This window comes from Pseudomonas sp. DSP3-2-3, from assembly GCF_049898225.1.
Taxonomy (GTDB): domain Bacteria; phylum Pseudomonadota; class Gammaproteobacteria; order Pseudomonadales; family Pseudomonadaceae; genus Aquipseudomonas.
In genome coordinates this window covers 285,517-398,403 of record NZ_JAFCXH010000001.1, presented here as the reverse complement: position 1 = coordinate 398,403, position 112,887 = coordinate 285,517, and the positions used below count along the sequence as shown (strand labels likewise).

Genomic DNA, 112,887 nt, shown 5'->3' with positions numbered 1-112,887 from the left:
TGCACCACCGAAGGCCAGGACTTTCGCGACCATGTCGCGCCCTTCCAGGCGGCCAACACGGTCATCTTTGGCGTTTCCCGCGACAGTCTGAAGACGCACGAAAACTTCAAGGCCAAGCAGTCGTTCCCGTTCGAACTGATTTCGGACAAAGACGAAGCCCTTTGCCAGCTGTTCGATGTGATCAAGCTGAAGAAGCTGTACGGCAAGGAATACCTTGGCGTTGATCGCAGCACTTTTCTCATCGACAAGGACGGCGTACTGCGTCACGAGTGGCGCGGCGTGAAGGTGCCTGGCCATGTGGCGGCGGTGCTTGAGAAGGCGCAGGCGCTGAATAACGCCTGATGATCGATACGTTTCGCTGCGCACCTGCAACAGGCCCGCAGCGAATATTGTTGCGTCTCGCTACAGCAAGGGCGCCACAGTGGGCTCATTGCGCGGCCAGGCGTCGAGTACGGCCTTGCACAGGGTAGCGAGGGGAATCGCGAAGAACACGCCCCAGAAGCCCAACAGACCGCCAAACAACAACACCGCACAGATGATCGCCACTGGATGCAGGTTGACCGCCTCCGAAAACAGCAGCGGCACCAGCACGTTGCCGTCCAGCGCCTGAATCACGCCGTAGACCGCCATCAGATAGATGAATTGATCGCTCCAGCCCCACTGGAACAAGGCGATCAACGCCACTGGCACGGTGACCACCACCGCGCCGATGTAAGGCACCACCACCGAAACACCCACCAGCATCGCCAGCAACGCCGCGTAATTGAGCCCCAGCGCCACGAACGCGATGTAGGTCACCCCGCCGCAGACGAAAATCTCGATGACCTTGCCCCGGATGTAATTGGCAATCTGCCGGTTCATTTCCTCGGCGACCCGGGTGATCAGCGCGCGCTCACGAGGCAAATAGCCACGCGCCCAGCGCCCGATGACTTCCCGGTCCTTGAGGAAAAAGAACACCAGGATCGGCACCAGCACCAGATAAATCATGATGTTGACCAGCAAGGGCAGGCTCGATAGCGAGAACGTCAGCGCCCATTGACCAAACTTGCCGATTTCGCCACGAGCCACCTCAATGGCGCGCAGCACCTGCTCGTCCGAGACCAGATGCGGGTAACGCTCAGGCAACAGCAACAGCAACGACTGCCACTTGGCGAGCATGCCCGGCAACTCGTTGAACAAGGTGATCAGTTGATGCCAGAGCAACGGCACCAGCACCAGCAGAAACACCAGCAGCGCGCCCATGAACAAGGTAAACACCAGCGCCACCGCGCCGCCCTCGGGCACGCGCAGCCGCTCCAGCAGATTCACCAGGCCTTGCATCAGAAAAGCCAGCACCATCCCGGCCAACACCGGGGCCAACATGCCGCCCAGCGTCAGAACGATCGTGAACGCCAGAAACAGCAATACTGCGAGCACCACCGCCTCTTCATCAGAGAAGTAGCGTTGCACCCAGTCGCGAAGCACCTTGAACATCAAAAATCCTTTTGGGAAATGGAAAGCCGCCGCCACTAAGCCTTGCGCAGCCAATACTGATAAACGCCGTCTTCGGCTTCTTCATGCACCAGCGTATGCCCCGCCAGCTTGGCGAAGGTACGGAAGTCACGTTGGGAGCCGGCATCGGTGGCAATCACCTTCAGCACTGCGCCACTGGTCAGGCGGTTGAGTTCGAGTTTGGCCTTGAGCAGCGGCAACGGACAGTTGAGCCCGGTTGCATCGACTTGGGCGTCACACGTTTGCGGGCGCGTTACAGCGTCAGACATCGTTTCTCTCCAGGCAGGCACATCAAATTGCAAAGCAGCAACAAAAAACAGCTCGGACATTTCAGACAGGACACAAAGAATACCGCACTCTGGTCAGCAAGCCATTGAGCCAGCTACAGTACGGGGTCTTCAACTCAGAGCTCCATGGATGAATTTTCTGCGACCCACCCTGCTGACGCTGGCTTGCCTGCTCGCTGTGCCGAGCCATGCCGACGACCTGCCCTCTCTGGGCGACGCCAGTTCTTCCATTGTCTCTCCGGAGCAGGAACACCAACTCGGACGCGCCTGGCTCGGCCTGCTGCGCAGTCAGGTGGCCCAGCTGTCGGACCCGCAACTCAAGGATTTCGTCGAGACCTCGGTCTATAAACTGGCCGAAACCAGCCAGGTTCAGGACCGGCGTCTTGAGTTCATCCTGATCAATAGCCCGGAACTCAACGCCTTCGCCGCTCCTGGCGGGATCGTCGGGGTCAACGGCGGGCTGTTCCTCAATGCCCAGACCGAAGGTGAATATGCCTCGGTGCTCGCCCACGAACTGGCTCACTTGTCGCAACGCCACTTCGCCCGCGGCGTAGAAGCCCAGCAACGCATGCAGGTGCCGGTAATGGCCGCCATGCTGGCCGGTATCGTCATGGCTGCCGCTGGCGCTGGCGATGCGGGCATTGCCGCCATCGCCGGCTCCCAGGCCGCAGCCATTCAAGAGCAACGGCGCTTTTCCCGCCAGAACGAGCAGGAAGCTGACCGCATCGGCATTCTCAATCTGGAAAAAGCCGGGTATGACCCGCGCAATATGCCAACCATGTTCGAGCGGTTGGCACGCCAGTATCGCTTTGACGCCAAGCCGCCGGAATTCCTCCTGACTCACCCGGTTACCGAATCGCGGATCGCCGACACCCGCAACCGCGCCGAGCAGTCCAAACCGGGCGGCAAGGAAGACAGCCTGCGTTATCAGCTGATGCGTGCGCGAGTTGCACTCATGTATGAAGAAACGCCGGGCATCGCCGCGAAACGCTTTCGCGCCCAGCTGACTGAAAATCCAAAATCCGACCCGGCCCGTTACGGCCTGGCGCTGGCACAAATCAAGGCCGGACAGCTCAACGAAGCTCGCGAAAGCCTGAAGCCGCTGCTCGACAAGGCACCAAATGACATCACTTACAACCTTACGCAGATCGATCTGGACATCACCAACAATCGCCTGCCGGATGCCCAGCAGCGGGTTGATCGGATGCTCACCATGTTTCCGGACAACTATCCGCTGAATCAGGTGCGGGTCGACGTTTTGCTGAAGCAGAATCGCAATGCCGAAGCCGAGAAGTCGCTCAACGGCCTGCTGAAAAACCGCCCTGACGATCCGGATATCTGGTATCTGGTCGCCGAAACCCGTGGCCTGAACGGCAATACCGTCGGCCTGCATCAGGCTCGTGCCGAATACTTCGCGCTGGTGGGTGATTTCCGCCAGGCGATCCAGCAACTGGACTTCGCCAAGCGCCGCTCCAACAACAATTTCCAGCTGGCTTCACGCATCGATGCCCGTCAGAAAGAGCTGCTGGACCAGGAGCGGATGGTCAAGGATTTGATGAATTAAGGCCATACAGTTCGTGGGAGCGAGGCTTGCCCGCGAATCGGTTTTCCAGACAACATCTTTATCGTCTGGGTTGTCGCCTTCGCGGGCAAGCCTCGCTCCAACAGCGCTTATTGGCGCCAGGACATCAAGCATTCCCCGCCAATTTCATCCGCGCTGCGCGGGTGAAGTCGAGCATGCGCTGCAATGGGCGGACGGCATTGGGGATCACCGCCGGGTCGACGAAAATTTCGTTAGTGCCTTCACGCAGGCACTGCAGCGTGCGCTCCAGGGTATTCATCGCCATCCACGGGCAATGCGCGCAACTGCGGCAGGCCGCGCCGTTGCCGGCGGTAGGCGCTTCGATGAAGATCTTGTCCGGGCACAGCTGCTGCATCTTGTAGAAAATGCCCCGGTCGGTCGCCACGATGAACATCTTGTTCGGCAGCGTCTGTGCGGCGGCAATCAACTGGCTGGTGGAGCCCACGGCGTCTGCCAGATCGATGACCGATTCCGGCGACTCGGGATGCACCAGAATCGCCGCGTCCGGATACAGCGCTTTCATGTCTTCCAGCTGCTTGGATTTGAACTCCTCGTGGACGATGCAGGCGCCGTCCCAGAGCAGCATGTCTGCTCCAGTTTCCTTTTGAATATAACGACCCAAGTGTTTGTCCGGCGCCCAGAGGATCTTCTCGCCGTTATCCATCAGGCTTTCGACGATTTCCAGCGCGCAACTGGAGGTCACCACCCAGTCTGCCCGGGCTTTGACCGCCGCCGAGGTATTGGCGTAAACCACCACGGTGCGTTCTGGATGCTGATCACAGAAGGCGGAGAACTCATCCACCGGGCAACCCAGGTCCAGCGAACAGGTCGCCTCAAGGGTCGGCATCAATATGCGTTTTTCGGGATTGAGGATCTTCGCCGTTTCGCCCATGAAACGGACCCCGGCAACCAGCACGGTTTTCGCCGAATGGCTATTGCTGAAACGGGCCATTTCCAGAGAATCGGACACGCAGCCACCCGTTTCCTCGGCCAGGGCCTGGATCACCGGGTCGCAATAATAGTGGGCCACCAGCACGGCGTCCTGCGCCTTGAGTTCGGCAGCAATCGCAGCGCGATAATGGGCCTGTTCGTCGAGGCTCAGCTCTTTAGGCTGCTTGGCATCGAGATGGGCCTGAACCAGAAGGCGTTCGGAAATCTGCGTCATGTTCGCTGGACCTGAAAGCGCTCTATAGCGCGTAAGGCGAGTTTACACCCGAAAGGCAGACACAAAAAAAGCCGGAATTGCTCGTTTCTCACGGGCCTTCCAGCTTTTATGAGTTTGTCGACCTTGGGTCGTAGGGTTCGGTTTTGATCTGGACGGGGGCAAACCGTTCGATCAAGCCGCTGAAGGCGGAGCGGATTCTAGCCAGCCCACTATGGATTTACCAATGATTTGCGCGGTATTGACGGCCGCCATTAGCGGCATTGCGCCACTTATTCGCCCCATCGCGATGGCAGACCCGCGCACCGATATTGTTTCGATGCTACGACAATGGCCTTCTATCCGATATCATGCCGCCCCAACAAACCAGGCTCGCGACAAATCAGCGAATTATGCCCCAGCGTCATTTCGGCACCATGGGGCACAACGTCGCAGCGCGAACGCTCGCCGGCTCGGCAAGAGCCAGTTTGCAGATGGGCCGGATATTTGCGGACCTGTCAGTCAATGAGTTACCAAAATCAGTGTCGCCTCAAGTAGCTGAAGCCAATGACTAATAAAAAGTCAGCACAGGCGGGACATAAAAGTGAGGCTAAGCTTTATTAAGCCTTGTGTGCCCATCACCTTCCGAAACTGGTGACGGAAATCCTCTGGCTGACCGTGAGCTGGAAGAACCCGGAACGAGCAAGGCAGGCGCATGGCGTCCTACCATATGGATTTACAGCATGTTGAAGAAAGTGAACACGGCCCTGCTGGGCCTGGCCATGTCGATGGGCATCATGCCCACTCATGCGGCCGAGACCAAGAAAGTCGATGTGGTACTGATCGGCGGCGGCATCATGAGTTCGACCCTCGCGGTCTGGCTCAATGAGCTTGAACCAGGCTGGTCGATGGAAATGGTCGAGCGCCTCGACGGCGTCGCCGAGGAAAGCTCCAACGGCTGGAACAACGCCGGTACCGGCCACTCTGCCCTGGCTGAGCTGAACTACACGCCTGAAGACAAGAACGGCAAAGTCGATATCTCCAAGGCCATCGAAATCAACGAAGCCTTCCAGATCTCGCGTCAATTCTGGTCCTGGCAGGTCAAGAACGATGTGCTGAAGAACCCTCGCTCGTTCATCAACTCCACACCGCACATGAGCTTCGTGTGGGGCGACAACAACATCAAGTTTCTGAAAAAGCGTTACGACGCCTTGCAGGCGAGCCCGCTGTTCAGCGGCATGCAATTCTCCGAGGACCCAGAGCAGATCAAGAAGTGGGTTCCGCTGATGATGGAAGGTCGTGATCCGGCGCAAAAGCTCGCGGTCACCTGGAGCCCGATTGGTACCGACGTCAACTTCGGCGAGATCACGCGTCAGTTCGTCGGCCACCTCAAAGCCCAGCCAAACTTCACGCTGAAACTGTCCAGCGAAGTGCAGGACATCACTCGCAACAAAGATGGCTCGTGGCGCGTCGAGTACAAAAACCTGAAAGACGGTACCGAAACCACGACTGACGCCAAGTTCGTGTTCATCGGCGCTGGCGGCGGTGCTCTGCACTTGCTGCAGAAATCCGGCATCCCGGAAGCCAAGGATTACGCCGCCTTCCCGGTTGGTGGTTCGTTCCTGGTTACCGAGAACCAGGACATCGCCATGCAGCACATGGCCAAGGCCTATGGCATCGCATCGACCGGCGCACCGCCGATGTCGGTTCCGCACCTGGACACCCGCGTACTGGATGGCAAGCGCGTCGTTCTGTTTGGCCCGTTCGCGACCTTCTCCACCAAGTTCCTGAAAGAAGGCTCGTACCTGGATCTGCTGACCAGCACGACCCTACACAACATCTGGCCGATGACCAAGGTCGGTATCGAACAGTATCCGCTGGTTGAATACCTGGCTGGCCAGTTGATGCTGTCCGACGACGATCGCTATAACGCCCTGAAAGAGTACTTCCCGAAAGCCAAGAAAGAGGACTGGCGCCTGTGGCAAGCCGGTCAGCGCGTGCAGATCATCAAGCGTGATGAAGAGAAAGGCGGCGTACTGAAACTGGGCACCGAAATCGTTGCTTCCCAGGACGGCAGCATTGCCGGCCTGCTCGGCGCGTCACCTGGTGCGTCGACTGCTGCGCCAATCATGCTGGGCGTGCTTGAGAAGGTCTTCAAGGACAAGGTCGCAACACCGGCCTGGCAGGAAAAACTGCATCAGATCGTTCCAAGCTACGGCACCAAGCTGAACACCAGCCCGGAAGCCGTTGCCAAGGAATGGGCTTACACCGCTGAAGTCCTGCAACTGACGCCGCCGCCACCTGTGAACAATCAGGCCGTCGCGCCAGCTCCAGGCTCTGACAAGCCCGCAGCACCGAAGAAAAGCAATCCAGCGGCCGACATGGCGCTGTAACACAGCTGTAGAACAAAAGCCCCGTCAGACAGCGTCTGACGGGGTTTTTTGCTGCGTGCTTGCTAGAGCGACACCTACCCCGTGGGAGCGAGCTTGCTCGCGAAGAACGATGACACGGTATGCCTGATCCACCGAGGCGCCCGGTTCGCGGGCAAGCCTCCAACGGATCTGGACGTACAGCCAATGCATTTGCGTCTACTGGAATGCCGTCTTCCCGGCTAAAGCCGGTCCCACAGTGGGACCGGCTTTAGCCGGGAAGGCGTCGGTTCAGACAATACGTCTGGCGCCTGGCGGTTGCCCCGGACATAGAATCTCCAACGAGCATTTCAATTCAACGGTTGTGCGTGTGATAAGAGAGGACTTGTTCGAGAAAAGGCGTTTTGAGACTGGAGCAGGGGTAAACCTGTTTCAGGACTAGACAAAGACGTTGCCGCCGGACTCACAGCCGGAAGCGGCCGACCAGCGTATTGAATGAAATGGCCAGGTTGGAAAGCTCCTGGGTCGAGGCGTTGGTCTGATGGGCACCCGCCGCTGTCTGGGTTGATAAATCCTGGATGTTGACCAGATTGCGATCAACTTCCCGGGCGACGTTGGCCTGCTCTTCGGAGGCTGTGGCAATGACCAGATTACGATCATTGATCTGCGAGATGCCTTCGGCAATCAGCTCCAGCGCCTCGCCGGTGGCCAGGGCCAGCGACTGGGTATCGGTGACCAGCGACTGGCTTTTACCCATGGAACCTACCGCCTGGTCCGCACTCGCTTGCACGCTGTTGATCATCCCTTCGATCTCGCCGGTCGAGGCTTGGGTGCGGGCCGCCAGGGCGCGAACTTCATCGGCGACCACGGCAAAGCCGCGACCCTGTTCGCCCGCCCTTGCTGCTTCGATGGCGGCGTTCAGGGCCAGCAGGTTGGTTTGTTCAGCGATCCCGCGGATTACGTCCAACACCTTGCCAATGTCGCGCACCTGAACGGCCAGATTCTTGACCATGTCGGTGGACGCGGCAATTTCAGTGGTTGCGCTGTTGATCGCGGCGACGGCGCTGCGGGCCTGGTCGCGACCATTGCTGGCTTGCTCGCTGGTGGTTCTGGACGCTTCGGAAGTGGAGACGGCATTGCGCGCGACTTCTTCGACGGCCGAGGTCATTTCCGTGACAGCGGTGGCCGCCTGCTGGATCTCGTCGTTCTGGCGAATCAGGCCACGGCTGCCATTGTCAGTGACGGCGGTCAGCTCCTCAGCAGCCGACGCCAGTTGGTCCGATGCGCTGGCGATCTGCTGGATGGTGCCTTTCAGGCTGCTCTGCATGTCCGCCAGAGCCGTCAACAACTGGCCGGCCTCATCGCGGCCGGTACTGATGATGTGCTGGGTCAGATCGCCCTCGGCAATGCTGCGGGCGCTCGCAACGGCATTGGCAATGGGGCGGCTGATCAGGCGGCTGATAAACAGTCCGAGCAGGATTGCGGCAATGAACGCCAGTGCGATGCCGATATAAAGCGAAGTCTTTGCCGAGGTTTCCAGCCGGCTTGCTTCTTCGGCGCCTTCAGCGACTTGTCGGTCGTTGGAATCGACCATCACAGTCAACTCGTCCATGACCGTACGATAAGTCTTTTGCAAGTCGCCCAGGAGCAGGATGCGGCCATTTTCAAGATCGCCGGCCTGCATCAGGCCGACGTACTTTTGTACCATCGCCTGATAAACGGGCCAGTCTTGCTGCATTTTGTCGCCAGCGGCACGTTCGTCATCAGCAAGCGGCGTTTTTCGGTAGTCAGCGAATGCTTTCTCGCTGGCCAGTCGGTTGGCGTTCATCGAGGCAATGAACTCATCCTTGACGCTTTGCGGCGAACCGGCGGCAGTGGCCAGATATAACCGGTACAGATCACGGCTTTGTCCAACTGCCTTGGTTTTGGTTTGCGCGGTGTTGGAGACAGACACCAGATTGTTGGTGAACACCAGTTTCAAGCTTTGCGAAAGCTTTGAAACGCCCTGGCCTCCGAGGACGCCGACGCCCAGGGTGATGAACGCACACAGCACAAAGGCGGTGATCAGTTTGGTCGAGAGTTTTGCGTCATTGATCCAGCTCATTGGTCATCCTGCTGACATATTAGGGAGGAGGTAACTGAGCTGTCTCTGGACGAGAGGTGGCTAGTTGCCATTTCTTCTATCGGCCATACTGTCAATGACTTGAGTGTTGCTGGAAATGTTTGGTGGTTGTGAGGGCTCTGGTATGGGCCTTCTGGGGGGGGCGTTGGAAAAGTCCTTGGGTAACTTGATCACAAATTCAGAGAGAGATTGCTGAAATGACGGTTGTTCACAAGGCTGCTCAGGTAGGTTTCTCAAAGGAAGCAAGTACCTACACGCAAGGGCGCCCGGACTATCCAGGCGAAATACAGCCATGGCTTCGAAATACATTGGGTATCAGCCCCGGCTCAACGGTCATTGATTTAGGCGCTGGCACCGGAAAGCTCACGCGAGTGCTGGAATCAATGGACATTGAGGTCATTGCCGTCGAGCCGGTCGAGGCCATGCGAAGCGAGTTTGCCAGACACCTGCCGGACACCAGGATTCTGGAAGGAACGGCCGAAGCCATTCCACTCCAGGCGGGTGTGGCGCAGGCACTCGTTTGCGCCCAGGCTTTCCACTGGTTTGCCAATGAAACGGCGCTCGGCGAGATTCACCGCGTGCTTGAACCGGGTGGCCGGCTCGGGCTGATCTGGAATGTGCGCGATGAGTCCGTGGACTGGGTGGCAGCCATCACCAGAATCATCACTCCCTACGAAGGTGATACCCCTCGTTTCCATACGGGAGGCTGGCGACTGCCGTTCAATGGGCGCTACTTCTCGGCGCCCGAACTGACCTGCTTCGATTACACCCATACAGGCACTGCCCAAACCGTGATCCTGGATCGTTTTCTGTCGGTGAGTTTCATCGCCGCTTTGCCTGCTGCGCAGAAAGAGCGGGTGGCTGATCAGTTGCGGACGTTGATCGGCACCCATCCGGCGCTGCGCGGGCGTGAGACCATCGAGTTCCCTTATCAGACCCAGGCTTTTCTTTGCCGCCGGCTGGACTGAAGCAACTCGTTTCGAGGAGCCAAGCCCGGCAGTTCAAGCGGCGGTGTCCAGCCGCCGCTGGACCATCCGGGTCAGGCGTTCGCCTACCTTCTCAATCCCTTTGTTCTGCGCCACCACCTGGGCGCCTTCCATCAGCAGGGTAAGTTCCTCGGCAATCTGCTCCGGCTCGTTCAGTTCCAGCTGAGCGCAAAGGGCAATCAACCGACGAAACTGCCGCTGTTTATGGGTTTGAATCAGTTTTCGGGCAGGGTGGTCAGCATCTGGCAGCTCAGCCAGCGCATTGGTGAACGGGCAACCCCGATAACCTGCGCGATCCAGATCTTCAACAATGAAGTCGAGAAAACCCAGCAGCTGCTCGCGCGGGGATTCCGCATAGTGCAACGCCAGCCTGTCGAGCACGTCGCTGTAGCTTTCGGCCAAGCGTTCGAGCCATTCCAGAACCAGCGAATCCTTGTTTTCGAAATGGCGATATACGGTCATTTTCGTCGATGTCGCACGTGCGGCGATGGCGTCGACGCTGACGCGGGTAATGCCTTGTTCCATGAACAACGCCTGCGCAGCATCAACAATGCGCTCGCGAGGCGGCAACTGGGGTGTCCGTTCCGGACGCATGAATAATCTCCGCTTGACAGTGATACTGGTAAGTATCGCATGATACTTATCGGTATCGTGTGATACCGAATAGTATCGATCATACCTATCTGGAGAAATTCATGCACCTGTCCGAATACGCCGTCCAAGATGCGACGGGTCTGGCTCAACTGATCCAGGACAAGCGGGTAAGCGCCGCAGAGGTCCGTTCTGCGGCTTTGCAGGCGATGGAAGCGCTGAATCCACAGATCAACGCGCTGGTGGAAACCTGGTCAGATGAGCCGAGTCCCAATGCCGGAGCGTTTCACGGCGTGCCGCTATTGATCAAGGATCTGGGCATCACTGCTGCTGGCCGTCGCAATGAATTGGGCAGTGCTCTGGCACTCGACTGCACCGCGCCAAACGACTCGGAGCTGATGCGCCGTTTGCGATTTGCCGGGTTGTTGCCACTGGGCCGAACCACGACGCCGGAGTTCGCGGCGAGCACCACCACCGAAAGTCGCCTCTGTGGACCCACCCGCAATCCTTGGGATATCGGCCGCAGCGCCGGGGGTTCCAGTGGCGGCTCGGGAGCGGCGGTCGCGGCAGGGATGGTGCCGATCGCTCACGCCACCGATGGCGGTGGCTCAATCCGCGTACCGGCATCGATGTGTGGGCTGTTCGGCCTGAAGCCCAGTCGCGGACGGGTGCCTATGGGGCCGGATGTCGATGAAGTGTGGAGCGGCCTTGCCGTTCATGGCGTACTGACGCGCTCGGTGCGTGACAGTGCTGCATTGCTGGATGCCATCCATGGTTGCGCACCAGGTGACCCGTTCCATATACCGTCCCCGGAAACAACTTTCCTGGAACAATCCCGGCGGCAGCCCGGTGCATTGCGTATCGGCGTGCAGACTCGCCCGCTGAACGGTCAGCCGTTGCACCCGGCGGTAGAGAGCGCCTTGATGCAGACGGTGCGCAACCTTGGACTACTGGGGCACCAGGTCGAGGAAGTACAGCTCGACATCGGGATAAGCTGGGATGCGTTCGTTGAACTCAACGGGCGCTTCTGGTCGTCAAACACGGCCGCCTGGATCGACGCCATTGCCGCCGCTACGGGGCGTAGTATCGACGCCGAATATCTGGAGCCCGCTACGCTGGCGCTCTATCGGCAAGGGAAGACGCTGCGTGCCACCGAATTGCTGGGCGCATTGTTCGAGCGCAATATCGTTGCCCGAAAAATCGGCGGTTTCTTCGAACATTACGACCTGCTGCTGTCGCCGACCTTGCCGGGGCTGGCGCCGCTGATCGGCACCTACAATGCGGGACAGGAGCATCTGGACGGGCGTGGCTGGATGAATCAGGTGTTCAATCAGTCACCGTTCACCGCGCTGGCAAACGTTATCGGCGCGCCGGCAATGTCGGTGCCTCTGGCTCATGACCCGCAGAGCGGATTGCCCATTGGCCTGCAGTTCATGGGCAAATTTGGTGCTGAAGGCGTTTTGCTGGGATTGGCCGGGCAGCTGGAGCGCGAGTTGCCTTGGGCAGATCGTCGTCCAGTTGTTTGGGCCGGCAACCTCTGACAGGTTTGGCTGGCATGGGCGCGGCGTTCGCAGAATGATTGGCGCTGTATCAGATGATGGTTCTGCGTGCGCGTGCGCAACGGCCCATTCCTAAGAAGGCTGGTTTCCGGATGGCCAGGTCGACAGCGCTTGGTCGACCACTGATTCCAGAACATCGAGGCTGAAGCCGGCCTTGGCTTGGACCGCCATTCCATGCAGCACAGCGAGCACGAAAACAGCCAGTGCAGCACTGTTAGCCGTCTCTGGCAGATCACCTTCCGTCTTGGCCCGTTCGAAGCGTTCACGCAACTGCGTTTCTCCGTCTGCACGCGCATCGATCAGGGCGCGCCGGATCGGTTCGGCATCGTCCGAACCAGCCAGGGCGCCGTGGATGCCGAGGCATCCGGTGCGATCCGGGTAGCGGGTATTCAGTTCGGCCGCGCCGCGCAGGACGTACTCGGCCACCTGCCGCGAAGTCGGCTGCGCCAGCGCCACCGGGAAGAAATCCAGGTAGTGCTCGTAGTAGCGTTCAAGCGCCCGGCGGAACAGCGCCTCTTTGTTGCCGAACGCGGAATAGAGCGCGGGGCGCTCCACGCCGGTGGCTTGGGTCAGGTCGGTATACGACGCGCCCTCGTAGCCCTTGCGCCAGAACACGCAAAGGGCTGCGTCAAGCGCCTGATCCACGTCGAATTCGCGGTGACGGCCCATTAAATTGCCTCGGCTTTTTTCATAACGATCGATATTAAATCCCTTGACAGCAGGTGTACACATCCAATTCAATAACGACCGTTATCGTAACGACTGTTATTGATAGGTTGTTCACTTACCGGCAAGGACGCCGCTCACGTTAGAGAGGTTTTTTCATGCAGAACTCATTGGCAGGTAAAGTCGCACTCGTCACCGGCGGATCGCGTGGGCTTGGCGCGGCCACGGCGCAAGCGCTCGCCGAACAAGGGGCGGACGTCGCCATCAGCTACGTGGCATCTACTGAAAAGGCTGACGCCGTTGTCGAGAGCCTGAGGGCGAAGGGCGTACGCGCGATTGCGATCAAGAGCGATCAAGCCGATCTCTGCGCTGCGAAAACACTGATTGAGGCGGTGATCGCCCACTTCGGCAAGCTCGACATTCTGGTCAACAACGCGGCGATTGCCGTGCAAGGCAAGACGGTCGACGATCCTGAACTCGACACAGTCAATCTTGATCGCCAGTGGCAGATCAACGTCATGGGCACCGTGGCGACCACACGCGCAGCAGCGCCGGTACTTTCGGACGGCGGCCGGATAATTTTCATCGGTTCGCTGCTGGGTGGCCACGTTCCGTTCGCGGGCGCTGCAGACTATGCGGGAACCAAGGCGGCTGTCGCCGGATACGCGAAAGGCGTCGCCCGCGACCTGGGCGGGCGCAACATCACCGCCAACGTCATCCAGCCCGGCATCATGCCGACTGACATGTCGGTGGAAGTGTTGGGCGAGGGTGTCCCCGACGCGCTCCTGGATCTGCACCCCATTCGCCGCATTGCGACGCTTGAGGAAGTGTCGGCTTTGGTCTGCTACCTGGCGGGACCGAATGGTGGCTATATCACCGGCGCAGTAATCGACGTGGCCGGTGGTCTGAGCATCTGACGGATATGCCGGGCTCGTGCCGCTCAGTCCATTCGCGCCCCGCTGGCCTTGTCGAACACATGAATATGCTCGCATCGTCCCCCCAAACGCACGGCTTGACCTAGCTGCAGATCATCCCTTCGCGACAATGCCGCGACGATTGAGGTGTCGCCGGAGCGTCCGTAAACATGACTTTCAGCGCCGGTCGGCTCGATCAGGTCGACGCTGAAAGGCAGGGAGAAAGCCGGGCAGGGGATGGGTGCCAGGGTCAAATGCTCGGGGCGAATGCCCACCACTACAGGGGTTGAGGATGGCAGTTCGATTTGCCTTCCCAGCGCGATCCGTTGGCCATTCACGCGCACGAGCGATGAACCGTCTTCCTGCTCCAGCACGCCCTCGATCAGGTTCATTGCCGGCGAGCCGATGAATGTCGCCACGAACAGATTGGCCGGTCGGTCATAGACTTCGATGGGCGCGCCGACCTGCTCGATGCGACCGGCATTCATGACCACGATCAGGTCGGACATGGTCATGGCCTCCATCTGGTCGTGGGTCACGTAAATGGCGGTGGTGCCGAGCCTGCGTTGCAATGTGCGGATTTCGATGCGCATCTGCACCCGGAGTTTGGCGTCCAGGTTCGACAATGGCTCATCGAAAAGAAAAACCTGGGGATGACGCACGATTGCGCGGCCCATGGCGACCCGCTGACGCTGGCCGCCGGACAACGCTTTGGGATAGCGATCCAGGTAGTCCGTGAGGCCGAGCATGGCCGCTGTTTCCTGCACCGCTTTTTTTATGCGTTCAGGCGAATCCTTGCGCAGGTGCAAACTGAAACCCATGTTTTGCGCCACAGTCATGTGCGGGTACAGCGCGTAGTTCTGGAACACCATGGCAATGTCCCGGTCTTTGGGCGACAGATCATTGATGACCCGCCCGTTGAGTTCTATCGTGCCAGAAGTGACGGATTCCAGGCCGGCAATCATGCGCAGGAGGGTCGACTTGCCGCATCCGGAAGCCCCCACCAGCGAGACAAATTGCCCATCGGCGATGGCCAGGTCGATGCCATGCAGCACGGGGATCGCACCGTAGTTTTTACGAAGTTGCTGAATATTGACGGTTGCCATATCGGGAGAACTACCTATACCGGACCCACTGAATCAGGAAAGACGCACAACCTTGGTGAGGTGGCGTGGCGCAGTGCTGTCCAGGTTCTTGTGCTGGGCCAGACGTTCGCCGAACAGTTGTAACGCCGGCAGGATTTCCAGACTCTGGTCCAGGCCCGTCTGGCTCACTTCTACATACAGGTCGCCGGGTCCGCCGAAGCCGATGACCAGCGCGCCTTTGTCCTTGAGTTCGGCATACAGTTTTGCTTCTTCATCGCGGGTCTGCGGGCTGTAGATCAGCACCACGCACGTCTTGTCGTCCACCAGGCTGATCGGGCCGTGACGATATTCCATCGGATGGAACACCTGGGTGTAGGTCAGACTCATCTCTTGCAGTTTCAATGCCCCTTCGCTGGCCAGCCCGTAGTGCGCGCCGCCACCCAGGTAGACAAAGTGTGAGCGCGACAGAATCGCGCTGGTCAGTTGTCGGTCCAGCGCGTGCATGGCTTGCTCGGCCTGGTCGGGGAGGGTCGCGTCCACGTCGACATCGGCCAGTCGCAGTCCCAACAGCAGCATGAGGCTGGCGGAGCTGCTCATCACAATCCCTTCAAGTGCGTGAGTCGGGGCGAACAGCACCTCATCGCTGCACCGGGCCAGGCTGCTGGCGCTTTCGCAGGTAATGCCCAGGGTTTTCAAGCCGCGTGCTCGACTGGCTTCTACGGCCTGCACTGTTTCGGTGGACTCGCCGCTGCGCGACAGGGCAATCACCTGCACATCGCGGATATCAGCGAGATAGGCCTCGGGACGCCGTGCCCATTCACCGCCGGGAACCGCTATCGCACGCTTGCCGTTCAGATTCAGTGCACTGGCAACGACCTGGGCCAGGTAATAGGAAGTGCCACAGCCGACCACCACAATGGAGGCGGCGTCCAGCGTTGGCAGCGGCTGGGTCAAAGCGGGCCCCCAGAACGGGAACTGCTCGACGATGACTTGTTCGGTGATGTTCATAAAAACAATCCTTCAGAGGTTATTTGGTCGCGCCGGCAATCAGCCCGCGTACGAGGAAACGGTTAAGGAAAATCACCAGCAAGACAGGTGGCAGCATCGCGATGACTCCGGCGGCGTTCATCAGGCCGTAGTCGACGTAGTTTCTGGTCACGAATTCAGGAATCAGCACCGTCAGCGACTTGGTCGCCAGCGACGGCGAGAACACCAGAGGCACCATGAACTGCCCCCAGGCGCTGAGGAAGGTGAGGATTGCCGTGGCGATCAAACCGGGTGCCGCCAGTGGCAGCACGATGCGCACCAGGGTGTAGGTGCGGCCGGCGCCATCCAGCCAGGCGGCTTCTTCCAGGGACACCGGCAGGGATTGATACACACTGCGCATCAGCCACAGCGCCAGCGGCAGGAATGCCGATACGTAGATGAGCGTCACGCCTAGATAGGTATCGATCAGGTGCAGGGAAATCATCAGGCGGTACAACGGGATCATCACGGTGTAAGCCGGAACGGCCATGCTCGCGACGACCAGCCCGAACAGCAGATCCCGGCCCGGGAAGCGCAGTCTGACGAAGGCGTACCCGCCAAATGCAGCGGCGACCAGGGTGACCAGAGTTGCCGCGACGGAGGTCACAAGGCTGTTGAGGAATGCCCTGGAAAACTGCGGCCAGACCGACTGCACTTCATTGCCTTGCGAGGAGCTGCTGGCGCCGAACAGTTTGGCGAAATGCTCAAGTGTCGGATGCTCCGGCCACAAGCTCAAATGCTCGCTGAGCATGTCGCGCGGGTCAGTGAAACTGGTGATTACCGCCCAGTAGACGGGGCCGAGCGACCAGAGCAACAAGACCAGCACGGCGAGGGCAAAGCCCAGCTTGCCTAGATAATGCAGGGTGAGTTTGCGCATCAGTCGAACCTCGTTTCGCGGTAGACCTTGAGTACATAGATCAACGAGACCACCAGCGACGCGATCATGGCCAGTACCGACAACGCCATGCCGTAGGAGAACTTCAGATTCTGGAACGCTGACATGTACACCTGAATGATCAGGCTGCGCGTGTCCAGGCTCGAACCGTTGAGAATCCAGGCTTCATCGAACAGGTTGAAGGCAAATACCGTCGATTGACTGAGCGCAATCGCCAGGCCACCGGCGATAAGGGGCAGGGTGATCATCCGGAAACACTTGATACGCCCGGCGCCATCCAGCTTGGCGGCTTCGTAGAGGTCGGCGGGAATCGCCTGCAAGGCGGCCAGCAGAATGATCGCTGTGAGCGGCAACATCCTCCAGACATGGACCAATGCCACCAGTAACAGCGCAGTATTGTGATCGTTGAACCACACCACATTCTCGTCGAGCAGCCCGACCGCCTTGAGCAGGTTGTTCAGCAAACCGTAGCTCGGGTTGTAGATCCACAACCACACCAGCGCATTGACCACCGGCGGCAGGCACCAGGGCAGCACCAGTACCGCCAGTAACCATTGGCGACCGCGCCGAACCTTGTTCAGCAACAAGGCGGCACCCAACCCGCCGGCAGTCTCCAGCAGTACGGCGATCACCACATAAATCAACGTGTTCCATGTGGCGTGCTGCACGTTGCTGTCGGCTGCCAGATTCTGGTAGTTGAGCATGCCAATGAAAGGCGTACCCGGCCGCATGGGGTCAATCCGGTACAGGCTGTCGAGCACCGTGGTGACCAGCGGTACAAAGACCAGACTGGCCATCACCAAAATGATCGGCAGCACATAGGCAAGCCCCAGCCAGGTCTCACCCGGGACGGGCCGCAGCCGTTCCCTGATCGAGGATAGATTCATCACGGCTGCATTGCGCTCTGGGCTTGTTCGGCGATCTGCGCCACGGCCTGGGCCACGGTCAACTGACCCTTGGCCGCCTGATTCAAAGCGCTGGAAACGGCACTGGTGAACTGCGGATACCAGACCGGCGTGCCTTGTTTGAACAGCGGGTCGACCAGTCCGGCCTGCTGAAGAATGACGTCGCCGCTCTTGAGCTTGCCTTCGCTGTTGAGCTGCTTGAGCACCGAGGTACGGGTCGGCAGGTTGCCTAGCGTTGCATAGCTGTCGATCTGGTTCTGCGGTTTGATGAACCAGTTGATGAAGGTCTTGGCACCCTCTTTGTTTTTGGCAGTGGAGGGAATTCCGACGGCTTCAGGCAGGCCGATCGTGCGTGCGGTGCCTGTAGTGGTCAGCATCAACGCTGCCGCGACGTGTTCGGCAACCTGGGACTTGGCCGGGTCGCCGTAGACCGCTACGTTGCCTGCCCAACCGGCAAGGTCAAACGAGGCATCGCCCTTTTTGAATAGCTCCTGAACTTCGACATCCTTGAGGCCTGTGGCCGCCGGGCTGATCAGTCCCGCCTTGAGCGCTTCTATCTCAAATGCCATGGCCTTGTAACCGGCCGAGTCGGGCTTGACGAATTGCGGCTCGTATTGGTCGTTGAAGAGCTCGCCGCCGAACACCTTGGTCAACAGATACCAGGCGGTGGCGCTGCCTTCGCTGGCCGACAGGGGTAAAGCGATAGGGTATTGGCTGATGTTCTTGGCTTTGATCGCCTTGGCATCCGCCAGCAATTGTTCCGGGGTGGTCGGTGCGGCAGTGATACCGGCACGCTTGAGGTGGTCGCGGTTATAAATCAGCACACGAAAATCGTTGGCGTAGGGCACTGCCAATAAATGCCCATTGAACATGAACAGCTTTGCCGAAGGGATATCCGCGATGGTGGCGGCATCCACTGCGTCCTCAAGCGGCTGATACCAGTTAGCGGCGCCGAACTGCCCGACCCACGACCAGTCGACTTCAGTTGTATCGGCGGGCGGGCTGCCGGCAATCATCGAGGTCGCAATTTTGGTCAGGATCTGATCCCAGCCCAATGTCTGGGTTTCCAGGGTCATGCCCGTTTCGGCGGTCAGCCGGTCAGTCATTGCCTTGGGCAGCGTGCCCCAAGGTGGTAGCAGGACTTCAGTGGCATTGGCGGCGCTGGCCATGGGCGCGAACGCCGGTATGGCGAACGACAAGGGCAACAGCGCAAGCGAAGCGATCAAGTGGCGTCGGAGCATGGCAAAACCTCTACGTCGGGAAAGGGGAGGTTGATGGCAGTGCAAGAGTGCTACGTAGGCTTAACGACAGGTGTTCTATCCAGCTGTTATCGGGGTTCCATCCCGCGTTATGTGCAGCGCGCCAAAGTGCTCCGCCAATCGGCGGCAAGCGTGGTGTGCGAGGGGCTGTGCCGAGGCGCTTGCCGACCTGGTCGATGATCGACGGATTGGCAAATACACCCCCGGCATAACTCCAGACCGGCGCGCCTTGCTGACCGATTGCGCGCCAGGCAGCGGTAACATGTTCGGCCAGGTGCCCGGCAGCGGCGTCCAACAGGGCAATGGCGGCGCTGTCACCTGCATCGGCCCAGGCCGAAACGTGCAGGGCCAGCGCAGCCACGCTGGCGCGGCGATTTGGAAGGCCGTAAACCCAGCCGGCCAGTTGCTCGGGAGTCAGGTCCAAGTGATCCAGCAAGGCTCTGGTCAGCAAATGGTGCGCGTCGCGCCCGTCCAGGGTGCGACTGGCAACGACTAACGCTTGCGCACCAATCCAGTAGGCGCTGCCCTCATCACCGAAGACGTCGCCCCAGCCACCGACGCGCACATGCTGCCCGCCAGGATCGTTGCTGCTGGCCCAGGCCATCGAGCCGGTGCCGGCCAACATCAGCACGCCTGCCGACGTCCCGGTGAACGCGCCGTCGAAGGCGATCCGCACGTCGTTTTCTACCGTCACCGGACACCGCAGCGCCTGCTGTGCAATGTCGTGCTGGACGATTGAGCATTCGCTCAGTTCGCCATGCAGCGGCAGTCCGAGTACCGCAGCCACCAGCGGCAGATCAGCGACGGGCTGCAACAGCGCGCGCAATTGAGCTTGCCAGTCGTTATTGGCAATCGGGTCGAGCCCGTTGGCCACTCCGAGCTTCAGCACCTGGCCCTGGCGATTGGCGATAGCCAAAAGTGTTTTCGAGCCCCCGCTGTCCAGGCCCAGGATGCACTCGTTCATGCCTTGAGATCCTCCACGGCAATCGTCTGGCTGGAAGCCTTCAATAGCGTGCAACCCAATTCCTTGAGCTTCGATCGCCAACTGGCTGCCAGCAGCTCATCACTGATGACCGAGAGTGAAGGGCTTAGCGGGGCCACGCGATAGGTGAGGCGCTGATCGAACTTGCTCGAATCGGCAAGCAGCAGGGTACGCCCGGCCCGTGCCAGCATCTTTTGATTCAACTGCGCTTCGCTGGCGTCGAGGCTATAAATGCAAGCGTCCGGAGCGATGGCGCCCGCACCAAGAAACAGCTGGTCGAACCACAGGTTTTCAATCATCGCTTCGGCCAGTGCGCCGACCATCGAGGCATTTTCGGCACGCAATTGCCCGCCCAGCAGAACGATGGTGATGCCCGGAGTATTCATCAGCAGCTGCGCAACGTTCAGGCAGTTGGTGAATACCGACAGTGGCAGCGGATCAAGACGCAGGCGCCGGGCGAGCTGCAATACGGTGGTGCCGGCGTCGAGAAAGATGGTCGAGCCCGGAACAATCTGCTCATAAGCCACTTCGGCGATGGCGCGTTTGGCGAATAGGTTCTGGTTTTCCCGCAGGTCGAATGCCACTTCAACGCCCGCGCTTTTGGCAATGCGGGCGCCACCGTGGGTGCGATGGATAGTGCCGTCGGCTTCCAGGCTCAGCAGATCCCGGCGAACCGTCGCCAGTGAGGCATCCGCGATATCGGCAATGGTTTGGATGGTGCTTTCACCATGGCTGTAGAGGTGCTGACAGATCAGCGAAAGTCGCTCGTCTTTGGTCACTGTTAATGCTCATTAGTGATTCATTGATTGGAAATATAGCGCTTAAAAAATCACTGTCAATCAAAAATATGATTGATCTTGATCGTTTCGTTCTCGTAAGGTTGCCTTTCAACGTCAATCGAGAGGCAGGCCATGCAGACTCATTATCTTCAGAAACTGGCGCAGGCTCACGCTCAAGGTGCGCCGTCAGGAATCACCTCGGTATGCTCGGCCCACGCGTTGGTCATCGAAGCGGCTTTACGCGAAGCGCAGGCATACTCAGGCCCGGTGTTGATCGAGGCAACCTGTAATCAGGTCAATCATGAGGGCGGATACACCGGCATGACCCCGGCGGACTTTCGCCAGTTTGTTTCCGGCATCGTCGAGCAGGTGGGTTTTGATCCTGATCGCCTGATCCTGGGGGGAGATCATCTGGGGCCAAACCCCTGGAAAGATCTGCCCGCCGATCAGGCGATGAGCAAAGCGGAGAAAATGCTGGAGGCCTACGCACGGGCAGGCTTTTCCAAGATCCATCTCGACACCAGCATGGCGTGCGCGGGTGAAACCGATCCTTTGCCGGGGTCGTTGATTGCGGAACGTGCGGCTCGCCTGGCGTCGGTGGTCGAACGTACGGTGAGTGATGCCGGCCTGCCGCTGCCGGTTTATATAGTCGGCACCGAGGTGCCGGTGCCGGGAGGCGCGCAGGAAAAGGTCGAGGACTTGCTGGTAACCACGCCTGCTGCTGCACGCGAAACACTTGAGCTGCATCGCACCGCCTTCAAAACCCTTGGCCTGGAAAGCGCCTTTGCACGGGTGGTCGGGCTAGTGGTTCAGCCCGGCGTCGAGTTCGGCAATGAAAATGTGGTGATCTACGAACCGGGAAAGGCGGGCACGCTCAGCGCCGTTTTGAAGCTGGAGCCGCAGGTGGTATTCGAGGCTCATTCCACCGATTACCAGCCAGCTTCTGCGCTGGCTCACCTGGTCCGAGATGGTTTCGCGATCCTCAAAGTTGGCCCCGGGCTGACGTTCGCTTTGCGCGAGGCGCTTTATGCGCTCGATCAAATCGCAGTCACGATGGATTTACTGCCCGAGCACCCACGATTGCATCACGTCATGGAGACGCTGATGCAGGATGAGCCGCATTACTGGGACAAGTATTACCGGGGTGATGAGCCAGCGCTGCGCTTGCAGCGACACTTCAGCTACAGCGACCGGATTCGTTATTACTGGCCGTTCGAGACCGCGACCAAGGCTGTCGACGCTTTGTTTTTGGCGTTGGGCGACAGACCCATCCCCGATACGCTGGTGAGCCAATACCTGCCGCAGCTATATCCGCAGGTGGCGAACGGTCTGGGGGATACCTCGGCGAAGGGATTGATGATGGCTGCGATAGCCCAGGTTTTAAAACACTACCGCGCGGCCTGCGGGACGACAGGTCTTTAACCCAGCGGCAGCGTCGCAATCGGGGTCAGGGATGACCCTTACTCAATCCGTGTGAAGACCGCCGCGTTCGAGCAATTCCTCCCCGTCGCCTGAAAATAAAATTATTGGTTGAAAAAATCCGCATGAGGACTACTCTCTGTAAAACGATTTAGTAAAACGTTTTACTAAAAACAACAAAAACCATCGAGAACACTATGAATCTGACCCGCCGTCGTTTCGTTCAGTCTGCAGCCCTGGGCGCTGCCGCTTTGTCTCTGCCAACCTTCAGCCGCGCAGCAACCCCCGTGCTGCGACTGTCTTCCACCATGCCGTCCGATCAGAACTCGGCGCATTTTCTGTTTTACCAACGCTTTGCCGAGAACCTTCAACAAGCCTTGGGCGACAAAGTGCGCATCGATTTTTTTGCCAACGGTCAGTTGGGCAAGGAAGCGGACGTGGTGCAGCAGGTGCGCCTGGGATCGATCGACATGATGGTCACCGGCAGCTCGATCTGGGCCACGGCGCTGCCCGAACTGGCACTGCTCGACCTGGGTTTCCTGTTCGACAGCTATGCCCATGTGGCCAAGGCAGTGGATAACGGCGTCGGCGATATCTACAACAAATTGCTGCAGGAGCGGACCGGTTGTTCGGTGATTGGCTGGGGCTCGCATTTCAGCGCGCGCAGTGTCTACACCAAGCCGCCGATCAAGGATCTGGCAGCCATGAAGAACGTCAAGCTGCGGGTATTGCCGACTCAGGCGTTTATCGAGACATTCAAGCTGCTGGGCGCCATTCCCACCCCGATTGCGTTCAACGAGGTCTATACAGCGGTGCAAACGGGCGTTGTGGAAGGTTTCGAACACGATGCCGCCAGCGTGCTGGCCAACAAACTCGATGAAGTCGTGCGCAACTGCTGGCAAACCAATCACCTGTTCAGCCCGTGCATTGCCGTGATCGGCAAGCGTGGTCTGGCCAAGATTCCTGCGGACCTGCAGCCAGCGTTTATCGCCGCTGCCCGGGACGCCAGTATCCACCAGCGCGAAACCGCGAAAATCAAGGGTGTTGAAGCGGTTGCCGCCCTGGCGAAGGCGGGCATGAGCTTCTTCCCGATGGCGGATAGCGAACGAGATGCCACCCGGCAGCTGATGCGGGAAAAACTCTGGGTACCGTTCACTCAAAGTAATCCGGTCACTGCCCCGGTGCTGGCCGCCATCGAAGCATCACGCGGTTGATCGCGATTCATCCAGGGTGCCGCGACTTCAATTGCGCAGCTATCGACAATAACAATCAGAGATACCCGTGATGAACCCATCCTTGAGCGTAACCGCTGCCGCGGATCAACCTGGACCCGAAAGCCCGCCAGACGCTGCGGGCCTGCTCGTACCCACTCAGGAGTGGGGATTCAACAACCAGGCGGTCAGCGGTCGGCTGCTCGCCACGCTGTGTACCTTCACCGAACGGCTGTGCGCGGTGGTGTTGGCCGTGGACGTGGCCGTGGTGTTCGCCTCGGTGATCCTGCGTTATTTCGTTCACCAGCCGGTGGATTGGGCGGAGGAGGTCGCACGGGGCCTGATGGTCATGCTGGTATTCCTTGGCGGTGCCACGGTGCTCGCCCGGGGCAAGCACGTGCATGTCGATTTCTTTCGCGCCTTGTTGCCGGCTGGCTGGCAGCAAGTGGCGCTGCAGATCGGCGGCTGGGCGGTCGCGGGAACAGCCGCGGGACTGGCATTCTCTTCCTGGCTGCTGCTTGAGGACTCGGCCAATGTTTCGACGCCGATGGGGCTTCCGCAATGGCTGAATGTGTTGCCGGTGTTCGTCGGCGCGCTGCTGATGACCGTCGTCGGCGTTGCCAACGCGGTCAATGGCGCAACGCGCAGCACCTGGCTGAGCCTGCTGGGGTGCATCGTCGTCAGCGCCGCAGTCTGGGGCTGGAACACCCGGTTTGAGGCCTTCGCCCTGCAACCCTGGACACTGCTGCTGTTGGGCTTCGTCGGCGGATTGCTGGTCGGCGTGCCCATCGCCTTTGTACTCGCCATGTGTGCGCTGCTGTATTTCATGGGCGACCCGTCGTTGCCGATGGTCATCTACTCCCAGCAAGTCATGGCGGGCATGGATCACTTCGTGTTGCTGGCCATTCCGTTCTTCGTCCTGGCGGGTCTGGTGATGGAGGTCAACGGCATGTCCGCACGCCTGATCGAGTTGCTGGTCAGGGTATTCGGACGCGTGCGCGGCTCGATGAACCTGATCACCATTCTGGCGACGGCGTTCTTCTCCGGCGTGTCCGGCTCGAAGCTGGCGGATATCGCCGCTGTGGGCGGCATCGTTGTCCCCGCCGTGCGCCGCACGCGTCAGGACCCGAACGAAACCGCAGCAGTCCTGGCGGCCTCCGGGGTGATGGCGGAAACCATTCCGCCGTGCATCAACATGATCATCATGGGCTTTGTCGCGAACATCTCCATCGGCGGCCTGTTTCTGGCGGGGATCGTGCCGGCCGTGGTGTTGGCCATGGGTCTGGCGACCCTGGCGGTGATCTTCGGGCGCAAGGTCGATCCCAACGAAGCGTTTCCCCTGCGTACCCCGTTGCTACGGCTGATGGGCGGTGCGCTGGTGGCGCTGATCATGGTGGCGATGATCGGCAAGGGCGTGACGTCCGGTGTCGCGACTTCCACCGAAGTGTCGGCGTTTGCCGTGGTCTACGCGCTGCTGGTCGGTGGTGTGACCTTCCGCGAACTGACACCTCGCGCAATTGCCGCGCTGTTCGTGCGTTCGGCAGCGATGGCCGCCGGCATCCTGTTCATCATTGCCGCTGCCTCCAGCGTGGCCTTCGCGCTGACGATCCTGCAAATACCGGCGATCATCTCCGATTTCATGCTCGCCCTGGCGCATGACTATGGTCCGCTGGCGTTTCTCTTCGCGTCGGTCATCATCATGGTGGTTTTTGGTGCGGTGCTCGAAGGTGCGCCGGCGCTGATCATTTTCGGCCCTCTGTTGGTGCCAATTGCGGTTCAGGTGGGTATTCATCCGCTGCACTTCGGTACCGTGTCAGTGATTGCCATGGGCCTGGGACTGTTTTCGCCGCCTTTCGGTCTGGGCCTGTTCGCCACCTGCGCGATGACCGGCACCAAGGTCGAGGACGTGTCGCGACGTATGCTCAAGTACTTGCTGTTGTTGGCGATGATGTTGGTTCTGATTGTTCTGGTGCCCTCGATTTCGTTGTGGCTGCCACGCACTTTTAATATGGGTTAAGGCAAAAAGATGGCAACGATTCACGATGTAGCAGCCCTTGCAGGCGTATCGGTCAGCTCAGTGTCCAACGTCCTGAGCGGACGAACCGACAAGCTGGGTGCAGAGACCTATCGCCGGGTAGAGGAGGCGATCAGCACACTGAATTATCGGCCCAACCGGGCGGCGCGACAGCTCAAGACCGGGCATACACCGATGCTTGGCCTGCTGGTTCCGTCTACCGCCAACCCCATGTACGGGCAATTGGCCCTGAAAATCGAGGCCGCCGCGCAGGAGCGTTATGGCTACCGCCTGTTGTTGGCCAATACCCATCGGGATAAGCAGCACGAAGCACGGATGTTCGAAGATTTGCTTTCGTTTGGTGTGCAGTCGGTGATCGTGGTCTCGTCGATGGATGACGAGCGCCACCTTGAAGATGCGGTTTCTCGCGGGCTGGCGGTGGTCAGCTATGACCGCAGCATTGACCCGGCAGAGCATTCCCAGGTCGACCACATGTCGCCGGATAACTTTCAGGCGGGTTATGTCGCCGCAGATCATTTGATCGCCCATGGGCATTCGCGCCTGGCATTTCTGGTTCCAGGCGGCAAAACCGTGAGTCGCTCGAACAAAATTGCCGGGTTTTTCAAACGGGTCGCGGAGGCTGGATTGCAGGACAGCAGCCAAGTGATCGAAGGCCAGGTGGCGGAGATTTTCGGCGACTCCGAACTGGCCAGCCTGGGTTTTGCCATGGCCAGCCAGATCCAGGCCATGCGCCCGATGCCCACCGGCATTGTCACGGTCAACGACCTGCTCGCCATCGGCCTGATGTCTGGCTTGCATCAGGCCGGCCTGCGCGTACCTCAGGATATTTCGGTGGTGGGCATGGACGGCTTGTCCATCGCGGCGTTTACCAACCCCGGCCTGACCTCGGTGGCGATGCCGCTTGATGCAATGGCCGATGCCATGGTGCAACGCGTGGTGGAGCGCTCCCGGCAGATGGAGCAAACCCCGGTCAACCTGATTTTCCAACCCGACCTGGTGTGCCGGCAGTCGGTAGCCGCTCCGGCAAATTCGTAAAGGGACGCAATGACATGACCAAGATATTCCTGACGCACTCACCTCAAACGCTGGAAAACTATTACAGCAAGCGCGCACTTGACCAATTGCGCGAGTGCGCCACGGTCAAGCTCAATACGTCGCGTCATCTGTTGCAAATTGATGAGTTGGTCGAGGCGGCGCAAGGTTGCCAGATCATTGTTTCCAGTCGCGAGACGGCTGCACCGGCGCAGTTGTTCGAACAACTGCCAGGCCTGGCGGCGTTTTGCCGGGTGGCGGTGGATATCCGCAACATCGACGTCGAGGCCGCGAGTGCCCATGGCGTGCTGGTGACCCGCGCCACCCCCGGTTTCGACACATCCGTGAGTGAATGGGTGATGGGCGTGATGATCGATCTGAGTCGCGGCATCAGTCGCGCCGCTGCTGGCTACTGGCAGGGCAAGATCCCGGCAGTCATCATGGGCCGGGAATTGCGAGGCTCCACCTTGGGCATCGTCGGCTACGGTTTCATCGGCCAGAAACTCGCAACCATGGCGCGCGCTTTCGACATGAATGTGCAGGTCTGCGATCCGTTTGTCTCAGCTCACGAACCGGGGATCAGACAGGCATCGTTCGAAGAAGTGATCGCAGCGTCGGACTACGTAGTCTGCCTGGCGCCAGCTACCCCTGAAACCGCGAATTTGTTCGGGCGCAGAGCATTCCACGCCATGCAATCCCACGCGTTTTTCATCAATGCATCCCGTGGCGAACTCGTCGATGAGCAAGCGCTGGTCGCTGCCCTCGACGAGCAGATTATTGCCGGTTGCGCGCTGGATGTTGGACGCGCCGAGGATCAGATGCCCACACCTGCAATCGCTGCCCACCCGAAAGTCATCGCCAACCCGCACATCGGCGGCCTGACCCCCCAGGCCAGCGAACATCAGGCAATGGACACCGTTCGCCAGGTCCAGGCCCTGCTGGCCGGCAAAGTCCCTGCCGGTGCAGTCAACCTCGAACATGCCAGTCGAGCTTCGCGTCTGTTTGGCGTGAATAGCAACCCAAGCGTGGAGCTGTCCCATGAGTGAAACGTCTTTGAATCCGATGCCGGGCGCTTGCGATTGCCACGTGCATATCTACGAACCCGAACGTTTCCCCCTGACGCAACGCATCGCCCGCGCGAGCTGGAGTGATTACCAGCACGTGCAGCGGCGTCTCGGTCTGCAGCGTGCGTTACTGGTTCAGGCCAACGGTTACGGTTTCGATATGGGTTGCCTGCTTGATGCCTTGGCGCAAGCAGGGGACGCTGCGCGGGCAATCGCTGTCATTGCGCCAGATACCAGCGACGAAACCTTGTCCAGGCTCCATAGCGCAGGGGTTCGCGGCGTGCGCTTCATGCTGATTCCAGGTGCTCAGGGCGCCTTGGGTTGGGACGAGCTGGAACCGATATCCGCGCGGATTGCCGAGCTGGGTTGGGTGATCAATCTTCAGGTCGACGGTCGACAATTGCCCGACTTCGAGGCGCGTATCCGCGCCTTGCCAAGCCTGGTGAGCATCGACCACACCGGCAAGTTTCTGGAGCCGGTCGGCATTGATCACCCAGGCTTCAAAAGTCTGTTGTGCCTGTTGGATTCGGGCAAGGTCTGGGTCAAAGTGTCCGCACCCTACGAGACGTCGAAGTCAGGGCCACCCCATTACCAAGATGTGAGCGTGCTGGCACGTACGTTGGTGCAGGCGTTTCCTGAGCGCTGTCTTTGGGCAAGTAATTGGCCACATCCGGGCCGCAGCCCCGCGCCCGATGACATGGCCATGCTGGATTTGCTCAGCGAGTGGGCGCTTGATGACAACGTTCGACGCCGGATTCTGGTGGACAATCCAGCCCGGTTGTATGGATTCAAACCGGTATAGCCAACCAATTCGTCAGGCAAACAGCGCTTGAAAGCTATAGGCTCGTCCAGACCTATAGCTTTTGACGTATCTCTGCATGACTGCCTTCTACCTCAAGTTATTCATCACGCCTGCGCTGATGCTGGCCATCTCGCTGGCTGCCAAACGCTGGGGCACGCAAATCGGTGGGCTTCTGTCGGGACTGCCCATCACCTCGGCGCTGGTCATGCTGTTTCTCAGCCTTGAGCAGGGCGCGGGATTCGCGTCGGCGGCAGTGCCTGGCGCCTTGGCCGGGTTGGCTGCGGTCCAGGCGACCTATTTGTTTTACCTCCTGGTGACCGTAAGAGTTTCGGCCTTGACTGGATGCATTTCAGCCTTGGCGCTTTACGGCGCAACTGCCTTGTTGATGAGTCGTCTGGGATCGCTGGCACTGTCCGTCATTGCAACGCTGCTCCTGGTTACCCTGATAATCGTTGTCACCTCGAAACAAGCGCGGACCAGCGCAGCGCCCTATGTCCCGGTGCCACGTTGGGTCATCCCGATGCGCATGTTGACGGCCACACTGCTGCTTCTGGCGATTACCGCAAGCGCAAAGTGGCTCGGACCGGTATTCAGCGGGCTGCTGGCCCCCATCCCGGTGATCGCCTGGCCGCTTGCGGTATTCGCCCATGTTCAGGGCGGGCGCCACGAATTGAGTGCAATAGTACGAGGCAACGCCATTGGTGCTGTTGGCGTAGTGGGGTTTTACCTGACCCTCAAAAACTCAATCCTGCAGTGGGGGGCGGTTCCGTCCATCGCTACCGCCGTCGTGCTGGCTGTCGTGGCAACCTTTGTGTTGGCCAGAGTGTTGGCTAGACGGTAGCGAACTACCCTTGTCAGTCAGCCTTCGAATTGGTGGTAAACCTTCGCAATGACTTTCCAGGTGCCGTCGATCTTGATCAGCGTCAGGTAGTCGTTGTAGTCGGCACCGATAGCGTCCTGTTCCATATCAATCCGCACCACTGCGGTGGTTGGAGTGATTGCGAGGATGTCCAGACGGGTTTTGATGTCTGGCGCCTTGCCATTGGTTTCTACAAACTTGTAGAGATTGCTGATCGGTCCACCCAGCATCCGGAGTAACCGGCGACAGGCGAATCTCCTCTCGATCATTGCTCCAGATATCCACACGATGGCCTGGGTCACTTCCAGTGTCAGGCGGGCGCGCTTCTCTATTGAGCCGCCGTACTGGTCGGTACGCTGATTGGTTGAGTCGCGCAGAAATTGGTCCAGCAGATAACTATTGGCCGAGTGGACTTCAACACCCTCAAAACCGGCCCGCCTGGCGTTCCTGGCTGCACGTTTGTACTGCTCGATGATGCCGGGGATTTCGGCAGTTTCCAGGGCGCGCGGCATGGAAACGGGTACGAAGCCTTCGACTGTGTAGGTGTGCGGCGCATTTATTACGCCATGGGGGAGGCAGCCCGCGTTTTCGCCGTGGTGCAGTAAGAAGTGTCGTGCTTGCGGACCTGTACCGCCATCGAACTGAGTCGACCACAGTCGCAACCGACGTAGGTAACCCATGTATGCTTGGGCCGCAATAAACAACGTAGTATGCTCGCGCGCTCATCTGGCTGCGGTTGGGTACCGGGCTCGGTTCAACTTGGATGTAGAACTTTCCGTTAGGTGCGCACTTGAAAAGCGGTATTCGTCTTGCTGTCATTCTTGTTTTTGTTGTCTGTTTCTCCTTGGCGTTACTGACGGCGTGGACGGTATGGGCGTCCAGGGAACGCGCGCTTGATGAGGTCAAACTCAATAGCCTTAACCTGACCCAGGCGTTGGATACCTACTCAGAGAGCGTCATCAAACAGAGTTCCATGTTATTGCTTGGCTTGGTCGAGCGTCTGGAGAACGAAAAGATTGACGTGGCGCAAATCGAACGCATTCGCAAGTTGGTCGGCGAACAACAATATCTGCTAGCCCAAGTTAATGGCATCACCATTTACGGCCAGAAGGGCGAATGGCTGATGGCATCCAGCGGTGAAATAAAGGGACCGTTTGCCAATAGCGGTGATCGGGCGTTTTTCATCCATCATCAAAACGACCCTTCAAGGGAGGCTTTTATCGGTCCGCCCATTCGCAGTCGCTCTACGCACAACTGGGTAATTACTGTCAGCAGACGCATTGACAATCGACAAGGTCAGTTTGCAGGCGTAGTGGCGGTCACTTTGGGGATCAGGAACTTCCTGGATTTATTCGGAAAAATCGATGTAGGACAGGACGGTGCCATCGGGTTGACGTATACGGATGGTCAGATGCTGGTGCGTTATCCATTTAGAGAGCAGGACATGGAGCGAAACTTCTCCTCCTCGCCGATTTATACGCAGTACCTGGTTGATCGTTCAGTCGGAACTGCATCTTATGTCTCCAGCCTCGATGGCGTAGAGCGACTCTATGCATTCCGTCGAAATGAGAGCCTACCGCTGGTGACGACTGTGGCAATCGGAAAGAGCGAGGCACTGACCGCATGGCGGAGCGAGTCTGTACTTTCAGCTGGAGTGGTTTTGGGCTTGCTGTTTACTGTAAGCGGCATCGGTTGGCTCTTGATTAAAGATATTAAACGCAGGATCGAAGCTGAAGCTGATTTGACAGATGCCCGTGAGGCGCTTCTTGAAATCAACGAACAACTTAAAGTGCTTGCTTCCAGCGATCAACTGACAGGCATCGCCAACCGCAGAACCTTTGACGAAACGCTGACCTCCGAAACCAGTCGCGCTCACCGTCACGCAAGTATGCTTGCGCTTTTGATGATTGATATCGATCATTTCAAACTTTTCAATGATACCTATGGGCATGTCGCCGGTGATGAGTGCATCAAGGCGGTAAGCCAGGCAATCAGATGTTGCCTGAAGCGTCCTTCGGATTTCGTCGCGCGTTATGGCGGCGAAGAACTGGCTGTCATCCTGCCAAACACTGATCTTTCAGGCGCCATTACTGTTGCAGAGCATATTCTGCAGACTCTTATGGCACTAAACATCCCACATGCTAAAAGCCAGTTCGAAAGGATTACGGCCAGTATTGGTGTAGCGGTCAGGCCGGGAACACAGCTCCTGGGCCGACAACTGGAATTGATCGAAGCCGCAGACCAGGCCCTGTATAGAGCGAAGGCAGCTGGCCGTAATTGTTTGATGGGTTGATGGGTTGATGGCTGACGCTGAAATCTCACCTATGTTATTCAACGCACCTCCCGTGAAACCCGATTTTTTCCCGCTGGAGCGGTTTCGCCTATCAGGACATTGCAGCTGCGAGGCGCAATAAAAGTTTAGGGCCTGGCTGCTCATTAGCCGAGGATGTCTACAATCCCGGGTAAATGGCGATGCGAGTCGCTTCCGGGGCGCACCGGTATCGGGTATCCAGGGAAGGAGAAATACGTGGCTGATGAATACAATCTGGCACTGATCGTCAGTGCAGCGTTTAGCGCCGGGGCTGCCGTTTTACATGTAGGGGTTGTCATTGCGGGGCCTGCCGGATACCGGCTTGCCGGCGCGGGAAAACGCTTCATTCGCGCAGCGGAGGCGGGTAGAGCATTTCCGGCAATAATCACGATTGCAATCGCGCTGGTCCTGATGGTCTGGGCGGTCTACGCCTTGTCTGGCGCGGCAGTCATCAGCCCGTTACCGCTGCTGCGCCCAGCGCTGAGTGTTATCACACTCATTTACCTGCTACGCGGTTTCGCCGGGCCTGTGCTCTTGAAAAACACCGGCAGAAGCACCCGATTCATTGTGATCAGCTCGGCAGTCTGCATAGGTTTTGGTCTCGCCCATCTTGTCGGTCTGGTTCAGACGTGGGAGCGACTGGCCTGATCAAGCCCCACCGTGCGGCCCTTGGGATAACAATACGACGCAGTAGTCGATGCTATGCAGCGCGATTGGACCCTCTGCAGGACCCACCTTCCATAGGAGGCTAATCTCAAAACCTATCGCTGCACTGCAATGCACTTGATCTCCACAAGCAGTCCCGGCCTGGCGAGCTTACTGACGCCTATACATGTCCACGCACAGGTGTCCCTGGGACACGGATAAGTTTCCACGCCGCGAACTCTCAGGTATCGGTGTAAGCAGGGATAAAAAATGACCTCGGCAGAATCAGGGGGCAAAGCGGCGCCGAGGCCATGGAAACCTTAGCTATAAAGGGGCTGTCGAGAAGATTCAGCACTTTAATACTCTTGAACGCCAGTAACAGATCGTTGCTAACCTTGATGTTTGCGCTTTTCGGTGCGCCTGTTGGACGAAGTCAAAAAGCCCCTTCGAGAATGACAAACGTTCCAGTCGCAGCATCAACGCGTAGCGCCTTTGCCGCTTGGTATTCCGGGCTTTGATAGAAACGCTTGGCGTCAGCAAACGAGTCGAACTCGAATATCACATGCCGTTCATGGGCTTCACCTTCAAGGTTTTCATATTGTCCCCCGGCAATGACCGTCGGATTGAAAGGTCGCATTGCTTCGCCTGCGGCTTTTGCATAGGCGGCGTAGGCAGCGGCATCCGAAATGCTCACGTGCCCGATCAGATATCCTTTTGGCATGCCTGTCTCTCTTCATTGGGTATGTTCAACTCAACGCAGAGCGGTTATTACAGCCGCCTGCGGCACAGGTATTGATATGTGGCACATGCTTTACTTCGACGCCGCTGGCGTGAAAGGTACTGGGTGTCTGCTGGCATCTTGGTGAGCAACCATCCAACCCGGATAGTGAGGGGGCAAAGCACTCAACGCATCGAGACGCGCCAGCTCCTCGTCGGTAAGAACGACATTGACCGCACCCAGGTTATCTGCGAGTTGGTCAATCCTTTTGGCACCAATGATGACGCTGGTAACATGGGGTTTGGCGAGTAACCAGGCGAGCGCCACTCTAGCGACGGAGATACCGCGCGCGTCGCCAATGGCGCGCATTTCTGCGACGCAGGGCCAGGCCTGATTCAAATCAACGGGTGGAAAGTCGAAATGACTGCGCCTCGAACCTTCTTCGGTCGATGCTCCGGGACCGAACTTCCCCGAGAGCAATCCACCCGCGAGAGGCGACCAGACGAGTAACCCCATCTCCTCTTCGATAACGAGTGGCACCAATTCGCGCTCCACGTCACGTCCGGCAATCGAGTAATAGGCCTGGAGTGTCTCAAAGCGCGTGGCATTGAGTGCTGCGCTCAGCCCTAGCGCTTTGCCGATCTTGCCCGCGTGCCAATTCGAAACACCGACATAACGGACCAGCCCTTGGCGCGTCAGGTCATCCAATGCCCGCAGCGTTTCTTCAATTGGGGTCACAGGATCGCTGGCGTGGATCTGATAAAGGTCGATATGATCGACCTGAAGGCGTTCCAGGCTACGTTGCACAGAATCCATGATATGACCGCGTGATGCCCCTTGATCGTTGGGTTTCGAGCTAGCTACGCCACCTGTTTTGGTCGCCAGCACGACCTCGCTGCGTGGTACGCCGATGTCTTTCAATGCCTGGCCAAGGATGCGCTCAGACTGGCCGAAAGAATAAATGTCGGCGGTGTCGATGAAATTGATTCCTTGCGCCAGAGCGTGGGCGATCAAACGGTTAGCTTCGCCCTGATCAACCGCTCCGATTGCAGCCCACATACCCGCGTCCGCGTTGCCCCCCAGCGTCATCGTGCCGAGGCACAACTCGGATACATACAGGCCCGTACGGCCAAGTCGGTTGTATTTCATGACTGCTCCTTCGAGATTCGATGGACGAAACTTGGCACAGCACCGGGCCGACATCGTCGGCGCGAGTGGATTTCAGATGGCTTGCGATTTCCCGGACCGGAACTGGCCGGCAATGAGTGCGATGCGCGCACCGTACAGACGTGCTGTGTCCAGATCCCCTTGGGACATCTCTTCCGGAGAAGCATCGGCAGGTGTCTGCGCCATGGGCGCGATATAGGAGCCCATGCGGTTCAAATCGTCGCGTTGCGACGCCTTGACGTTCGCTGGCTTGATATCAAGGCCGACCCAGATTCCGGCGTGCTGCCCAGATAGCAGGAAGAAATACTCAAGAGTGTTGAGTTTGTCGCCGTTGATGCTCGCGCTGTTGGTAAAGCCGCCAAAAATTTTGTTTTGCCATGCGCCTCCGAACCAGGGTTTGGAAGAGGCATCCGCGAATTTCTTAAACTGCCAGCTAGGGCCGCCCATGTATGTCGGCGAGCCGAAGACGATTGCATCTGCGTCAGCGAGGGTTTGCCAGGCATCATCGGAAATATTGCCCTCGGGGTCGATTGCAACCAATACAGCACAGGTTCCTGCGCCTTCGGCGACTGCGGCCGCCATGCGCGCTGTGTGGCCATAGCCGGAGTGAAAAACGATGACAGTTTGGATAGGCATAGAAGTTGAGTTCATGAGTGCTCCCTTGTGTGATCAGTTCCGGACGACATGGGAGCTACTCTACTGAGTACCAAACGCGCTATAAACTATGCAATTCTGAACGCTCTGTTATCTATATGGTGAACAATGCCAAATCTCCAGGCCCTTTTGATTTTTGCCCGCGTTGCGGAAATGATGAGTTTCACGCGTGCCGCTGAAAGCCTGGGGATTCAAAAAGGGCGAGTGTCGACGGTGATTCGCGTGCTTGAGCAAGAGGTGGGCGCTACCCTCCTGCACAGGACGACGCGCAGCGTGCAACTGACTGAGGACGGACGCGCTTTCTATTCGCGTGCACTCGATCTGCTCGCTGAAGCTCAAGACGTGCACTCAATGTTCATGAACAACAGCGCACCTTTGAGGGGGAGACTGCGTGTTGATATGCCGACTGAGTTGGCAAAGACCGTCGTGATTCCCGCTCTGCCGCAACTCCTTAAGGCCAATCCGAATCTGGAGCTGGAACTATCAAGCACAGATCGTCGGGTCGATCTTGTTCAGGAAGGGTTCGATTGCGTGATTCGTCTCGGGCCGATCATGGACGACACGCTTATTGCCCACTCGCTTGGCAAGTTGCGCATGATTAACGCGGCGAGCCCCGACTATTTAGCGCAGTGCGGCATACCGAAAACACTTAACGATCTGCTCAGCCAAGGTCATCAGATGGTTCATTACGCGCCAACACTTGGCACCCGACTAGCTGGATGGGAATATCCGGAGGGTGATGGTTATGCATCTGTTGCTCTGCCAAGCGCTGTGCAGGTCAATAATGTGCAGACCTATCATGCTGCGGGGCTGGCGGGAATCGGACTGATCCAGGCTGGGTATCTGGCGCTCGCGAACCACATCAAAAAAGGCGATTTGGTGGAAATTCTGCCCGATCTACGACCCGAGCCCCTCGCTGCGTCACTCGTAGTCGCGCATCGGCGTAATCTTTCCCGGCGCGTCCGAGCCTTCATGGCCTGGATTGAGGATGTCCTGGAACCCTATTTTGATTAGCTGCTTGAGTGGGGGCCATAGGATCTAGTCATTAGTCTCACTGCGGCTGCTGGTAAGCCGTGCTCGCGATGCGCTTACGGAAAAACATTACTTCGTCGGGTGGTCGTCGGATCAACGATCGCTTTTGGCCGATTCTGTTGAAAAAGTCGGCCATGGTTTCCACGGTAGAAAAGTACGCGTTTGAGATTGAAATCTTTACATTGAGCAGAGGATTCCGGGCTCAGATTTCGCGTAGCGGCGCGCAAAAAAGGCGTTTTCAGCGGTCAGTATTCGGGCAGTCTGGAAGAACCGACTTTTTCAACAGCATCGGCCAAAAATGGTTAGTCGCTCTAGTATCCCTCGGTGGCTATCTCGCCCAGCTCGAACTCGCCAGGTATACAAGCCCAAGGCTGGAAAGCGCACGCCTTGCTGCAATGACGGTGACGGTCGCATTGACTGTCACCTTCATTCGTTAGCGAGGCCGGGGCCTCTTTTCCTATTTAGATAACGTTTTTTCGGCGTTGAAGCCGTCGAAGTTATCGAACACGCCCATGAAACCCGGAACGCTGGCTTCACGCGCCCAGTCGCGCTGCAGTTCGCAGTACATCTGTACGCGGCTGATCAGCTTCGCACCCGCCTGCTCCATGCGGCGCAATGCTGCTTCGTGCGCGGCAACGGAGGTTCCACCGACCGCATCGACCGGAATATAGACCTCATAGCCTTCTTGGATCGCGTCGAGTACCGGGAAGGCCAAGCAGGCTTCGGTCCACAGCGCGGTCATGATCAGTTTGCGGCGCCCGCAAGCTTTAACCGCCTGCTTGAATTCGCTGTCCTCCCAGCTATTGATGGAGGTGCGGTCGTAGGTAGGCAAGTGGCCGAGCACGTCTTGCAGTTGCTCAATAGGCGGCTTGTTGCGACCGGTGCCGACGTTGACGGTCGAGTGGATGATGGGGAGATTGAAGTTAACCGCCGCTTTGGCGACGCTTGTGATGTTGAACACCAGCTCCTCGCGCGGCATCGAGCGGATCGAGGAGACCTGGACCGGCTGGTAGTCGATGATGATAAACGCCGAGTTATCGGGCGTCAGGAGTTGGTCGGTGTGGGGGTTACGGATCGTTTCGCTCGTCATAGCAAGTCCTCGTTATGGATGTGATCCACGCGTGCGCTGGGATGGATATCGCACTCGCTCAGGCGACGATCACGAACCTGACACTGCTGCGAGTAAGGGGCGGGCCGTTAACAAGCCATGCGTCAGCGGCGTCGTTGCCTGTGAGCGGCATATTGCTGTTCCCCTAGGCGAACCGGTAGTAGCATCGCTCGACTAGCTGTGTCGCGATAAAGGGAACGCCAAGTTGGATATCGAAGAGCTACAGACATTTGTTGAGGTTGCCAATGCCGGAGGTGTTTCGCCTGCTGCGCTTCGGCTTGGCGTATCCAAGTCGATCGTCAGTCGCAGGCTGGCGCGCCTGGAAACGGAGCTTGGAGTGCAGCTGCTGACACGGTCCACCCGTGGAGCAGCGCTGACAGAAGCCGGTGCTACGTTCCGCGAACATGCTGCTAAGGTGTGTGCCGAGATTGAATTAGCACGGGAAGCAATTCTGCCCGCGGGGCCCCTGCGTGGACGTCTGCGCGTTGCCGCACCGCTGTCTTTCGGACCGACGCATTTCGCCCCGGTGGTAGCAGAGATGGCGCGCCGACACCCACTGCTCACTGTCCAGACCTGCTACAGCGATCGCTTTGTAGATCTGATTGCCGAGGGATATGACTGTGGCATACGGGTTGGATACCTGCCTGACTCAAACCTTATCGGCAGATGTGTAGGCCCGGTCGTAGTCCAGCTGGTCGCGAGCCCAGGCTATATCAAGGTCTATGGCTCACCGCAACGGCCGGAGGAACTGGCCTCCCATCAAGCCCTGATGCAGAGTACTGAGGCCTGGCAGTTTATGAATGGCGGCGAGGTTATTTCGGTTCGTCCTCAGGGGCGATTCAAGGCCGACAACGGCGTCGCGCTTGTCGCCGCCGCCGTAGCAGGGCTGGGGGTCGCTTACCTGCCCGATAGCCTCACCCATGACAGCCTCGCCTCGAAGGCACTGGTGCCCATCATGACGAGTTACCCACCGCCACCCGCAGGCGCGTATTTGGTCCGCCCTCCCGGTCAGCATCCAGCACGAAAGATCCGTGTCCTCACCGAACTCCTGATCGAGTACTTCGGAAAGTATCCACACTTTGCGGGGGCCGCCTCTACCTTATCCCCGAGCCTGCCCCATGACTGATTTGGGTAGATAGCAGCCTTTTAGGAACGGCAGCAATCGGCTGAAGCGGACATCGAGCAGATTCTTCGTCTCCCAAAGAAGGCTTGCACTAGAGATCGAACCGCTTCAAAGCTCAAGTAGTTGAGTATCCAGCGCCTTAAAAATCCTCACGTGGCCATCTCGATGGTGCAGCACTTCAATCCGCAGGATCTCTTCGGCACAGCCGGCCACCGGGGAAGCAATGCAGGCCAAGAAGAATGTGAATCTGTTGAGCTCACTGTCAGCTCAAATCGCGACCATTACATATTAGCCACTACTGGCCCGCATATTTGCGACCACCGCTAACTGCTTGAAGCCACAAAACTCTCAAGACACTAGATTCCTATGCTAACGGGGTGCTCGAATCATCATATTCGCCAGGAGAAAAAGCTGCCCCCTCGATATGATAGACCCTCGGTTCTTCCGAAAAGTAGTCCTCTAAGCCCATCATAAACGTCCGATGGTCTTCACTCTCTTCGAAGCCCGGCGTGTGATCCTCGAGTGATTGCCATCGCACGATCAAGTTGAATTGCTCAGGAGTTTCTATCCCTTGCGCTAGTAGGTGGCCGCAATAACCCTCTGCACGGGTGAGCAAAGGAGCGACCTCGGCAAATGCACTTCTGAACATCTCGATGCATTCTTTGTGAACGGGGAGCAAAGCAATTTCATAAATCATGGCATTCCTCGAAATGAACTAAACGTTTAAAAGTAAGCACTTACGATATGAGCGATGGCTCGACTGCAATCGCGATTTTCCCTTGAACACCGTTGTTGCGACTCTCCAGCCGAGCATGGGCGAGCGGAATATCGGCAAGCGAATAGACGGCGCCAACGTGTGGTCGCAGTTGCCCTCGCGCTACCAATGCGCTCAGCTCATCGAGCTTGCCGCGGTTCTGTCTTGTGAAAACGAAGTGATAACTCGCGTTCTTGCCCCAGGCCTGAACTACGTTTTGTGGCTGTGCAATGTCCACGATCGAGACCACGCGGCCAAGCTGTGCAAGCGCGTCAGGGCTGCGCGACAATGTATTGCCGCCGATAGCGTCGAACACAACATCAACTCCGCGGCCACCCGTTTCCCGAATGATGGCGTCGACGTAATCCTCCTTTTCGTAATCTATGACCACATCGGCCCCCATACTTCGTGCGAACTCAGCGTTTGCCTCGCGCACGGTCGTGAAAACTCTTGCTCCCATGGCTTTTGCCAACTGGATCGCAACATGCCCCACTCCTCCCGCGCCGCCGTGTATCAGAATGCTTTCCCCCACCCTGAGCGTCGCACGCACAATCAGTGCTTCCCATACCGTCCCGCCAACCAGACTCAGACTTGCCGCCTCAAGATGGGTTAGCGAAGGAGGCTTCTTGCCGATGATGCTTTCGGCAGCAACGTGGTACTCGGCATAACTTCCTGGCCCGTCAAATATTTGCGGGGTGTACCAGACTTCGTCTCCAGATGCGAAGGTCGTCACACCCTGCCCGACTTCTTCGACAACGCCCGAGACATCGTGGCCGGTAATGGCCGGCAGTTGCACCAGTTCGGGATAGTCGCCGCGGCGGACTTGGTAATCCAATGGATTGATGGAGGTTGCGTACACCCGGACCAAGACTTGCCCCGTGCCCGGCACAGGCTTGGGCACATCGCAAAGTTCGAACGATTCCGGGCCACCAAATGACTTAACTACCATCGCTTTCATTGTAAATCCTCGTATCCATAAATAGGGATATCGAGATATCTAGATATCCTGCGGTAAATAAAACTACAGCTCTTTCCCTATGATCTGGGCAAGAGCACTGATGGTTGCTTCATTGCGCTTGTAGTAAGTCCACTGACCGATGCGTCTGACTTCGACCAAACCCACTCGTTGCAAAGTCGCAAGATAGCCAGACACCGTTGACTGCGACAGTCCGATACCTTCTTGAATACTACTGACGCAGACGCCCACCGTGAGAACGTCACCTTCATCCTGCGCAGGGAAGTTCTTTGCGGGATCCTTCAAACCTTTCAAGATTTCAAGGCGTGTAGGGTTTGAGAGAGCTTTGAATATTTCGATCAATTCCATAAGCCAGATCATATCGAGATTTACCGATATGTCAATGCGTGTATTCAGTTCGGCTCAGATGAGCCAGTCTGACCGAAGGAAGACAGTCGGCTTTGAGTTGATAGCTGCCTTGCGTTACAGGCAGAAAGCGGCCAGCAGCAGCCACTCTCATTTGCAGGTCGTTCAAAATGGCAGCTCCAAAAACATTGTTAATACGACGCGTTATCATTAAAATGTGGCGCTTCCCGCTGCGTGATCTCTGTAAATGTCGAGCATGACCACCGAAGAGCTTGAGGTGGCCTTCCGGGCCCATGCCACCGAGTTGCGTTCGTTTCTTAATCGCCAGTTGCGCAATCCTGAAGCCGCTGCCGATCTGGCGCAGGAAACCTACCTACGCCTGCTACGCCAGCCGCCACGTAAACCTGTGCTCAATCTACGCGGCTTTATCTTTAAAATTGCCCGGAACTTGGCAATTGATCATGCGCGCAGCAGGCAAACACGAGAGTACCTCGACGAAGGTATCGCCTACCTTTACGAGGTGACGGGCGAAAGACCGGCGCTGTTCGATATCGTGGTCGGGCAACAAGATCTCGCGGCAATGGCCCACGCCTTGCACCGTTTACCCGCCCAGTGCCAGCAGATATTTACGCTGTGTCGGCTGCGAAACCTTCCCCACAAAGAAGTGGCCTTGCAACTGCAGGTATCGATAAGTACGGTGGAAAAACAATTAGCTATTGCGCTCGACTTTCTCAGCCAATGCCTGCAACGATAGCCGGTATGCACGATCAACCCGATACTACCCAGTCCTTTAGCGAGGTTCAGCGCACTGCCCACGCTTGGGTGATTCGCCTCACCTCGGGCTCGGCGCTGCCATCTGATCGGGTTGCGGCGCGGGCTTGGTGCGAGCAGACACCGGAGCATCAGCGGGCTTTTGTCGAAGCGCGGCGGGTGTGGTGTTTAAGTGGGCATCTGGCTGAGCCTCGTGCCTCCGCACGGCCGCCTTCACGTCGAATTTGGACGATGGGCATCGCGGCGTCGTTGGTGCTCGGGCTCGGCTTGGCATGGGTGCACCGAATGGCATTGGATGCGGACTATTACACTGGCACCGGTGAGCGTCGACAGATCGTCCTTGCTGATGGTTCTCACATCACCTTGAATGCCCACAGCGCCGTTGATGTGAATCTCACTGCCGATGGGCGGCGCATTACCCTGCGCAAGGGTGAGGCCCTGTTTAATGTAACGCCGGACTCGCAGCGCCCCTTCAGTGTGCAGGCGGGTACCTTGAACGCGACTGCCCTGGGCACGATCTACGCGGTGCGCCGTGAAGGCGAACAAGTCGATGTCACGGTGCGTCGAGGACGTGTGGCCGTCACCGAAGGACCTGAAACGGTGACGCTCGGCGCTGGCGAGACCGTTAGCGGGCGTGCCGACGGCCTAGGCGCGACGCAGGGTGTGGATGTAGACAAGATGCTGGCTTGGGAGCAGGGCCGCTTGGTATTTGAGCTGACGCCGCTTTCGCAGGTGCTTGAGCAGGTCGAACGCTATCGTCCGGGAATTGTAATGATACGGGATACGAGCCTGGGCGCACTCAAGGTCAGCGGTACCTTTCAACTCGATCACTTGGACGAGGGCTTGGTGACGCTGGAGAAAGTCTTTCCCCTCAAGATCGAGCGCTACACGAACTACCTACTGGTGGTCTCACCCAAGACTTAACTATTTTTACGGTTGTTGGCGTGTCGCCCGTCTTCCCTACCTAGAATGATAATTCTTCGTATTTAGGGAGATCACCGATGCACCATCCGCTGTCTACAGTTTCGCGCATCAAATCTTTATCCGTAGCCCCGCTTACCCTGCTGTGCGTGCTGATATCCGACCTGGTGGCTGCCGATCCTCACCAGTTCAACATCGCACCGCAACCCTTGGCGAGCGCGCTGAACCGCCTTGCGGCTCAAAGCGGTTTACAGGTGATTTTCGATGGCACTTTGGTATCAGGCAAGAACAGCTCTGGAGTAGTCGGTTCTAAAGAGGCAGAGGCCGCACTGGCTGAAGTGTTGGCAGGCAGCGGCTTGACCTGGCGGTCTACAGGTGGGAGCACTGTTATGTTGGAGAAGGCTCCCGAATCGAGCAGCATCCTGCAATTGGGGGAGACCGCAATCATGGGCCAGGGGATGAGCGAAATGACCGAGAACAGTGGTTCCTACACCACCGGGACGATGCAGACGGCCACCAAGCTGCCCTTGAGCTTGCGCGAAACGCCGCAGTCGGTCAGCGTGATTACGCGTAAGCGTATGGACGACAAGGCCATGACCAGCATCAGCGATGTCGCCAAAAGCGCGCCGGGAATTTTCCTCAACAACTCCGGTGGGGTTGGGCGGCCGACTTTCAGCGCACGCGGTTTCGACATCGACAACATCATGTACGACGGTTTCCCCACCAGCTTCCTGACCTACCTGCCCAGCGGAGAAGCCAACCTGGCCATGTATGACCGGGTCGAGATCGTTCGCGGCGCCGCCGGACTGACCCAGGGCGCCGGCAACCCCGCTGGCGCCATCAACCTAGTGCGCAAGCGCCCGACCCATAAATTCCAGGGTACGCTCACCGGCAGTGCTGGTAGTTGGGATGATTACAGCAGCACGCTGGACGTGGGAGGCCCGCTCAATGAAAACGGCACCCTGCGCGGCCGTACCGTGATCTCGGGACAGGACGCCAAAAGCTTCCGGGACTCGGTGGAGAGCGACGCTGAGCTGTTCTATGGCGTGGTCGATGTCGACTTGAGCGAAAGCACCACCCTGACCCTCGGTGCCTACCGGCAGAAGAACCATACCAACTATATCTGGGGCGGTTTGCCCATGGCCCGTGGCGGTGGCCATCTAGGGCTGCCACGCGACACTTTCCTAGGGAATGACTGGGAATACTCGGACAATCGCACCACGGGTTATTTCGCGACGCTGGAGCACGGCTTCGCCAACGACTGGACGCTGCGCCTGGCAGCGATGCAGACGAAGACCGACACCGACGTGCTGGCCTCATCGGTATGGGCATACGATAGCCACTATCTGTGGACGGAAGCCATGGAGCAGAAGGAAACAGGCTACGACCTGGCACTCAGCGGTCCCTTCCAGATGCTCGGTCAAGAGCATGACCTGACGCTGGGCGTAAGCAGGCGCGAGCTGGATTATCGTTCCGGCGACGCCTGGAGCGATTTCATCGACGCTGGCATCAATCTTTTCGAGTGGAATCCACGTGATCATGACAAACCGTATTACGTCACTGGCGATAACGGCCTTCCCGAGACCACCACTCAGGACAGCTTCTATGCCAGCACCCGTCTGCGCTTGAGCGAGCCACTGTCGCTCATTCTCGGCGGACGTCTGGACTGGTACGAATTCGAAGACAAAGCAAGCAGTGAAGCCAACTTCAAGGTCACTCGCAATCTGACCCGCTATGCCGGCCTGGTCTACGACCTGGACGACAATCACTCGGTCTATGTCAGCTACACCGATATCTTCAAGCCGCAGACCAGCAAAGGCCTCGACAGGAAAGTCATCGCCCCGGTAGTGGGTGAGAACTACGAAGTAGGCATCAAAGGCGAATACTTTGATGGCGCGCTGAACGCCAGCATGGCTGTTTTTCAGATCGACCAGAAGAATCGCGCCCAGGATTTGCCTGATTCCAAAGGTTGCGGTTCAGGCGCCGCTAGTGCGTGCTACGAGGCTGCCGGCTTGGTGCGCAGCAAGGGCATTGACCTGGAAATCCAGGGCGCCCTGACCGACAACTGGCAACTGGCTGCCGGATACACCTACACCCAGACCCAATACGTCAGCGACGCCAATACAGCCCTGGAAGGCGAAGACTTCGACCGCAAGAAACCGCGTCAGCTGTTCAAGCTGGCCACGATCTACAACCTGCCCGATGAGCTGCAGCGCTGGCGTATTGGCGGTGATCTCTACCAGCAGAGCCGCATCCGTACCTCGGGGGGCACCGGTGCCACTGCCTGGAAAAACCAGCAGGGCTCGTACACGGTGGTGGGTCTGGTGGCTGGCTACAAGGCCAGCGAGCAACTCGATCTTCAGCTCAACGTAAACAACCTGTTCGACCGTACCTACTACAGCAGCGTGGCCAATGGAGCCTATAGCCCGTATGACATCTACGGCGACCCACGTAATTTGAAACTGACTGCCCGCTACAGCTTTTAAGAAGCTGTTTTTCGCCAAAGATCCAAGGAAGGACGTGGCCAAGTCGAGTAAGACGATTGCTGCGTATTGTGAATGGCTGCAATTGACCGATTCTGTTGAAAAAGTAGATCTCCTGCCTGGCCTGCGGCAAAATCAGGTCATCGGCCAGCGGGAGGACTCGCAGCATGATGGGACAATTGTCGAGCGGACAAGAGAGACTGTTTTACTCGTTCAACATTGAAGATCACATCCCAGCCAATCACCTCCTGCGCAGCATTGATCGATGCCTGGATCTAAGCGATCTGCGCCTTTATCTCGCCGATTTTTATAGCCCAATCGGGCGCCCATCGATTGATCCCGAACTGATGATTCGCCTGTTGGTGGTGGGCTACTGCTACGGCATTCGCTCCGAACGCCGGTTGTGCGAAGAGGCTCATTTGAACCTGGCATATCGCTGGTTCTGCCGTTTGAGTCTTGAAGACGAAGTCCCCAATCACTCTACGTTTTCCAAGAATCGGCACGGTCGTTTTCGCGACAGCTCACTGTTTCGCTGGCTGTTCAACGAGGTGCTGCGTCGGTGCATGGACGCAGGTCTGGTGAAGGGCGAAGGTTTTGCTGTGGACGCCAGCGTTATCAAGGCTGATGCAAGTCGGCAACGCGGCGTATCTAGCGATGATGAAATCAACTGGCGCGATCCGTCGCTCAGTACTCGCGCCGTGCGTGAGTACCTTGAAGCGCTGGATGAAGAAGCTTTGGCCGAAGCACTGCCCAAGCGTCTGTCGCTGACCGATCCACTTGCACGTTGGACCGCTGCGCCAGGAGGTCCAGCGTTCTTCGCTTACTCGACGAACTATCTGATTGATGTCGAACATGGCGTGATCATGGACGTGGAGCCGACTCCAGCGCATCGAACCGCCGAGGTCGAGGCACCAAGACCATGATCGAGCGGGTCGAAGAACAGTTCGACATCAAGCCGGATCGGCTCATCGGCGATACCGCTTATGGAACCGCACCGATGTTGGCCTGGATGGTGGACGAAAAAGACATCGAGCCACATGTGCCGGTTTGGGACAAAACCGAGCGCAAGAACGACAGCCTCTCGATCAGCGATTTTCAATGGAATGAAGAGGCGCAGGAATATCGTTGCCCTACGGGACACGCGTTGCGTAGCGAGTGGCGGGCCTTCAAGAACCAGCGCTCACATGTCACGAAAGCCGACACCATCATTTTTCGATCCCGGCAAACCGACTGCGCTACTTGCTCAATGAAAGAGCAATGCTGCCCAAATACCTCGTTCCGAAAAATCGCCCGTAGCATCCATGAGAGAGCGCGCGAAGTTGCGCGGCGCATCGCCAAGACACCTCAATACGTGTGCTCTCGCCATGAGCGTAAGAAGGTCGAAATGTTGTTCGCTCATCTCAAGCAAATCCTGAAACTGGATCGGTTGCGACTACGAGGAATGACCGGTGCGAACGACGAATTCACCTTGGCGGCTGCGGTACAGAATCTAAGACGACTGGCGAAACTGACCTCACAAGGCCCACCGGCCACGGGATAGGTACGCCCGGAATCAGCAAAAACCCTCAAATCAACCCGCCGACCAAGCTGCAACGATCAACGCAGAACCAAAAAACCACGCAACGTGGTGACCAGGTTCTGAAGTGAGGACCAACGTCGACCTCTGCCAGCCTGAAATTCCGACTTTTTCAACAGAATCGGCCGATTGCGGCCGTCGTAGGCGGTTGACTGTCCGCGTTGAGTCAGGAATGCGCATCTCGGGTGCTATGTCAAACAGAGCCCCCTGGCTTGCCAGAGTCCGGGGGCTTGTCTACGGCAAAGCAATGACAACACGGTGTCGAGCGTGTCCTGGTCTGTGGTCTTCAGACTGATTTAGCCGTGCATCGATCAGCTTACGGTGCTGAGCACTCCAACCATCCGCTTTTCTACCTCATCACGAGTAGCAGCCCATGCTGGGACGGAATCGAGCAGACGCTGTTGCCAGGCGACCAGGTTCGGGAACTCTTCGAAAGGTGCTCCAGTCCGCTTGTACTGCGAAAAAGGTGCTGCGATATCAATGTCTGCGAGGGTCAACGCATCACCGACGATGAATTTTCGGGTCGTGAGATGGGAATCCAGAACGTGTGCAGCGTTGCGAATATTGGTCATCGCCAACTGGACGATCGCCTCGGTCTCAGGCTTGCCCATGAACGCTGCGCCCGCCCACTCATTGAAAAGAAGAGTGGAGAATATCCGCCATTGCTCACCCGACCAGAACATCCATTGCAGGACCTCCAGCTTCTCTGACTGAGTCCGTCCAAGCAGGTTGGAGTTGGCTTTCTCGGCAAGGTACAAATTAATGGCTGACGCTTCCCAGAGGACGGTATCGCCGTCTTGAAGCACGGGAGTGAGGCCGTGCGGGTTCAGCTTCAGAAACTCGGGGGTACGACTTTCACCCTTGAACAGATCGACATTCATACGTTCGACATCGACGCCCATGATCGCAGCAGCGGCAATGACGCGACGCAGGCTACCCGAACCTGGATCGCCGTAGATTTTGATGGACATAGTTTTCCTCACACAGTGATGTTGGCTGTTAAATCAAGCTGCAGGTGCTCGATAACCTTCAGGATCACGAATGTGCTCCGTCAGGCTTGTTGGGTGACGAGATCACGTTAAACTCTTTCTCAATACAAAATAATGCCGTCGTTTCGCAGAACACTTATTTGGAATATGAATGACTGATCGTTGGCTTGAGATCGAGGTTTTCACCCGTGTCGCGGAGTCGGGAAGCTTCTCCCGTGCCGCTCAAAAGCTAGGGCTTTCACAGCCATCGACCTCTCGTATCGTCACGGGACTGGAAACTCGTCTGGGTGTGAAGCTCTTGCTGCGCACGACCCGGAATGTGGCACTCACGGAAGCAGGCGCTGCGTTTCTGGAGAGGGCTCGCCAGGCTGCTGCCGACCTGGAGGACGCTGAAGATGCGGCTCGAGGAATCGATTCCCTGCGTGGCACCATTCGCCTTGCGGTACCTCTGATGTACGGTACCCGAGCAGTCATTCCCGTCTTGCCCGGTTTCCTCGAGCGTTACCCTGATCTGCGAGTCGAAATCACCATGCGAGATGAGCGGCAGAACCTGGTGGCAGCTGGAGTCGACATGGCAATCCGAATGGGCACGCTTGAGGATTCCACATTCGGAGCTCGGCAAATTGCTTCAGTGGCGCGAATGTTAGTCGCGTCGCCGGCATACCTCACCAAGAGAGGGGCGCCAAAAGCGCCTGAAGAGCTGGAGTTTCACGACGCACTCTTGCACGAACAAAGCTTTCCGGAGAAAAGCACATTAAAACTGTTCAAGGCAGGCACGGAGCAGGTTGTGACGTTGCGCGGAAGAGTCAGGATCGATGCAGCGCCAGGCATTCTGGCTGCTGCAGTGGCGGGTCTTGGCATAGCCAATGTGACAACTATCATGTCAGCACAAGAGCGACACGACGGCCGCCTTGTGCACGTGTTGCCGGACTACGAACTCGAGCCTTTAAAGGCGTTTGCGGTATTTCCGTCCGGCCCCAAGCCTTCGGCCAAGGTGCGGGCTCTGGTAACCCACCTGATCGCCGAATTAGGCAGCTAGCGAACTGAGTTTCAAGCGCCTGGATGATCCCGCCAGATTATCGAAATGTGTTAAATCTCGATGGCTTTCGAGCCTCTCTGGAAGCACGCGACGAGTCATGCGCTGCCTCGGTCCTCCTCGAATCACCCCGGAGACGAAAATGTCCGCGTTTGACCGATCCTGTTGGAAAAGTCGGCCTTGGGTTGAAGAATGGAAAATACGCGTCGGAGATTCAAATCTTAAAGGTCGGTCCTGCTTTAACCACGCACCAACCTTAGTCAGCGCCCTGTAAAGCGCCGCGGATCAGCGAAGCGAAAGCGTCGGTCACCTCATCCATACCATGCCGGCCCCGTACCAGTGCGCCCGAAAGCGCTTCCCCCGCGCCGACCAGGCCGGTACAGCGTCGCTCCAGTTCGGCCGCTGTCAGGGCTGTGTGAGGTTTAAGCACGGTCATGAACATCTGCACGCAGTTATCCAATAGCTCCTGAAAAACCGCTGCCTTCTCGTTGCTGCCTGCCAGAGCCGCGCCTACTGCATAGAATTCGTCGGTGTTGTCTGCCGCGCACTGGATGTAGGCGCTGGCCAGGACCAGGGCAGTCTCCTCCAGACTCCGTGTGGTCGCGGACATGGCGTCACGGAAGGCGCTGACCCGCTCGGCATCAATCCACTTGTAGAGCTCGATCAACAGAGCCGATCGCGTGCCGAAATGGTCGTAGACCACCGGTTTGGACACGCCTGCGCGGACGGCCAGATGCCCCAGGGTCAACCGGTCGGCGTCTTCCTCGCGCACGATCAGTAATGCGGTATCCAGCAACTGACGCCGCCGATCGGCTTTCGAAAGCCGGCGCGTAGATGAATGTGTGGCGGGGTACTCAGTGTCTTGTTGCACGTTATCGTTTCCAGAATGATAAAACCTACCAATGGTAGGTTACGAGGTGCGATGCCCGTGTTAGTGTTCCTACCAATAGTAGGTTGTAACTGGAAAAACAAGGAGAACATACAATGTCACTTAATCCTATCCTGTTAATGGGTGGCTCTGGCGCCATTGGCCACCACACTGCCCGGGCACTGCGCGCCGCCCATCCCGACGTCCCGCTGCTAATTGGCGGCCGTGATCTGGCCAAGGCTCAGCGGGCGGCAGAACAAATGGGTGGAGCGCAGGGCGTGGTGATTGACCCCACCGCCGAGGATCTGGGCCTTGGCGATCGCCAAGTCAGCGGCGTCGTGGTCTTCTACATGGACCACGCTCTTGCCGGGCTGCGTTACGCGCAAAAGTGCGGTGTGCCGCACCTGAGCATCTCTTCTGGCGTTTTCGAGATCGCGCCGGAAATCGCGACCTACATACACAGGCCTGACGCCGCGCCTATCGTCCTCGGTTACGAATGGATGGTGGGCGCGACGACGGTGTCGACGCTGAGCGTTGCCGGGGCATTCGGCCGCATACACGACATCAGCATCAACGCGTTCGTAGACGAGCAGGATACCGGGGGCCCGACTGTCGCCACCGATTTCGAACACCTGAACAGAATGCTCCCGGCCGCGCTGACACGGCGCAATGGAGTCTACGTCTGGCGCGAAGGGGAGGACTCCAAAGTCAGCTTCCACGCGGTGGATGGAACGCAAATCGAAGCCTCGGGCTTTTCGTCCATCGACGTGGTCGGTCTGGGGGCCGCGACGGGTGCGCCCAATGTCCAGTTCAACCTGGCCATCGGAATGAGCTCGACCCGACGCCAGGGCGGGCCGATGTCGACCGAGATCATCATCGAACTCGCTGGCGAGGACCTGAAGGGCGAACCGCTGCGCACCCGGCATGCCGTTGTCCACCCGGCCGGCGCTGCACCGCTGACCGGCTTCAGCGTGGCAATGATCCTGGAGCGACTGCTGGGGCTGGACGGCCAACCGCCAACCCCGCCAGGTCTCTACTTTCCTTATCAGCTGCTGGACGCCGCCGCATATCTGGAACGTCTGAAGCAAGAGGGTGGTGAGTTGCGCGAGCTGCCGGTGCAGTGATGCTGAGAGTAGAAGCCGCGGTAGCTGACTAATCAGGGCGGGCGCCGAAAGCACTCAGGTGCCCGATGTCCCGTGTCGCAAGGTTCCGTTGCAGCTGTTGAACCACCAGGGCTTCGACGGCGCCTTCACTGACACCTGTCTCAAAAACAGCGCAACAAGCCGATGCGTCGCCGTCGCAGATACGGTATACGGCAATGACGCTGCCAGGCCCGCAGCCTGTGTGACCACATAGGGACACACCGCCTTCTATCACACCTTGCATCACACCAAGGCCATATCCAGGGCTGATCCATGGGCGTCCGGGAATCGGGCCACCCAATGTTCGTGCTGTCTGCATTTCCTGGAGCAAACCCGTTGGGAGAAAGTCTCCGCAGAACAGGCGATCCAGGAATAGCGCCGCTTGCGAAATGGGGCCGATCAGCAAGCCGTGATAGACCCAGGCGGGGTCATAAGTTGATGTATTTCCAAGGTGGGTCTGTTGTAAGTCTGCCCGCGTTTTAGCGAAGCAAACGCTCGAAATGCCCAAAGGGCTTAAAGCACGTTGAGTCACCGCCTGTTCAAGCGTCAGATCAGTCACCCTTTCAATAAGCCTCCCTATGAGCATGTAACCAACATTGGAGTAGCGCCAACTGGTTCCGGGGCTGTATCGAAGTCGACAACCGTCAAGGCGTTGCATCATTTCACTTTCCGACCAGGCTGACTCTCCGTTAGCAACGGCGGCGTGATACTCCGCGAGTTCGCCATAATCGCCGAGACCTGCCTCGTGCCGCAGTAGCTGGCGCAATGTGAAAGGTTGATCAAGAATCGGGGTGTCCAATCCGACCTGTCCATCACGCACCAATGACAGGGTGGTCACGGCCAGGACTGTCTTGGTAAAGCTCCACCACGGCACCATCAGGTCGGATTGGTCAGTCGTAAGTGACTGACCATTTGCTACAAGTGAACTCAGCATTGAATTCCCTAAAGTATTGAGCGGATCCACTGCTCAGCAAGATATCCCATTTACCTTTTACCGAGGGAGTGCAAAGTCAAGTTGACGCATTTGTACAACCTCGACGCAACTGTGCAGGACTCACGCCAAGCCGATGCCTGAAAACAGTCGTCATATGGGCCTGGGAGTTGAAGCCGCAGGTGAGGGCGATGTCCGATAGGGTGGCGGTGGAGTCGCGCATCAGAGCACGGGCTTTGGCGAGGCGTCGGTCGATCAGATAAGCGTGGGGGCTTTTGCCGGTGGCGACCTTGAATGCGCGCATGAAATACCCTTCGGACAATCCAAGCAGCTGCGCCATTGCTTTTACACCCAGCGGTCCGCCAAGCATCGCGTCAATGAACTCATCGAGCAGGCGCATCCGGCCGCCAGTTATCGAGCCAGTGTGTGGCATCGGCAATGCGTCGTGGCTGCGCGCCCGTTCTACCAATGCAAGTGCCCAGCTTTCCCAGTCATCCGCCACCGAGGCCTGTAACAATGCGTTGCGCATGCGCGATGCGAGCCTGGTCGCCTGTGGATCGATGCGATTGTTGAATGCGCGATCACCCGCCAGCGCGATACCGTCGGTGCGGATCACCAGCAAGTATTCTCCACCCTGAGGGGATTCGGACAACACGTCACAGCCAGCCGGGACGAACGCCAGGCCGTTGGGTACAGCGGTGAAGGGCAGCACCCGGTCGCTGCCGATAGCGTGCAGGCCTCGTTGGCTGTCGAAGGCGAAGCCAATCGCCGCCCTAGACGATACATATCGGGTCGCGTAGGGGCTGCCAGGGAGCAGTTCGATCATCCACGGCCCTGTTTCGACCCGGCGGATCGATTCAGGCAGCTGTGATGACGGTGGGCGATTGCGAGGGCTCATGAGTTTCATAGTAACGAAGAGGGGGCGTAGAAGTCAGGTCAGTTTTCTGAAAGCCAAACGGCTGCACGCGTCTCTAGACTGGGCGAAACCTTCGGAGCGCAAATCATGCACAGAATCACGCTTGATGATATCGAACAGGCAGCTCGTCTGGTCTACCAGGTGATGCCCGCGACTGCCCAATACGCCTGGCCGTTGCTGGCTGAACGGTTGGATTGCAAGGTGTGGATCAAGCATGAAAATCACACACCTACAGGCGCTTTCAAAGTACGAGGCGGCATTACCTTCATGCACTGGCTCAGGCGCGAGCATCCAGATGCGAAAGGCATCGTCAGCGCCACTCGCGGCAATCATGGCCAAAGCATCGCGCTGGCCGCAGCCGCGCTGGGCTTGCGGGCGTTGATTGTCGTGCCGCAAGGCAATTCCCCGGAAAAGAACAACGCCATGCGCGGCTTTGGCGGTGAAGTGGTGGAGTATGGCCGCGATTTTGATGAGGCTCGTGAAGAGGCTTTGCGCCTGTCGCAAGTGCATGGTCTTTTTCTGGTGCCGCCATTCCATACCGAGCTGGTCAAAGGTGTCGCCACTTATGCGCTGGAGCTGTTCAAGGCAGCGCCAGACCTGGACACCGTCTATGTGCCCATTGGCTGTGGCTCGGGGATTTGCGGGGTGATCGCCGCCCGCGATGCACTGGGCCTCAAGACTCAGGTGGTGGGTGTAGTGTCCACTGAGGCAGCCGCTGCAAAGCTGTCGTTTGATGCTGGAGCCATACGCGAGACTGCCTCGGCAGATACCTTCGCTGATGGTCTGGCCGTACGCAAACCAGTCCCCGAGGCTTTTGCCGTCTACGCGGCAGGAGCGTCGCGGATCGTATCGGTCAGCGATGCGCAGATCTGCGATGCCATGCGCATCTATTATTCCGATACCCATAACCTCGCTGAAGGTGCCGGCGCGGCACCCCTTGCAGCACTCATTCAGGAACGCGAAACAATGCGGGGGCGCAGGGTCGGTGTAATCCTGTCCGGTGGCAATGTGGACAGGTCAGTGTATGCGCGGGTCATTGCGTGAGTGATTGGTGTCAGCTATCGAGGGGGCTGCAGTGCACTTCTGAGCCGTCCCGCAAGTTCAGCGGGCGGCTGAAGCCTGATCTGACGAAGGTTTGGCAGCCCGGATGTGAACGCTGTTGCGCCGTTTTCTCGTAGCGCCGCGCTCATCGCCACAGCGCGGAACAAAACACGAACCTGGCGATCACTTCTGCCGATGCCAGGTGGTGCTCTCTTGATCCCGTCGAGTTCCGATCTTCAGTGACGCCACGATCCGTGGGGCAGTTCAACCTGCCGCTGGGCCGCAGCCAGGGCAACCTTCAGGCCCTCCTTATTCAGCGCTATGCAATAGGCGGGTTTGGCGCGTTCGAATCGCCAGCTTTCATCCAGGCTACCGGCGTCTACCGCGTCGAATCCAATGTCGTCGAGCAAGGTGATCACCAGCGCTTTTGCCGCCGGATCATCTGCCGCTACTGGCAGTGCGCGTCGGTCTGGCGTTGCTTTCGGGCGTGAGTGCTGTAGCAGGTCATCCGCGAGGATCGCATTGAACACCTTGACCACGCGAGAGTGGTGCAGATGCTCGGCAAACAGGCGGCTGGTGGTGGTTTCGAAGCGGTCCAGAGTGGCGATGTGACCGTCGCGGTCCGGGTAGTAGTTGTTGGCATCCAGGACGATTTTGTCCTTTAGCCGGTCGGCTGGAATGCTTCGGTATTGCTCAAAGGGAATGGCCACGAGTACAACTTCGCCAAAATTTGCCGTGTCCTCGATAGTGCCCGCCTGACTGCCAGGGATGTCACCGACCACGCTGCTCAGCGTCTGTGGCCCACGGGAGTTGCTGAGCATCGCCTCGTGTCCTGCCGCGATAACCAATTGCGCCACTGCACGCCCGATGAAGCCTGCTCCAATAATTCCAATACGCATGTCGTTGCTCCGCTGTGGGTAGGGAGAAACCATGATGATTGCCCACCTTGCAGGGATAAATACTCCCCGGGTACTGAGTCTCACTAACAGGAGTGGTGAATGCTGGAACGCGCATCGTAACGGGCTGGGCAGATCAACTGCTGGCGTAGCTGTCTACTACACGCTGGTACTGGCTCGGTGAGGCGCCGATGTGCTGGCGAAAGAAGCGGGTGAAATGGCCCTGCTCAGAGAACCCGAGACTGTCCGACAGCAGCCCGAGGGTGCCGCTGCGCTCGCGCTCCAGCCAGGTGAACGCGCGGCGCATGCGGGCGTCGTTGACCATAAGGGTCGGCGTCATGCCGGTGTCTTTCTTGAACAGTGCGAAGAAGTGCGCTCTGGACAATCCACTGGCCCGCGCCGCATTGTCGATCAGGTCGGGTTCTTCAAGATGTTCCAGCAAGTAGGCCGTGCCACGGCGAATGCGTGCATCGCGAAACTCGCCATGGCTCGGGGCACCCTGGCGCCATAGTTGCCGCCACTGGGAAAAGTCTTCGATCAACTGGATCAGGAAATCGAACAGCAGGAACTCGATGCGTTCCTTGGGCACCAACCCGTAGCCGTGCATCTCGGCAATCAGGATATCGGCCAGCTTGCGGATCTGCAGCGACAGGTCAATGCACGGATGCGGGAAGAAGTCCGGGCGTGCGCTCAGCGCCAGCGACTGCTGGGCGGTGGCCAGCCACGCCGGTTCGATGTACAGCGCCAGAATCAACGTATTGCCGGCCCCGGGCTGCGGGTCATAGAAATGTGGTTCCCAGGCATTGACCAGCACTGCGCTGCGATCCGCTAATGGGACTCGGCGTCCATTGACATTGAAGTAGGTGTCCTCCCCGGAAACCTTGAGCAGCACGTGGCATTCGGAATGGGTGTGAGTCACCAAGGCCCGGTCCATGTTGAGCAACGCGACACGGCCAAACTTTCCGTGAAACACTCGTTGGGCAATCGACATTGGGTAACTCCCTCGCTCGCTTGAAGCGGCTGTTATTGTGCGGCTGCCCCGAAGGAGTAGGGCAGTCGTTGTTCTGTCTGGCACGACGTTGTTTTGCGCGCTGTATCATCGCAGATCAACAGCCCGGCCGAGGGTTCAATATCCCGTAGACCAAGTCTCGCGTCCAGACAGATTTGGTGGGCAGGGCGATCTTCCGCTCAATGACCTGCACATCCATATGGTGCATGCCGGTTCACCTGATCCAAAGCGACTGGGGTAATCTTCAGGTCTTGTTTGTTTAGCGTCAGTCCCCTTATGACTTGTAAATCCATTGCGAATACTGGGCGCCTCGCACTCGGCGAGATCGACCTTGAATACCGACACCTTCCGGGAACCCTCGCCGGACGACCGACCCTGGTGCTGCTGCACGAAGGCCTGGGTTGCGCCGCTCAGTGGCGTGACTTCCCGGAACGGTTGCGCAGCACCACGGGTTGCGGCGTGCTGGTCTACAGTCGCCAGGGTTACGGTCGCTCCAGTCCGGTGACGCTGCCTCGCGGCCTTGACTATCTGGGGCATGACGGTCCGGCGGAACTGGCCCGTCTGCTGGATGAACTGGCGCTGCATGATGTGGTTTTGCTGGGCCACAGCGACGGGGCGTCCATTGTGTTGTTTTACGCCGCGCGCAATGATCCCCGCGTGCGGGGCAGCATCGCCCTGGCGCCCCACGTGCTGGTTGAAGCGCAAACCCTCGCGGGCGTGCGCCAGACGACGGAGTTGTGGCATACAGGTCCACTGCGGGAGCAACTGACGCGTCACCATGGTGATAACGCAACCGGTGCATTCCATGGCTGGAGCGACAGTTGGCTGCACACGGATTTCAGTCTTGCTCCGCTGGTGGTGCGGCTCAAGGACGTTAAACGGCCCTTGCTGGTTATCCAGGGCCGTGACGATCAATACGCCACGGCCGAGCAGTTGGCGGTCATCGAACGTCATGTGGGTGCATTGTGTCGCTGTGTCCTGCTGGACGATTGCCAGCACTTTCCCCAACGTGAGGCCACTGAGCAGACCTTGCAGCTGATCAGCGACTTCGTTCTGGCGTTGCCGGATTCGCCAGCCATCAATTAAAGTTGCCCTTGGTTTCCGGCACCACCAGGCTGCCGACCAGATAGATCAGCGACAGCACCACGGCGAAAATTGCCAGCACCTGCGGGATCTGCGCCGGGCTGCTGCTGGCCAGGGAAACGAAGGTCGGCATGGTCCCTCCCAGGGCGAAGCCGATATTCCAGGACAGCCCGGTGCCGCTGGCGCGCAGCTCGGTGGCGAAACGTTCGTTGAGGAAGATCAGGATCGGCGCAATGATCGCCCCACCCATGAAAGCGATACCCGAGCAATACAGCGCGGTTCGCAGCAGCGAGCCGGGTTCGGCGACGTGAAGAAACATCAGCGGCAGGCTGACCAGATTAAGCACGCCCAGGACAATGAAGGTCTTTTTACGCCCGATCAGGTCGCTGACATAGCCGAACACGAGTGAGCCGACGATGGTGGCCAGCGAGCCGTACATCAACAGCTGTGACGTCTGCGTGTGCGGCACTTTGGCGACCACATTGAGCAGCGTCGGCAGATAACCGCAGGCCAGGTAATAGGTGGCGCCGCCACCGAAGGTGATCAGCAGATTGATCAGCATCACCTTGCGGTATTCCATGCCGAACAGGCGCTTGAGCGGCGACTGCGCCGGTTTCGCCGGGGTGTTCTTGCGGGTTTCCTGCAGTTGGCGCCATACCGGCGTCTCTTCCAGGAAGCGAAACATCAGCAGGCCGAAGACGGTGCTGATCAGCCCGCAGAAAAACATGCAGCGCCAGCCCCACACATCGAACTCGGCGCCGGGAAAAACTTCGGAAAGCACCAGGTAGGCGAACGATGCCAGCAACGAACCCATGCCGGCCCCGGCCCCGCCGATCAGGCCGGACATCAGGCCCCGGTAGCGCGGCGAGATGGATTCGGTGCCAATGGTGTGAGTCGAGGCCACGATGCCACCGACGAAAATCCCCTGGACGATTCGCAGGATCAGAAACAGCACCGGCGCAATGACGCCCACCTGGGCCAGGGTTGGTAGCACGCCGAACAGCGCCGTGGAAATTCCGACGCCCACCATCGACACCATCAGCGCACGCTTGCGTCCGTGCTTGTCTGCATAGGCACCGAAGATCGCCGAGCCCAGTGGACGCACCAGCAGCGCCACGGCAAACGATGCGTAGACGGCGGCCAGAGAAAGGGTGGGCGTGTCCGACGGGAAAAACAGTCGGCCAATGATGGGCGCCACGTACAGCAGGATGAACAGGTCAAACAGGTCCAGCGCCCAGCCGAAGGTCGAAGCGAAGCCGGCCAGCAAAGCCTTGCGGGCCGGCAGATAACCCGCGGCGGCCGCGTCCGGCGGCGCGCCGGTTGAATGCGTCGTGGTGCTGGTGTCGATTGTTGCCATGACAGTGACTCCGATTTTTATAGTTATCAGGGAGAAACAGACTCAAACATGCACTGGCGAAACGAGGGTGGTGCAGGAGCTTCGCTGCTGCACCGGCATCGCTTGCGCAGGATCTGTCATTCGCCTTTGAACACGGCTGCTCGCTTGCCATGAAATGCCTCGACGCCTTCCTTGAAATCCTGGGAGCTGCGCAGGCGACTGTAGCAATGGCCTTCCATCTCAATGGCCACGGTCAGCGGCGAGTTCTCGTTGTCATTGATCAGGCGCTTGGCGGTGCGCTGGGCCAGGGGCGAGAAGCGGCACAACTCTTCTACCAGCGCGTCGACCGTGTTTTCCAGCTCGTTGTCCGGCACACATTCGGTGGCGATACCCCAGTTATAGGCCTGCTGCCCGCTGATGCGCTTGGCACGCATGACCATGTGCTTGGTGCGGGTGATACCAATCATTTTCTGCAGGCGGGCAGAGCCACCCGAGCCGGGAATCTGTCCCAGGTTCTGTTCTGGCAATGCGTAGCGCGTGGTCTCCGAGGCGACGCGGAAATCACAGGCCAGGGACAGCTCGAAACCCACGCCAAAGGTGTAGCCGCGATTGGCGACAATCACCGGTTTCTCGCAGCGGGCAGGCGCGGCCACGTTCCAGGCCAGCTTGGAGACATGCTCCGGCGAGGCCTCAAGGAAGCCTTTGATGTCTCCGCCGCTGGAAAAGTGCTCGCCCTCCGCGCGCAGCACGATAACCCGGACGCCCGGATGTTCGTCGAGCGCCTCGAACACCTGGCGCAGCACATCGCGCTGGGGCATGGCGATCACGTTCAGCGGTGGGCGGTTAAGAATGATGTCGGCGCGCTGCCGGGCCGTGTCGACCACGACCTGGAAACCATCGAATTCGGTGTCGAGAAATTGCTGGATCGATTGCAGTTGCATGTGAATGTCCTCCTGGGGATTAGCACGCAGTCTTCAAGGTTTTTGCCTGATGCTCTTCGAGCAGCACGCGACGCAACACCTTGCCAACCGGCGATTTGGGGATTTGATCGATGAACTGGTAATGACGCGGACGCTTGAATTTGGCCAGCCCCGAGGCGATGCAGTGCGCATCGAGTTCGGCCTGGCTGACGTCGCAGCGCAGCTTGATGAAAGCGGCGATGATCTTGCCCCACTGCTCGTCCGGCAGGCCGACCACCACCACTTCTTCAACGGCAGGGTGCAGCGATAGCAGGCTTTCGATTTCCACCGGGCTGATATTTTCGCCGCCGGTGATGATCAGGTCGTCTACCCGGCCAGTTACGAAAAGGTCACCGTCTGCATCGAAGTAGCCGGTATCGCCGGTGAAGTACCAGCCATCATGCAGTGCCTTGGCCGTGGCCTCCGGGCGATTCAGGTAGCCTTCGAACGCTTCGTCGCTGGCCAGGTCGGCAATGATCTGGCCTTCCTCACCCTGGCGGGTCGCGATGCCTGGATCAGTGGTATCCATCGGCACGATGCGGATGCGCTGATTGAGCGCACCCCGACCGGAAGAGCCCGGTTTGTGATGGGCGTGCTGATCGATGGTGAAGGTATAGATTTCCGAGCAGCCGTAATGATTGACGAACAACTCCGGCTCGAACGCCTGCTCGACACGCTTCATCAAGCCGTCGCTCATGGGCGCACCGGCAAAGCCGATTTTTTTCACGCTGGCGACCCGGTCCTTGTGAAAGCCCGGATGCTCGATGAGCATGTGATACAGGGTCGGCACCAGATACAGGTTGCTGACCTGCTGCTGCTCGATGGCTTGCAGGGTCGCCTCCACATCGAAGCGCGGCACACAGACGAAATGTCCGTCGATCAAGGCCATGGACAGCAGTGAGCGCACGCCCATGGTGTGATACAGCGGCATCACACCCAGCGTGCATTCGTCATGCCGGTACAGATTCTGCGCGACATGGGCCACGGCAGCGGCGCGCTCGGCACGGTGGCGGCGGGGTACGCCCTTGGGCTTGCTGGTGGTGCCGGAGGTATACAGCAGCAGGGAAAAATCCTCGGCCGTGGCGCGCAGAATGGTGGATGCAGGGGCTTCGGCACACAGCTCTTCGAAGCTCAGGTCATCCGCTGCCACACGCTCGCCACTGGCAATACGCGGCAGGGCGCTGGCGCTGGGACAGGCGGCCAGCGCGTCAGCGGTGGCGTCGTCATAAGCGATGGCCTTGACCTGCGCATCGGCGATGCAATAGGCCAGTTCTTCGCCGGTAGAGCGCCAGTTCAGCGGAGTCACGACGATCCCGGCGAATTGGCAAGCCCAGTGCAAGGTCGCCATCTGCCAGCGGTTTTGCATAGCCACCAGCATCCGGTCGCCACGTCTCAGGCCCAGGCGTTCGAGGCCGTGGGCAGCACGTTGAATATCGATGAACCACTGCTGGTAGGTTTTTTTCAGGGCTGCATCGCTGACCGCCACCGCATCGGGACGGCGTTCGACGGCAGCGAGGAAGCTGCGTCCGAGATCGAACATTATTGTTTTACCTCCTGGTTCGTTTGACGTTGTGATGCCACTTCAAGAACAGCCCGGACCATGCCGGTGTAGCCGGTGCAACGGCACAGATGGCCGGAGAGCATGTCGCGAACCTGGGTTTCGTCGGGGGCGGGCACCCGTTCGAGGAAGTCCACGCAGGACATGAGAATGCCTGCCGTGCAAAAGCCGCATTGCAGGGCGTGATGACGACGGAATGCCTGCTGCAGATCGCTGAGCACATCGTCCTCGGCCAGCGATTCCACAGTATCAATGCGCCGCTCATGGCTCTGCACCGCCAGCATCAGGCATGAGCGCATGGCCACGCCGTCCACCAGCACCGTGCAGGCGCCGCAGACACCATGTTCACAGCCGACGTGCACGCCGGTGGCGCCCAGATCGTGGCGCAGGAAATCACACAGCTGGGTGCGCGGTTCGGTGCTTGCCTGACGGTCGCGGCCATTGAGTTTCAGGTGGACGAGAAAGGCTTGGTCGGCATTGACGCGCATGATCAGACTCCTTCAATGAGGCGCTGCCCCAGTTCGCGGACCAGTTGGCGGCGATAAGCGGCGCTGGCGTGTACATCGTCCTGAGCGTCCAGCGACCAGGCCACTTCGTTCAATGCATCCTTGAGGGTGGCGCCACGGGCCAGGCGCCGATGCTGCGGCCGGTCGCTGACGCCGCCGATGCCGAACTCCACCTGTTCTTCACCTATCGCCGCCGCGAGGGCGACCATGGCGAAGTCACCGTGGCGCATGGCGATCTCCTGAAAACGGTAGGTAATGCCTTCGCGCTTGAGCGGGAACCGCACCTCCACCACCAGCTCGTCGGCACGTTTGTCGGTGGTCAGGATTCCCTGGAAGAACTCGCTGGCCTTGACGCTGCGCTGACCTTTTTTCGATTGCAGAACGATTTCCCCGCCCAGGGTCACCAGGCACAGCGGCAATTCGGCACTGGGGTCGGCGTGGGCGACTGAACCACAGACGGTGCCGCGATTGCGGGTCTGGAAATGCCCGATCCACGGCATGGCCAGGGCCAGAAGCGGCACTTCATCGGTCAATGACGGGCGCTCCAGCAATTGCGCCTGACGCACCGCCGCACCCACCGCCAGGCAATCCTGGCGCCGCTCGATGAAGTTCAGGTCTGGCACGTGGTTGATGTCGATCAGCAGTTTTGGCTGGGCCAGGCGCATGTTCAGCACCGCCATCAGCGACTGGCCGCCGGCAATGATCCGGGCCTCGTGGCCATATTCGGCGAGCAGGTCGAGCACCTCACGACGGCTGCTGGCACGTACGTAATCGAACGAGGCCGGTTTCATTGCGCACCTCCCTTGCCCAGCAGCGCGGCAACGGTGGTCTTCAGGCGTGACCACCAGTTGTCGCTGATTGCCTGGCCGGTGACTCGCTGGGAAAGACGCGTGAATATCTGGCCGATGATGACTTTCGAAGCGCCTTGCAGCATGCGTCCACCTACTGCCGCGACCTTGCCGCTGACCGAAACCTGATAGTGGTATTCAAGGCGCGTATGGCCGTTTTCCAATTCGACGAAACGCACTCGGGCGTGGCCGATGGCCGATCCCATCGAGCTGTTGCCCGAGCCGGACAAGCGCAGGGAGTGCGGCGGTTGCAGATCGCTGAGGGCTACCTTGGCCTCGAAACGCGCCCGAATCATCCCGACGCCCACGGTGACATCCGCGCTGTAACGGTTTTCGCCTTCCAGTTCCAGTGCATGGCAGCCGGGAATGATCGCCTTGAGGGTTTGCGGATCCAGCAGGGTGTCGAATACCTGTTGCGGTGTGGCCGGGATCACCACCGAATCGCTGGCGCGCAGGGCCGAGCCACCAGCAGGTTCAGCCGGGAAACTGTCGTCCTGTTCCATGCCTGCGGGGCGGGGCGGCTCGTCGATGCCGATCAGGGTGCGCACCCGTGACGGTGTCAGTGGCAGGCGGATGTCATCGCGACCCAGCGCATCGGCCACGGCATTGGCGATGCACACTGGCGTGCTCATGTTGTTGCCTTCGCCGACGCCCTTGGCCCCGAGCGGGGTGAAAGGCGAGGGCGTTTCCATGTGCAGGATCAGCGGCTCGATGACTTCCGGTGCGGTAGGCACCAGGTAGTCGGCGAAGGTGCCGGACAGGAAACTGCCATCGGCGCCATAGGCGAATTCTTCCATCAGCGCGGCGCCGAGTCCCTGGGTGAAACCGCCACGGATCTGGCCGTCCACCAGGTCCGGGTTGAGCATGCGTCCGGCGTCGTGACTGGTGACGTAGCGGTCGATATGGATGGCGCCGGTGACCGGATCAATTTCCAGGGCACAAATATCGAAGACAAAGCCGTAGCACAGCGAGCTGTTGACCAGGTCCGCGTCATCGGGCGCGGTCAACTGCGGCGGCGACCAAAATGCTGTCTCGCGCATACCGCCGGACTCGCCCTCGGGCAGTAAACCCGGAGCCCAGTGCGCTGCACCGGCGATCCGGTGGAAGGGCGCGGATGGACCGTCCACCACGAAAACCTTGCCCCCGGCAAAGCGCACGTCCTGAGCATCGACCTTGAGCTGCACGGCGGCCAGCCTGGCCAGACGATCACGAACCTTGATTGCTGCCTGATAGACCACGCCGGCTACGGCCCCGGCAAAACGACTGGAGTAGTTGCCCGAGGCAATCGACCAGGCGTCTTTCTGGGTGTCGAGCTCGACGTTGACGATAATCGATTCCAGGCTCACGCCCAGCACTTCGGCCACCACTTGCGCGACGGCGGTCTGATGGCCCTGGCCCTGAGGCGTGGAGGACACATGCACCGTCACGTCACCCAACGGCCCGACGGTGATGGTGGCGGTACTTACCGCGCCGTTTTTCGGACCGGCCTTGCGGCGCTCTTCAACGGTCATGGCGGTGGTGATATAGCCCATGTTGGAAATCGACGGTTCGACCACGGCGGCATAGCCGATGCCGTAGATCCTGCCTTCGGCGCGCGCCTTGTCGCGGCGCTGGATCAGTTCGGCCAGACCGCCCTCGTTGACTGCAAGGGCAATGCCCGCCTGGTAATCGCCGGAGTCCAGCAAAGCGCCGGCTGCGGCGCGGAAGGGGAAGGCGTCGGCTGGCACCAGATTGCGGCGAATCACCGCCAGAGGATCCAGCTTGAGCTGCACGGCGATGTGCTGCATCAGCCGTTCCAGGGCGAAATAGACTTGTGGCCCACCAAAACCACGGTTCAAGCCGGTCGGGGTCTTGTTGGTTAGTACTACCCGGTTGCGGACCAGCAGATTGCGTACGGCGTAGGCCCCGGTGAGGTTGCCGTGCATGCGATAGAACGTGGCCGGTTCCGGGGCGCGCAGGTAGGCGCCGCAGTCATCAATCTGGTCATAGCGCAAGGCGGTCACCCGGCCATCGGCGTCTACCGCCGCTTCGATTTCAGTGACGCGATTGGTGGCCGATGACGCGCCCTGCAAGTGTTCCAGGCGATCCTCGACCCATTTCACCGGCGCGCCGACCTTGCGCGCGGCCAGGCCCATCATCACCACGTAGGGGAAAACACCCTGCTTGATGCCGAAGCTACCGCCGGAGTCCTTGGGGGTGCGCAGGCGCAGACGATTGCCGGGCACGTTCAAGGCGCGGGCCATGACCGTATGCAGCGCGTATGGACCCTGGAAATTGGCCATGACGTCATATACACCGGTGGTGCGCTCAAACTGCGCGAGCACCACATAACATTCGATTGGCGTACAGGAGCTGCGCGGGTACTGAATCTTCAGCGAGATCCGATGGGCTGCGGACTCGAAGGCCTGTTCGGGTTCGCCATAGCGAAAATGACGTTCATTGACGACGTTGCTGCCGACCGCTTCGTGGAGCAACGGCGCCTGCTCATCGGTCGCTGCCTCGGGATCGATGATCGGCGCCAGCGGCTCATATTCAACGCGCACCGCTTCGATGGCGTCTTCGGCCAGATAACGATTCTCGGCAATTACTACGGCAACCGGTTCGCCGACGTACCGCACCTTGTCGACCGCAATGCACCAATGCTCCATGGGTTGCCGCACGCCCACCGGAAACGGCAGCGCCCAGCGCTTGACGTCTGCGCCGACCAGTACGCCATGCACGCCTTTCATGGTCAGGGCCTTGGCGAAATCGATGGCGGTAATACGCGCATGGGCATGGGGCGAACGCACGATTGCCGCATGCAAGGTGCCGGGCGGGATGGCCGCATCGTCGGCAAATCGCCCCAGACCGCGCAGCAGGGCGGCATCTTCGACACGCGCTTGCCGGGCGCCGATATGGCCGGTGTTGGCTTGGGTATCAGGCGAATGACTGTTCATGTACCGGGCTCTTGTTTTTATGCATCGCAGGCATTGAACCTGCGATTGCTTTAGAGCCGAGTGTGAACAATGGGGTCGAACAATGCCTTGCCTTGGCTGACGGAGTTCCGCGCTGGAGTCGGAAAATTTGCCCTGGAGTCTGATAGTCGTCAGTACGGCCTTCGTCAGCGGCTAGGCAAAACGTCATTTCCTCGCTAGAGATCCAGGACCAGAGGCTGGATGCCGCTTTCGCCCTCTGCAGGGACGGCGCAGCAAATCAGCACCATATCGTCTTCCGGCAGTTCTGCCGGTGGCTTGGGATAGTGCACCTGACCGCTGATTCGCCGCGTTCGGCAGGTGCCGCACGATCCGCCGCGACAGCTGAAGTCGGGGTTCAGGCCACGGCTTTCCGCCAGTTCCAGGAGACTGCCGCTTTGCGGGGTCCAGCGCGCTTCCTTGGCGGAGGTTGCGAAGTACACCGGCACCGGCGTGCTGGCGGGTGGCGGCTGAATCAGGATCGGGCGCTGTGCATCGCCGTGGCGTTGTAGCGTCGAGGGCCCAAAGGCTTCGGCATGGATCCGCGAGTCCGGGATATTCAGACTGCGTAAACCGTCGTACATGTCCTGGGTAAAACTGGCCGGGCCGCACAGGTAGAAGTCGTAGTCATCAAGGGGCAGATTGGCCTTGATGTGCTTGAGGGTCAGACGTCCCGGTACCTCGAAGTCCACGCCCGGCTGCGCGTTCTCGCCAGCGTCGCTCAACGCGCGCCACAGGTGCAAGAGGCCTGAGGCACGCTGCTTGAGTTGCTGAATCTCGTTTTGAAAGGGCAGGTCGTGCAGGGTTTTGCCGCCCTGAAACAGATACACGGGCTGACTGCGCTGCTGCTTGTCGATCTGCGCCACCAGCTCCCGAGCCATGGATAACAACGGCGTAATGCCTACGCCGGCTGCGATCAGCACGACGGGCCGCTCGCTGTCGGTCTTCAAGGTGAAACTGCCCAATGGATGACGAATTTCCAGGACGTCGCCCACATTCAGCTGCTCATGCAGGTAGCGCGAGGCAGGGCCCTGGACCTTGACGCTGATGCGCAGCTGGTTATCGGAAGGGGCGCTGGACACGCTGTAGGTCCTGATCAGCACGTCACTGCCATTTGGTTGCAGGCGAACCGGGATGTGTTGTCCAGGCAGGAAGGTCACCGCCGCGCCATCCAGTGCTTCGATATACAGCGAGCGGATGTCCCGGGATTCCTGTTCCACGCGAACCACGCGCCATTGATGCCATTGCCGACGTCGCTCGATGTCCCGCAGGCGTTGGTCGGCATTGGCCCATGTGCCGGTCATCAGGCTGGTGGGGGCAAATTCCTGAAACTGCCAGCGCAGCGAGACCGCCCCCGGACGATGCACGACCTGCTCCACATCGAAGGTCCACAGACGCTCGGCCCCCTCGAAAGCGTTGATCATCGGACTTTCCAGGATCAACTCGGTACGGCCGCTGAGCTGTAGCAGGTCGCCGTTGCTGAAATCGACGAACAGCAACCCGGCGTGGGGATTGAGCTGCAGATTGCCCAGCGTATTGAAGTGCAGGTTGCCGGCGTAATCGGGAATGGTCAGACGGTTGCCCTCTACCTTGATAAATCCCGGCCTCCCGCCACGATGGGAGACGTCCACCGAACGCTGCTGGTCGTCGTGCACCATATAACTGGCGATGAAGAAGGTGTCGGCGGTGTTGATCATCTCGACAGCGCGCAGATCCAGCGAAGCAAGGTCCTGGCGTTGCGGTTTGACGGCCATATCACGGGGAATTCGCGTATAGGCGCGGCGCTGGATGTATTGCGGGCAGTTGCCGAACGCATGCTCGACGGCGATTTCCAGACGCTGCCCGGACGCTTGGGTGATGACCCCATTGATACGATTTCTGCGCCGCGTGTGCAGCTCGATGCCGAGCATGCCGATGGCACTGCCAGCCTGCAGCCCAGGTGCGGCCGGGTCTTGCGGATCTGGCGCAATATCGAGGGTCAAGTGCTTCGGATCGGCGGAGGTGACAAAACCTTCCCGTCCCTCGATCAGGGTCGCCCAGGGACGATGCTCGGCGTCCACAGCGCCCACGATCAGGAAAGGCAACTGGTGGTAGAAATCCCGGTGCTGGTCGGGGAGGTAATCGCGGATGAACTTCTGGCCGGCGGCCTCCATGCGGTCCGACGCGCCGATCTTTTGTTGCAGCGCGCGCTCACCGGCATGCCAGGGTGAACGGCGATGTTTAGGCAGGGTTTCCATGAGCAGGCACTCCTTGTGGCTGCCGGAGCACGCCGGCAGCCATGGTCCGGTTTCAGCCCGCCAGCAGGCCGGCGGCAGTGGACTGCATGGGCACGAACCCCGGAAGCGCTTCGACCCGCGCCAGCCAGGCGCGCAGGTTCGGGTAGTCCTGGAGCGACACATTGCCTTCTGGCGCATGGGCGATGTAGGCGTAGTTGGCGACATCGGCGATGGTTGGCGCATCGCCGGTGAGGAACTTCGCCGTGCCCAGCTCCGCTTCCATCATCTTGAACAACGTATGAGCGCGACTGATGACTTCTTCAGCATTGAGCGACGCACCAAATACGGTAATCAGGCGCGCAGCAGCGGGGCCGAATGCCACCTGGCCCGCAGCCACCGACAGCCAGCGCTGCACCCGTGCCGCTGCGACGGGATCTTCGGGCAGCCAGCGACCGTCGCCGTAAGTTTTTGCCAGATAGACCAGAATCGCGTTGGAGTCGCTGAGCACGGTACCGTTGTCGTCGATTACTGGCACTTGGCCAAAGGGGTTCAGCTTGAGGAATTCGACTTGCTTGTGCGCGCCTTTGGCGAGGTCGACGAACACCAGTTCGGTGGGCAGCTCAAGCAGCGAGAGCAACAGTTCCACACGGTGGGCGTGACCGGAAAGTGGGTGGCGATACAGTTTGATCGCGTGTTGAGGCATGTCGGAAACTCCGTATCCAGTGGGTGGGGCTTGCCGCAGCAAGCCGGTCGGGCGGTGGTGATACGGCATGCTGCGCCAGGATGCGGCAGAGCAGAATCGCCATGACGGGCAATCCATGATTGCAGATTCTGCAACAAAGGCGCCGGGAGCCGCCTGGTGGGTGTCAGGCCTGTAAAGCCGGATGAAGGCGTAGACGCGGCGCCGCAAAGTCGACGAAGGTGCGCACCCGTGCGCTGGCTTTACGCCCTTCACGGTAGACAAGGTGCGCCGGCAGATCGGGCGCCATGAAGGCTTGCAATACGGGTTCAAGTCGCCCGGACTGCAGCTCGTGATGGACCTCGTAGCTCATGCAGCGGATCAGCCCCAGCCCGCAGGCTGCGGCGTAAATCGCCGCCTGCTGAGTCGTGCAGGTAAGGACTTGTGTGGTCCTGGCCGTATACAACGACGTGTCACCGTGCAAACGCCAGTCAGCCCCGTGGCCTGTCGCTGTCGCAAGGATGGTTCGATGCGCGCGCAGATCATCAGCCGTTTCGGGTCGTCCCCATTGGGCAAGGTAGGCGGGCGAACCGCAGATGATCGGCCTGACGGTGCCGATCGATACCGCGAAATTGGATGAGTCGGGAAGATGACCGACCACCAGCGCGACATCGATGCCTTCCTCCAGCAGCTTGGGCATGCTTTCGCGGGCGAGGGTCAGCAGTTGCACGTCGGGGAAGGTATCCAGGTATTCCACTGCCAATGCTGTGAATACCTGGTTGGCCATCAACAAGGGTAACGCCACTGTCAACTTGCCGGTGGGGTGACTATGCAGGCCAGCGGCCGACCGTTCGGCCTCGGCGGTTTCCTCCAGGATAAGCCGGCAACTGGCGGCGAACTGTTCGCCCGCACGGCTCAGGCTTATCCCTCGGGGGCCGCGCAACAACAGTATGGTTCCCAGGCGTGTTTCCAATGCCGTCACGGTGCGCATGATGGTGGCCGACGACAGCGCGAGGCTGCGCGCCGCCGATGCCAGGCTGCCTGCCTGGACCACTGCGGCGAAGACTACCAGCTGCCGGTAGCGGCCCATCAGTTACGGCGTCCCCGATTGCTGCAATGCCGAATCGTCCACAAGCCTGCTGTAACAATGATCGACAAAGGTCCGCACCCTGGCCGAAACCTGCCTGCCGCTCTGGTAAAGGATATGCACCGGCAACGGCGCGGTACCAAAGTCAGCAAGCACAATCTCCAGCTCACCCTTGGCCACGGCTTCCGCTACCTGATAGGAAAGTACGCGGGTAAAGCCCCAACCCATGCGCGCCGCATTGATGGCTGCCTGATTGGAGCTGACCACCAGGCGCGGGTGCGGCGTGAGCACAATGGCCTCATCCGGGCCGCCGAACTGCCAGTGAGTCAGCAAGCTACTGGCCGAGGACATGACAATCTGCGCGCCCTGCATATCCTGCGGGTGGGCAGGGCGGCCGACGCGATCAAGAAATGCGGGGGCGGCACAGATTACCGAGCGAATTTCCCCCACCTTCAGTGCATGGAAGCTTCCGTCGGGGAGCTGTCCGATGCGTATGGCGACATCGACGCCCTCGTCGACCATGCTCACCAGGCGATCCACCAGCAGGGCATTGACCGCGACTTCCGTGTGCGCCGTCAGGTATTGCGCGATCAGCGGAATCAGGAACAGTTCGCCGAACATCACTGGCGCGGTAACCGTCAAGCTACCCCGCGCGCGCAGGCTGCTGCCAGCGGCCAGCTCCTCTGCCTCTTCGAGCTCCAGCAAAATGCGCTTGCAGTCTTCCACATAGCGCTGGCCGGCCTCGGTTAGCCGAAGGGCGCGCGAATTTCGTGCGAGCAGCAGCGTGCCAAGGCGGCTCTCCAGCGCGGCGATGGCGCGCGTCACACTTGACGGCGACATGCCCAGAATTTTGCCGCCACCGCCGAAACTCTTCGCCTCGGTAACGGCCAGCAGCACTTTCATTTCCTGAAACCTGTCCACGGCCATCTCCGCATTAAGCATCAGCAGGAACAGAAGATTAGTTTGTCTGCCTGATGAGTGTGTGCATTTCGCAGCGTTCCAGGGGGTGTGTGGAGCGAGGCCGGCGGCTCATTGGCGCCAAGACGGTTGCGGGAGGAACTGATCCTGGAGAAAACGCAAAAAGTTGCGGGTTCGAGCGGGCAGTCCCTCACGTTGATGGGTCAGCGCCACGACATTGGCATCCGGCAGCTTCCAGCCGGGCAGCAGCCGAATCAGCGTGCCATCCGCCAAAGCATCGGCAACGTCCCATTCCGAACGCATGATGACGCCGTGACCTTCGCACGCCCACTGGCGAATGACACTTCCTTCATTGCAGCTCAAGGCGGGGCGAACGCGCACGCTGATCGTTTTACGCGCCCGAGTGAAATGCCAAAGCGTCACGTCTTCGTTGTTTTCGCGCAGTGCAATGCACGGTAGGCTTGCCAGCTGCTCGGGATGTTCAGGCAGACCGTGTTGTTCGAGAAAGGCAGGTGACGCGCACACGTAGCGGCGATTGGGCGCAATGGAATGGCACACCAGATTGGATGCGTGCAGTTCGCCAATATGGATGACGACATCAAATCGATCTGCCACTTCGACCATTGGCCGTTCAGACAAACTCAACGCAATCTCGACTTCCGGGTGCTGACGTTGAAACGCGGCCACCGCGGGCGCCACATACAGGCGTCCAAAGCCGAATGGCGCGTTGATTTTCAGCTTGCCGACAAAACCACTGCGCCGCTCATGCAAATCCGCCAGCAGGGCATCGAATTGTTCCACCAGTTCTGCCCCTCGCAGGCACAAAAGCTCGCCTTCATCGGTGAAGCGCAGCTGCCGGGCCGACCGATCCAGCAAGCGAATGGACAGTTTCTTTTCCATTTGCTGCAGCCGCTGGGTCACTGCCGAGGGTGTCAATCCCAGCTTGCGTGACGCGGCGAGCAAACTCTCACTTTCCCGGATGACCAACAGAAAGCGAATGTCGAGTGTTTCATTCATTAAATTTCACTGAATATTAGAGTTAGCAACATTAAATTCTAATCTGAATCTGGAGGCTTAGAATAGCGCCATTCCAGGAGACCACCCATGTCAGCACTCAACTCGACTATCGAAACACCAGCCTTGTTGCTGGACCGCGATCGTCTCGACGCCAACATCCAGCGCATGCGCAATAAACTGGCGTCGTTCGATGTGGTATTGCGTCCGCATGTGAAGACCAACAAATCGCTGCAAGTCACCGAGCGCCTGTTTGCCGGTGGGCGTGGGCCGATTACCGTTTCAACCCTGCGCGAGGCGGACTTCTTTTTCGAGGCAGGGTTTACCGACATCCTGTACGGGGTTGGCATTGCGCCCAACAAATTTGCCCATGCTGCCGCGTTGATCAACAAAGGCGCGGCGCTCAAGCTGGTACTCGACAATCTGCAGACCGCCAGGCAACTGGCCGAATTCGCGCAAACCTCGGGGCATGTTTTTGAAGTCTTGCTGGAAATAGACTGCGACGGTCATCGCTCCGGCCTTGCTCCGCAATCACCCTTGCTGATTGAAATCGCCCAGCTGTTGAGCGCCAGCGGCATCAGGGTCAGTGGGGTGATGACTCACGCCGGCAACTCCTACGACAGCCAGTCAATCGCGCAAATCGAGGCCTGCGCCCGGCAGGAGCACGCAGCAATAGTCGAGAGTGGCCAGGTGCTGACCCGCGCAGGTTTCAACCTGTCTATCATCAGCATTGGTTCAACACCCACCGCGCTGTTCGCCGAGGATTTATCCGGGGTAACCGAAGTTCGCGCGGGAGTGTTCGCGTTCTTCGATCTGGTCATGGCCGGCCTGGGTGTGTGTCAGGTGCAGGATATTGCCGTCTCGGTCCTGACGTCTGTCATCGGTTTCCAGGCAGAAAAAGGCTGGATCATCACCGATGCGGGATGGATGGCACTTTCTCGTGATCGGGGCACAGCCAAACAGGCCATCGACCAAGGCTATGGCATCGTGTGCGACACGGCTGGCCAACCCATTGGTGACTTGATCGTCAGCGCAACCAACCAGGAGCACGGCATCATTTCGTCGCGATCTGGCAAGCTCGATTCTTCAAGTTTCCCGCCCTTGGGCACGCTGCTGCGAATCCTGCCGAACCATGCGTGCGCGACCTCGGCGCAGCATGCCGGATACCACGTTCTGAGCGAGGGCGGCAGTCTGGGTTTCTGGCCGCGTATTTGGGGCTGGTGATTCAATTCGAATTCAGAATGTTCATCGGTCAAGGAGGGATAAATGAAGTTGATCACCGCAGCAAAACTGCCTGCGCCAGGCGGGCATTACTCACACGGTGTACAGGCGGGTAAGCTTCTATTCATTTCCGGCCAGCTGCCGTTTCTACCCGGCGTACCGGATTTTCCCGAAGGAATACAAGCCCAGAGCATTCAAGCGATGGCCAATGTAGAAGCGGTACTCCAGGCCGCGGGAGCTTCCTTGAACCATCTGGTCAATGTGCAGATTTATATTGTTGATGTGCAAGACTGGCCGGTCGTCAATTCGACTTACTCGGCGCTGATGGGCGCACATCGACCTGCGCGAGTGATCATCCCCTGTGGACCGCTCCATCACGGGGCCTTGGTGGAAATTTCAGCAGTGGCTGAAATTCAGTGATTTTTGAAGAAGGGCAATCGTTATGAATGCAATTGAAAACAATGTTCAGCAAGCTCCTGTGAAACTGGTCCTGTTCGATTTGCTGACCGCGTTACTGGATTCGTGGACGCTGTGGAATCGCGTCGCGGGCTCCGAGGAAATCGGCCGCACCTGGCGTATGGCGTATTTGAAGGCCACGTATGGCTGTGGAGTCTATCGACCTTATGAAACGCTGGTCGAGGAGGCCGCCATCAGTGTGGGACTGGGTAAGGATGCTGCGGCAAATCTGGAGGCGCGCTGGACCGAGTTGCAGCCGTGGCCTGAAGCCAAACGCGTTCTGGCCGAATTGGCACCGCACTACAAGCTGGGCGTGGTCACCAACTGTTCGGAGAAGTTGGGCCGCATTGCGGCGGATCTTCTGGGCGTGCCGTTCGATGTGATTGTCACTTCTGAACAGGCCGGTTTCTACAAGCCAGATCCAGAACCTTACCGGCTCGCGCTGAAAATCGCCGGTGTAGAGCCCGCTGACGCTGTATTCGTCGCCGGTTCGGCCTACGATCTATTTGGAACGCAGAAAGTCGGTTTGCCAACCATCTGGCATAACCGCATCGGGCTGGATGCTCCCGCAGGTGCGCCTGACCCGGTATTCATGCGCCCGACACTCGATAGCCTGGTTCAGGACATTGCAACCTTGAGCCGACAGCGCTCCGAAGGTCACGACTGACTTAGCGTCGATTAAGCACCGTCACATAGGCGCTGAACATATCGGCCATGGCATCAGCGTAGGCAGTAATCTCGGCGGCACTACGAGGACTTTCCGAGAAGTCCTTTCCCACCGTACTGAAGGTCGTGGAAATCAAATCGCGGGCCAGGGCGCGGGTTGTTTCGGGGACCTCCGGGAGCAATTCAAGCATGAAAGTTTGAAAAATCTGCTCCCCCGTCGCTCGAACCTCATGCGCTTCGGGTGCGTCCCGGTACAGCGGCGCGGCGTCATTCAATGCAACCCGCATCTGCGCTTCTTCGCACTCCGAATGAATAAAGGCGTGCACCAGCGTCCGCAGCCGCTCAAGGGGCGGCTTGCCCATATCACTGAGGATCGCGCAGAGCATTTGCGTGGTTTGCTGCCATTCATCGCTCTGCAGTCGAAACAGAATGGCGGCCTTGTTGGGGAAGTATTGATACACCGACCCGATGCTGACGCCGGCCTTTTCTGCAACGCGGGCCGTGGTGAAACGCGCCGCACCTTCCTTGGCCAAAACCTGAATAGCCGCTTCGAGGATGGTCGCGACCAGCTCGGTTGATCGCGCCTGTTTGGGCTGTTTGCGTGAGGAAATCTGCGAGGTCTGGCGAATGGTCATGGGGCGTTCCTGCCTCGGTGCTAATGCGAATAGCGAATGTGACGAATTGCTCGCATAATTTTAATGCGACGAATTAGTCGCATATTAGCCCGGCGCCTTGCCGGGCTCAACCTTGCAACGGGAAGCGACCATGAACACCCTTACTGCACCCCCTGACCTGCTGACGCATCTTGATCAACCCGACTATTTCACCCTCTGAAAGGACGCTTCCCATGACACAACCAAGCAGCGAGCTTTCTTCGGCTTCTGCGGTATTGGCACCTTCAGTTATCAAGGTGCTGCTCAAGTTGCTGCCCATTGCGGCCGCCGTTTTTGTCAGCTTTCTTATTATCGGTTTGCAGCTGCCGGTGCTGCCGCTGCACCTGCACAACACCTTAGGCATGGACACGCTGGTGGTCGGTCTGGTGATCGGTGCGCAGTTCGCTGCGGCGCTGTTGTCGCGGTCCTGGGCCGGAAACTTTGCCGATATGCGTGGGGCCAAGCGCGCCATGCTCACCGGGATTCTGGTCGCGGCAAGTTCTGGATTGCTCTATCTGGCGTCGCTGGCGTTTGTGGACATGCCGGTGATTTCGGTGTGGGTTTTGCTCGCAGGGCGCGTGGTACTGGCGCTGGGCGAAAGCCTGATTGTGACCGGCTCCATGGGCTGGGGCGTCGGGTTGGTGGGGCCGCAGAACGCTGGCAAGGTCATGGCCTGGATTGGCATCGCGATGTACGCCGCTTTTGCGCTGGGAGCGCCCCTCGGAGTAGTGGTCAATGCCCAATGGGGGTTTAGCGGGATTGCAGTGGCCACGATAGTGATTCCCCTGCTGGCGTTTGCCATCGTGGCGGGGGCACAAGGCGTTGCGCCAACCAGCCAGCGGCGAACCTCGTTTTTCAGGGTATTGAGCGCGGTTTGGGTGCCCGGCCTGGGGCTGGCGTTTTCCAGCGTCGGGTTTGGCGTGATTACCGCTTTCATTGCGTTGCTGTTCGCCTCCAAAGACTGGGGCAATGCATCGTTGGCGTTCACTGCCTTTGGCCTGGCGTTTATCGGCGCGCGCATTTTCTTCGGGCACCTGCCAGACAGGATCGGTGGCGCCAGGGTGGCGCTGATCTGCGTGATCATTGAAGCGGCGGGCCAGTTGCTGATCTGGGGAGCGGGTTCCCCCTTTATGGCTTATCTGGGAGCGGCATTGACCGGCTTCGGGTATTCACTGGCGTTTCCCGGTTTTGGGGTCGAGGCGATAAAACGTGCACCACCGCAGTCGCGCAGTCTGGCAATGGGCGCGTACGTTGCCTTCCTGGATATCTCGCTGGGGATCAGCATTCCGCTGGCTGGCGTCTTGGCGTCTTGGCGGCTGTGGCAGGGGTAGCTTCGGTGTATCTCGCGGGAGCGGCGACGGTTGCCCTGTCGGTGATCGTGGCGTTGGTACTGCTTTTCAAGGCACCAGGAGGAGGGCGTCAGGCTTGAAATACACGGCGTTGCTCGCCAGAATCGCCCCCCGATCCGGCCAGAGTTGCCGGGCGTTCGTGGCGAAAAGGGGCAGCAGTTGAACCAACAGACATTGTCCAGGCGCCTGGAGCGTGTGGCCGCGCATGTGCCAGCCGGCGCGCGGCTGGCCGATATTGGCTCGGATCACGGCTATCTGCCGGTGGCGTTAATGCACCGAGGCATCATCGCGGCGGCGGTGGCAGGCGAGGTGGCATTGACGCCATTCCACGCGGCGCAACGCACCGTGCACGAGAGCGGCCTTGACCAGCGAATCACCGTGCGCCTGGCCAACGGCTTGGCGGCGATCGAGGCCGGAGACGGGATCACCGCGATCAGCATCTGCGGCATGGGTGGCGAGACGATCCGCGACATTCTTGACAGCGGCAAGGCGCGCCTGAGCGGCCAGGAGCGCCTGATCCTGCAGCCCAATGGCGGCGAGCAGCCACTGCGTCAATGGCTGATGGAGAATGATTACCGCATCCTCTGTGAGGAAGTGCTGCGGGAAAACCGCTTCGACTACGAGCTCATCGTCGCCGAGCGCGCCGGGCCGGTGGTGTACACCGCCGAAGAACTGTATTTCGGCCCGCTGCAGATACAGACACGCAGCCCGGCGTTCCTGTTCAAGTGGCAGCGCATGCTGCGCCTGAAGCAGCGGACTCTGGCTCAGTTCGCCCGGGCGCAGCAGGCCGTGCCCGAGGAGAAAGTGCTGGAAGTCGCCCGGCATGTCAGGTGGATCACCGAGCTGCTGGCTTGAGTCCGGACGAAGTAACGAACAATTGGAGCCGGCCTTGATTCCCGGCCATATCCGACGCGGATTCAGCCGGGACGCTGCCAGTATTCAAGCGATGGGATAGCGTCGAAACAGTTCAGTCTGTTCCAGACCCTCGGCAAATGCGCGGATCGCCGGGAAGTCCTCGGACTTGACGAGGTCGGGCACCATCAACTGAATGAACGACCATGCAACCGCAGTGCTGATCGCCGCCTGATCCGGCCGAGAATCACGCGGCGGTTGTGCTGTGGTGATCTGTGTTTCCAGCTCATGACAAGCAGCCAGCAGTTGCCGGGTGATGCGCTCCACCCAAGGCTGGTGCAGTTTTTGCGCGGGTCGCAGCTTGTGCTCGTAGACCACTTGCACGGCTTTTTCGCAGGCCGCCAATGCCAGCCCGACGGTACGCAGGGCCGTGCCCAGAGCCTGTGGTTGCTGCGGCAACAGCTTGGCGGCTGCGGCACTGGTAGCTTCGAAGTAGTCAATGATCAGCGTCGAATCCATCAGCACCGTACCGTCGTCGAGCGACAGTGTCGGCGCTTTGACCACAGGATTGATCTGGGCAAACGCCTCGAACGTGCTGAACACGGACAAAGGCTCATGTTCGAATTCGATCCCGAACAAGTCCAGGGAAATGGCGACTCGGCGAACATAGGGTGAATCCAGCATGCCCCAAAGCTTCATTTGCTACTCTCCGTCTCGTATGATCCGCTGTTTACAATGCCTTACATTAACTCGCCATTACTGACTAAAATATCGGCAATTTTTATCAAAATAGGTAAGTATTTCTTACATGTTCAACATTCCTCCCGCGACCTGCCTGCGCAGTTTTGAAGCGGTGGCAAGATTGGGTAGCGTGAATGCGGCGGCCAGAGAACTGCATGTCACCCACTCGGCCATCAGCCAGCAGATCAAAGTGCTTGAACAGACAATTGGGATCACCTTGTTCGTGCGCGAAGGGCGAGGGCTTCGGGTCAGCGAAGATGGGCGGTTGTACGCCCTGCAGATTCGCGAAGCGCTCGGTGACATTGCCGAAGCAACGCGGTTGATCAAGGCGCAACCCAAGTCGAGCGAGTTGGTCGTTGCTGTTCTGCCATCGTTCGGATGCAGCTGGCTTGTGCCTCGCATACCGCGTTTCCTGGCACTGCATCCTGATGTCAGTGTTCGATTGCAGGCCGGTCTGGCGGTGTCCGGTCTGCATAAGGAATCTGTAGACCTGGGCATCCGTATGGGACGAGGGGATTGGGAGGGCATGGAGAGTCGGTTGCTGTTCCATGACGAAAGCCTCGTTGTAGCCGCTCCACATTTCAACGGTGGGGACCTTCCGCGAACGCCAGAGGAGATCATCAAGAGCAAAATCATTTCCAGCATGGAGTCGTGGCAGCCGTGGTGCCGCGCAGCGGGTCTGGACGCAGATGTGCCGCGAGTGGGGCTATGCAGCAATGACTCCAACCTCGTGCTGCGGGCGGTCAGCCTTGGCCAGGGTATTGCGCTGGAGCGCCGCAGCCTTGTGCATGACGCTATTGTGCAAGGTGAGTTGGTACAACTTACGGAGTTTACGGTGCCTTACCCTTATCCATATTGGCTCGTAGTGCCCAATCAGGAGCGCGCCAAATCGCGGCAACATGATTTTTCCGAATGGTTGCTCACAGAGGTTGATGAATACCTGAAGCCTGGATCATCGAACTAACCGTCGGTGCCCGTCGCGGTTGAGTATGGCTGGGCGCGGTTGCGCCGGTTCTGCGCTTTATTGGCCGACACACGCAGTCGAGACTAAAGGCGAGATAAGCATAGGCCGGGATGCTCGCCCTATGTCGATGATGTCCCATAGCGGGGCAGAACTGATTGCGCCCGGTTTGTGCTCCGTTCTCACAATCGGCGGCTATTCTCGATAGACCCGATTATCCAGGAGCCCGATAATGACCCACTCCGAACGGCTTACCATCGCCGTGTTGCTCGGCTCGGTGCGTTCCGACCGTCAAGGGATAAAAGCTGCGCGCCTGCTGTTGGCGGCGCTTGAGGAGCGCGGCCATGAGGCGGTGCTGGTTGACCCCATGGTGACTCGCTTGCCCCTGCTAGACCGTATGTATAAGGAATACCCGAAAGGCTCGGCACCGGCCGAACTGGAGCAGCTGGCTACGCTTTACCGTCGAGCCGATGGTTTTCTCTTGGTAAGTGCCGAATACAATCACGGGGTTCCGCCAGCGTTGAAAAATTTGCTTGATCATTTTCTGGAGGAATATTTCTGGCGGCCTTCAGCTATAGCCTGTTATTCAGCTGGCGGGTATGGGGGCGTGCGGGCGGCCATGCAGTTACGGATGATCCTGGGGGAATTGGGCATGCCGAGCATTCCCAGCCTGTTTGCCATTCCTCGTATTGCTGACGCCTTGAGCGATGACGGGCAGCCCAAAGAGGAACGCACAACCAAGCAAATGAATGGTTTTCTGGATGAGTTTGAATGGTATGCACAGGCGCTACGGCGTCAACGAGCGAGCGGCACGCCTTATTGAATGCGTATCGCGTCATTGCTGACTCCGGCGAGTCAATCGGATCTGCTATCCAGAACAGGTTCTTCCAGACTGTCACAGTCGGCTGCAACCCATCGATTGCGACCCTTGCTTTTTGCTGCATAGAGAAAGGCGTCGGCAGCCTTGATGAGACCGTCGGCTGTAGCGTCTTCGGAACCGGGCAGCAGGGTAGCAACGCCGCCGCTGGCGGTGACACTCCCGAGTGGGTGATCGCTGTGCTCAATCTCCAGCAGGCGAATGCTGTCCAAAATCCTCTGCGCTACCCGATAGGCTCCATTGCTGTCGGTGTCGGGTAGCAGCACTGTGAATTCTTCACCACCATATCGGACTGCCAGGTCTGCGGGTCGCTTGAGGGACCGCCGGATGGCCTCGGCGACTTGACGTAAACAGTCGTCACCTGCGGAGTGTCCATATTTGTCGTTGAAGCGTTTGAAATAGTCGACGTCCAGCATGATCAAGGCCAGCCCCTTTCCCTCACGCCTGGCGCGGCTGATTTCCTTGGCCAGTACCAGATCCAGCATCCGGCGATTGCCGAGGCCCGTCAGGCTGTCTGTAAGTGCCATGTTTCGGACGGTTTGATGGACTCGCCGGATTTCACGCTCCATTACTGTCCGTTGTCGTAAGTGCCCGAGCACTACGAAGCCAAAAACAGCCAAACCCGTAACCAGGACCAGCAGGACTATGCCGGTTTTGATCAAATCACGACGCCACGGCCCGACAAAGGATTCTCTCGACAGACCTGCTTCGACTACCAGAGGGTAACTGCTTAACGCGCGATAGCCGTAGAGGCGATAGGTGCCATCAATCACGGCTTTGACCTCCGCAACACCCTGGTCGGAATGGGGAAGGTAGGTCTTGAATATCTCGCTCTCGGCGAGGCTCTGGCCAATGACCGCCGCATTGTACGGACGCCGCACCAGGATCGTGCCGTCACGCATGGTCAAGACCAGCGCGCCTTTGTCATCGATTTTGAAGTCGCCGTAATAATCGACGAAGTAGCTGACTTTAATGGTACCCAGCAGGACACCCGCGAACGATCCGTCGGGGTTGTCCAGACGACGAGAGATGGGAATGATGGGTTCGCCGGTTGAGCGACTATTGACGACCTTGCCAATCCGGACGTTTTGATCTTTATGGGTGCGGTGATAGATGAAATAGTCTCGGTCGGCGTTGTTCGCCGCTTCAGGATTGACAGGCTTATCAGTAACGATCCAGTGGCCATCCGGGCCGTAAATGAACAGACCGTGGAGCTGGGGCATGATTCTGGCTTGCTGAATCATCAGTGCGTGTATACGGGGCACGTTGATATTCGCGATGCCATCGCCCTCTACGCGTTCACCGAGTGCTGCAGTCAGAAGATCAACCTGTCTGACTGCATCCTCAGCATGCTGAGCCGTAGCGCGTGCCAGATTGGAGGCCGAGTCGTGAGCTACAGAAAAAGCCTGGCGGTAATCTCTCCATGCTCTCCACCCCTCGACGGCCAGGAAGGTGACGATCACCAGCGCAATGAAACACACCGTCAGGCGAAATCCGTCCGCAGCGCCGCCCAAACCTAACGTCAAAGGTTCTGCGGAAGCATCTGGCGATTGTTGTTTTTCTTCTCTCTCTCTGCGTCCCGGCATCGAGATACCTCAATAATAGAAAAGCTCCGAACCTCCATACAATCGCAAGCAGCGATATAGGAGATTGACCAGCTTAGGGCTAATTAGCTTCTGGTGGCTATCTTCCTTTCAACCCTGCGCTGACGATGGATTTTTCCTGGCAATAATGCTGTCGAATAACCTCCGCCATATTCAATGCCCCGTCGCATGCGCTTTGCGAGACGTGAAGCTCGATGGCGAAGTCCGGCAACAAGGGTAGCCCGGAATCGACTCCCAGCTCCCGGAGATCTCCGGGTACAAGCGAGCGTAACCATGGCGTCAGGGCCAGGCCGCTGCGTACAGTGGCAAGCGTGGCCTCCACCGAGGCATTTTCGAATACCACCCGCCAACTGATGTGCGCCTGGCCCAGCAGTGAAAAAACCGTACGGCGAAACGTGCAGGTTGGCGTCACGAAGCACACAGGCAATGGCCTTCGTCGAAACAGGTCGTCCGCCGTGCCGATCCATATCAACGGTTCCAGGCTGAGGCGCTCACCAACGGCCTCACTCTCAGGGCATTGACTGATGGTCAGATCAACAAGGCCTCTGGAAAAATCCTGCCTCAGATCGACTGAAGAGCCGGTCAAAATAGTGACCTCTACGTTTTGATGGCGGTGTGCAAAGGCTTTCAGAATGGGGGCGAAATGCGCTCCGGCCATGTCGTAGGGCACGCCAACCCGCACGGTTTCTCTGATGTCCCGCCCGATCATTTCCTCGCACACGCTATCGTTGAGCTCAAGCAGGCGGCGGGCTTTGGGCAGAAAATCCGCGCCACGGTCGGTCAGCTGCGTTCCTTGAGGATCGCGGTCCAGCAACAGGCAGTCGAAAAACAACTCCAGCCGCTTGACCTGCTGGCTGATTCCGCCTTGAGTGAGATGCAACTGACGTGCGGCGGCGCTGATGCTGCCGGTCTGTGCAACCGCGACGAATGTGCGGATCAGGGCCAAGTCGATGGTGCGGGATCTGGACATTGTGCAGGCCATTACAATTCCTAATGACCTCATTATAAACATTCGATATCGCCCGTCATCCCTCCAAAGTAAATTGACGATCCCTTTTACGGAGTCCTGCTCATGATTCTCAGCGGTCATACCACAAACATCGAGTCGGCCTTGGCCAGGATCAGCCAATACTGGTCGCCACAGGTCATCGGTCAGGTCAACGATCAGTACATCAAGGTTGCCAAGCTCAAAGGTGAGCTGATGTGGCATTCCCATACGAATGAAGATGAGATGTTCATGGTGGTTTATGGAACTCTCAAAATTCAGCTGGAGGATCGGGAGCTCGTTCTCCAGCCTGGTGAATTTTGCGTCATCCCCAGAGGCGTCAGGCACAATCCAGTGGCGTTGGACGAATGCGGGATCGTGCTGATTGAAACGGTCACCACGCTGCATACAGGGGATGAAATCAGCACGAGAAGCGTGCCTGTCGAGCGACAGTTGGGATAGGGGTCGAGCCTTGCCGGCGTAGAAATCTGCCCGGACACATCCCAATTTGTGCCGGCTCGCTGTCGGGATGACTCGGCAAGTGCGTAGCTAAAATCGCGCCCGACGTGAGGTCACAGATTTCAACTCGGTAACAAAACTACACGCGCGGCATAAAGCAGAAATCTTCAGGCAAAAAAGCGCAGGCAGGATCGCCGGCAGTTCTTGTCGAGATGCCTTGCATGCCAATCATTAAATGCGCTTCACCTGTTGTTCGCTCCACGCTTGCCGGTTTTGTCGCAGTGCTCGCCAGCGGTTGTGCCAGCGCGCCTACTGCGCCGGGGGGCCCCTGCGATAACGTGAGCTACACCCTTCATGATCCGGCCGAGCCAGTCAACCGCGGCATCTTCGCGTTTAATCGCACTGTCGACGATTATGCGTTGGCGCCGGTTGCCCGTGGTTATCTGCATTTGCCGGACTTTTTCCAGGCGGGCATTCACAACTTCGTCGCCAACTTCGGCGAGCCCAAGGTCTTCATCAACGACCTGCTGCAAGGCAATGGCGAACGTTCAGTCGCCACCTTCGGCCGGTTCGTGATCAACACCACCGCAGGCATCGTCGGTTTGATCGACGTCTCCGGCAAGATGGGCATCGAGCGCCACAAGGCCGACTTCGGTCAGACCTTTGGCGTGTGGAACATCGCCAGCGGGCCTATCGTCGAACTGCCTTTATTCGGCACCAGCAACCTCAGGGATGCGACCGGCAAAGTGCTGAGCTTCGCGGTTGACCCGCTGGGCAGCAACAGCGACACCGTCAACACCTTGGGGACCATCAATACTGTCGGTGGCATTGTCGATGGCCGTGCCGGACTCTTGCCGGTCACTGACCAATTGCGCAAACAACCGGATTATTACCTGGCACTGCGTGACACCGTGGCCCAGAAGCGCGCCAACTTTGTGCTGGAAGGCAAGAAAGGCAGCGTCGTCCAGCCCCTCGCGAGCTGCCCCGGCGGTGAGTCCGATGACGAATAGAAACGACGTACTTGTCCTGCACCGCAGAACGCGAGCCCCCAACCAGGCGTCATTGCACTGCCGGGAAATCGAACTGCGCCTCGCCGACGACGGCAGCCACGTCATGCTCAGCCGCTACATCGAACTGTACGGAAACGAACAGGCTGCCTGGTGTTCGGTTCGCCACCATCGCATCCCTTTGACCCGCATGATCCGCTGGATAATCAGCCATGGAGAAGTGGTGAAGGTTTAGCTGCGTGGTGTGTTGGCGAGCGGCAAAAATAGCTCAAATCTGGCGCCGCCAAGTGGCGATGAGCTGACGACGACACTGCCACCCTGGCATTCCATGGCCCGCCGACTGATCGCCAAGCCCAGGCCGAAGCCTCCGGTGTCGCGATCCCGGCTTCTGTCCATGCGATAAAAGGGTTCGAAGACGCGCTCCCGCTCATCGACAGGTATCCCGATGCCGTCGTCCTCGATACTCAATATGAGGCCGCTGTCGGGGCGAGTCCGCGCAATGACCCGAACCTGCCGTTCACAATAGCGAATCGCGTTGTTGATGAGATTCTGTATTGCGCGCGCGGTCAGGCGTGGGTCAAGCGCGAAGCGCTCGGGTGTATTTTCCAACTGCAGGATTAAGGTGAATTGTCGGCTTTCCTGTTCGTCGATAAATCCGCCCAGCACGCTGTCGAGGTAAGCCTGCATCGGCACCTCTTGTACCTCCGGGCGCTGATACGGTGATTGCAGGCGAGTGTAAGAGAGCAGCTCGTCGATCAAGGTGTCCAGCTCCCGAACATGTCCGAGCATCTGTTCGAGGCGCAGCCTGGTTTGCGCCTCCAGCGGGTCGGCCATGACCAGTGCCATCCCGAACTCCAGCCTTGACAATGGTGTGCGCAGTTCGTGGGAGACCGCGTTCAAAAGCTCCTGTTGCTGATTGAGCAATCCTTCAATGTCCTGAGCCATTTTGTCGAACACCTGGGCCAGCTCGCCAATGTTCGAGCGCGGCGAAATCCGGGTTCGTTCTGCCAGGTTGCCGTTACCCAGTGTCATTGCAGTGCGCTTGAGCCGTTGGAGATCACGCCAGTGCGGCCATACCCAGATCAGCAGGCAAGCGAGCAGCGCTGCGCCAACCAGAATGTTCATCAGCCAGTAGATGATATTGATGTCGACCGGTGGGTCCGGCGACACCAGTTCGATCACATGATCACCGGGAAGTCGTGTCAGCGCGGTTCCCAACTCGCCGAAGTAGCCGCTGCGCACGGCATTCCTGCCTTGTTTGAGTTCCTCGCGTTCACTCTCGGTCAGGCTGGAGTCTGCCAGCGAGATGACCCTGAGCTGCAGGGGCGCGAAGTCTGCTTGCAGCTCCCGCTCCAGTTCCGGCCAGCCATCTTGCGGTGTTTGACTGAAACGCACCTGGATCAGCCGCAAGGTGCCCTTGGCCTGCTGTTGGTTGTAAGTGACGGTGCGCTCGTCGAACAGGCTCAATACCAGCCCCGGAACCGTGTAGAGCGCAACGCCATAGGTCACCAGCATGATCAGGTACAGCCGAGCGAGCATTTTGAACATGGTGATTGATCAACTATTGAAGTCGGAAGGGAAGCCCATCGCGCAAGGGGCGCGGGCTATTCATCCCACTCGGAACGGCTCAACAAATAACCCTTGCCCCACACGGTTTTGATCTTGCGCGGTTCGCCTGGGTCATCTTCGAATTTGCGGCGCAGCTTGGAAATGGCAACGTCCACCGAGCGGTCAATCCCGTTGAATTCGATGCCGCGCAGCTGCTGGATCAACTGGTCGCGACTCAAGACTTCGCCCACGTGAGTTGCAAGCACCAGAAGCAGATTGTATTCGCCGGACGACAGGTCCACGTCCTGCTGGCGCCAGCGCACCTGGCGCTCGGTCAAGTCGATGATGAGCTGGCCCAGCACGATTTGCCGAGGATCGTTGCGCTGGGTGGCGGCGGATGTGCTGCGTCGCAATAAAGTGCGAATCCGTGCCAGCAGCACTCGCGGTTCGCAGGGTTTGGCGACGTAATCATCCGCGCCGGTTTCCAGGCCAAGTATCTGGTCGTCGCTCTGGTCACGGGCAGTGAGCATGATGATTGGCAATGCAGGCCTTTCGTCCCGCAACTGCCGACATACATGCAGGCCATCCAGCCCCGGCAGCATCAGATCGAGAATGACCAGGTCGGGTCGCAACCGATGCATGCCTGCAACCGCCTGGTCGCCACGGTTGATCACCGCCACTTCGTATTCGAAGCGCTGCAGGTAGCTGGCAATCAGCTCAGACAGCGCCGCGTCATCCTCGACAAGCATTATCCTGATCATTCTTCGGGCCGTTTCGCAAAGTGAGCAGCATAACCAAGGCATGTCGTGTTGGTACGAAGCCTTAACACTTCTTCACATCTTCCCAACACTTGTTTACATGCGCTTCAGAGAGTGTCTCTAGCATGGCGTGATCTTTTGGGGAACGCCATCATGCCGTCTTTTTTTCGTCTCGATCCATGCCGTGTGCTGCTGTGTGTCGGTTTTGCCGGGTTGAGTGCCTGCGGTGCGCCGCCGGCGCCGCAAGACATGCCGCCGCCGCAAGTGAGCGTGGAAACGGTCAAGACGCAAGACCTGACGATAACCACAGAGCTCAATGGCCGCCTGGTCTCACCGCGCACTGCTGAAGTCCGCGCGCGGGTGGCTGGCATCGTGTTGCAGCGGGTTTATCGCGAAGGCACTGACGTCAAGCAAGGTGATGTGCTCTTCCGCATCGATTCCGCGCCCTTCCAGGCCGATGTCGACAGTGCGGAGGCGGCCTTGCGCAAGGCCGAAGCCAACCAGTATCAAACCCGACTACAGACCGATCGTTATGCAGAATTGGTGAAGATCAACGCCGTGAGTCGACAGGAAGCCGAGAACGCGCGCGCTGGTTTTCTGCAAGCACAGGCGGATGTGGCGTCGACCAGGGCGGCCCTCAAACGCGCGCGCCTGAACCTTGGTTACGCCACCGTGACCGCGCCGATTGCCGGGCGCATCAGCAAGGCGCTGGTTACCGAAGGCGCATTGGTCGGGCAGGGCGACGCTACTGCGCTGGCGACCATTCAGCAGTTACAACCCATCTACGCCGATATCAATCAGTCCACCCGTCAGATCAGCGAGTTGCGCGGTTCGTTACGCCAAGGCCAGGTGCAGCAACTTGACCAGGGTCAGATTACCGCGACGCTGATTCAAGAGGATGGCAGTCCTTATCCACTGCAAGGCAAGCTGCTGTTTTCCGACCTGACGGTTGATCAAAGCACCGGCCAGATCGTCCTGCGCAGCGAGTTCCCCAACCCGCACAGTGAGTTGCTGCCTGGCAGTTTCATTCGGGTAAAGCTGGATCAGGCCCGCGCCGCAGAGGGCATCACTATTGCTCAGCGAGCCGTACAGCGTGATGCAGCGGGCAAGGCCCTGGTGCTGATTGTCGACGCAGAGGGAAAAACCCGGGAACGTGCCATTGAACTGGGCGGCGTACAGCACAACCGCTGGATCGTGAAGGCCGGCCTCAACGCCGGTGATCGTGTGGTGGTGTCTGGTTTGCAGCATGTGCAGCCGGGCATTTCGGTGACCGCCGAAGAGGCGAGTGTCCAAGCCCCTGCCCAGGAGCAGAATTAATGCCGCAGTTTTTTATCGACCGGCCGGTATTTGCCTGGGTCATTGCGCTGTTTATTGTCCTCGCGGGCCTGTTGGCTATACCGAAGCTGCCTGTCGCCCAGTACCCCAGCGTTGCACCGCCACAAATCGAGTTGACCGCGACGTATCCCGGTGCGTCTGCCCAGACCATCGACGAAAGCGTGGTGAGCCTGATCGAGCAGGAGCTCAACGGTGTCAATCACCTGCTGTATTTCAGCTCCAGCAGCAGTCAAGGCCAAGCCACCATGACCGTAACCTTTCAACCGGGGACTGATCCCGAGCTGGCCAAGGTTGACGTGCAGAACCGGCTGAAAGTCGTCGAGCCGCGCCTTCCGCGTGCGGTAAGCCAGCAGGGTTTGCAGATTGAGGAAACTTCTGCCGGCTTCCTGATGATTGCGACGTTGACCTCAACGGATGGGCGACTGGATGAAATCGCCCTGAGCGATTACCTGACGCGTAACGTGGTCAACGAACTCAAGCGGCTTGATGGTGTGGGCAAGGCGCAGTTGTTTGGTTCCGAACGCGCCATGCGTATCTGGATCGATCCGCAAAAGCTCGTGGCTTTCAACCTGACACCCGCTGATGTCAGCCAGGCTATTTCCGAGCAGAACGTTCAGGTCTCGGCCGGGAGTATCGGCGATTTGCCGTCTTCCACGGATCAAGAGCTGACGGCCACGGTAGTGGTCAAAGGCCAGCTGAGCAGCCCTGAAGAGTTTGCCGAAATCGTACTCAAGGCCAATCCGAACGGCTCCAACGTGACCGTTGGCGACGTGGCGCGGGTTGAAGTCGGTGGCCAGAGCTACAACTTTGCAACGCGCCTTAACGGCGAGGCATCGGTTGCCCTGGGTGTGCAACTGGCCCCGGCGGGTAACGCGATGAGCACCGCCACCCGTGTGCGGGAAAAGCTCGACGAGCTGACGAAGTATTTTCCAGCTGGAGTCAAATACGACATCCCTTACGATACGTCGCCTTTCGTGAAAGTCTCGATCACCAAGGTTATTCACACCCTGCTTGAGGCCATGGTGCTGGTGTTCATCGTGATGTTCGTGTTCCTGCAGAACATTCGTTACACACTGATTCCCGCCCTTGTAGTGCCCGTTGCCTTGATGGGTACGTTCGCTGTCATGTATGTGCTCGGCTTTTCCATCAACGTGCTGACGCTGTTCGGCATGGTATTGGCCATCGGTATTCTGGTGGATGACGCGATTGTCGTCGTGGAAAACGTCGAAAGGCTCATGGTGCAGGAAGGCTTGTCCCCCAAAGACGCCACGCGCAAGGCCATGACCGAAATCAGCAGCGCAATCATCGGCATCACGCTGGTACTGACCGCTGTATTCATTCCGATGGCCTTCATGTCGGGATCCGTCGGCGTGATCTATCAGCAGTTCTCGATTTCAATGGCGGTTTCCATCGTGTTCTCCGCGTTCCTTGCCCTGAGCCTGACGCCGGCCCTGTGCGCAACCTTGCTCAAGCCGATTCCGGCAAATTCGCATCACGAGAAGAAAGGCTTTTTTGGCTGGTTCAACCGTCGTTTCGAGCGAATGAGCGACGGCTATGAAGGCTGGGTGAGCAAAGCGGTACGCCAGTTGGGCCGCTATATGCTGGTGTTCCTGGTACTGGTGGGCATCATGGGACTGTTATTTACTCGTCTGCCGTCTTCGTTTCTGCCCGTTGAGGATCAGGGTTACACCATCACTGATGTTCAGTTGCCGCCTGGCGCCAGCCAGAGCCGCACCATCGAAATCGCCAGACAGATCGAGGCGCACAACGCGCAGGAACCCGGTATTGCCAATACCGTGATGATTCTCGGTTTCGGTTTTTCCGGTAGCGGGCAAAACGCCGCGCTTGCGTTCACTACGTTGAAAGACTGGTCTGAACGAGAAGTACACGACTCGGCACAATTCATTGCGGATCGTGCCAGCGCGGTATTTTTCGCGTTCAAGGATGCCATGGTGTTTAGCCTATTGCCGCCTCCGGTAGAAGGTCTGGGCACGTCGAGTGGTTTTGAAGTGCGCTTGCAGGATCGCAGTGGGCAAGGTTATGCCGCCTTGCGCCAGGCCCGTGACGATCTGCTGAGCAAAGTCGGCGAAAGCCCGATCCTGCAAAATGTGCGCGAAGCCGCGTTGGCTGAAACACCTCAAGTCAACATCGAGGTGGATCGACAGCAGGCCAATGCCATGGGCGTTTCGTTCGCCGCGATTGCCAACGTGCTGTCCACGTCGCTGGGTTCGGCCTACGTCAATGACTTCCCGAATCTTGGCCGCATGCAGCAAGTGATTGTGCAGAGCGAGGGTGATCGTCGGCAGCAGGTTGATGATTTGTTGCGTCTGGAAGTTAAAAACAGTCAGGGACGCATGGTGCCGGTGTCGGCATTCGCCAAAGTCAATTGGTCGAGAGGGCCGGCGCAGCTCAATCGTTACAACGGTTATCCTTCTGTGAGCCTTTCTGGTGAGCCGTCGCCGGGTCACAGTACGGGCGAGGCCATGGAGGAAATGGAGCGTCTGGCTTCCGGGCTGCCATCCGGCTTCGCCTTGCAGTGGACGGGCTTGTCGTTGCAGGAAAGCATATCCGGTGGCCAGGCGCCGCTGCTGCTCGGTCTGTCGCTGCTGGTGGTGTTCTTGTGTCTGGCGGCTCTGTATGAAAGTTGGGCGATCCCGGCAGCGGTTTTGCTGGTGGTGCCGTTGGGAATCATCGGCGCAGTGCTGGCGGTGACGTTGCGCGGCATGCCCAATGATGTGTTTTTCAAAGTGGGGCTGATCACCATCATCGGTCTGTCGGCCAAGAACGCGATCCTGATCATCGAATTTGCCAAGAGTCTGCACGATCAAGGCATGGGCCGTGTCGAGGCCAGCATTCAAGCTGCACGCTTGCGTTTACGCCCGATCATCATGACGTCGCTGGCATTCATTCTCGGCGTGTTTCCACTGGTCTTCGCCTCTGGGGCAAGTTCGGCCAGTCAGCAGGCCATCGGTACCGGCGTGATCGGCGGCATGCTGACAGCGACCCTGGCGGTGGTTTTCGTGCCGGTGTTTTTCGTCATGGTCATGGGGATCGTGGAAAGGGTGAGGCCGGGTAAAGCGTCCAAAGCTCAAGCTGACCATGAATTAATGCTTCGCTGAAAAGGCTGACCTATCTTGTCTCGCAGTGCGCCAAATCGCTGGATGGTTTTAATGTCGGTCATGATGGCTTTTCTGCCGATTGTCCTCGACGTGACCATTCTGCACGTTGCGGTTCCTTCGCTCACCCTGGCATTGCAGGCGACTGGCAATGAAGTGCTGTGGATCATCGACGTCTATCCGCTGCTGATGGCCAGTTTGCTGATTCCCATGGGCACGCTCGCTGATCGGGTTGGTCATCGGCGCATGCTACTGATCGGACTGGCCATCTTCTGCACAGGATCGATTCTGGCCGCACTTGCACCCAGTGCTGCCGCGCTGATCGGAGCGCGTGCGTTCATGGCGGCCGGCGCTGCGATGGTCATGCCGTGCACCCTGGCCATCGTCCGACAGACTTTTGCCGACGAGGGCGAGCGAGCGATAGCGCTCGGTACATGGGGCGCGGTCGCCTCTGCTGGAGCGGCGATTGGCCCGCTTGCGGGTGGGGCGCTGCTTGAGCATTTCTGGTGGGGCGCGGTTTTCCTGGTCAACGTGCCGGTCATGCTTGTGGTCGTTCCGTTAGTCGTCGTCTACATCCCGCGACGAGCTGTCGTCGCAGGCGGCAGCTGGACAATCGGGCAAGCGGTGATGTTGATCCTCGGCATCATGGCCAGCGTGTATGCCCTTAAATCAGCCTTTAAGACAGACGGTTCTTTTGTTGTAACCATTGCCTGCTTTTCGTTCGGGCTATTGATGCTGTTCTGGTTCGTTCGAAAACAGCTTCGCGCGCCTGATCCCATGCTTGATCTGAGCCTCTTTGCGATACCGGCAATCAGCGCGGGAGTGACCATGGCCATCGTGGTGATGGGGGCGCTGGCCGGAGTCGAACTGATGCTGGCCCAGGAGCTGCAGTTTGTCCTCGGCCGCACGCCGCTTGAGGCAGGAATATTCATGTTGCCGTTAATGGTTGCCTCCGCAATCGGTGGACCACTCTCGGGCATGATTCTTGGTGCCGTCGGCTTGAGATGGGTGGCGAGTTGTTCCCTGCTGGTGTCTGCCGCAAGCCTTATCGGGCTGGCGCTCACAGGCCTGGATAACGGCGGCGTCAGTGTTGTTCTGATGCTGGCTGCCTTGGGACTGTCACTGAGCGTTGGCTTGACTGCATCTTCGGTGGCAATCATGAGCAGCACGCCCGTGGAAAAGGCTGGCTCAGCCGGAGCGCTTGAAGCGACCAGCTACGACCTCGGTTCAGGGCTGGGGATCACCGCATTCGGTATCCTTCTGGTATCCACTTACGAGCGATCAATCCGTCTGCCAGACGATATTCCTGCAGCGATGGCCGAAGGTGCAACCCGATCGATTGGCGAAACCATGATCTCGGCGAGAGCGCTCGGCGGGGAGCAGGAGCAGCAGTTGATAGCCGCTGGGCAAGCGGCTTTCAGTACGTCGCACAGTATGGTTCTGCTGTGCGCCGCCGCGCTGATGGGGGTATTGAGCCTGGCGATCATGTTCGTATTACGCCGCCATGACAGCGCGCCAGCTGAACGTTACACGGTTGGCTGATTCAATAATCAAGGTCTATCAATTGAGTGCTTATGGATACTATCGGTCAACCTGAGAAATATTTATTGCTCTAATTCGATGATGGCATATCGATATCAAAAACATCACATTGATGTTGGATAGTCTCATCTTTAACGCTCGCATTCTGCGATACGCGTTTTCGATGAATGCCAACTGAGTAGAGATGGTTACATGGATATCGACGCTCCTGCAGCCGGTTCGACACTCGTGCCTATTACTGCTGGTCATGTAAAGCTCAACAAACCATTGCCGTGGCCGATTTATGACGTGCATCGCACGCTGCTGCTCAACCAAGGCTTCGTTATTACCTCGGCGAGTCAGTTAGAACGTTTATTGGTGCGGGGAATGTTCCACGTTCGGGTGAGCGTGGACGATACGGCCAGAGCGCTGGAACCGAAGCCTGCGATGAGTCGAATCAACCCGTTCGCTGAGTATGGCCCTGTGCTGGAAAAGCTCGGAACGGTGCTTGACCTTATTACCCGCCAGCAGCCCGACGCGGAGAGTCAGGTGTTGGGTCTGGCGAAAATTATCGACCGAATGTGCGCCAGCGACGCAGACGCCTGTCTCGCGTTGATCTATATCTATTCGCTGCAACCTTCCGCCCATGAACAGACGCTGTTCCATAGCATTCTCTGCAACCTGATCGCGCGCCACCTGAAGCTCGACCCACCGAGGTTCATTGCGTTGATGGCCGCTTCGCTGACCGCCAACGTTGCGGTGCTGCGGCACCAGGATCGTCTCAATAACGCACCGATGGTATTGAGTTCCGAGCAACGGGCGGTGATAAACCGTCATCCTCAATTGAGTGCCCAGGCCATCCGTGGATGTGGGATAAGCAACGCCCAATGGATCCAGATCGTCGAGCAGCATCACGAGCGTGGCACGGGCAGTGGCTATCCACAGGGCCTGCAGGAATCAGAGATTGTTGCCGAAGCGCTCATCCTGTCGCTGGCTGAGCGCTACACGGCGATGATTACCAAGCGCGCCTATCGCGACCGATTCAGCCCTGCGCAAGCCATGCAATTGCTCCGGGCAGAGAGTGTCGGCAGCATCTGCGAGATGGCACTGGTGGAAGCGCTTATCCAAGTGTTGACGCCTGACCCGCCCGGCTGCTTTGTGCGCCTGCAGAACAACGAGGTCGCGCTGATCACCCGCCGTAACGGGCTCACGGGTTTTCCCGAGGCATGGGCAGTCACCAGCAGCCAAGGCAATCTCTGCCTCAGTGCCTTGCCCCGTGATACACGCAATGAAGATCTGCGCCCCGTCGAGCAAGTCGAACCGCTTCATCTGGAGTGGCTGAACATACCTGCGCTCTGGGGATATGAAAGCTGACCGCGTGTCAGAACGTCGGCGTGTACTTCACGCTGAACATCATATTGCGCGGATCGCCGAAGTTGTTGTTGCCATTGAGCTGGTCATATCCCGCCGTGTAGTAATGTTTGTCGAAGAGGTTGTTGGCGTTCAGCGCCAGACCGATTTCCTTCGTCAGCTGGTAGCCGAGGCGGGCATTCCACACGGTGTAACCCGGTACGTCGAAGGTGTGTTCGTAGCCCAGCGTATGGCTTTGGGTTGTGAAACCCAGGCCAGTGCTGACACGATGCCAGTCGCCGCTGAACTGGTAATTGCTCCAGACCCGCAGCATATGTTTCGGCGTCCAGTTGCTGAAGACTTTGCCTTCGTCGACCGGGTCGTCCAGGTACTTGGTGGTGTTGTAGGTGTAGCCGGCAAACAGTTGCAGGCCGGTGAGCACTTCGCCGCTGATTTCTGCGTCGATCCCCTGGCTGCGGACTTTTCCTGATGACGTCGAACAGTACCAGCCGTCGCAGGCGAACCCCCCAGCCAGGTCATTGACGGGGCGGTTTTCCTGGTCATAGCGGAACACCGCCAGGGAGGTGTTGATGCGGCCATCCAGCAGCTCGCCCTTGAGGCCGATTTCGTAGTTGCTGCCGATCACCGGTTTGAGCATCGAGCCGCCCGTGTCACGAACGGTTTGTGGTTCGAACACGTCGGTGTAGCTGGCATAAACCGCCCATTCGCGGTTCAGGTCATAGACGATGCCGGCATAGGGCGTGACTTCCCCGGTTTCGTTGGTGGTGCTATCAGCCTCCGGGGTAGCCACGTTGCTGAATGCGGCCTGGGTGGATGACGTGTAGCTGTAGTCGTACCAGCTGACCCGGGAGCCGAGCACCAGGGTCAACGGCTCGAACGGCTTGACCCGCCAGCTTCCGTACAGGCCTTTCTGCCGGATGTCGTATTTGCTGGGCGTCGCACGACCCCCGGTCGTATTGAGCAAACCGTCGTAGCTGATTTCCGGACGGTTGTGGTCAATGCCGAAGATCGTGTCGCTGCTGTTATTGAAGGTTCGGGCGAAGCGGTCGTCTGATTTCAACTGGGCGTAGTTACCGCCCACCATGATTTCCTGCTGCATGGACAAGGCCTCGAAGCGTCCGCTGAGGTTCATGTCCAGACCGAGCTTGGTCGAGTCGAAATCCGTCACGAAGTCGGCGTATTGCACGCCGCTGCCGTCTGCTTCGAGGCCGGCGCCGCTGGTTTGCAATCGCTGGTTTTTCGCCTTGTTGTCTTCCGACATGCGCACGGCGCCGACCTTGAAGGCCCAGTCATCGTTGAAGCGGTGCTCCAGGTCGGCATACACGGTGGTGACATCGATGTCCGAATGGTTCCAGCGAGCGCCGGTGTAGGTTGAGCGCGACACATCGACAGGTTTACCGTTGGCGTAGCGAGGCAGGCCGCGGATCATCGGTCGCGACTCGCTATCGGAGCGGCTCACAGCCAGCCCAAGGGTGGTGTCCTCGCGCAGGTCGATGTCCAGCGCGCTGTAGAGCGAGTGAGTCTTGCTCCACTCGTAGTCTATGAATGAATCGCTCTGGTCTTCGTCGGCAACGAAGCGGCCACGCACGGTGCCAGTCTGGTTCAGCGGTCCACCGGCATCCAGTTGCAGACCATAATGATTCCAGGAACCGGCCTTGCCGGTTACGGTCACGGTCGAAACGTTCTGGCCACGCTTGCGCACCAGATTGATTGCGCCGCCGGGGCTGCCGGTGCCCTGCAGCAGGCCGGATGCGCCACGCAGCACTTCCATGCGATCAAAGAAGATCAGGTCCTGGGTGGCCCAATTACCCAAGGCATAGGTGTTGCGCGGGATCGGCACGCCGTCGTACTGCCAGTCATCGATCTGAAAACCCCGCGAGGTGAGGATCATGCCCTTGCCGACACCCTGAACACCGACCAGTCCGGTGGTCTTGTTGGCTGCGTCCTTGAGATCGGTGAGGTCCTGGTCATCCATTTGCTTGCGGGTCATCACCGTGACTGACTGCGGGATTTCCTTGAGCGTGTGCGTGCCTTTGCCGATGGTTACTGCACGCGCGGCATAGGAACCTGAGCCTTCAGTGGCGGCGTCGGTGCTGCGTTCAACGATGTTGGTGGCATCCAGTTGCAGCGCGTTGCTGTCCGCCACCGGCTCGACGCTGAAGTTGCCTTGATCCGTCACCCGTAACTGCAAGCCGCTGCCCGACAGCGCCCTCATCAGCGCGTGCTCAACCGGCATCTGACCGATCACCGCTGGCGCCTGTTTGCCCTGCACCAGCGAAGGCTTCAGCGAAATGATGTGCCCGCTCTGGCCGGCAATCGCATTAAGGGTAGTGGCGAGCGGACCGGCGGGCAGATTGAAGGTCAGGTCTTGCGCCAGGGCAGGACTCGCCAGAGTTGCCAGGGCAACGGCGACGGAAAGGGCGTGGGGCCAGGTGTTGAACACAAAATTTCTCCTGTTTGTATGGAAGTGTCAGGAGATAGGTGGGCTGAGAAATGAAAACCAGACACAAATAAGATCGATTTTCGAAAAAACTTTTGCCGGACTATTTTGAGCCTATCAGTGTCAGCCAAGGGCTGTAACGGTCGACCCGTATCGGCAGGGTTTCAGCCAGAGCACTCAAGGCCCGGTCGGGATCGTCGAGCGGGAACACGCCCTGGACGCGCAAGCCTCGAATCTCCGGTGCCACGCGCACAAAACCTCGACTATAAGGGCGCAGGGCATCGACCACTTGTTCAAGGGGCTCGTCGAGCACATTCAACCTGCCGCTCAGCCAGTCGGCGCGCTGGCGTTGATCGCCGCTGACGAGGTCAATCCGCCGGGTGCGCAGCAGGGCCGACTGACCTTCTTGCACCACTTGCACTGTGCCGTCGAACAACCGTGCTTCGACCGAGTGCTGCAACACCACCAGGCGGCTGGCATTCTGCTCCTGGGAGACCAGAAAGCGGGTGCCCAGCGCACGCACTTCACCTTCAGCGGTGCGCACGAGCAGCGGGCGGCGCGGGTCTGGCGCCACCTCGATCACCAGTTCGCCGTGGCGCAAAATCACCAGCCGTTGCCGGTCGTCGAAGCGCAGATCCACCGCGCTGTCGGCGTTCAAGCTCAGGCGACTGCCGTCGGCCAGATTGAAGTTTTGCCGCTGGCCGCGCCCCGTGTGCAGGTCCGCTAGCAGCGCGTCAGCCAGTTGCGTCCCGGCACCCAGCCATACACCGCCGCCGAGCAGGCCCAGGCCAGCGATCACGCGCAAGGCATCACGGCGCGAACCCTGCGGTTGCAACAAAACCTTGCGCGCCTCGCCAGCGTGACCGGGCAAGCGTCGATCCAGGGCGAGAACCGTGTGGAACGAACCGCCAAGACGATCCTGCAATCTGGCCCAGGCCTGGCTATGCGCCTGGTCCATCGCCAACCATGCGTTAAAGCGTTCCTGCAGCGCGGCATCAGGCGTACCGGCGCGAAGTTTGACCATCCAGTCGATGGCCTGCTCGCTTGCCAGATCCAGGCGCGGCGGGTTCATGGTGCCATTTCGCACAGGTAGCACTGACGCAACGCCTGTTTCATGTAACGACCGACCGTGCGCTCCGACAGCCCCAACTTCTGCGCAATCGCCACGTAGCTCAGACCATCCAGCTGGCTGTAGAGAAAGGTGGCCTTGACGACCATAGGCAAGCCGTCGATAGCCCGGTCTATGGCCACCAGGGCTTCGATCAGCAGCAATTGTTCCTCGGGGGAGGGTGCCAATGCCTCTGGCAGGACGGCCAAGCGCTCCAGGTAGGCCAGCTCTAGCTTGCGCCGACGATGACGATCAAAAATAAGCCGGCGCGCGATGGTCGAAAGGTAGGCACGAGGTTGTTCGATACTGTCGGGATCGACGCGCGCCGCCAGGATCTGACAAAACGTATCGGCTGCGGTGTCCTCGGCGTCCGCCCGATTGCGCAGATGCCGATGAATATGTGACAGCAGCCAACGATGATGATCGCTGAAAAAGAATCCCAGTTTGCTGGACGAAGGAGATTGCACTGGTGGGTCTTCCAGATCTTATTGAAAATCGTTCGCAATAATACCTGTGTGACGAGAGACAGTGCAATCCTGGGTGAAACACAGCAGCGCGCTGCTGATCGACTTGCGTCAGCTACCGCACATGCCAGCCTAACTGGCTGGAAATCTGCTGCGTGGCTTCCATCAGCCGCTTGATGTAGTCCTGCTTGAGTTCTTCGCGAAAGCGAAAGCAGGGGAATGACACGCTCATGCCGCCAATCACATGGCCAAAGCGGTCGCGGATGGGGGCGGCCAGGCAGCGCATATTGTCTTCGAATTCTTCATGGTCTTCGGCATAGCCCTGGGCGCGAACCACTTCCAGTTCCTGCAGGTAGGCTTCGACGCTGGTGAGGGTGTTGGCAGTGCGGCGCTCGAAGCTTTCTTCCTGCAAATGGGCGAGCAGCTCGGGCTGCTCCAGCCACGCCATCAGTACCTTACCGATACCGGTGCAGTACAGCGGCGCACGTCGGCCGATGCGTGAGTACATGCGCAGATTGTATTTGGAGTCGATCTTGTGCACGTAGACGATGTTGCCTTCGTCGAGAATTCCCAGGTGCACGGTCTCGCCGGTCAATTCGTTGATACGCCGCATACCCGGTTCCGCTTCGCGGACGATGTCCAGGTGGGGCAGGGCTTGTGCGCCCAGTTCAAACAGCCGGACGCTGAGCCGATAGCGATCCTCGGCATCCTGCACCACATAGCCGCGGGCCTTGAGTGACTGCAGAAACCGATAAACCGTGCTTTTGGACATGTCTAGTTTTTGCGCGATTTCCGACACACCGCTTTCTTCGGGATGCTCGGCCAGGGCCTCAAGGACCGCCATGGTCCGGGCGACGGCGGAGACCAGTTCGTTGTTCTGAAGGGTGCTGTTGTCCATGAAGGCTCCAACGGGAACGAAAACCCAAGGATATACGTTAGCGAATCAAAACGCTGTTTCATTTTTCTTGACGGTGCAGGAAATCTGACTAAACTCGGCCACAAGATTTTAAAATGAAACGCCGTTTTAAAAATAACAAAGGCGCGCAGTGATGAAGGTAATTCCTGGGCAACGCCCGCAAACCGTTTCACCTCGTCCACTCAAAGTGGCGCTGGTGGGCGAGTGCATGATCGAGATGCGCGGCGAGCCAGTCGCAGGTTTCAACCAGACCTTCGGCGGCGACACGCTCAACGCTGCGGTTTATCTTTCCCGATTGAACCCCGACTCGCGAATCGTCGCGGACTACGTCACCGCCATCGGCGCCGATAGCTTCAGTGACGCGATGCGTCAGTTGTGGCGCGACGAAGGCGTCGGCGACCAACATGTGCGCGTGATCGAGGATGCGTTGCCTGGCTTGTACTTCATCCAGACCGACACTCAGGGTGAAAGACGCTTTCTGTATTGGCGTGGCGAAGCCGCAGCGCGGAGCATGTTTGACGGCCCTGAAGGCGATGCCCTATTGCATGCCCTTGCGGATTACGACTACGTCTATCTGAGTGGCATCAGCCTGGCGATTCTCACCGCCAATGGCCGCGAGCACCTGATGCAGGCCTTGCGCCTGGCCCGTGCATCCGGCACGCGCATCGTCTTCGACAACAACTACCGTCCCCATTTGTGGCCCGATGCCCAGGCTGCGCGCGAGGTCTATGGCGCCATGCTGCGCCTGACTGACCTGGCGCTGATTACCTGGGAGGACGACGCCGCACTGTTCGGCTACGCCGATGTCGAGGCGTTGTTCCGCGCCTACGCAGATTTTGGCGTTGCCGAAGTTGCCCTCAAGCGTGGCGTCGCTTCGTGCTTGATCCAGTGCGCCTCAGGTCGTTTCGAAGTACCTGCCGAGCAAGTGCGGCAGATCGTCGACACCACGGCGGCGGGCGACTCCTTCAGCGCAGCTTATCTTTCGTGTCGCCTGCGAGGCGGCGATCCACAACTGGCTGCGCGTTGGGGCCATCGACTGGCGGCCCAGGTCGTCCAGCATCGCGGTGCGCTGATCCCCTGCGCCGCGATGCCCTGCCTGAACATGCCTTCATTTTCTTCTGCCGTAGAGGCCTGATCTTATGAAAATCATTGATGCCCGCGTCATTGTCACCTGCCCGGGTCGCAACCTGATCACCCTGAAAATCGTTACTGATTCCGGTATTTATGGCATCGGTGATGCGACCTTGAATGGCCGGGAACTCGCGGTGGTCGCGTACCTTGAAGAACACGTGCTGCCAGCCCTGATCGGTCGCGATGCTCAGCGCATCGAAGACATCTGGCAGTACCTGTATCGCGGGGCCTACTGGCGCCGTGGCCCGGTGACGATGACCGCGATTGCCGCCGTGGACGTCGCCCTGTGGGACATCAAGGCCAAGGCCGCGCAAATGCCGTTGTACCAGTTGCTCGGTGGCAAAAGCCGCGAGCGGGTGATGGTCTACGGGCATGCCACAGGCAAGGACATCGAAGGTTGCCTGGACGAAGTCGCCCGGCATGTCGAGCTGGGGTACAAGGCGGTGCGCGTGCAATGCGGGATTCCCGGTATCGCCACCACCTATGGCGTGGCCAAGCGCAGCGGTGAGCGTTATGAGCCGGCCGACAGCGACCTGCCCGCCGAACATGTGTGGGATACCGCCAAGTACCTGAACCATGTGCCCAAGCTGTTCGCCGCAGTGCGCGAGCGTTTCGGCGATGACTTGCACATCCTGCACGACGTGCATCATCGCCTTACGCCCATTGAAGCGGGGCGCCTGGGCAAGTCGGTCGAGCCATTCAACCTGTTCTGGCTCGAAGACTGCACCCCGGCCGAGAATCAGGAGGCCTTCCGTCTGATCCGCCAACACACGACTACGCCGCTGGCGGTGGGTGAGGTATTCAACTCTATTCATGACTGCCGCGAGCTCATTCAAGAACAGTTGATTGACTACATCCGCGCCACGCTGGTTCACGCGGGTGGCATCACCCATGTGCGACGCATTGCCGACTTTGCCGCGCTCTATCAGGTGCGCACCGGCTTTCACGGCGCCACCGACCTGTCGCCGGTATGCATGGGCGCAGCGCTGCATTTCGATACCTGGGTGCCCAATTTCGGCATCCAGGAACACATGCCCCACGACGAACGTATCGACGAAGTGTTTCCCCATGCCTATCGCTTTGAAGACGGCCACTTCACCCCCGGCGAAGTCCCGGGGCATGGCGTCGACATCGACGAGAACCTGGCGGCGAAATACCCCTACAAACGCGCCAGCCTGCCGGTCAATCGCCTGGAAGACGGCACGCTCTGGCACTGGTAAACGCTGTTTCGACTGATCAATAACTACAAGAACACGGGGCGCTACCCGCCCTGGCAGGAGTGACCCGATGAAAGCTTTTCAAGTAAGAGCACCTTTTGAATTCGGCCTGGCGCACGTCGAGATGCCCCAAGTGGCGCCTGGTGAGGTCAAGGTCGACGTCGCCTACGCCGGTATCTGTGGCTCAGACATGCACATCATCCACGGGCAGAACGCCTTTGTGCGTTTTCCGCGGGTGACCGGCCATGAGTTCTCAGGCGTGGTGAGTGAAGTGGGCGAGGGCGTCGAGAATCTCAAGGTCGGTGACCGCGTGTGCATCGACCCGGTCATCAGTTGTGGAACCTGCTACCCGTGCCGGATCAACCGGCCGAACGTCTGCACGCGACTGCAAGTGATTGGCGTACACCGTGATGGCGGTTTCAGCGAGCAAGTCTGTGTGCCAGCCGCCAATGCCCACCGCTTGCCTGACTCGATGTCCCTGAGCCACGCGGCGCTGGTGGAACCGTACTCCATTGCCCTCAACGTGCTTGATCGCATGCAGCCCCATCCGGGCGACAGCCTGTTGATCTACGGCGCGGGCGTGATTGGCCTGACCCTGGTACAGATGGCCCGGGCGTTGGGACTGACCGATATCACCGTGACCGACGTCATCGACACACGCCTGGAAACCGCCAAGGCTCTGGGCGCCAGCCGCACCCTCAACGGCAAGGATGTCGACGTTGAGGCGACCATGCGCGAATTGACCGACGGCGAAGGCGTGCCGCTGATCGTTGACGCGGCCTGCATTCCGGCGCTGATGCCGCAAATGGTGCGCCTGGCCTCGCCAGCGGGGCGGATCGGACTGCTGGGTTTCAATGCGATACCGAGCGATCTGGTGCAGCTGGAAATGATCAAGAAAGAGCTGACGTTGGTGGGATCGCGTCTGAACAATCGCAAGTTCCCACGGGTGATCGAACTGATCGCCAGCGGCAAGTTGCAAGTCCAGGAAATGATCAGTCATCGCGTTAGCTTCGATGAGATGCCGGCGGCAATCGGTCTGATCGAAAGCCATCCCGAACAGACCCGCAAGGTTCTCGTGGAGCTGAGCGGCGCTCATCATTAGTCCGTTGTAGATACGCGTGCCCATCAGGGCACCCTCACCGAATAAACACAACAAGCGGGAGGTTCCAATGTTTGGTCAAGGTCGCACGTTAATCATCATCATGCTGTTCCTGGCAGGCGTCATCAATTACCTGGATCGCTCGGCATTGTCCGTTGCGGCCCCCTTCATCCAGAAAGACTACGGTCTGACAACGGGTGAAATGGGCATGATCTTCAGTAGTTTTTTCGTCGGTTATGCGGTGTTCAATTTTGTCGGCGGCTGGGCGGCCGACCGCTACGGCGCGAAAACCACGCTGTTGCTGGCGATGGTGCTGTGGTCACTGTTCAGCGGTCTCACGGTGTTGACCATAGGCTTCGCCTCGCTGGTGTTCATCCGCATCCTGTTCGGTATGGGTGAAGGGCCGTTGAGCGTCACCACGAGCAAGATGGTCAACAACTGGTACACCCCGAAACAGCGGGCGCGGGCGCTGGGTACGTCGATGTCCGGCACGCCGTTGGGCGGTGCGATTTCCGGGCCGGTGGTGGGTTTTATCGCCATCAGTTATGGCTGGAAGGTGTCGTTCATCATCATTATGGCGTTGGGCCTGATCTGGGCGCTGGTGTGGTTCAAGTTCGTCAAGGACAAGCCTAAAGGCAAGGTCGCCGAGGAAATTCTGCAGGCCGAGGGCAAGAGCGAGGTTGCTGCGCTGCCGGTTCATCCACTGCGTTACTACCTCAAGCAACCGACCGTGCTGTTCACTGCGCTGGCGTTCTTTTCCTATAACTACACGCTGTTCTTCTTCCTGACCTGGTTCCCCAGCTACCTGACCATGGCCCACGGCCTGAACGTCAAGGACATGAGTATCGCGACGGTCATTCCCTGGTTGCTGGGTTTCCTCGGCCTGGCTTTGGGCGGTTTCATTTCCGACTTCGTGTTCAAGAAAACCGGGCGGATGATGTTCTCCCGCAAAGTAGTACTGGTGACATGCCTGTTGGCCTGCGCGGCCTGTATCGCCCTTGCCGGGATCGTCAAAACCCTGTATCCGGCGGTCATCCTCGTCGCCCTGGCCGTGTTTTTCCTGTACCTCACCGGTGCCATCTACTGGGCGATCATTCAGGATACCGTGCCTGCTGCGCGGGTCGGTGGTGTCAGTGGCTTCATGCACTTTCTGGCTAACACCTCGGGCATCATTGGCCCGACCCTGACCGGCTTTCTGGTGGAATTCACCGGGTCATTCACCAGTGCGTTCCTGCTGGCGGGGCTGTTGACGGTGATCGGTGCGGTGTGTGTGGCGCGCTATGTCAAACCTCTTTCGGCGGCGGATACCGGTAGCGCGGAGGCACAAAGCCCGCAACCAGCTTCGGCCCTGGGCCGACCATAACCAGCTATGAACAGAAGGAGCGTGTCGATGCCTGTTGTGAAACGTGTGCCCTCTACCAGCCCTGTCCGTGAGATCGGCATCGTGCATCTCGGCCTGGGGGCTTTTCATCGCGCCCACCAGGCGGTTTATCTGCAACGCCATCTTAATCGTCATGGCGAAAGTGACTGGGGATTGTGCAGCGCCAATCTGCGCTCGAATCGCACGTTGGTTGATCAATTACGCGAGCAGGACGGCCGCTACCATGTGGCCGAGTATCGCGACCGCGAGCAGGTAACGCTGCGTGAGATGGGTGTATTGCGCCAGGCCTTGTATGTGGGCGAGGGCGGCCACGAACTGGAATTGCTGTTGCAGCGCATGGCCGCGCCACAAACACGGATCGTCACGCTCACCGTCACCGAGAAAGGCTACTGCCTGAGCCCTGCCACCGGGCAGTTGCGCATGGAAGATCCGTCAATTGCCCACGACATTGCTCATCCGCAGGCGCCGCGCACAGCACCCGGCATTGTCCTCGAAGCACTGCGTCGCCGACGTGCCGCAGGCATTCCGGCTTTTACCGTGTTGTGCTGCGACAACATGCCGGACAACGGCCAGCGCACGCGCCAGGCGGTGAGTGCATTGGCGGCGATGCAAGACGAAGGATTGACGCGGTGGGTCAACGAACACGTGGCGTTCCCTGGCTGCATGGTTGACCGGATCGTCCCCGCCATGGATGGCGAGTCCTTCACCCGGCTGGAACAGCAACTGGATTGCCACGACCGTGCGGCCGTGGTCTGTGAAAGTTTCAGCCAGTGGGTGATCGAGGATCACTTTCCCCTCGGACGGCCGGATTGGGAGGTGGAAGGCGTGCAGATGGTGGACGACGTCCGTCCGTTTGAAACGATGAAGCTGCGCATGCTCAACGGCAGCCATTCGTTGCTGGCCTACGTGGGTTTGCTGGTCGGCCACGAATCGGTGTTTGACGCCATCAACGATACGGATCTGGCGCAGTTCATCGAGCGTTATATGACCGAGGAAGCGGCGCCTACCCTGGAAATGCCGGCGGACATCGATCTTGCGGTCTATGCCCACGATCTGAAGGCGCGCTTTGCCAATGACAGCCTGCAGCATCGCCTGCGCCAGATCGCCATGGACGGCTCGCAGAAACTGCCGCAACGCTGGCTGCTCGGCGCGCAGCAGTTGCTCGACGAGGGACGCGGCCTGGCCTGCACCGCATTGGGTATCGCCGCGTGGATTTACTATTGCACCCAGCCGCTGCCCGACGGTTCGGCGCGGGTTATTGACGACCCCTTGAACGCAACCTTTGCCGATCTTGCCGGAAGATTTGAAGGCGCGTCGTTGGTGGATGCCTTTCTCGCTCTGGATGAGGTTTTCCCGGCCGAGCTGTCAGATCGCGCGGCCTTTCGCGACGCCGTGCGACTCGCCTATGGCGCCCTGATTCGCGACGGTATGGGCAGCCTTTTGCACACCTTTGCTGCACACAACTAACAAGAAAGGAGAACAACATGGAACAGACATGGCGCTGGTTTGGCCCCAAAGACCCGATCTCCCTGGCTGACGTCCGCCAAACCGGTGCGACCGGAATCGTCACCGCGTTGCACGAAATTCCCAATGGTGAAGTCTGGCCGGTGGACGCCATCGCGGCGCGCAAACAGATGATCGAAGCCGCCGGCTTGAACTGGTCGGTGGTGGAAAGCATTCCGGTGCATGAAGACATCAAGCGCGGCTGCGGTCGGCGTGACGAGTACATCGCCAACTATCAGCAAAGCGTGCGCAATCTGGCGAGCTGCGGCATCGATATCGTGTGCTACAACTTCATGCCGGTGTTGGACTGGACCCGCACTGACCTGGCCTGGGAGTTGGCCGACGGCGGTTGGGCGTTGCGTTTCGATCAAACCGCGTTTGCCGCGTTCGACCTGTTCATCCTCCAGCGCCCGGATGCGCAATCCGAATACAGCGCCGAAGATATCCAGAACGCCAAAGCCTACTTCGAGCAACTGACGCCAGCCCAGAGCGAAACCCTGGTCAACACCTTGATCGCCGGGTTGCCTGGCGCCGAGGAACACTACAGCCTGGAAGACTTCCGGGCGTTGCTGCGAACCTATGCCGAAATCGACGAAGCCAGGCTGCGTGAACACCTGGGGTACTTTTTGCGCGCGGTGATTCCGGTTGCAGAGGAAGTGGGCGTGCGTATGGCGATCCACCCGGACGACCCACCTCGGGCACTGCTCGGCCTGCCGCGCATCCTGTCCACCGCCGAAGACGCTCAATGGTTGCTGGACGCTGCCCCAAGCCCGGCCAATGGCCTGACGTTCTGCACCGGTTCCTATGGCGTGCGTGCAGACAATGATCTGGTGGCGATGGCCAAGCACTTTGCGCCTTTCATCTACTTCACCCACCTGCGCTCAACCCGCCGCGAGGCGGATCCGCGCAGTTTCCACGAAGCCCATCATCTGGACGGCGACGTCGACATGGTCGGGGTCATCAGTGCCCTGGTGGCAGAAGAGCGCAGGCGTGAACGCGAAGGTGGCCCACGCCTGCCGCTGCGTCCGGACCATGGGCATCAACTGCTCGACGATCAGCACCGTAAAAGCAACCCTGGCTACTCGCTGATCGGTCGCCTCAAGGGCCTGGCAGAAATCCGCGGGGTGGAATTGGCCGTACGTCAACAGTTGGGTTGAGACTCGGATTTGCTTCTGTAATTGGATGGACTCGCGAAGAAAACAATGCGGTATGTCTGACTCACCGCGTTATCGTTCTTCGCGGGCAAGCCTCGCTTCCACACAGATCTACTCTTCCGGCTCCAGCGTTTTGAGCCAGCGGTTCTCCGAACGGCTCAAATGCTGGCGCATTGAGGTTTGCGCGCCGAGCACGTCTTTGTTGGCCACTGCGCGAAGTATCGCCTCATGCTCGACTACCGCAGCTTCCCAGGTCAAAGCGTTCTCTGAATGTTTGCTCAGGTGAGCCGAAATAGGGTTATGTCGCTCATCGAATAGCGCGGTGATGATCCGAACCAGCGCAGAGTTGCCACTCATTTTAGCCAGGCGATGATGAAACTTGCGGTCGTCCTCCAGGGGGGGCAGGCCGTTTGCAATGCTGGCACGCATGGCGTCAATGCATTCCTGCAGATAGCGATAGTCGCTTTTTTTGCCATGCAGACAGGCCAGAATCACCGACTCACCTTCGATCAAGGCGCGGGCCTGCATCAGTTCCGAGGGGCTCTCGCCCAGGGTGACGGTCTGGTTTTGTCCGTTCAGGGCCAGGGCTCGCACATACACTCCCGAGCCCATCTTGATTTCAACCCCGCCTTCTATCTCCAGGGCGATGAGCGCCTCACGAAGCGAAGGTCTGGAAACACCGAGGAGTTGTGTCAAATCGCGCTCGGGGGGGAGCCTGGAGCCCGGTTTGAAATCCCCCTGGAAGATGTAATCCCGCAGTTGGTCGGCGATTTTCTGGTACGGCTTTCGCTCAGCGGAGCTTGTCGGTGAGGCCATCGGTACGGCGTCCATCAGAGAGTTAGCGAAGGCTACCATAGTGACTGGCTGCCCGTTTCACATCACTGCGCCGATCTGCCAGGGCAGGAACTCGTTATCGCCCAGGCCGTTTTCTTCACTGCAGGTGGGTCGTCCGGAAGCGGTGTCCAGCATCAACTGGAACAACCGCTGCCCGGCTTCGGCCACCGACTCCAGGCCATCGACGATCCCACCGGCATTGAAATCCATATCCAGTTCCATGCGTTGGAACAATCCGGTGTTGGTGGCGATTTTTAACGATGGCGTGGGCTTGCAGCCGTAGGTCGAGCCACGGCCAGTGGTGAAGCAAATCAGATTCGCGCCCCCCGCAACCTGACCGGTTGCCGAGACCGGGTCGTAGCCAGGCGTGTCCATGAACACCAGTCCGTGGGCATCGACCGTTTCGGCGTACTGGTAAACGCCCATTAACCCTGTAGTTCCTGCCTTCGCCACGGCGCCCAGGGATTTTTCCAGAATAGTGGTAATGCCACCGGCTTTGTTGCCCGGCGAGGGGTTGTTGTTCATGTCACCGTCGTTGTGGCGCACGTAGGCTTCCCACCAATGGATCCGCGCCATCAACTTCGCGCAAATATCGGCTGATGCAGCGCGGGCAGTCAGCAGGTGTTCGGCACCATAGATTTCCGGCGTTTCCGAAAGAATTGCGGTGCCACCATGCCGCACCAGCAGATCTACCGCAGCCCCGAGTGCTGGATTGGCGGTAATGCCCGAATAACCATCCGAGCCGCCGCATTGCAAACCGACGCTGAGATGGCTGGCCGCAACGCTAGTGCGCGGGAAATTGTTGATGACCGGCAGCATCTCTTCAATATGGGCTATGCCACGTCGCACAGCTTCGCGAGTACCGCCCGCTTCCTGAATGATCAGGCTGTTTTTGAGCAGGGCAGAGCGATCCCCAAGCTCATTCATCAGCGGGGTCAGCTGGTTGACCTCACAGCCCAGTCCGATCAACAGGACACCGGCAAAGTTGGCGTGGTCGGCGTACCCGCGCAAGGTGCGTTTGAGGATATCGATGCCTTCACCTTTAGCACCCATGCCACAGCCGCTGCCGTGAGTTATTGCCACGACGCCATCGACGTTGGGAAAATCTTTCAGGCGCTCGGCAGAGAATGCGTTGGCGATGTGCTTGCAGACGGTTGCCGAGCAATTGACGCTGGAGATAACCCCGATGTAGTTGCGCGTACCGACACGTCCATCATCGCGGACAAAGCCTTCGAAGGTCGCCTGTTCACTGCTGAATGATGTGGGTACGTAGATATTCTGCACGCTGTGTTCGGCGTTGGTCGCGGGCATGTCCAGGTTGTGGACGTGGACATAATCGCCGGACTCGATGCCTTGGGTCGCCAGGCCAATGGTCTGGCCATACTTGAGCACCTGTTGACCCGCCGAGACCGGACGCAGCGCGATCTTGTGGCCGGACGGAATCTGCTGCCGGGCGATCAGCGCAATACCATCGGCGCTGAGCTGTTGTCCTGCGGCGATATCGCCTCGGGCCACGGCGACATCGTCACCGGGTGTCAAAACAAGCAAAGATTGCGTATCGCTCATCACGCTGCTCCTAACACTCGATGATTGCTTTGACGACGCCTTGTTTCGGGTCGAGCAATGTTGTGAATGAGTTGGCGACATCGCTGAGCGTCAGACGGTGGGTATTGAGAGCGGCATCCGGAATCAACCCTTTGCGCAAGCATTCCTCTACATAGTGGAAGTCTTCCTGGGTGGCGTTGCGGCTACCCATCAAAGTGGCTTCTCGCTTGTGAAATTCAGGGTCGGAGAACGTGATGGAGTCCCGGACCACCGAAATCATCACGTAGGTGCCGCCGTGGGCGATGAACTCGAACCCGCGCTCCATTGCCCGGGCATTGCCGGTGGCATCGAACACGACGTCGAAGAAATCACCCTCAGTGAGCTCCGCCAAGGTCTGCTTGTCGTCTTCGCCGATTTTCACAGCCGCGTGAATCTTCAGGTGTTCCTTACAGAACGACAGACGATCGTCACGGGTATCCAGAACGGTGACTTTGGCACCGCGCAGGCTGGCGAAGATCGCTGCCGCCATACCAATCGGGCCGGTGCCGACCACCAGCACGCGTTTGTCCGCCTGGACATTCGAACGACGTACGGCGTGAGCGCCGATGGACAGAAATTCGATCATCGCGGCCTGATCGAGCGAAATTCCCACTGCCTTGTGGACGAATTCGTGGGGAATGCTCAGGTATTCGGTAAAGGCACCGTCGCAGTGAACTCCCAGCACTTGAATATGGGTGCAGCAGTTGGTCTTGCCCTGGCGGCAGGCGATGCATGTCCCGCAGGAAAGATAGGGCATCACGTACACGACATCACCGCTGTCGAGACCGCTGGCGCTGTCGGCTTCTTCTACAAGCCCCGAGAACTCATGGCCCATCACCCGGGGGTATTCGAGGAAAGGCTGATTGCCGCTGAAAATATGCAGGTCGGTGCCGCAGACCCCGACGCGCTTGACGCGGATGAGGATCTCTCCTGGCTTTCTGAGCGGTTTTTCACGCTCGATGGCGGTTAACGAACCGGGCTCGTTACAGATGACAGTCAGCATGGTGATGCTCCTTGGCGGGCGCGCAGGCGACGGATGTCGATAAGCGGAACAGGGCACAGAGCGCCCGGCTGGCGGGGAATCTACACATTCTGAGGATCTCTTTTTTGTTGTAGGCGGACAGGTGGCCGCGCGGATGATCAAGGCTCAAAAACTACACACCGAGGAAGTTATTGGCAAGACCAATATAGAATAAATATTTATTGGACTGACCAATTATGCATTGTAAGGATTCAATTTTTACTCTCTTGAGGCCCGATAAAGGGAAACCCGTTCATCCTCATATTTGACGCCAAGTGAGCTTTCGTTATAGCGTGCGCGTTTGTGATTGTTAGTGCTCGTTTATGCAGGATTATTGCTCGATGATTTCCCCACACGAAGCGTTTCCTGGCGAACGCCAGCTGTTGATACGCGAACGTCTTTCCCGTTTTGGCCGGGTGATTGCGGCTGATCTGGCCATTGAATTCAATGTGTCCGAGCACTCGATACGGCGCGACTTGAGTGCCCTGGCAACAGCGGGGTTGTGCAAACGCGTCTATGGCGGCGCAATTCTGTTACGCGCTGAGGAAGGGCCGATCGCCATTCGGGTACTGCAAGGCTCCTCACGCAAGGACCGTCTGGGTAGAGCGGCGGCTTCGCTTCTGAGTGCAGGGCAGCATGTCTTCATCGATGCCGGATCCACGAATCTGGCCATCGCCTGCAGCATTGATCCGCAACTTGCACTGACCCTGAGCACCAACTCGCCGTTGATTGCAGCACAGCTGATGAAGCTTCCCCGCGCGGAAGTCATCATGTTGGGCGGTCGCGTGAATCCGGTAACCGGAGGCGTGAGTGGTCTGAGGGCTGTACAGGAATTGCGGCAGTTCAACTTTGACCTGTGCTTTCTAGGCGCGTGCGCCATCGATCCCGACAACGGAGTGACGGCGTTCGGTCTTGAAGACGCCGACTTCAAACGCGCGATAGTGTCGGCGAGTGGGCAGGTGGTGGTGGCCGTGACCAACGAAAAGCTGTCTAGCGTTGCGCACTATCAGGTCGCGCGCTGTGAAGAAGTCGCCACTCTGGTAGTGGAGCACGACGCACCCCCTGAACGGCTAGGCCCTTTTTTTGACCGAATTGCCAATGTCGTGACAGCGACCGCCGAGCAGTGGCCCGAGCATGAGATGGCTAACCACTAAGCAGGCATACGCGAGTACGCAAATAAAGCTATTCGACGCACCCGTATTGCGTGATTTGCGGCACGCTGTTGGAATATCTTTCGCCATCATTATGGGGTGTGTACTATCGCGGCTGGCCGATGCTGCCCGCCGCTCGCTCCCGAGAGGAAAGGTGAAAGCATATTTTTCCAGACCCTATCGCAGCTCTCTTGATAGTCGAGGTTTGGCAACGCGAGCACCAAAATGCTTCGACTCCCGGAGAAGTTATGTTTTCAATCCAGAAAGCCAAGCAGATGGCCAAGAACCTGCGTGCTTCGTTAGAGAAGCGTGATCAGGAAGTGTCTCACTCCACTGCACTCGAACTGATCGCCCAGCAACTGGGCTACAAGGACTGGAACGTCGCATCAGCGCTGCTTGCAGATGAAGATAGCCAACCCGCTATCACGTTCGACAAAGCCATTCCGATATTGCGAATTTTTGACGAAACCAAGGCACGCGAGTTTTACGTTGATTTCCTGGGTTTCAGCGTCGAATTCGAGCACCGGTTCGAAGCGGATCTACCGCTGTATCTGGGGATTAGTCGAAACGGGCTGCAGTTCCACCTGTCCGAACATCATGGCGACGCGAGTCCTGGGTCGACGATATTTGTCCCGATGCAAAATATCGAAATGCTTCGGGATGAGTTACTTGCCAAGCGCTACGGCTACGGACGTCCAGACATTGTTCAGCAAGGATGGGGGCAGGTGCTGGAAGTTTACGACCCTTTCGGTAATCGGATACGGTTCTGCCAAAGCTGATTTTCTCTGAGGCGGGGTCGACCTGGTCCACCTCGGGCTGGTCGGCCCCGTTTCGGTTTTAAACGCCGTGAGTTCGGTCGTATCCATTGATTGCAGGTGCAATCCAGCCTTGAGGTTGACGAGCTGCCTCGTAGATTTCTACGAGGAGGGGATAGCACTTTGCGGTGTCCGATGAATGTTCCGCCGAACAGTCCCCGCCGGGACAGGCTGAAAGGCAACCGAGAAGATCCACTTCTGCAAAAAACTCCAGGTAGTCGCCAGGACGTACCGGGCTTGCTTTCATGAAATATTGGCCTGTGTCCCTGGTAAAACCGGTGCACATGAAGACATTCAACACATCGTGAACATGGGCTTCAGCCTCGTGCAGGGGAATACCCGTTGCCTTGGACAAGGCGCGGGTCAGGTTTGAGTGGCAACAGTGATGATATTGCCCACCGTGGCTAAGCAGATTATGGGTGTAGGGATCACAGCGAGTCCCGATCACGTCATGGACCGAGCCACCGAACTCATCGAAACCATACCAGTCCAGGGAGTCATGAGTGATCGTGGCAATCGGACGCAGGTAAGGAAAACTCGAATACAGCTGGTCGCCGAGGCCAAGATGCGTGCCATTCAGTGCGCGGGTTTTACCGGTATAGAAACGCTCATTCAAATCGTGCGCATTGAACAGGTTCAGGTCTCCCACTTGCGAGCCTTCGGTCGAGACAATGCGAAAAAAATGTCCGGCCGACACGGTAAAAGTCGCAGCATCGCGAGGAGGAACTGTCACGGTCTCGATCAGCCTCAAGTCGTCGCGAATCCTACGATAACTGGAGATATGAGGACGTGGTAAACCGTCAACCGGGTAGCAAATGACGGGCTTTACGGCTTTGCGTTGAGCAGCGTCTATTGGCGCTTCTGTTATAGGTTTTGGCTTCATTCCAGTCTCCGTTTATAGGTCCCGGCTCACGCCGTTGGTTGTCACGATTCTGCTTTCAGAAAACGTCGGTTGTGGTCTTCGGTGGGAAGCTGGCAAGTGTCGTACCTGCCGAACAGCCGGTAGCGATTCAGGGCGATCTTGTCGTACAGCCAGTCGCGCATGCTCTTGGGCACCATTCGGCCATTCCTCATCCAGCGCCAAGGCGCTGGCAGGCGAGCGAGGATCTGGAACATCGCTTCCGAGCGAACGAAGAATTGGTTATCGCTGATTAGAACGATGGTATTGAAGTCGTCAGTGGGCAGACCGGCCCAAGCCAGGAGTGCCTGGCCTTCGGATGACTGGACTGCAGCGAGCTGGATACAGCGCGGCTGATCATGGCGAATGATGAATTTCGCCCAACCATTACACAATTTGCAGGTGCCATCGAAGAGGACGACGGCCTCGCCGGGATTCAAAAACGGCGCGGGGCGCACTGCTTCAATATTCATAGGGGAGGGTCAGTCCTGTTGACGCTTTTAGGGAAAATGGACATAGAGCACTCAAAGGCATACTTACAGCGAACGATGCCGGATGGTTACGGCATCGTTCCTCGTGAATTAGCCCTGCACCTCACCCATCTTGCTCTAACTACCGGTCGGCAAAGGCAAACGCAATGGTGGCGTGCGAGGCGGAATCATACGTTTGGTCCCCACCGACTCGAAAGCCGAGGCAAAGCGCAATAGATTCGAATCGTCGTACGCGCGCCCCGCAAAGGTCAGTCCGACCGGCATGCCGATATCGGCCATCACACCCATTGGCACAGTAACGGTAGGCACACCCAGGTGGCGAATGGCGAGATTGCCGTTGGCAACCCACACGCCGTTACTCCAGGCGATATCGGCAGATTGAGGATCAACATCGGCGTTCGCCGGGCCGACGTCGGCCACCGTCGGGAACAGCACCGCATCCAGGCCAAGTTCGCCCATCCAGTCTTCCAGGTCGACACGTCGAGTCTGCTCCAGGCCCCGAAGGCCATCGGGCAGGGTAGGGATCTGGTTCCACGGCGTAATACCGCGCTGGGCCATGCGCACATATTCGTCCATGCCGGCGGCGAGGTCGTCTTCACGATTGGGTAACGTTCCGGGATCGTGCGGAAAGATCTTCGGTCCGTCGACGTCGGCCAGACGATTCAAGGCTGGATCACCATTGGCCTGCAGGAAATCATCAAAAGCCCAAGCCGACAAATCCCACAGTTCATGATGCAGGAACTCCTTCGACACAAGTCCGCGAGTAAATACGGTTGGCGCACCAGGGCGATCCCCTTCGCAATTCGAGACAAGCGGGAAATCCACCTCAAGCACTTCAGCACCAGCCGCTTCGAGCGCGTTGCGGGCCTCTTGCCACAGATCGATGACCGAGGCGCGGGTAATGATGCGTTGTCCGGTCGGGCCTCCGATGCCTGGTTTCTCTGCGGTGCCTGCTTCCGGATCGGCGTTGATGTACATGCGCGGCACGCCGAAGCGTTTGCCGGCCAGAGCATCGGGATTTACCGCAAGTTCGGCATAGGAAGCAGGGCGTACCGACTCGACACTCGGGATAGGCACCCAGGATTGCAGTCGCCACAAATCGCCGCGAGTGTCGGGATCTTGCGCAACAATCACATCAAGCACTTCGAGCAAATCTGCCATGGTTCTTGCGTATGGGACGACAACGTCCATGGTCGGCGTCAATGGCCAGTTGCCGCGCACCGAGATCACCCCACGCGAAGGTGTGTAGGCACACAAACCGTTGTTGGAAGCAGGGCCGCGGCCGCTTGACCATGTTTCTTCCGCCATGCCGAACGCAGCGAAGCTTGCGGCGGTTGCAGTCCCGGCGCCGTTGGATGAGCCGGACGCAAAGGGCGCAGTCAGGAAGTCGGCGTTATACGGACTCTCCGCGCGGCCATAAACACCGCGTTGCATACCGCCGTTGGCCATGGGCGGCATATTGGTCTTGCCCAGACAGATTGCCCCGGCAGCACGGAGGCGGCTGATAGTGAACGCGTCACGCTGCGCGACCAGGTTGACGAAAGCAGGGCTGCCCGAAGCGGCGGTGAGACCCTTGACCAGATAGCTATCCTTGGCCGTATAGGGAATTCCGTCGAGCGGGCCGAGAGTCTCGCCCTTGGCCCGACGACTATCGGACGCCCGAGCCTCTTCGATCGCTTCCGGATTGCGCACCACCACTGCATTCAGCGCCGTTGATGTATCAGGCCCGTCGTAAGCATCAATCCTGGCCAGATAGGCCTGCACAAGCTCGACGGCGGTTGTTTGCCCTGACTCAAGCGCGGTACGCAGCCTGGCAATGGGTACCTCTGTAACTTCGATCATCAGAATTCCTCTATCTTTCACGCCTTCAACATTGTGTCCATCTTGCATCACCAACATCTATCGCATAAAGGGACGAACCGGGTAAGCACAGCTTGGGGTATTGCTCGTTCCTCACTTGCAGTTCCCGGCTCTCCGATATCCCGCCGCCTGAGCTTCAGATTCGGATTCGAACGACATCTGGTTTTTCGCCGCAACGTTGGCGTAGCTCGGGCAGCCATGGGGCAGGTGATACACGCGACTGTTGCGGTTGCCAATGATCACGCCAGCGGACGTTGAGCGAGTGACGGCTGGCGGCGAAGCTCGGTCCGGGATCGTGCTGACTATACCGTCACCCACCGTCTTGTAGCCTTGTGTCCAGGTGCGGGCGTTAGTCACGAACGGGTTGGGGTGGCCCATGATCGCCGCGATCCGACTGTTGCGTTCCTTTTCCCATGACGTGACTGGAAACTGCCTGTCCCAGGCCATGAACAACTGTTGTTGCTGACGTGACATGGTCAAGTTGTAGCGGTCAAACATGTAGAACGTTGTCCGTGCTACCAGGCCTTTGACTTCATCACGGGGCTCGGCTGCGCGCTGGTCGAAGTCGACTTTAGTCTTGCACTGACCGTATTGGGGCGCTACTCCAGCAGCCATTCCATAGTTGAAGTTGCTCCGGTCTCCATTGACTTCACCAACCGAAGGGTAAAGGTTGAACAGATCAGCTTCCATTGCCTCAAACACCGGATCATCA

The 112,887-nt window shown here is 58.8% G+C and carries 101 protein-coding genes and 4 pseudogenes (2 of these 105 cut by a window edge); 48 read left to right on the top strand and 57 right to left on the bottom strand.

Annotation, left to right across the window (positions count from 1 at the left end; all coding sequences use genetic code 11):
• Positions 1-342: the 3' portion of a peroxiredoxin gene (locus ACP7E4_RS01880; RefSeq protein WP_426111132.1), read on the top strand. 129 nt of this gene lie to the left of the window's left edge; 342 of the gene's 471 nt are visible here — the last part of the coding sequence; the start codon falls outside the window, past its left edge; its stop codon occupies positions 340-342.
• A 60-nt stretch (positions 343-402) separates the two neighbouring features.
• On the opposite strand, the gene ACP7E4_RS01875 is transcribed toward ACP7E4_RS01880, so the two are convergent.
• Positions 403-1,473 carry an AI-2E family transporter gene (locus ACP7E4_RS01875; RefSeq protein WP_426111130.1) on the bottom strand — a complete coding sequence of 357 codons (1,071 nt, stop codon included), beginning with the start codon at positions 1,471-1,473 and terminating at the stop codon, positions 403-405.
• A gap of 35 nt (positions 1,474-1,508) precedes the next feature.
• Positions 1,509-1,760 carry a sulfurtransferase TusA family protein gene (locus ACP7E4_RS01870; RefSeq protein WP_020289405.1) on the bottom strand — a complete coding sequence of 84 codons (252 nt, stop codon included), beginning with the start codon at positions 1,758-1,760 and terminating at the stop codon, positions 1,509-1,511.
• A 148-nt stretch (positions 1,761-1,908) separates the two neighbouring features.
• On the opposite strand from ACP7E4_RS01870, the gene ACP7E4_RS01865 reads away from it, so the two are divergent.
• On the top strand, positions 1,909-3,342 hold the full coding sequence (locus tag ACP7E4_RS01865) for a M48 family metalloprotease (RefSeq protein ID WP_426111128.1): 1,434 nt from the start codon (positions 1,909-1,911) through the stop codon (positions 3,340-3,342).
• 124 nt (positions 3,343-3,466) lie between these two features.
• On the opposite strand, the gene nadA is transcribed toward ACP7E4_RS01865, so the two are convergent.
• Positions 3,467-4,525: a quinolinate synthase NadA gene (gene nadA / locus ACP7E4_RS01860; RefSeq protein ID WP_426111126.1), complete on the bottom strand. Its 1,059-nt coding sequence runs from the start codon at positions 4,523-4,525 to the stop codon at positions 3,467-3,469.
• 719 nt (positions 4,526-5,244) lie between these two features.
• Between nadA and mqo the strand changes: the two genes are divergently transcribed.
• Entirely contained in the window at positions 5,245-6,894 is a 1,650-nt protein-coding gene (gene mqo / locus ACP7E4_RS01855) for a malate dehydrogenase (quinone) (RefSeq protein WP_426111124.1), read from the top strand.
• A gap of 439 nt (positions 6,895-7,333) precedes the next feature.
• Here mqo and ACP7E4_RS01850 read toward each other — a convergent pair whose 3' ends face one another.
• Entirely contained in the window at positions 7,334-8,974 is a 1,641-nt protein-coding gene (locus tag ACP7E4_RS01850; protein WP_426111122.1) for a methyl-accepting chemotaxis protein, read from the bottom strand.
• Positions 8,975-9,189: 215 nt separating this feature from the next.
• On the opposite strand from ACP7E4_RS01850, the gene ACP7E4_RS01845 reads away from it, so the two are divergent.
• On the top strand, positions 9,190-9,960 hold the full coding sequence (locus ACP7E4_RS01845) for a class I SAM-dependent methyltransferase (protein WP_426111120.1): 771 nt from the start codon (positions 9,190-9,192) through the stop codon (positions 9,958-9,960).
• A gap of 33 nt (positions 9,961-9,993) precedes the next feature.
• Here ACP7E4_RS01845 and ACP7E4_RS01840 read toward each other — a convergent pair whose 3' ends face one another.
• The gene (locus ACP7E4_RS01840) at positions 9,994-10,572 is read right to left on the bottom strand and encodes a TetR/AcrR family transcriptional regulator (RefSeq protein WP_426111118.1); all 579 of its coding nucleotides are present in this window, start codon (positions 10,570-10,572) and stop codon (positions 9,994-9,996) included.
• Positions 10,573-10,673: 101 nt separating this feature from the next.
• Here ACP7E4_RS01840 and ACP7E4_RS01835 point away from each other — a divergent pair, with 101 nt between their 5' ends.
• The gene (locus ACP7E4_RS01835) at positions 10,674-12,110 is read left to right on the top strand and encodes an amidase (RefSeq protein ID WP_426111116.1); all 1,437 of its coding nucleotides are present in this window, start codon (positions 10,674-10,676) and stop codon (positions 12,108-12,110) included.
• Positions 12,111-12,200: 90 nt separating this feature from the next.
• On the opposite strand, the gene ACP7E4_RS01830 is transcribed toward ACP7E4_RS01835, so the two are convergent.
• A complete protein-coding gene (locus tag ACP7E4_RS01830) occupies positions 12,201-12,797 on the bottom strand; it encodes a TetR/AcrR family transcriptional regulator (protein WP_426111114.1) in 597 nt (198 codons plus the stop codon).
• A 155-nt stretch (positions 12,798-12,952) separates the two neighbouring features.
• Between ACP7E4_RS01830 and ACP7E4_RS01825 the strand changes: the two genes are divergently transcribed.
• Complete coding sequence (locus tag ACP7E4_RS01825) at positions 12,953-13,711, top strand: SDR family NAD(P)-dependent oxidoreductase (protein WP_426111112.1); 759 nt, start codon at positions 12,953-12,955, stop codon at positions 13,709-13,711.
• A 23-nt stretch (positions 13,712-13,734) separates the two neighbouring features.
• Here ACP7E4_RS01825 and ACP7E4_RS01820 read toward each other — a convergent pair whose 3' ends face one another.
• Genes ACP7E4_RS01820 through ACP7E4_RS01790 form a run of 7 tightly spaced genes read right to left on the bottom strand, consistent with a single transcriptional unit; the run spans position 13,735 to position 20,639 of the window.
• Positions 13,735-14,814, bottom strand: a complete 1,080-nt coding sequence (locus ACP7E4_RS01820) for an ABC transporter ATP-binding protein (protein ID WP_426111110.1) — start codon at positions 14,812-14,814, stop codon at positions 13,735-13,737.
• Positions 14,815-14,847: 33 nt separating this feature from the next.
• A complete protein-coding gene (locus tag ACP7E4_RS01815; RefSeq protein ID WP_426111108.1) occupies positions 14,848-15,801 on the bottom strand; it encodes an SIS domain-containing protein in 954 nt (317 codons plus the stop codon).
• 19 nt (positions 15,802-15,820) lie between these two features.
• On the bottom strand, positions 15,821-16,696 hold the full coding sequence (locus ACP7E4_RS01810; protein WP_426111106.1) for a carbohydrate ABC transporter permease: 876 nt from the start codon (positions 16,694-16,696) through the stop codon (positions 15,821-15,823).
• Entirely contained in the window at positions 16,696-17,601 is a 906-nt protein-coding gene (locus tag ACP7E4_RS01805) for a carbohydrate ABC transporter permease (protein ID WP_052028593.1), read from the bottom strand. The genes ACP7E4_RS01810 and ACP7E4_RS01805 overlap by 1 nt, the downstream gene beginning before the upstream one ends.
• The gene (locus ACP7E4_RS01800) at positions 17,601-18,860 is read right to left on the bottom strand and encodes an extracellular solute-binding protein (protein ID WP_426111103.1); all 1,260 of its coding nucleotides are present in this window, start codon (positions 18,858-18,860) and stop codon (positions 17,601-17,603) included. The genes ACP7E4_RS01805 and ACP7E4_RS01800 overlap by 1 nt, the downstream gene beginning before the upstream one ends.
• A 10-nt stretch (positions 18,861-18,870) precedes the next feature.
• Positions 18,871-19,842, bottom strand: coding sequence for an N-acetylglucosamine kinase (locus ACP7E4_RS01795; RefSeq protein ID WP_426111101.1), 972 nt, complete (start codon positions 19,840-19,842; stop codon positions 18,871-18,873).
• Positions 19,839-20,639: a DeoR/GlpR family DNA-binding transcription regulator gene (locus tag ACP7E4_RS01790; protein WP_426111099.1), complete on the bottom strand. Its 801-nt coding sequence runs from the start codon at positions 20,637-20,639 to the stop codon at positions 19,839-19,841. The genes ACP7E4_RS01795 and ACP7E4_RS01790 overlap by 4 nt, the downstream gene beginning before the upstream one ends.
• Positions 20,640-20,771: 132 nt before the next feature.
• Here ACP7E4_RS01790 and ACP7E4_RS01785 point away from each other — a divergent pair, with 132 nt between their 5' ends.
• The 7 genes from ACP7E4_RS01785 (at position 20,772) to ACP7E4_RS01755 (ending at position 29,043) form a co-directional block, all read left to right on the top strand.
• The gene (locus ACP7E4_RS01785; protein WP_426111097.1) at positions 20,772-22,061 is read left to right on the top strand and encodes a D-tagatose-bisphosphate aldolase, class II, non-catalytic subunit; all 1,290 of its coding nucleotides are present in this window, start codon (positions 20,772-20,774) and stop codon (positions 22,059-22,061) included.
• Between the two features lie 194 nt (positions 22,062-22,255).
• A complete protein-coding gene (locus tag ACP7E4_RS01780; protein ID WP_426111095.1) occupies positions 22,256-23,272 on the top strand; it encodes a TRAP transporter substrate-binding protein in 1,017 nt (338 codons plus the stop codon).
• Positions 23,273-23,342: 70 nt separating this feature from the next.
• A complete protein-coding gene (locus tag ACP7E4_RS01775) occupies positions 23,343-25,286 on the top strand; it encodes a TRAP transporter large permease subunit (RefSeq protein ID WP_426111093.1) in 1,944 nt (647 codons plus the stop codon).
• 9 nt (positions 25,287-25,295) lie between these two features.
• Positions 25,296-26,339, top strand: coding sequence for a LacI family DNA-binding transcriptional regulator (locus ACP7E4_RS01770; protein WP_426111091.1), 1,044 nt, complete (start codon positions 25,296-25,298; stop codon positions 26,337-26,339).
• Positions 26,340-26,353: 14 nt separating this feature from the next.
• On the top strand, positions 26,354-27,382 hold the full coding sequence (locus tag ACP7E4_RS01765) for a hydroxyacid dehydrogenase (RefSeq protein WP_426111089.1): 1,029 nt from the start codon (positions 26,354-26,356) through the stop codon (positions 27,380-27,382).
• Positions 27,375-28,202 (top strand): amidohydrolase family protein, encoded by an 828-nt coding sequence (locus tag ACP7E4_RS01760; protein WP_426111087.1) that lies wholly within the window; start codon positions 27,375-27,377, stop codon positions 28,200-28,202. The genes ACP7E4_RS01765 and ACP7E4_RS01760 overlap by 8 nt, the downstream gene beginning before the upstream one ends.
• Before the next feature lie 76 nt (positions 28,203-28,278).
• The gene (locus ACP7E4_RS01755) at positions 28,279-29,043 is read left to right on the top strand and encodes a hypothetical protein (protein ID WP_426111085.1); all 765 of its coding nucleotides are present in this window, start codon (positions 28,279-28,281) and stop codon (positions 29,041-29,043) included.
• 17 nt (positions 29,044-29,060) lie between these two features.
• On the opposite strand, the pseudogene ACP7E4_RS01750 reads toward ACP7E4_RS01755, so the two are convergent.
• Positions 29,061-29,294: pseudogene (locus ACP7E4_RS01750) on the bottom strand (nuclear transport factor 2 family protein); the annotation flags it as partial.
• A pseudogene (locus ACP7E4_RS01745) lies at positions 29,266-29,609 on the bottom strand (alkene reductase); the annotation flags it as partial. The pseudogenes ACP7E4_RS01745 and ACP7E4_RS01750, both read right to left, overlap by 29 nt.
• Positions 29,610-29,851: 242 nt before the next feature.
• Between ACP7E4_RS01745 and ACP7E4_RS01740 the strand changes: the two are divergent.
• Positions 29,852-31,354, top strand: coding sequence for a sensor domain-containing diguanylate cyclase (locus ACP7E4_RS01740; RefSeq protein ID WP_426111083.1), 1,503 nt, complete (start codon positions 29,852-29,854; stop codon positions 31,352-31,354).
• 234 nt (positions 31,355-31,588) lie between these two features.
• Complete coding sequence (locus tag ACP7E4_RS01735; protein ID WP_426111081.1) at positions 31,589-32,020, top strand: hypothetical protein; 432 nt, start codon at positions 31,589-31,591, stop codon at positions 32,018-32,020.
• A 113-nt stretch (positions 32,021-32,133) separates the two neighbouring features.
• Here the strand turns inward: ACP7E4_RS01735 and ACP7E4_RS01730 are convergent.
• The 4 genes and pseudogenes from ACP7E4_RS01730 to ACP7E4_RS01715 all read right to left on the bottom strand — a co-directional run.
• A pseudogene (locus ACP7E4_RS01730) lies at positions 32,134-32,229 on the bottom strand (RidA family protein); the annotation flags it as partial.
• A 221-nt stretch (positions 32,230-32,450) separates the two neighbouring features.
• Positions 32,451-32,738, bottom strand: a complete 288-nt coding sequence (locus ACP7E4_RS01725) for a DUF1330 domain-containing protein (RefSeq protein WP_426111079.1) — start codon at positions 32,736-32,738, stop codon at positions 32,451-32,453.
• Between the two features lie 90 nt (positions 32,739-32,828).
• Complete coding sequence (locus ACP7E4_RS01720) at positions 32,829-33,884, bottom strand: aldo/keto reductase (protein WP_426111077.1); 1,056 nt, start codon at positions 33,882-33,884, stop codon at positions 32,829-32,831.
• A gap of 72 nt (positions 33,885-33,956) precedes the next feature.
• Positions 33,957-34,553 (bottom strand): flavodoxin family protein, encoded by a 597-nt coding sequence (locus ACP7E4_RS01715; protein ID WP_426111075.1) that lies wholly within the window; start codon positions 34,551-34,553, stop codon positions 33,957-33,959.
• 111 nt (positions 34,554-34,664) lie between these two features.
• Between ACP7E4_RS01715 and ACP7E4_RS01710 the strand changes: the two genes are divergently transcribed.
• On the top strand, positions 34,665-35,570 hold the full coding sequence (locus ACP7E4_RS01710; protein WP_426111073.1) for a LysR family transcriptional regulator: 906 nt from the start codon (positions 34,665-34,667) through the stop codon (positions 35,568-35,570).
• Positions 35,571-35,629: 59 nt separating this feature from the next.
• Positions 35,630-36,025 (top strand): hypothetical protein, encoded by a 396-nt coding sequence (locus ACP7E4_RS01705; RefSeq protein WP_426111071.1) that lies wholly within the window; start codon positions 35,630-35,632, stop codon positions 36,023-36,025.
• 20 nt (positions 36,026-36,045) lie between these two features.
• Here ACP7E4_RS01705 and ACP7E4_RS01700 read toward each other — a convergent pair whose 3' ends face one another.
• Complete coding sequence (locus ACP7E4_RS01700; RefSeq protein ID WP_426111069.1) at positions 36,046-36,678, bottom strand: hydrolase; 633 nt, start codon at positions 36,676-36,678, stop codon at positions 36,046-36,048.
• A 223-nt stretch (positions 36,679-36,901) separates the two neighbouring features.
• Between ACP7E4_RS01700 and ACP7E4_RS01695 the strand changes: the two genes are divergently transcribed.
• Complete coding sequence (locus tag ACP7E4_RS01695) at positions 36,902-37,822, top strand: LysR family transcriptional regulator (protein ID WP_426111067.1); 921 nt, start codon at positions 36,902-36,904, stop codon at positions 37,820-37,822.
• A 361-nt stretch (positions 37,823-38,183) separates the two neighbouring features.
• Here ACP7E4_RS01695 and ACP7E4_RS01690 read toward each other — a convergent pair whose 3' ends face one another.
• The 3 genes from ACP7E4_RS01690 to ACP7E4_RS01680 all read right to left on the bottom strand — a co-directional run bounded on the left by ACP7E4_RS01690 (position 38,184) and on the right by ACP7E4_RS01680 (position 39,897).
• Positions 38,184-38,516 (bottom strand): antibiotic biosynthesis monooxygenase family protein, encoded by a 333-nt coding sequence (locus tag ACP7E4_RS01690; protein WP_426111065.1) that lies wholly within the window; start codon positions 38,514-38,516, stop codon positions 38,184-38,186.
• Between the two features lie 40 nt (positions 38,517-38,556).
• A complete protein-coding gene (locus ACP7E4_RS01685) occupies positions 38,557-39,531 on the bottom strand; it encodes a zinc-dependent alcohol dehydrogenase family protein (RefSeq protein ID WP_426111063.1) in 975 nt (324 codons plus the stop codon).
• Between the two features lie 63 nt (positions 39,532-39,594).
• Positions 39,595-39,897: an ArsR/SmtB family transcription factor gene (locus tag ACP7E4_RS01680; RefSeq protein WP_426111061.1), complete on the bottom strand. Its 303-nt coding sequence runs from the start codon at positions 39,895-39,897 to the stop codon at positions 39,595-39,597.
• Positions 39,898-40,150: 253 nt separating this feature from the next.
• Between ACP7E4_RS01680 and ACP7E4_RS01675 the strand changes: the two genes are divergently transcribed.
• The 4 genes and pseudogenes from ACP7E4_RS01675 to ACP7E4_RS01660 all read left to right on the top strand — a co-directional run bounded on the left by ACP7E4_RS01675 (position 40,151) and on the right by ACP7E4_RS01660 (position 45,609).
• Positions 40,151-40,648 (top strand): RNA polymerase sigma factor, encoded by a 498-nt coding sequence (locus ACP7E4_RS01675; protein ID WP_426111059.1) that lies wholly within the window; start codon positions 40,151-40,153, stop codon positions 40,646-40,648.
• A gap of 5 nt (positions 40,649-40,653) precedes the next feature.
• Positions 40,654-41,589 (top strand): FecR family protein, encoded by a 936-nt coding sequence (locus ACP7E4_RS01670; RefSeq protein ID WP_426111057.1) that lies wholly within the window; start codon positions 40,654-40,656, stop codon positions 41,587-41,589.
• A 77-nt stretch (positions 41,590-41,666) separates the two neighbouring features.
• Positions 41,667-44,072, top strand: a complete 2,406-nt coding sequence (locus ACP7E4_RS01665) for a TonB-dependent siderophore receptor (protein WP_426111055.1) — start codon at positions 41,667-41,669, stop codon at positions 44,070-44,072.
• A gap of 164 nt (positions 44,073-44,236) precedes the next feature.
• Positions 44,237-45,609 (top strand): annotated as a pseudogene (locus ACP7E4_RS01660) (IS1182 family transposase).
• Between the two features lie 347 nt (positions 45,610-45,956).
• Here ACP7E4_RS01660 and ACP7E4_RS01655 read toward each other — a convergent pair.
• Positions 45,957-46,616 carry a glutathione S-transferase family protein gene (locus tag ACP7E4_RS01655; protein WP_426111053.1) on the bottom strand — a complete coding sequence of 220 codons (660 nt, stop codon included), beginning with the start codon at positions 46,614-46,616 and terminating at the stop codon, positions 45,957-45,959.
• Between the two features lie 169 nt (positions 46,617-46,785).
• Between ACP7E4_RS01655 and ACP7E4_RS01650 the strand changes: the two genes are divergently transcribed.
• On the top strand, positions 46,786-47,673 hold the full coding sequence (locus ACP7E4_RS01650) for a LysR substrate-binding domain-containing protein (protein ID WP_426111051.1): 888 nt from the start codon (positions 46,786-46,788) through the stop codon (positions 47,671-47,673).
• A gap of 253 nt (positions 47,674-47,926) precedes the next feature.
• Here ACP7E4_RS01650 and ACP7E4_RS01645 read toward each other — a convergent pair whose 3' ends face one another.
• Entirely contained in the window at positions 47,927-48,541 is a 615-nt protein-coding gene (locus tag ACP7E4_RS01645; RefSeq protein ID WP_426111049.1) for a TetR/AcrR family transcriptional regulator, read from the bottom strand.
• Positions 48,542-48,654: 113 nt separating this feature from the next.
• On the opposite strand from ACP7E4_RS01645, the gene ACP7E4_RS01640 reads away from it, so the two are divergent.
• Positions 48,655-49,662, top strand: coding sequence for an NAD(P)-dependent oxidoreductase (locus ACP7E4_RS01640; RefSeq protein ID WP_426111047.1), 1,008 nt, complete (start codon positions 48,655-48,657; stop codon positions 49,660-49,662).
• A gap of 28 nt (positions 49,663-49,690) precedes the next feature.
• Here the strand turns inward: ACP7E4_RS01640 and ACP7E4_RS01635 are convergent, their stop codons facing one another.
• Together ACP7E4_RS01635 and ACP7E4_RS01630 are read right to left on the bottom strand one after the other, a co-directional pair.
• Positions 49,691-50,614, bottom strand: coding sequence for a serine hydrolase domain-containing protein (locus tag ACP7E4_RS01635; RefSeq protein WP_426111045.1), 924 nt, complete (start codon positions 50,612-50,614; stop codon positions 49,691-49,693).
• A 76-nt stretch (positions 50,615-50,690) separates the two neighbouring features.
• A complete protein-coding gene (locus tag ACP7E4_RS01630) occupies positions 50,691-51,518 on the bottom strand; it encodes a helix-turn-helix transcriptional regulator (RefSeq protein ID WP_426111043.1) in 828 nt (275 codons plus the stop codon).
• Between the two features lie 96 nt (positions 51,519-51,614).
• Here ACP7E4_RS01630 and ACP7E4_RS01625 point away from each other — a divergent pair, with 96 nt between their 5' ends.
• Positions 51,615-52,571 (top strand): threonine dehydratase, encoded by a 957-nt coding sequence (locus ACP7E4_RS01625; RefSeq protein WP_426111041.1) that lies wholly within the window; start codon positions 51,615-51,617, stop codon positions 52,569-52,571.
• A gap of 233 nt (positions 52,572-52,804) precedes the next feature.
• Here the strand turns inward: ACP7E4_RS01625 and ACP7E4_RS01620 are convergent, their stop codons facing one another.
• Positions 52,805-53,467 carry an NADPH-dependent F420 reductase gene (locus ACP7E4_RS01620; protein ID WP_426111039.1) on the bottom strand — a complete coding sequence of 221 codons (663 nt, stop codon included), beginning with the start codon at positions 53,465-53,467 and terminating at the stop codon, positions 52,805-52,807.
• A 133-nt stretch (positions 53,468-53,600) separates the two neighbouring features.
• On the bottom strand, positions 53,601-54,455 hold the full coding sequence (locus ACP7E4_RS01615) for an AraC family transcriptional regulator (protein WP_426111037.1): 855 nt from the start codon (positions 54,453-54,455) through the stop codon (positions 53,601-53,603).
• A 294-nt stretch (positions 54,456-54,749) separates the two neighbouring features.
• Here ACP7E4_RS01615 and ACP7E4_RS01610 point away from each other — a divergent pair, with 294 nt between their 5' ends.
• Positions 54,750-55,559 (top strand): alpha/beta fold hydrolase, encoded by an 810-nt coding sequence (locus ACP7E4_RS01610; protein ID WP_426111035.1) that lies wholly within the window; start codon positions 54,750-54,752, stop codon positions 55,557-55,559.
• On the opposite strand, the gene ACP7E4_RS01605 is transcribed toward ACP7E4_RS01610, so the two are convergent.
• The 11 genes from ACP7E4_RS01605 to ACP7E4_RS01555 form a co-directional block, all read right to left on the bottom strand.
• Positions 55,552-56,913: an MFS transporter gene (locus ACP7E4_RS01605; protein WP_426111033.1), complete on the bottom strand. Its 1,362-nt coding sequence runs from the start codon at positions 56,911-56,913 to the stop codon at positions 55,552-55,554. The genes ACP7E4_RS01610 and ACP7E4_RS01605 overlap by 8 nt on opposite strands.
• Before the next feature lie 116 nt (positions 56,914-57,029).
• Positions 57,030-57,833: an enoyl-CoA hydratase/isomerase family protein gene (locus ACP7E4_RS01600; protein WP_065832256.1), complete on the bottom strand. Its 804-nt coding sequence runs from the start codon at positions 57,831-57,833 to the stop codon at positions 57,030-57,032.
• A gap of 19 nt (positions 57,834-57,852) precedes the next feature.
• On the bottom strand, positions 57,853-59,391 hold the full coding sequence (locus ACP7E4_RS01595; RefSeq protein ID WP_426111031.1) for an AMP-binding protein: 1,539 nt from the start codon (positions 59,389-59,391) through the stop codon (positions 57,853-57,855).
• Positions 59,391-59,897 (bottom strand): (2Fe-2S)-binding protein, encoded by a 507-nt coding sequence (locus tag ACP7E4_RS01590; RefSeq protein WP_426111029.1) that lies wholly within the window; start codon positions 59,895-59,897, stop codon positions 59,391-59,393. Before ACP7E4_RS01590 ends, ACP7E4_RS01595 begins: the two co-directional genes overlap by 1 nt.
• Positions 59,898-59,899: 2 nt before the next feature.
• On the bottom strand, positions 59,900-60,706 hold the full coding sequence (locus tag ACP7E4_RS01585; RefSeq protein ID WP_426111027.1) for an FAD binding domain-containing protein: 807 nt from the start codon (positions 60,704-60,706) through the stop codon (positions 59,900-59,902).
• Positions 60,703-63,699 (bottom strand): xanthine dehydrogenase family protein molybdopterin-binding subunit, encoded by a 2,997-nt coding sequence (locus ACP7E4_RS01580; protein WP_426111025.1) that lies wholly within the window; start codon positions 63,697-63,699, stop codon positions 60,703-60,705. Before ACP7E4_RS01580 ends, ACP7E4_RS01585 begins: the two co-directional genes overlap by 4 nt.
• A 194-nt stretch (positions 63,700-63,893) precedes the next feature.
• A complete protein-coding gene (locus ACP7E4_RS01575; protein ID WP_426111023.1) occupies positions 63,894-65,951 on the bottom strand; it encodes a pyridoxamine 5'-phosphate oxidase family protein in 2,058 nt (685 codons plus the stop codon).
• Between the two features lie 52 nt (positions 65,952-66,003).
• On the bottom strand, positions 66,004-66,633 hold the full coding sequence (locus ACP7E4_RS01570; protein ID WP_426111021.1) for a glutathione S-transferase family protein: 630 nt from the start codon (positions 66,631-66,633) through the stop codon (positions 66,004-66,006).
• 163 nt (positions 66,634-66,796) lie between these two features.
• The gene (locus ACP7E4_RS01565) at positions 66,797-67,699 is read right to left on the bottom strand and encodes a LysR family transcriptional regulator (protein WP_426111019.1); all 903 of its coding nucleotides are present in this window, start codon (positions 67,697-67,699) and stop codon (positions 66,797-66,799) included.
• 3 nt (positions 67,700-67,702) lie between these two features.
• Positions 67,703-68,599, bottom strand: a complete 897-nt coding sequence (locus ACP7E4_RS01560) for a LysR family transcriptional regulator (protein WP_426111017.1) — start codon at positions 68,597-68,599, stop codon at positions 67,703-67,705.
• Between the two features lie 126 nt (positions 68,600-68,725).
• Entirely contained in the window at positions 68,726-69,631 is a 906-nt protein-coding gene (locus ACP7E4_RS01555; protein WP_426111015.1) for a LysR family transcriptional regulator, read from the bottom strand.
• A gap of 87 nt (positions 69,632-69,718) precedes the next feature.
• On the opposite strand from ACP7E4_RS01555, the gene ACP7E4_RS01550 reads away from it, so the two are divergent.
• From ACP7E4_RS01550 to ACP7E4_RS01540, 3 genes are read left to right on the top strand one after another with little or no spacing between them, the layout of a single operon-like run.
• The gene (locus tag ACP7E4_RS01550; protein ID WP_426111013.1) at positions 69,719-70,852 is read left to right on the top strand and encodes an alanine racemase; all 1,134 of its coding nucleotides are present in this window, start codon (positions 69,719-69,721) and stop codon (positions 70,850-70,852) included.
• 42 nt (positions 70,853-70,894) lie between these two features.
• On the top strand, positions 70,895-71,269 hold the full coding sequence (locus ACP7E4_RS01545) for a RidA family protein (RefSeq protein ID WP_426111011.1): 375 nt from the start codon (positions 70,895-70,897) through the stop codon (positions 71,267-71,269).
• A gap of 22 nt (positions 71,270-71,291) precedes the next feature.
• On the top strand, positions 71,292-71,972 hold the full coding sequence (locus ACP7E4_RS01540; RefSeq protein WP_426111009.1) for an HAD family hydrolase: 681 nt from the start codon (positions 71,292-71,294) through the stop codon (positions 71,970-71,972).
• A 1-nt stretch (position 71,973) separates the two neighbouring features.
• Here ACP7E4_RS01540 and ACP7E4_RS01535 read toward each other — a convergent pair whose 3' ends face one another.
• On the bottom strand, positions 71,974-72,606 hold the full coding sequence (locus ACP7E4_RS01535; protein ID WP_426111007.1) for a TetR family transcriptional regulator: 633 nt from the start codon (positions 72,604-72,606) through the stop codon (positions 71,974-71,976).
• A gap of 212 nt (positions 72,607-72,818) precedes the next feature.
• Here ACP7E4_RS01535 and ACP7E4_RS01530 point away from each other — a divergent pair, with 212 nt between their 5' ends.
• Both ACP7E4_RS01530 and ACP7E4_RS01525 read left to right on the top strand, forming a co-directional pair.
• Complete coding sequence (locus ACP7E4_RS01530) at positions 72,819-73,955, top strand: arabinose transporter (RefSeq protein ID WP_426111005.1); 1,137 nt, start codon at positions 72,819-72,821, stop codon at positions 73,953-73,955.
• A 177-nt stretch (positions 73,956-74,132) separates the two neighbouring features.
• Positions 74,133-74,828 (top strand): tRNA (adenine(22)-N(1))-methyltransferase, encoded by a 696-nt coding sequence (locus ACP7E4_RS01525; RefSeq protein WP_426111003.1) that lies wholly within the window; start codon positions 74,133-74,135, stop codon positions 74,826-74,828.
• 84 nt (positions 74,829-74,912) lie between these two features.
• Here ACP7E4_RS01525 and ACP7E4_RS01520 read toward each other — a convergent pair whose 3' ends face one another.
• Positions 74,913-75,524: a glutathione S-transferase gene (locus ACP7E4_RS01520; protein ID WP_426111001.1), complete on the bottom strand. Its 612-nt coding sequence runs from the start codon at positions 75,522-75,524 to the stop codon at positions 74,913-74,915.
• Between the two features lie 109 nt (positions 75,525-75,633).
• Here ACP7E4_RS01520 and ACP7E4_RS01515 point away from each other — a divergent pair, with 109 nt between their 5' ends.
• Both ACP7E4_RS01515 and ACP7E4_RS01510 read left to right on the top strand, forming a co-directional pair.
• Positions 75,634-76,530 (top strand): LysR substrate-binding domain-containing protein, encoded by an 897-nt coding sequence (locus tag ACP7E4_RS01515; protein WP_426110999.1) that lies wholly within the window; start codon positions 75,634-75,636, stop codon positions 76,528-76,530.
• 229 nt (positions 76,531-76,759) lie between these two features.
• Positions 76,760-77,350: an NADPH-dependent FMN reductase gene (locus ACP7E4_RS01510; protein WP_426110997.1), complete on the top strand. Its 591-nt coding sequence runs from the start codon at positions 76,760-76,762 to the stop codon at positions 77,348-77,350.
• A gap of 32 nt (positions 77,351-77,382) precedes the next feature.
• On the opposite strand, the gene ACP7E4_RS01505 is transcribed toward ACP7E4_RS01510, so the two are convergent.
• Together ACP7E4_RS01505 and ACP7E4_RS01500 are read right to left on the bottom strand one after the other, a co-directional pair.
• Positions 77,383-78,990, bottom strand: coding sequence for a sensor domain-containing diguanylate cyclase (locus ACP7E4_RS01505; RefSeq protein WP_426110995.1), 1,608 nt, complete (start codon positions 78,988-78,990; stop codon positions 77,383-77,385).
• A 97-nt stretch (positions 78,991-79,087) separates the two neighbouring features.
• Positions 79,088-79,990: a LysR family transcriptional regulator gene (locus ACP7E4_RS01500; RefSeq protein WP_426110993.1), complete on the bottom strand. Its 903-nt coding sequence runs from the start codon at positions 79,988-79,990 to the stop codon at positions 79,088-79,090.
• Between the two features lie 90 nt (positions 79,991-80,080).
• Here ACP7E4_RS01500 and ACP7E4_RS01495 point away from each other — a divergent pair, with 90 nt between their 5' ends.
• From ACP7E4_RS01495 to ACP7E4_RS01485, 3 genes are all read left to right on the top strand, one after another.
• Positions 80,081-80,455 (top strand): cupin domain-containing protein, encoded by a 375-nt coding sequence (locus ACP7E4_RS01495; protein ID WP_426110991.1) that lies wholly within the window; start codon positions 80,081-80,083, stop codon positions 80,453-80,455.
• Between the two features lie 218 nt (positions 80,456-80,673).
• Entirely contained in the window at positions 80,674-81,462 is a 789-nt protein-coding gene (locus ACP7E4_RS01490) for an MlaA family lipoprotein (RefSeq protein WP_426110989.1), read from the top strand.
• Complete coding sequence (locus ACP7E4_RS01485) at positions 81,452-81,694, top strand: hypothetical protein (RefSeq protein WP_426110987.1); 243 nt, start codon at positions 81,452-81,454, stop codon at positions 81,692-81,694. Before ACP7E4_RS01490 ends, ACP7E4_RS01485 begins: the two co-directional genes overlap by 11 nt.
• Here ACP7E4_RS01485 and ACP7E4_RS01480 read toward each other — a convergent pair.
• Positions 81,691-83,007 carry an ATP-binding protein gene (locus ACP7E4_RS01480; RefSeq protein WP_426110985.1) on the bottom strand — a complete coding sequence of 439 codons (1,317 nt, stop codon included), beginning with the start codon at positions 83,005-83,007 and terminating at the stop codon, positions 81,691-81,693. The two genes, ACP7E4_RS01485 and ACP7E4_RS01480, sit on opposite strands and share 4 nt — an antisense overlap.
• Positions 83,008-83,063: 56 nt before the next feature.
• On the bottom strand, positions 83,064-83,768 hold the full coding sequence (locus ACP7E4_RS01475; protein ID WP_426110983.1) for a response regulator: 705 nt from the start codon (positions 83,766-83,768) through the stop codon (positions 83,064-83,066).
• Between the two features lie 150 nt (positions 83,769-83,918).
• Here ACP7E4_RS01475 and ACP7E4_RS01470 point away from each other — a divergent pair, with 150 nt between their 5' ends.
• The 4 genes from ACP7E4_RS01470 to ACP7E4_RS01455 all read left to right on the top strand — a co-directional run bounded on the left by ACP7E4_RS01470 (position 83,919) and on the right by ACP7E4_RS01455 (position 91,111).
• Positions 83,919-85,082 (top strand): efflux RND transporter periplasmic adaptor subunit, encoded by a 1,164-nt coding sequence (locus tag ACP7E4_RS01470; protein WP_426110981.1) that lies wholly within the window; start codon positions 83,919-83,921, stop codon positions 85,080-85,082.
• Positions 85,082-88,219 carry a multidrug efflux RND transporter permease subunit gene (locus ACP7E4_RS01465; RefSeq protein ID WP_426110979.1) on the top strand — a complete coding sequence of 1,046 codons (3,138 nt, stop codon included), beginning with the start codon at positions 85,082-85,084 and terminating at the stop codon, positions 88,217-88,219. Before ACP7E4_RS01470 ends, ACP7E4_RS01465 begins: the two co-directional genes overlap by 1 nt.
• A 51-nt stretch (positions 88,220-88,270) precedes the next feature.
• On the top strand, positions 88,271-89,758 hold the full coding sequence (locus ACP7E4_RS01460) for an MFS transporter (RefSeq protein WP_426110977.1): 1,488 nt from the start codon (positions 88,271-88,273) through the stop codon (positions 89,756-89,758).
• 192 nt (positions 89,759-89,950) lie between these two features.
• A complete protein-coding gene (locus tag ACP7E4_RS01455) occupies positions 89,951-91,111 on the top strand; it encodes an HD-GYP domain-containing protein (RefSeq protein WP_426110975.1) in 1,161 nt (386 codons plus the stop codon).
• A gap of 7 nt (positions 91,112-91,118) precedes the next feature.
• Here ACP7E4_RS01455 and ACP7E4_RS01450 read toward each other — a convergent pair whose 3' ends face one another.
• From ACP7E4_RS01450 to kdgR, 4 genes are all read right to left on the bottom strand, one after another.
• Entirely contained in the window at positions 91,119-93,551 is a 2,433-nt protein-coding gene (locus tag ACP7E4_RS01450) for a TonB-dependent siderophore receptor (RefSeq protein WP_426110973.1), read from the bottom strand.
• Positions 93,552-93,651: 100 nt separating this feature from the next.
• On the bottom strand, positions 93,652-94,620 hold the full coding sequence (locus tag ACP7E4_RS01445) for a FecR domain-containing protein (RefSeq protein WP_426110971.1): 969 nt from the start codon (positions 94,618-94,620) through the stop codon (positions 93,652-93,654).
• Entirely contained in the window at positions 94,617-95,123 is a 507-nt protein-coding gene (locus ACP7E4_RS01440) for a sigma-70 family RNA polymerase sigma factor (RefSeq protein WP_426110969.1), read from the bottom strand. The genes ACP7E4_RS01445 and ACP7E4_RS01440 overlap by 4 nt, the downstream gene beginning before the upstream one ends.
• Positions 95,124-95,235: 112 nt before the next feature.
• Positions 95,236-96,018 (bottom strand): DNA-binding transcriptional regulator KdgR, encoded by a 783-nt coding sequence (gene kdgR / locus ACP7E4_RS01435; protein WP_426110967.1) that lies wholly within the window; start codon positions 96,016-96,018, stop codon positions 95,236-95,238.
• A gap of 151 nt (positions 96,019-96,169) precedes the next feature.
• Here kdgR and ACP7E4_RS01430 point away from each other — a divergent pair, with 151 nt between their 5' ends.
• From ACP7E4_RS01430 to uxuA, 6 genes are all read left to right on the top strand, one after another.
• The gene (locus tag ACP7E4_RS01430; RefSeq protein WP_426110965.1) at positions 96,170-97,171 is read left to right on the top strand and encodes a sugar kinase; all 1,002 of its coding nucleotides are present in this window, start codon (positions 96,170-96,172) and stop codon (positions 97,169-97,171) included.
• A gap of 4 nt (positions 97,172-97,175) precedes the next feature.
• A complete protein-coding gene (gene manD / locus ACP7E4_RS01425) occupies positions 97,176-98,387 on the top strand; it encodes a D-mannonate dehydratase ManD (RefSeq protein ID WP_020292377.1) in 1,212 nt (403 codons plus the stop codon).
• Between the two features lie 67 nt (positions 98,388-98,454).
• On the top strand, positions 98,455-99,486 hold the full coding sequence (locus tag ACP7E4_RS01420) for a Zn-dependent oxidoreductase (RefSeq protein ID WP_426110963.1): 1,032 nt from the start codon (positions 98,455-98,457) through the stop codon (positions 99,484-99,486).
• Positions 99,487-99,553: 67 nt separating this feature from the next.
• Positions 99,554-100,846, top strand: coding sequence for an MFS transporter (locus ACP7E4_RS01415; RefSeq protein ID WP_426110961.1), 1,293 nt, complete (start codon positions 99,554-99,556; stop codon positions 100,844-100,846).
• Between the two features lie 27 nt (positions 100,847-100,873).
• Complete coding sequence (locus ACP7E4_RS01410; protein WP_426110959.1) at positions 100,874-102,331, top strand: mannitol dehydrogenase family protein; 1,458 nt, start codon at positions 100,874-100,876, stop codon at positions 102,329-102,331.
• 17 nt (positions 102,332-102,348) lie between these two features.
• On the top strand, positions 102,349-103,524 hold the full coding sequence (gene uxuA / locus ACP7E4_RS01405; RefSeq protein WP_426110957.1) for a mannonate dehydratase: 1,176 nt from the start codon (positions 102,349-102,351) through the stop codon (positions 103,522-103,524).
• 108 nt (positions 103,525-103,632) lie between these two features.
• Here uxuA and ACP7E4_RS01400 read toward each other — a convergent pair whose 3' ends face one another.
• The 3 genes from ACP7E4_RS01400 to ACP7E4_RS01390 are packed head-to-tail and all read right to left on the bottom strand — an operon-like array spanning position 103,633 to position 106,942.
• Positions 103,633-104,337: a FadR/GntR family transcriptional regulator gene (locus ACP7E4_RS01400; protein WP_426110955.1), complete on the bottom strand. Its 705-nt coding sequence runs from the start codon at positions 104,335-104,337 to the stop codon at positions 103,633-103,635.
• Between the two features lie 57 nt (positions 104,338-104,394).
• Positions 104,395-105,921, bottom strand: a complete 1,527-nt coding sequence (locus ACP7E4_RS01395; protein ID WP_426110953.1) for a UxaA family hydrolase — start codon at positions 105,919-105,921, stop codon at positions 104,395-104,397.
• 10 nt (positions 105,922-105,931) lie between these two features.
• Positions 105,932-106,942: a zinc-binding alcohol dehydrogenase family protein gene (locus ACP7E4_RS01390; RefSeq protein ID WP_426110951.1), complete on the bottom strand. Its 1,011-nt coding sequence runs from the start codon at positions 106,940-106,942 to the stop codon at positions 105,932-105,934.
• Positions 106,943-107,301: 359 nt separating this feature from the next.
• Between ACP7E4_RS01390 and ACP7E4_RS01385 the strand changes: the two genes are divergently transcribed.
• Together ACP7E4_RS01385 and ACP7E4_RS01380 are read left to right on the top strand one after the other, a co-directional pair.
• Entirely contained in the window at positions 107,302-108,114 is an 813-nt protein-coding gene (locus ACP7E4_RS01385; protein WP_426110949.1) for a DeoR/GlpR family DNA-binding transcription regulator, read from the top strand.
• Between the two features lie 245 nt (positions 108,115-108,359).
• Positions 108,360-108,890, top strand: a complete 531-nt coding sequence (locus ACP7E4_RS01380) for a glyoxalase superfamily protein (RefSeq protein ID WP_426110947.1) — start codon at positions 108,360-108,362, stop codon at positions 108,888-108,890.
• 58 nt (positions 108,891-108,948) lie between these two features.
• Here the strand turns inward: ACP7E4_RS01380 and ACP7E4_RS01375 are convergent, their stop codons facing one another.
• From ACP7E4_RS01375 to ACP7E4_RS01360, 4 genes are all read right to left on the bottom strand, one after another.
• Positions 108,949-109,809: an urea carboxylase-associated family protein gene (locus tag ACP7E4_RS01375; protein WP_426110945.1), complete on the bottom strand. Its 861-nt coding sequence runs from the start codon at positions 109,807-109,809 to the stop codon at positions 108,949-108,951.
• 41 nt (positions 109,810-109,850) lie between these two features.
• Positions 109,851-110,297, bottom strand: coding sequence for a thiol-disulfide oxidoreductase DCC family protein (locus ACP7E4_RS01370; protein WP_426110943.1), 447 nt, complete (start codon positions 110,295-110,297; stop codon positions 109,851-109,853).
• A 135-nt stretch (positions 110,298-110,432) separates the two neighbouring features.
• On the bottom strand, positions 110,433-112,157 hold the full coding sequence (locus tag ACP7E4_RS01365; protein ID WP_426110941.1) for an amidase: 1,725 nt from the start codon (positions 112,155-112,157) through the stop codon (positions 110,433-110,435).
• A 111-nt stretch (positions 112,158-112,268) separates the two neighbouring features.
• Positions 112,269-112,887 carry the 3' portion of an endonuclease gene (locus ACP7E4_RS01360; protein ID WP_426110939.1) on the bottom strand. 335 nt of this gene lie beyond the right edge of the window, so the window shows 619 of its 954 coding nt (coding positions 336-954); the start codon falls outside the window, past its right edge — the gene reads right to left on this strand; the stop codon is at positions 112,269-112,271.

What these genes read in the sequence shown, in the direction of transcription:
- ACP7E4_RS01875 (WP_426111130.1), bottom strand. Translation starts at nt 1,473, where the DNA reads ATGTTCAAGGTGCTTCGCGACTGGGTGCAACGCTACTTCTCTGATGAA.
- ACP7E4_RS01870 (WP_020289405.1), bottom strand. Translation starts at nt 1,760, where the DNA reads ATGTCTGACGCTGTAACGCGCCCGCAAACGTGTGACGCCCAAGTCGAT.
- ACP7E4_RS01865 (WP_426111128.1), top strand. Translation starts at nt 1,909, where the DNA reads ATGAATTTTCTGCGACCCACCCTGCTGACGCTGGCTTGCCTGCTCGCT.
- nadA (WP_426111126.1), bottom strand. Translation starts at nt 4,525, where the DNA reads ATGACGCAGATTTCCGAACGCCTTCTGGTTCAGGCCCATCTCGATGCC.
- mqo (WP_426111124.1), top strand. Translation starts at nt 5,245, where the DNA reads ATGTTGAAGAAAGTGAACACGGCCCTGCTGGGCCTGGCCATGTCGATG.
- ACP7E4_RS01850 (WP_426111122.1), bottom strand. Translation starts at nt 8,974, where the DNA reads ATGAGCTGGATCAATGACGCAAAACTCTCGACCAAACTGATCACCGCC.
- ACP7E4_RS01845 (WP_426111120.1), top strand. Translation starts at nt 9,190, where the DNA reads ATGACGGTTGTTCACAAGGCTGCTCAGGTAGGTTTCTCAAAGGAAGCA.
- ACP7E4_RS01840 (WP_426111118.1), bottom strand. Translation starts at nt 10,572, where the DNA reads ATGCGTCCGGAACGGACACCCCAGTTGCCGCCTCGCGAGCGCATTGTT.
- ACP7E4_RS01835 (WP_426111116.1), top strand. Translation starts at nt 10,674, where the DNA reads ATGCACCTGTCCGAATACGCCGTCCAAGATGCGACGGGTCTGGCTCAA.
- ACP7E4_RS01830 (WP_426111114.1), bottom strand. Translation starts at nt 12,797, where the DNA reads ATGGGCCGTCACCGCGAATTCGACGTGGATCAGGCGCTTGACGCAGCC.
- ACP7E4_RS01825 (WP_426111112.1), top strand. Translation starts at nt 12,953, where the DNA reads ATGCAGAACTCATTGGCAGGTAAAGTCGCACTCGTCACCGGCGGATCG.
- ACP7E4_RS01820 (WP_426111110.1), bottom strand. Translation starts at nt 14,814, where the DNA reads ATGGCAACCGTCAATATTCAGCAACTTCGTAAAAACTACGGTGCGATC.
- ACP7E4_RS01815 (WP_426111108.1), bottom strand. Translation starts at nt 15,801, where the DNA reads ATGAACATCACCGAACAAGTCATCGTCGAGCAGTTCCCGTTCTGGGGG.
- ACP7E4_RS01810 (WP_426111106.1), bottom strand. Translation starts at nt 16,696, where the DNA reads ATGCGCAAACTCACCCTGCATTATCTAGGCAAGCTGGGCTTTGCCCTC.
- ACP7E4_RS01805 (WP_052028593.1), bottom strand. Translation starts at nt 17,601, where the DNA reads ATGAATCTATCCTCGATCAGGGAACGGCTGCGGCCCGTCCCGGGTGAG.
- ACP7E4_RS01800 (WP_426111103.1), bottom strand. Translation starts at nt 18,860, where the DNA reads ATGCTCCGACGCCACTTGATCGCTTCGCTTGCGCTGTTGCCCTTGTCG.
- ACP7E4_RS01795 (WP_426111101.1), bottom strand. Translation starts at nt 19,842, where the DNA reads ATGAACGAGTGCATCCTGGGCCTGGACAGCGGGGGCTCGAAAACACTT.
- ACP7E4_RS01785 (WP_426111097.1), top strand. Translation starts at nt 20,772, where the DNA reads ATGCAGACTCATTATCTTCAGAAACTGGCGCAGGCTCACGCTCAAGGT.
- ACP7E4_RS01780 (WP_426111095.1), top strand. Translation starts at nt 22,256, where the DNA reads ATGAATCTGACCCGCCGTCGTTTCGTTCAGTCTGCAGCCCTGGGCGCT.
- ACP7E4_RS01775 (WP_426111093.1), top strand. Translation starts at nt 23,343, where the DNA reads ATGAACCCATCCTTGAGCGTAACCGCTGCCGCGGATCAACCTGGACCC.
- ACP7E4_RS01770 (WP_426111091.1), top strand. Translation starts at nt 25,296, where the DNA reads ATGGCAACGATTCACGATGTAGCAGCCCTTGCAGGCGTATCGGTCAGC.
- ACP7E4_RS01765 (WP_426111089.1), top strand. Translation starts at nt 26,354, where the DNA reads ATGACCAAGATATTCCTGACGCACTCACCTCAAACGCTGGAAAACTAT.
- ACP7E4_RS01760 (WP_426111087.1), top strand. Translation starts at nt 27,375, where the DNA reads ATGAGTGAAACGTCTTTGAATCCGATGCCGGGCGCTTGCGATTGCCAC.
- ACP7E4_RS01755 (WP_426111085.1), top strand. Translation starts at nt 28,279, where the DNA reads ATGACTGCCTTCTACCTCAAGTTATTCATCACGCCTGCGCTGATGCTG.
- ACP7E4_RS01725 (WP_426111079.1), bottom strand. Translation starts at nt 32,738, where the DNA reads ATGCCAAAAGGATATCTGATCGGGCACGTGAGCATTTCGGATGCCGCT.
- ACP7E4_RS01720 (WP_426111077.1), bottom strand. Translation starts at nt 33,884, where the DNA reads ATGAAATACAACCGACTTGGCCGTACGGGCCTGTATGTATCCGAGTTG.
- ACP7E4_RS01715 (WP_426111075.1), bottom strand. Translation starts at nt 34,553, where the DNA reads ATGAACTCAACTTCTATGCCTATCCAAACTGTCATCGTTTTTCACTCC.
- ACP7E4_RS01710 (WP_426111073.1), top strand. Translation starts at nt 34,665, where the DNA reads ATGCCAAATCTCCAGGCCCTTTTGATTTTTGCCCGCGTTGCGGAAATG.
- ACP7E4_RS01700 (WP_426111069.1), bottom strand. Translation starts at nt 36,678, where the DNA reads ATGACGAGCGAAACGATCCGTAACCCCCACACCGACCAACTCCTGACG.
- ACP7E4_RS01690 (WP_426111065.1), bottom strand. Translation starts at nt 38,516, where the DNA reads ATGATTTATGAAATTGCTTTGCTCCCCGTTCACAAAGAATGCATCGAG.
- ACP7E4_RS01685 (WP_426111063.1), bottom strand. Translation starts at nt 39,531, where the DNA reads ATGAAAGCGATGGTAGTTAAGTCATTTGGTGGCCCGGAATCGTTCGAA.
- ACP7E4_RS01680 (WP_426111061.1), bottom strand. Translation starts at nt 39,897, where the DNA reads ATGGAATTGATCGAAATATTCAAAGCTCTCTCAAACCCTACACGCCTT.
- ACP7E4_RS01675 (WP_426111059.1), top strand. Translation starts at nt 40,151, where the DNA reads ATGACCACCGAAGAGCTTGAGGTGGCCTTCCGGGCCCATGCCACCGAG.
- ACP7E4_RS01670 (WP_426111057.1), top strand. Translation starts at nt 40,654, where the DNA reads ATGCACGATCAACCCGATACTACCCAGTCCTTTAGCGAGGTTCAGCGC.
- ACP7E4_RS01665 (WP_426111055.1), top strand. Translation starts at nt 41,667, where the DNA reads ATGCACCATCCGCTGTCTACAGTTTCGCGCATCAAATCTTTATCCGTA.
- ACP7E4_RS01655 (WP_426111053.1), bottom strand. Translation starts at nt 46,616, where the DNA reads ATGTCCATCAAAATCTACGGCGATCCAGGTTCGGGTAGCCTGCGTCGC.
- ACP7E4_RS01650 (WP_426111051.1), top strand. Translation starts at nt 46,786, where the DNA reads ATGACTGATCGTTGGCTTGAGATCGAGGTTTTCACCCGTGTCGCGGAG.
- ACP7E4_RS01640 (WP_426111047.1), top strand. Translation starts at nt 48,655, where the DNA reads ATGTCACTTAATCCTATCCTGTTAATGGGTGGCTCTGGCGCCATTGGC.
- ACP7E4_RS01635 (WP_426111045.1), bottom strand. Translation starts at nt 50,614, where the DNA reads ATGCTGAGTTCACTTGTAGCAAATGGTCAGTCACTTACGACTGACCAA.
- ACP7E4_RS01630 (WP_426111043.1), bottom strand. Translation starts at nt 51,518, where the DNA reads ATGAAACTCATGAGCCCTCGCAATCGCCCACCGTCATCACAGCTGCCT.
- ACP7E4_RS01625 (WP_426111041.1), top strand. Translation starts at nt 51,615, where the DNA reads ATGCACAGAATCACGCTTGATGATATCGAACAGGCAGCTCGTCTGGTC.
- ACP7E4_RS01620 (WP_426111039.1), bottom strand. Translation starts at nt 53,467, where the DNA reads ATGCGTATTGGAATTATTGGAGCAGGCTTCATCGGGCGTGCAGTGGCG.
- ACP7E4_RS01615 (WP_426111037.1), bottom strand. Translation starts at nt 54,455, where the DNA reads ATGTCGATTGCCCAACGAGTGTTTCACGGAAAGTTTGGCCGTGTCGCG.
- ACP7E4_RS01610 (WP_426111035.1), top strand. Translation starts at nt 54,750, where the DNA reads ATGACTTGTAAATCCATTGCGAATACTGGGCGCCTCGCACTCGGCGAG.
- ACP7E4_RS01605 (WP_426111033.1), bottom strand. Translation starts at nt 56,913, where the DNA reads ATGGCAACAATCGACACCAGCACCACGACGCATTCAACCGGCGCGCCG.
- ACP7E4_RS01600 (WP_065832256.1), bottom strand. Translation starts at nt 57,833, where the DNA reads ATGCAACTGCAATCGATCCAGCAATTTCTCGACACCGAATTCGATGGT.
- ACP7E4_RS01595 (WP_426111031.1), bottom strand. Translation starts at nt 59,391, where the DNA reads ATGTTCGATCTCGGACGCAGCTTCCTCGCTGCCGTCGAACGCCGTCCC.
- ACP7E4_RS01590 (WP_426111029.1), bottom strand. Translation starts at nt 59,897, where the DNA reads ATGCGCGTCAATGCCGACCAAGCCTTTCTCGTCCACCTGAAACTCAAT.
- ACP7E4_RS01585 (WP_426111027.1), bottom strand. Translation starts at nt 60,706, where the DNA reads ATGAAACCGGCCTCGTTCGATTACGTACGTGCCAGCAGCCGTCGTGAG.
- ACP7E4_RS01580 (WP_426111025.1), bottom strand. Translation starts at nt 63,699, where the DNA reads ATGAACAGTCATTCGCCTGATACCCAAGCCAACACCGGCCATATCGGC.
- ACP7E4_RS01575 (WP_426111023.1), bottom strand. Translation starts at nt 65,951, where the DNA reads ATGGAAACCCTGCCTAAACATCGCCGTTCACCCTGGCATGCCGGTGAG.
- ACP7E4_RS01570 (WP_426111021.1), bottom strand. Translation starts at nt 66,633, where the DNA reads ATGCCTCAACACGCGATCAAACTGTATCGCCACCCACTTTCCGGTCAC.
- ACP7E4_RS01565 (WP_426111019.1), bottom strand. Translation starts at nt 67,699, where the DNA reads ATGGGCCGCTACCGGCAGCTGGTAGTCTTCGCCGCAGTGGTCCAGGCA.
- ACP7E4_RS01560 (WP_426111017.1), bottom strand. Translation starts at nt 68,599, where the DNA reads ATGAAAGTGCTGCTGGCCGTTACCGAGGCGAAGAGTTTCGGCGGTGGC.
- ACP7E4_RS01555 (WP_426111015.1), bottom strand. Translation starts at nt 69,631, where the DNA reads ATGAATGAAACACTCGACATTCGCTTTCTGTTGGTCATCCGGGAAAGT.
- ACP7E4_RS01550 (WP_426111013.1), top strand. Translation starts at nt 69,719, where the DNA reads ATGTCAGCACTCAACTCGACTATCGAAACACCAGCCTTGTTGCTGGAC.
- ACP7E4_RS01545 (WP_426111011.1), top strand. Translation starts at nt 70,895, where the DNA reads ATGAAGTTGATCACCGCAGCAAAACTGCCTGCGCCAGGCGGGCATTAC.
- ACP7E4_RS01540 (WP_426111009.1), top strand. Translation starts at nt 71,292, where the DNA reads ATGAATGCAATTGAAAACAATGTTCAGCAAGCTCCTGTGAAACTGGTC.
- ACP7E4_RS01535 (WP_426111007.1), bottom strand. Translation starts at nt 72,606, where the DNA reads ATGACCATTCGCCAGACCTCGCAGATTTCCTCACGCAAACAGCCCAAA.
- ACP7E4_RS01530 (WP_426111005.1), top strand. Translation starts at nt 72,819, where the DNA reads ATGACACAACCAAGCAGCGAGCTTTCTTCGGCTTCTGCGGTATTGGCA.
- ACP7E4_RS01520 (WP_426111001.1), bottom strand. Translation starts at nt 75,524, where the DNA reads ATGAAGCTTTGGGGCATGCTGGATTCACCCTATGTTCGCCGAGTCGCC.
- ACP7E4_RS01515 (WP_426110999.1), top strand. Translation starts at nt 75,634, where the DNA reads ATGTTCAACATTCCTCCCGCGACCTGCCTGCGCAGTTTTGAAGCGGTG.
- ACP7E4_RS01510 (WP_426110997.1), top strand. Translation starts at nt 76,760, where the DNA reads ATGACCCACTCCGAACGGCTTACCATCGCCGTGTTGCTCGGCTCGGTG.
- ACP7E4_RS01505 (WP_426110995.1), bottom strand. Translation starts at nt 78,990, where the DNA reads ATGCCGGGACGCAGAGAGAGAGAAGAAAAACAACAATCGCCAGATGCT.
- ACP7E4_RS01500 (WP_426110993.1), bottom strand. Translation starts at nt 79,990, where the DNA reads ATGGCCTGCACAATGTCCAGATCCCGCACCATCGACTTGGCCCTGATC.
- ACP7E4_RS01495 (WP_426110991.1), top strand. Translation starts at nt 80,081, where the DNA reads ATGATTCTCAGCGGTCATACCACAAACATCGAGTCGGCCTTGGCCAGG.
- ACP7E4_RS01490 (WP_426110989.1), top strand. Translation starts at nt 80,674, where the DNA reads ATGCCAATCATTAAATGCGCTTCACCTGTTGTTCGCTCCACGCTTGCC.
- ACP7E4_RS01485 (WP_426110987.1), top strand. Translation starts at nt 81,452, where the DNA reads ATGACGAATAGAAACGACGTACTTGTCCTGCACCGCAGAACGCGAGCC.
- ACP7E4_RS01480 (WP_426110985.1), bottom strand. Translation starts at nt 83,007, where the DNA reads ATGTTCAAAATGCTCGCTCGGCTGTACCTGATCATGCTGGTGACCTAT.
- ACP7E4_RS01475 (WP_426110983.1), bottom strand. Translation starts at nt 83,768, where the DNA reads ATGATCAGGATAATGCTTGTCGAGGATGACGCGGCGCTGTCTGAGCTG.
- ACP7E4_RS01470 (WP_426110981.1), top strand. Translation starts at nt 83,919, where the DNA reads ATGCCGTCTTTTTTTCGTCTCGATCCATGCCGTGTGCTGCTGTGTGTC.
- ACP7E4_RS01465 (WP_426110979.1), top strand. Translation starts at nt 85,082, where the DNA reads ATGCCGCAGTTTTTTATCGACCGGCCGGTATTTGCCTGGGTCATTGCG.
- ACP7E4_RS01460 (WP_426110977.1), top strand. Translation starts at nt 88,271, where the DNA reads ATGTCGGTCATGATGGCTTTTCTGCCGATTGTCCTCGACGTGACCATT.
- ACP7E4_RS01455 (WP_426110975.1), top strand. Translation starts at nt 89,951, where the DNA reads ATGGATATCGACGCTCCTGCAGCCGGTTCGACACTCGTGCCTATTACT.
- ACP7E4_RS01445 (WP_426110971.1), bottom strand. Translation starts at nt 94,620, where the DNA reads ATGAACCCGCCGCGCCTGGATCTGGCAAGCGAGCAGGCCATCGACTGG.
- kdgR (WP_426110967.1), bottom strand. Translation starts at nt 96,018, where the DNA reads ATGGACAACAGCACCCTTCAGAACAACGAACTGGTCTCCGCCGTCGCC.
- ACP7E4_RS01430 (WP_426110965.1), top strand. Translation starts at nt 96,170, where the DNA reads ATGAAGGTAATTCCTGGGCAACGCCCGCAAACCGTTTCACCTCGTCCA.
- manD (WP_020292377.1), top strand. Translation starts at nt 97,176, where the DNA reads ATGAAAATCATTGATGCCCGCGTCATTGTCACCTGCCCGGGTCGCAAC.
- ACP7E4_RS01420 (WP_426110963.1), top strand. Translation starts at nt 98,455, where the DNA reads ATGAAAGCTTTTCAAGTAAGAGCACCTTTTGAATTCGGCCTGGCGCAC.
- ACP7E4_RS01415 (WP_426110961.1), top strand. Translation starts at nt 99,554, where the DNA reads ATGTTTGGTCAAGGTCGCACGTTAATCATCATCATGCTGTTCCTGGCA.
- ACP7E4_RS01410 (WP_426110959.1), top strand. Translation starts at nt 100,874, where the DNA reads ATGCCTGTTGTGAAACGTGTGCCCTCTACCAGCCCTGTCCGTGAGATC.
- uxuA (WP_426110957.1), top strand. Translation starts at nt 102,349, where the DNA reads ATGGAACAGACATGGCGCTGGTTTGGCCCCAAAGACCCGATCTCCCTG.
- ACP7E4_RS01400 (WP_426110955.1), bottom strand. Translation starts at nt 104,337, where the DNA reads ATGGCCTCACCGACAAGCTCCGCTGAGCGAAAGCCGTACCAGAAAATC.
- ACP7E4_RS01395 (WP_426110953.1), bottom strand. Translation starts at nt 105,921, where the DNA reads ATGAGCGATACGCAATCTTTGCTTGTTTTGACACCCGGTGACGATGTC.
- ACP7E4_RS01390 (WP_426110951.1), bottom strand. Translation starts at nt 106,942, where the DNA reads ATGCTGACTGTCATCTGTAACGAGCCCGGTTCGTTAACCGCCATCGAG.
- ACP7E4_RS01385 (WP_426110949.1), top strand. Translation starts at nt 107,302, where the DNA reads ATGATTTCCCCACACGAAGCGTTTCCTGGCGAACGCCAGCTGTTGATA.
- ACP7E4_RS01380 (WP_426110947.1), top strand. Translation starts at nt 108,360, where the DNA reads ATGTTTTCAATCCAGAAAGCCAAGCAGATGGCCAAGAACCTGCGTGCT.
- ACP7E4_RS01375 (WP_426110945.1), bottom strand. Translation starts at nt 109,809, where the DNA reads ATGAAGCCAAAACCTATAACAGAAGCGCCAATAGACGCTGCTCAACGC.
- ACP7E4_RS01370 (WP_426110943.1), bottom strand. Translation starts at nt 110,297, where the DNA reads ATGAATATTGAAGCAGTGCGCCCCGCGCCGTTTTTGAATCCCGGCGAG.
- ACP7E4_RS01365 (WP_426110941.1), bottom strand. Translation starts at nt 112,157, where the DNA reads ATGATCGAAGTTACAGAGGTACCCATTGCCAGGCTGCGTACCGCGCTT.